Genomic DNA, 86308 nt, shown 5'->3' on the forward strand with positions numbered 1-86308 from the left:
GGCCGCAGGTGTCCGGTTTCATTGCCGGGTGAAAAAAGACCCGACTGAGAAGGTCAAAGCACGCGACTGAGAAAGGCCTGGGTTCGCGGGTGAGTCGGTCGACTGAAGATCTGTTCCGGCGGCCCCTGTTCGATCAGTTCCCCCTGATCGAGGACCACCACGCGGTCAGCGACTTCTCGGGCAAAACCCATTTCATGGGTGACCACCACCATGGTCATGCCGTCATCGGCCAACTGTTTCATCACCTGCAACACCTCACCGACGGTCTCCGGATCGAGGGCGCTGGTGGGCTCGTCGAACAGCATGGCCTGGGGTTTCATCGCCAACGCCCGGGCGATGGCCACGCGCTGTTGCTGTCCACCGGACAACATCGACGGGTAATGCATGGCCTTGTCCGCCAGACCGACCCGCGCGAGCAAGGCCCGGGCCTGTTCCAACGCTTCGGCGCGTGGCACGCCGAGCACCTGGATCGGTGCCTCGATGATATTTTCCAGCGCGGTCATGTGGGGGAACAGATTGAAACGCTGGAAGACCATACCGATGTCCCGACGCTGGCGAGCGATGTTGCGCTCGGAGTCGCGCACCAGGCTGCCATCTGCGCGCTCGCGGTAACCCATGGAGCGACCGTTGACGCGAATGCGCCCACCCTGAATGTCTTCCAGCAGATTGATACAGCGAATGAAGGTGGTTTTGCCTGAACCCGAGGCGCCGATCAACACCACCACTTCACCGCGCCGCACCTGCAAGGAAATCCCCTTTAGAATCTCCAGGTCACCGAAGGACTTGTGAATGTCCAGGGCCTCGATGATCAGTTCTTCACTTTTGTGCGCCATGCTTAACGCCCCCTCAGCAATTTCAGAGTGCCGCGGCCGAACATGCGGCTACCAGCCGCTGGCGGTGCGGGTCGATCGGACTGTCCGAAACGCGCCTCCAACCAACGCTGGAAGAAGCCCCAAAGGGTGGTCAGCAGCAGGAAATAAATCGCCACCACCAGGTAGAGTTCAAATACCCGGAATGTCGCCGAGGTGACCATTTGCGTGCTCAGCAGCAATTCCTGCACGCCAATCACACTGACCAGCGTCGTATTCTTGAGCATCACGTTGAACTCGTTGCCCAGCGGAGGAACGATGACCCGGAACGCCTGAGGCAGAACGATTCGCCGCATCAGTTTGGCGAAGGTCATGCCCAGCGAACGCCCAGCCTCGTATTGCCCCTTGTCCACGGCGCCGATCCCCGCGCGGATGATCTCGGCCATGTAGGCGCCTTCGTTCAGGCCCAGGGCGATGATCGCAGCCTGAATGTTGCCAGGCACCACCAGACCCAACAGCTCCACGTCCTCGAAACGGAAGATCCCGCCGGCGGCCAATGCGGTGTAGAGAAAAACGATCTGCACCAACAGCGGCGTGCCGCGCATCAGCCACACGTAAAACCGTACCGGCAGGTTGAGTAGCGGGTTGCGCGACAGACGCATCAGCGCCGCCGCCAGCCCCAGTACACAGCCTAACGCCATCGCCAGCACACTGATCAGACAGGTCAGCCAAAGTCCGGTGAGGTAAACCCCGCTGGGCTGCAACAGGTATTGCCAGAACACATCCCAATTGAAATTCATCAAGCGTTCACCTCAGTCGAGTGTGTCGCTGGAAACATGCCATTTGCTCAGCAACTGCACGTAACTGTCATCGCTGCGCATGTCAGTGATGATCTGTTGTACCGCTGCAGTGAGCTGCGGATCATCCTTGCGAATTCCCAAGCCAGTGAGAATCCGGCTGAAGGCCGGCACCCCTTCCTCGAACAGATCAGGCGCCATGGCGGCGTAGTAACCGGCGGTTTCCACGGTGGTACCGTAAGCGTCTACCTGACTGATGCGCAGCGCCTGAAAGGCATCAGTATCGCTGTTGTAGACCACCAGTTTCATTGGGGTCTTGCCAGCCTTGGTCAGCTTTTCGTTTTCGGCGTCCAGCAGAGTCTTGATCGTCGAGCCATTGAGTACTGCCACCTTGTGCCCGGACAGTCCATCCAGGGTTTTGATGCCCTTGGGATTGCCTTTCGGGACGACCACTGACTGGCTGGAATACATGTAGTTGACGATGTCGATCACCTCCCGCCGTTCGGGCTTGTCGAACAGCTGATCAACGATCATGTCGCACTGCTGGGCGAGCAATGCCGGCAGCAGCCCGGAGAAAGGAATGACCCGCCATTGCACCGGTTTGTTTCCCAGGCGCTTGGCGATTTCGAGCCCCAGATCGACCGTCAGGCCCCTGGGTTTTTGCGCCTCATCGAAAGACACCAAGGGCGGTGAATCCATGCCCGAGCAATACGTGAGTTTGTCGACCTTTTGCAGTCGCTCCGGCACCTGGGGCGCGGCAACCGCCCACTGTGCACAGAGCCCGAGGGATACAGCCGCAAGTAACATATGGCGTTTATGCATGACGAGACACTCCAGTTGTTTAGTAACGGGGCAGTACTCAAAGTCAAAACACTGTCGGGTTTAAGCCCGATTCTATTTTTCCGATTGCAGAAACTGGATCAGCGCCGGCACCGTACCCTCGATGTGCTCGCGCACTATTGCCTCCGCCCGGTCGACATCGCCTGAGCGAATGGCATCAAGGATCACCGCGTGCTCCTGGCGAGCGCTCAAAGGTTTTTCGCTGTGTTGCAGCCACAGGCGCATTGGCGCCTCGATCAGCGAGTACAGTGCAGATATCTGCTTCATCAGCCGAGGGCGACCGCTGAGGCTGCACAGATATTCATGGAAAGCCCGATGAAGTCGGACCCACTCGGCGCTTTCGTCGCGGTAGTCATCCATCTCGTCCAGCATGCGTTCCAGAGCCGCCAGCTGGCGCTCACCGATCTTGCCCACGGCCACGCGAATGGCCAGCCCCTCCAGGGCACTGCGCATCTCGAAGACTTCGTGCAATTCGTCGAAATCCAGGCCACTGACTATGGCCCCGCGGTTAGGCCGCAGGGTGACGAGGCCTTGAGCATCGAGACGGCGAAAGGCTTCGCGCACTGGCATCCGGCTCATGCCGACTTCGCTGGCAATGTCCTCAGCGATCAGACGGTCGCCTTTGCGGTAACGACCGCCACAGATCGCTTCCAGCAGAAAGTTGTAAGCCTCCTCCTCGGCGGTCAGGGGCTGACGTTCAACGTAGGTGGGAGCGAATTGCATAAAGTCACCTTTTGCAGTTTTGTATCCAATTATTCATGGATTCAAAAAGGCAGAAACCGTGCCAGCCTGCCAAGAATTGCCTCAAGTTATTAATTGGAAAGGAGTTTCGACTAAAAAACTGGTGATCTTTAGATCGGCGTGACACTCGCCGTGTGCTACGAAATGGCCCAGCGCGCCCCAAAATGGGTGAATAATGGTATCCAGGTAACAGCTCATTTCGCCTCCGAAGGCTTTCTTTCTAGCGAAAGAGCGCACTACAGAAATTAGCGCTTTAAAAGTTTTACTCGATTAAGTATTTTGCATGGATGATTGGGCGACATCCGCCCCCCCCCCTTTTTCATAGCGACAGGGACCTCCCGTGAGCGGACTACGTGAACGTCAGAAAGTCGAACGACGCCAAGCCATCAGCAAGGCGGCGATCGAATTGTTTGAGCGCCAGGGTTTCCAGAACACCACCATCGAACAAATCGCCAACCAAGCCGGGGTGTCGGCGCCCACCGTGTTCAAGTACTTCGGTAACAAGCAGGAAATCATTCTGGAAATCCTGCACGACGCCGACCAGCGAGCACTCAAGGACGCCCGCAGCCAGATGCCCGACATCAAAGATCCGGTCGATGCCATGTGTTACCTGGAGCGGCGGCTGACCGGTTACGCACTGGAGGTCATGCACCCCAGCCTCTGGCGTGAACTGCTGCCACTGATCCTGTTTGGCGGCGACAACGGACTGCCCGAAGGCTATCGCGCCATGAACGATGCGCTCCGGGCTGAAATCAGTGGATTGCTCAGAGAGCTGCAACAGGCTGGCAAGCTACGCACTGACCTCAACGTCGACCTGGCCGCTTTCCTGTTGAACGACTATTCACACCTGCAGTTGTTCAGGCTGGTCAACCAGGAACCGCCGGATGTCGAGTCCCACTCCGCTCAGGTAAGGCATATTACCGAGCTGCTCTTTTACGGCATGCGGGCCTGAGAAAACACACAGATGCAACCACCTCGCAGGGTGTATGGCTGAAGGCCAAACACCAGAGGGGCGATTATTAAATCGAACGGCGGACCGGTATGAAAAAAGATAATTCGAGCAGTTCAACGATGGAGAGTTCACGCCTGGTGCTGGGCGGCAATGTCTTTGGCTGGACCGTCAACGAACAAGATTCGCTGAATCTACTCGACGCAGCGTTTGAACTCGGCATCAACACCTTTGATACCGCAGACGCCTATTCCATCTGGGCCAGTGGCAATAGCGGCGGCGAGTCGGAAGCCATCATTGGCAAATGGCTGAGTCAGAACAGCCACCGGCGTAGTGAAGTGAAGATTATCACCAAGGTCGGGGCCGAACTCTCGCCCGATCAACACGGGCTCTCGAAAGGCAGAATCCTGCAAGCCGTGGATGATTCGCTGCGTCGACTGCGAACCGATTACATCGATTTGTACTTCTCCCACTACCCGGATGCCTCGACAGCGCACGAGGAAACCCTGGAGACTTACAGCACGTTGATCGCCTGCGGCAAAGTTCGCTCGATCGGCGCATCCAACTACACCCTGGAAGATCTACAGGCCGCGAAATCCTCTGCCGATCGCCACGCCCTGCCCCATTACGCCTGCCTTCAGGTGGAGTACAACCTCTATGATCGCCATGACTTCGAACAGCAGTTGCGTTCTTTTGCCCTGGCCGAGGGTTGCGAGGTCCTGACTTACTTCAGCCTTGCGTCGGGTTTCCTCAGTGGCAAATACAAAGGCCTGAATGATCTGACGCATAGTGCTCGCCGCGAGGACCTGGAAAAGTACTTCGATGAGCGCGGCATGCGCATTTTGCACGCTCTGCATCAGGTGGCGCAGGAGCAGCAAGTCTCACCTGCGGAAATCGCCTTGGCCTGGGTCATGCACCAACCCGGCATTACCTCTGCCATTGCGAGTGCCACCAACCTGGAACAACTAAACAGCCTGGCGCGCTCGACGCAGCTGAGGCTGGATGCTCAAACCCTTGAGCGACTAGACCTCGCCAGTCTCCTTTAAGACTGGCTGTACGCGATAGCCCAGGCACGTGGCTGGCATGACCGGCCACAGCGCCCCTCACCTCAGGTCTTGAAACGCTCCAGCAAACGTCCTTGCTCTGTGGCCTGTCCACTGACCTCGGCGATGCGCTGCGCCGATTCACGTGCGCTGACCGTCAGGTCCTCGCTGAGCTGGCGGATGCGACCGACCGAATGGTTGATCTGCTCCGACACTGCGCTCTGTTCTTCGGCAGCACTGGCAATCTGGACGTTCATCTGAGCCACCCGACCTATGCCTTCACCGACGCCGTACAGCGACTCGACTAACGCACCAAATAGCGCCGCCAGTTCCTTGCCGAGATTCTGATTCAGACTCATCGAATGCACGACGCCGACGGTATCCTGCTGCAGGTCTTCGATGATCGAGCGCGTTTCCTGGATCGAGTCCTGAATGCGGCTGGACAGGTTGCGCACCTCATCGGCCACCACGGCAAACCCTCTTCCATATTCACCAGCCCGTGCAGCCTCGATCGCTGCGTTGAGCGCCAGCAGGTTGGTCTGTTCGGCGATGTCGCGGATGATGTCGAGGACGCTGCCGATCTTTTCGCTCTTGACGGACAGCTGGTTGACCTGACGGTTAGCGTTGGCCAGATCCTCGCCCTGACGGGCAACTATTTGGGTGGTTCTTTCGATCAGCCCCGTGCCGTCATCGATGGCCTGCAAAATAGCCCCCGTCGCTTCCGACGCCGATGCGGTATTGCGAGCAATCTCCTGCGCCGAAAGGTTCATCTGGTACATAGCCGTTGCGACCTGATCGATGTCCTGGCGTTGGTGCTCCATGGTTTGCAAGTTGGCGGTGCTGCCTTGGGCAGATATGGCCGCCGCCGCCCGCAACGCGGTCATCGAGCCCTTGAGCCGGGTGACGATAGGCTGCAATACATCAAGAAAAGCGTTTAGCCCGCTGGCCACCCCGCCCAGTTCGTCGGCACGGGCGTAGTCCAGGCGCTTGACCAGATCGCCTTCGCCACGGGCGAGATCGTCGGCCATCCGCGACATTGCCTGCAGTGGTCGTACGATGCTCCGGGACGCGAGCCAGATCACCACCAGTCCAAAAACCATCAGCGCCAAGCCCATCAGCACCTCCTTTTTCACGGCCCCGAGCAGGTAGTCATTCATCGTTTCGTGCAACTTAAGCAGCGGTGCGAACATCTGCTTCGAGGGTACCTTGACCACAATGCGCCAGGGCTCAGCCCCTGGAATGGGTGAGAACGTCTGACTGACGAGCAAATCCTGCAGCGGTCGTGATTGTCCTGGCAATAATGCGGAAGACTCCACGCTAGGTTCCTTGAATTGACCGCCCAGTGCATCCTTGTCCAGCGTACTGCCAGCAACCAGTCCAGAGGCGCTGACAATCCACACATCCCCACCCTGCCCCGGCAAGCCTGCCTTGGCGACCAGGGATAAGGCTTGAATCTGGCTTAACTGAATGTCTATACCCAGCACCGCCACCACGCGACCGTGATCGATCACTGGCAGGGTCAGCGAGGTCATGAGAATCGGACTGCCAGAGGCATCATCGAGATAGGGATTCAGCAGACAAGGCTGCATCGTTCGTAGCGGGCAGTCATACCAGGTGCGGGACACCTTGCCGTCGGCCATGGGCGTGTCGTCAACAATGCTCTTTTCTTGCACCGTGACTTGCTCCATCTTCCCGCCGCTCTGGCGAAACCAGACCGGTGCAAAACGCCCCAGCTCGTTGCTACCCAGTTCGCTCTGTCCGGCAAAGCGCGCGTCCTGCCCGTCGAAAGCGTTGGCTTGCAAGCTGGCCTGCAACTGCCCCGTGATGTAGGCCCTGGCGCGCTCTGGTGTCAGCGCCCCACTACGGCTAAGCGACATGATTCGCATGACCTCCGCTGATGAGGTCTCACCGACGCGCAGGGCATCGCGGAAAAACACCTGGACGCCAGAGGACTGAAAACCGACGGACTCGGCCACGCGCTCCTCGATAGCCTGGGTCAGGCTGGCAGAGGTCAACCCCTCGGCGCGCTGACTCAAGCCACTCATTTCCTTGATTGCGGTGCCGATCAGGGCCAAGGCCAACAGTGTCAGGCATAGCCCGACCAGTAGAATAATTCGGGCTCGTAAAGTGACAAACATGGCGCGTCTCCTGTGCCGAGCGGCTACACAAAAAAATGGCGACATGCCTGTCGCCGATCAGAAAATGAGCCCGTCACACCTCCCTGCACTGCCTGTCGTCCACACGCGTCCAACCGGCGATGCGCGCCGGCGACAAGGGTTGACAGAGGCCGTACTCAACAGCAGAAGTGAATCTCGGGCATCAATAGAAGCGGTAGCAGCGAATCACCACCTGGCTTGCGTTAGGGTAATGAATCAGGCCGATAAAGCTTGCGCGGGTGAGCCAGTCCAGGCGTCCCTTGGGTACTTGAAACACCGGCGTGCAGGTGCAGTGATACTCCGTCTCGGGAATCGGCCACTGACCTTGCCGCTCCAGCTGACGACCGTATTCGGTCATGTTCAGCAGACCGACGTTATGGATGTTGATCAACGCTCCCTCATCGGTGCGCAAGCTGTACCGTGCGTCCAGTTGACCGACGCCGTCAGGGCGCAGCAGGAAGAAATCTTCGCCCCCGGCCAGCACCTGACCTTTGAAGTCCAGCCCTTCGAAATCCCCTCCGAGAATAGGGTAGTTGCAACGCATCCCCTCGACGCTCTCCCCCATCATCAGCTCAGGGCCAATATCGACACGCAGGGTCAGCACCCGTTGCAGGTTGGGAGCAACGCCCATCAACTCCAATGGTTCAGTCATGGCAAACACTCCTGTGTGGCCCGGTACAACAGCACCGGGCCACAATGATCAGAGATTGGTCTTGATGCTGGTCCAGGTGCGAGTGCGGATGCGCTCCATGGCTGGCGGCATGGGCTGTAAAGCGAACAGGGTTTTGCGAGCTTCGTCCGGCACATACATGTTGGGGTTATTACGGATGTCGGCGTTCACCAGCGCGGTGGCATCCTTGTTCGGGTTGGGGTAACCGATCTTGTTGCTGATTCGGGCGATCACATCGGGGCGAAGGATGTAGTTGATGAACTCGTAGGCCTCCTTGGTGTGGGGCGCGTTAACCGGCACCATCATCACGTCTGACCACATCGGCGCACCCTCCTTGGGTAACGCCATTGCCACCCTGACACCCTTGCCTGCGGCATCGGCCAGCTGTTTGGCCAGCGCTACGCCGCCCGACCAGCCCACGGCGACACAGATGTCACCGTTGGCGAGGTCCATGCCGTAGCGCGACGAGTTGAAGTAGGTGACGTAAGGGCGAATCTTCATCATCGCCGCCTGAGCCTGCGGGTAGTCCTCGCGTTTCTGGCTGTTGGGGTCGAGGCCCTTGTAGTGCAAAGCGATGGGCACGATCTCGTTGGCTGCATCGAGGAAACCGACACCACAACTGGCCAGCTTGGCGAGGTTCTCTTCCTTGAAGATCATGTCCCAGGTGTTCATCTGCACATTGGCGCCCAGAATCTGCTGAACCTTGTCGACGTTGTAGCCGATCAGCGTGGTGCCCCACAGGTAGGGCGCAGCGTAACGGTTGCCCGTATCACCCACCGCCTCCAGGGATTTCATGAACTCCGGGTCCAGATGCTGCCAATTCGGCAACTGGCTGCGGTCCAGAGGCTGGACGGCACCCGCCGCGATCAAGTGGCTCAGGTTGGCGCTGCCGGGGTAGACAACATCATAGCCAGAGTTGCCGGTGAGCAACTTGGACTCCAGGGTCTCGACGCTGTCGAACACGTCATAGATCGGACGGATTCCGGTTTCCTCCTGAAAGCTCTTGAGGATCTCCGGTGGCAAGTACTCGATCCAGTTATAGATCCGAACCGTGCGCTCTTCAGCCAGGGAAACGCCCGCCGTCAACAACGACAGCGCAACGGACAACAGGGTGCTACGTACATGCTTGTTCATAATGAAACACTCCTACGCGGCCGCGGGGCTCGCGACACTTAATAGCGGTAGGTGAAGTACAGTTCCAGCGCGCTGAATTTCTGATCATCGCCGAATACTTGCTTGGCAGCGGCCAGCGGCTTGACCCAGTTATACGACAGTGACGTATAGAACGACGGAGTCGGCGTCCAGTCGAGGAAAACCACGCTTTCATCGGCAAAGCGCCGATCGCTGACGGGGGCGCCCATGTAGTTTTTCTCGTCCAGCCAGAACTGATAGTGAATCGCACCGAGGGTCAGGGTTGGGTTCAGGTGAGTTTTGAGTGAGAACTGCTGAACGTTTTCATTGCTGTTGAACAACAGGTAGTTACCAACAACATCCCCCACCAGCCAGGTGCTCCAGTCGACGAAGCCTTTACTCAGCGAGTCCCAGGCTTTCTGGCGGTTGTCGGTGAGGTTGTCATCGCCGGAAAAACTGGTATAGCGATAGCCGATGACCGGCGTCAGGGGCAAGGTATTGAAGGCATAGTCCGCCTGACCATACCAAGCCTTGGCATCATAATCGACGCCCTCGCCGCTGCCTTTCTCCAACGCGTATTCGGCGTTGAGCGTCAGGGCGGACACACCCGGCACTTTGGCGTTGAGTGCCCTTACGTTGTACACCTGCATTCCGTCCCGGAATCGAGGGGCCGTGCTGCCCTTGGGGCCCAGCGCATGAACTTTCATTGCCATGGCACCCAGCGTCACCTGGTCATCGAGGTTATAATCCAGGTTGACGCCTGTCATGCGGAAGTCACCCAGATCGTCGTCGGTACGCAAGGTGAAGGCCTGGCTCTTCAATGCCCCATGATCCCAGGCCAGGATCGCCGAATCCTTGAACGCGGTTCTTGGGCCAAGCCAGTAGGCGCCGTCATCGAGCTGGTCAAGGTTGCCGTCCATGACGATGAAGCCAGTACCGATCATGTAGTTCTGGCGCCCGGCAGTCAGCGTCCATTCCCCGGTGCGGAAACCGCCGTAGAGTTCTTCGGCGGCCACATCACCGTCAGAGCTGCGCGTAAAACCGCCGGCGTCGCCATCGCCGAAGGTTGTCGCCGCCACGAGCGAGCCTCCGGCCAAAAGGCTGAAGTCGGGCTGCAGGGCGTAATCCAGCTTAATACCTGGCTTGACGTAGAACTCCTGCCAGTCGATTTTCGTGCCGCCGTTTTTGCCGCTGCGCGTATCGACGCGGCCGGCGCCGAAGTTGACGTTACGGGTGGAAAGGGTCGCACCGCCGGCGGTGAGGTTGACTTCACCCTGGAGGTTGCCGTCCTCGAAGGTGTAGCCCGCCAACGCAACGTGGGTGGTCAGGGGTAAGCCGAGCGCCAAGAGCGCTCGAGAGAAACGCGTCATCGAAACCATGTGAAGCTCCTGTGTGATTATTGTTGTTACAGGGCAGTGAAATGGCGGCGCAAAGCGCCGCCAACACCTGGCTGAGCCAGGCGAATAGGACGCAAACTTCTTGTATTTATGGGGCGTTTCAGTGGCTCAGATGTGCAGCAATGGCACGCAGCATGCGCACGCTGTCAGCATCGAACTGGCTGACGGCGTCGGTCAGCGATGACTGCTTGACGATCACCACACCGGACGGCTTATCGACAAACAGGTATTGGCCGTGAATACCACCCGCCATAATCGCCTGGCTGTGGTCGTTGAAGACGTACCACTGGCTTCGGTAAGAAGCGCCGGGGGTCCATTTGGAGAAGTCGGAGTCTTTGGCGTAGATCGTCGGATCGGCGCCGGCGAAGAGGCGTGCGACCGTCTCGGTTGACAGCAGTTGCAGTTCATCCTGGCGACCATCGTTGGCCAGCAGGCGACCGAAACGCGCCATGTCACGCAAGGTGGCGCTGAAACCCGCACCGGCGACGCTACGTCCCCAGGGGTCGGCCATAAAGTAGCCGTCACGCTCACACCCCAACTGGTTCCAGATTTCTTGCATCAACAGATCGCAGGCCTTACCCGAGGCGCGCTCCATGACCCAAGCCAAGGCTTCGGTGGTGGCGGTCACGTAATGAAAAAAGCCGCCGTGGGTGCCGCGTTTTTTTAGAGACGGCAGGTACTGGTACAGCGACTCGAACTGGGCGTATTGCGCAGGTGCAGGCTGAAAACCGCAGGCATAGCCATATTGCGAACTCTCCGAGTTGGGGTCGTCATAGACCTCGCTGTACTCGATGCCCACGGCCATGTCGAACAGCTGGCGTACGGTGGCATCACCAAACGCGCTGCCCACCAATTCAGGCACGTAATACGCAGCGGGCAACGTTGGGTTGAGTACACTGTCACAGACCAGTTGTTCACCGAGGGTGCCGATCAGCGACTTGGTCACCGAGAACATGATGTGCCGATCCCGGGGACGCTGACCGTTGAAGTAGCGCTCGAACAACACGGTGTCGCCCTTCATCACCAAAAAAGCATCGGTCTGACTGGCCACCAGGTGATCGATGACGCTGACACTCAGACCACATTCACTGTCGAAGTGCAGCTCATCCAGCGCCTGTGGAGATTCTTGCAAAGTACTGACCGGCCCGGAGCCCGCCTGCACATCAATGGAGGGACGCAGGCGCGCCAGATTACGGAAACCCCACTGGTTGAACGGCGGGCGCATCCAATTGTTCCAGGTGACGCGGCGTTGCGGCTCTGCCGGGAAGCCCTGCATAAGCAAAGGCGCCTGGCGCGCGTCGAATGACGATCCATTAGTCTCGACGTAAAGACTGGCCAGTGAAGGCACGGTGTTCTGACTCATCGGGTTGACCCTGAAAATGACTCTGCGTGCGAGCAGATGCAGGGAAATAATTACCCGATATTTTATTTTAGTCAATAAACCTTTTTTCTCGATTAAATTACTTTGAGCGTTCAGCGTGGACCTACCCTCCTCTGGTGTCGCGTGTCACCGCCCGGTAAGTGCACAACTCCTGAAAGCGGCCTCAAATCCCGCCCTCGCCAGCAAACCATTGAGTAGCATTCTTCCAATCGCCCCGGGTTCGTTCGAACCTTCTGAAACTGGCTGCCGACTGTGAGCATGTTGCTGCAATGGGGGGATCACGATGACGCACCAACCGAAAGGCGGCATGTGTCACACCTGCGTCCATGCCCACCGCAATTGCAGCAACCTTCCCTTCAGCACCATGCCCGTGCTTGCCCGGGACGCTCAGACCGTGATCGTCCGCGGCACTGAATTCCAGAGGAGACAGCGATGATCAAGTGCCTCTTCGGCCACAAATGGACGATCGTCGGCGGCTTACTTCATAGCATCGTCGATGGCTCGTGCCGCGGTGAGTACAAGATCGTTCAGTGCGAGCGCTGCGGAAAGCTGAAGCAGCGCCGATTTTACTAATCCCCCTCTTCCACCTACCAGCCTGCTGCTGAACGGCGAATGTCACCGGCACCACTGTGTCTCACAGGGTACTCCGTCATTGTCGCCATCCATTTCCATTCCTGGACAAATTTGCAGAAAGTTTTTGGCCTCTGCGCACGAGGTCATCTGCGAGCAGTATTTGCGCCCATCGCATTTGACTGGAGCCGAAACAGGCTTCGGCGCAGTCACGATCGTAGAGATGATTTGGGGCGTGGATAGCCGAGCCTCAGCCCAGGACTGTAATTCAGGGGAAAGCTTCCAAGCTAACAGACCCACAACAAGCACAACCAAAATCAGTTTCATCTTGATCCATCCATGATGAGAGACCGTTTGCGTTCTCACGTTGCCTGCTTTCCAGCGTAACCCACAAATTCACATATAGCCTGCCGGTGAACGGCGGGCGAGGAATACTCATGACCAAAGAAGTCATCTACGACGAACAGATCAACCCGCTGATGGCGCAAATCATCAAGATCGGCAAAGAGCACAGCATCGCAATGATCTCAGCGCGCACATCCCGAACGAAGAAGATGCCGATCTTGCCTGCACCACTCACCTGGCAGGTGATGACGGCGAATGCTACGGGGCTTTCGTCAAAGCGTTTCATGCCGTCCGCCCACAAGCAGCACCGGTAGTGCATACGCGGATCACTCACGGCGACGGCAGCGCCACGCTGGCAGCTTTTATCGGCTGAACCCCTTCCCCATGGACCTTGCCTATCTGACCGGGCAGCGAGTGACTGACACGCGACTATTGGACGAACAGGATGTGCGCAACGGTGAAATCTGGGTTCTGCAAGGGAAGACAAATGCAAAACGTCGGATTGAAATAACAGGAGAGCTGAAAGTTTTGATTGATCGAATCATGCTCCGAAAGAAAGAACATAAGATCCGCTCGACGCGGCTGATCGTTTCGGAGGATGGCACACCAACGACGGTGGCGATGTTGCGGGGGAGATTTGACTTAGCCAGGGAGGCGGCAGGTGTTGCCAAGATCGAACTTCAAATGCGGGATCTGCGCGCTAAAGCTGTTACAGACAAGGCTGAATCGAGCGGTGACATCATGCAGGCGAGAGATCAACTTGGGCATACGACGGTGGTGATGACCGAGCAATACATCCGCAACCGGAAAGGCAAAAAGGTCTCGCCAACAAAGTGAATGGCGACCCAACTCAATAATTGCGACCCAGAAACGAACAAGGGTTTGCATCAGCTTTCGCCCGCAAACCCTTGATTTTTAGATGGTGCCCGAAGCCGGAATCGAACCGGCACGCCCTTACGAGCGGGGGATTTTAAGTCCCATGCGTCTACCAGTTTCGCCATTCGGGCGGTAGCGCGGATAAGCCGTCTGAAGACTGGCAGATGAAGATCTGTCAGTTTTGACGCCTGTGCAGCAGAGGACGAAATATATACATCCCGTCCCGGTGAAGCAAGTTGGCAAATGCCCATTTCAAGACTAAATCTTGCAGGGCAATGCAAATAAAAAAGCTCCGTAAATCATTGATCTACGGAGCTTGTTTAAAGTGGAGGCCGAGGTCGGAATCGAACCGGCGTAGGTGGATTTGCAATCCACTGCATAACCATTTTGCTACTCGGCCTCAAACATCTGATGTCATGTAGCACAACATCAAACGCGTACAGTCTTGGAGCAGATTCTAGATCTAACTCCTTGAAAACATTGAGCTTTTTCAGCGGTCAGTGCTTTCGATGGCGTGAATTATGTACTGATTTCCGAGGGCTGGCAACCCCTTGATTTCAAAAAAATTTTATCGGGCGCTTTGCATGTTTCGACGCAGGTTCGACTCCTCGCCCACGTCTCCCGCGTGCCGCCGGCCCGCTTAGTGCCCACGAATGTAGTACTCCAACTGCCGAATCAAATCGGCCTGCTCGACAATCGCCTCTTTCACCAAATCGCCAATCGACAACAAACCGATCAACTCGCCGCTATCCACTACCGGCAGATGGCGCAGATGGCTGTCGGTCATGACCTCCATACAGCGCTCGATGCTCTGCTGACTGTCGGCTGTCACGACCGGTGCGCTCATGATGTCGCGCACCGGCGTGCCGACCGAGGAACGTCCCTGCAGAACGACCTTGCGCGCATAGTCGCGCTCGCTGATGACGCCGACCACCTGCCCTGCTTCGATGACCGGCAGCGCGCCCACATTCTTCTCGGCCATCATTTTCAGCGCTTCAAGCACCATCTGGTCCGGCGCGATGCTATGCACGTGCTGGTTTTGCACGACTTTCAGTTTCAGCAGCTGTGCGGCTGTTTTCATGGATGCCTCCGCTATCGTTGCTCATTGCCGACGCTTGAACTCAAGCCACGCCGACTTCCACCACGCCACCGTTCAGCCGTACCGGCCAGACCCGCAGACGCTGCTGCGGATATTCCAGGCAACTGCCGTCTTCCAGCCGGAAATGCTGTTTGTAGATCGGTGAAGCGACGACCAGATCACCCTTGATGCTGCCCACCAATCCACGACCGATGACGTTCGCCCCGGATTGCGGATCATGGTTATCGATCGCATAGAGGCTCCGACCCTCGGCACCCGGCAGGTAGAACAGCGCCACTTGGGCGCCATCGAGCCAGACGACAACGCCGGAGTTGCTGACCAGATCCTGCTGCGTGCACACGGTTTGCCAGACATCGGTGTTGGCCAGAGAATCGATGCGTCGGGTAGTGGACTGGCTCATCAGGCAAGCTCCTCGGTGACAGGAATAAGGTTGAGTTCGGCCGCCATGATCGGGCGCCGCTGACCACGCTCCTGGACAAAGTGAATGTCCGGGTCCGGGCGTTTATCGTTGACGAAGGTGCGAAAGCGCTTGAGCTTTTCCGGGTCTTTGAGTGCGTTGGCCCACTCGCATTCATAGCGATCGACCACCAACTGCATTTGCGATTCAAGTTCCGCGCCAAGCCCGAGGCTGTCGTGGATGATCACGTCCTTGAGGTAGTCGAGGCCGCCTTCGAGGCTTTCTCGCCACACCGAGGTGCGCTGCAGTTTGTCGGCGGTGCGGATGTAGAACATCAGGAAGCGGTCGATGTAGCGGATCAGGGTGGCGTCGTCGAGGTCGGTGGCGAACAGCTCGGCGTGGCGCGGGCGCATGCCGCCGTTACCGGCGATGTACAGGTTCCAGCCGTTCTCGGTGGCGATCACGCCGACGTCTTTGCTTTGGGCTTCTGCGCATTCGCGGGTGCAACCGGACACCGCGAACTTGAGCTTGTGCGGCGAACGCAAACCTTTGTAGCGGTCCTCGATCATCAGGGCCATTTGCACGCTGTCCTGCACGCCATAGCGGCACCAGGTGCTGCCGACGCAAGACTTCACGGTTCGGGTCGATTTGCCGTAGGCGTGCCCGGTTTCGAAACCGGCTTCAATCAACTCGGCCCAGATGTCCGGCAACTCATGCAACTGTGCGCCGAACAGATCGATACGCTGGCCGCCGGTGATTTTGGTGTAGAGGTCGTATTTCTTCGCCACCACACCGATCGCGATCAGTTTGTCGGCGGTGATTTCGCCACCGGGAATGCGTGGCACCACCGAATAGGTGCCGTTTTTCTGCATGTTGGCCATGAAGGTGTCGTTGGTGTCCTGCAACGGCACCAGCGACGCGTCCATGATCGGCTGGTTCCAGCACGACGCGAGGATCGAGCCAACCGCCGGCTTGCAGACGTCGCACCCGGTGTGGCCACGGCCATGTTTGGCCAGCAGTTCTTCGAAGGTGATCACCCCTTCTACCCGCACCAGCGCATACAACTCCTGACGGGTGTAGGCGAAGTGTTCGCAGAGGCTTTTGTCGACACTGACGCCACGGGCAATCAGTTCATGCTCGAAGACTTGCTTGAGCAAACCCGCGCAGCCGCCGCAGCCGGTACAGGCCTTGGTCTGCGACTTCAGCAGGCCGAGGTCGGTGCAGCCTCCGTCGATGGCCGAACAGATGGCCCCTTTGGTGACGTTGTGGCACGAGCAGACCGTGGCCGACTCGGGCAACGCGCCCGGGCCCAGGGTCGGCGCGCCTTCGGAAGACGGCAGAATCAGGCTGGCCGGCTCCGACGGCAGGGCTATGGCGTTCTGCATGTATTGCAGCAGCGTGTCGTAATAGCTGTTGTCGCCGACCAGCACCGCACCGATGACGTGCTTGCCGGAGGCATCCACCACCAGCCGCCGATAGCTGGCCGTGGTTTCGTCGATGAACTGATAACTGCGCGCGCCCGGCGTGCTGCCATGGGCATCGCCGATGGAGCCGACATCGACGCCCAGCAGCTTGAGCTTGGTCGACATGTCGGCACCCAGAAACGGTTCTGCGACCTCGTTGCACAAGCGTGCCGCGACGCTGCGCGCCATCTGGTAGCCCGGCGCGACGAGGCCGAACAGGCCACCATTCCACGAGGCGCACTCGCCGATGGCATAGATATCCGGATCACTGCTCAGGCATTCGTCGTCAATCACGACGCCACCGCGCGGTCCGATGTCCAGCGCGCACTGGCGGGCCAGCGCATCTTGTGCGCGAATGCCGGCCGAGAACACGATCAGGTCGGCTTCGAGAAACTCGTCGTTGGCGAAGTTCATGCGGTAGCGATACTCCTCGCCCACGCTGATCGACTGTGTGGCGCGTGACAGGTGCACACCAACGCCCAACCTTTCGATCTGCGACTTGAGCGCAAGCCCGCCCATCTCGTCCAGCTGCACCGGCATCAGGCGCGGCGCGAATTCCACGACATGCGCTTCCAGGCCCAGGCTTTTCAGCGCATTGGCAGCTTCAAGACCCAGCAGCCCCCCGCCCACCACGACACCACGTCGGGCGTTGGCAGCGGCAGCGCGGATGGCGTCGAGGTCTTCAAGGGTTCGATACACCAGGCGTGAATCACCCTCCGCGCCTTCAATCGGCGGCACAAACGGATAAGACCCGGTGGCCAGGACCAGTTTGTCGTAAGGGACGCAACCTTGCGCAGTGATCACCTGGCGACGGGCGCGGTCGATTTCCAGCACCGGCACGCCCAAATGCAGGGTGACGCCTGGCGTCTGGTACAGCGAGGCTTCACCCAAGGCCAAGGATTCAGCATCGCGACCAGAAAAATACTCGGAAAGATGCACACGATCGTAGGCACGCATCGGCTCTTCGCTGAACACGTGCACTTGATACTGTTCAAGCGCTCCCCGCTCGATCAACTGCTCGACACAATGATGGCCGACCATGCCATTGCCAATCACGATCAGCGTTTGCAATTTGTTCAACGCGGCAACATTGGAATTCATAAGAAGCACCCGGCTAAAGCGGTTCAAAAAGCAAAAAAAAACGCCTGAAACCTTTCGGTTCCAGGCGTCTTTGCCTGTTCTTTTGCGGTGTTGATGCCAGACGTCTATGCCCGACCCACCGATGTTGCCCACGAATCGATCGTCGTTGACCGAGGGGCTGCCCACTCGACAGCATTCAGGGTGGGCCTGTTCGGTGTGTTGCAGTGTTTGTGCCAGATCGCAAAAGTGCTGCTCAGGGGCGGCGCGGCCGTGAATTCACTGCGACAAACCGGCCGCTTTTGCCTTCGCATAGTGCAGCGAGGTGCAGCAAAGCTTTATAAAAGTGCACAAATGCTTCATCAGAAATACTTGAGCCAGGCAATGTCTCGACGTCTAGCCTTCAACAACGAGAACCCTCTGACCGGGCGATAAAGCGCAATCGCCAGCAAGATTGCCACCAGCCAGACCGCCCCGACCGACGTGAAACCCAACCACGCGCCCTGATTCAACCCGAACAGCGCGACAGCGATGACATACAAAACCTTCAGCGCGTACAGGTGCAACAGATAGAAGAACATCGGCGCCGACCCGAAGACCGTCAACGGACGCAGCCACCGGCTCTTCTGTGCATGCTCAAACCACAGAAGCAGCAAGCATCCAACGCTAAGGGTCAGTGCAACAAACAGCAGCGACGGTGGATATTTGGTGATGTTGAAAAAACTCATCAGCGTTTGCAGGGACGTCTCGCCCACGCTCCAGGGCTTCTCGCCATAACCATTGAGCAGTCGCAGCGCAATGAATCCCGCCAGCCCGGCGACACCACCGATCAGCAATGTGCGTTGACGCACCCTCGCGTCCGCCGCTCGCCCGAACCACGGCCCCATGGCATAACCCAGGCCGATCACGCCAATCCACGGCAGCACCGGGTAAGACGTGCGCAGCCGAAACCCTTCGGCCAGTTCGATCCAGCCGCGATCATGGAGAATCGCCCAAGGCACGTGCAACGCCGATTCCACTGGAAAGTGCAGAGCATCCAGCAGGTTGTGCCCGGCGATGATCGCCAGGCTCAAGAGCAGCAGCATCGGGCGTGGCAGCCAGACCATCACCGACAGCGCAATCATGCTCAGGCCGATGGCCCAAATCACCTGCAGGTAGATAACCGTCGGCGGAAACTGGAACGTCCAGGCGAAGTTCACCAGGGTGAACTCAAGCACCACCAGAAACAGACCGCGCTTGAACAGAAAACTGCAAACATCGGCCTTGCCAGCGTATTTCTCACCGTACAGCCAGGCCGACAGACCGGTAAGCAGCACGAAGACCGGCGCGCACAAATGAGCGAGTGTGCGGCTAAAGAACAGTGCGGGTTCGGTCGTGGCAATGTCCATGGGATCGGACACCTGTCGATGCAGGAAAAAGGTTTCGCGGACGTGGTCGAGCAGCATGAACAGAATCACCATGCCTCTCAATGCATCGATGGAAAGAAGCCGGCCGACTGTCGTGCCGATGGAGCGAGGGGGAGCAATAGTCATGGAGATTTCGCAACACAAGGGGGTGAATAAACGTGTCCCGCAGAACAGATTGCCGGGCACCTTATATTGTTACCCTATAACATTTCCAGGCATTTTTTCATCTGTACACCTGCGGGAGCGAGCTTGCTCGCGATGGTCGTTCACGAAAACGCGTGCTGCCTGGATAAACACGGCGTCCTTCAGTCCATCGCGAGCAAGCACGCTCCTACAGTGATAATGTGGAAACGTTTTGTTTCATTAATCAAACACTTCTAACTCACTCCCTGCAAAGGAATGCCACAGCAATGGACTTTTCTCTCAAGCATCTGGCCGTGACAACGCTGATGTTGGCCAGCCTTTCGTCCTTCACCACGGCTGCGCACGCCAACATCACCCCGGAACAGAGCGCGACCATCCTCAAGACGTTCAGTGACGCCTCGGCAACCGATTTCAGGCAGTTCCTGACAAGCCTGGCCAAGACCGACCTGGCCAAAACCGATGACCTCGGCGCGGCGATCAGTGCCTTCCTGGACAACAAGGCCCTTTCCGCCGACCAACAGAACGAAATCCATCGCCTGCTGGGGCTCTATGCGCGAGTGAAGTACGGCAAAGCCGCCACCGAGACGCTGCGTGAGCTGGTGGCCATCCCGACCTTCCGCGTGGACGGCGTTGACCAGCACGCCAACCCTGAATTCATCAGGATCGCCGACAAGATCAAGAGCCTTGCCCAGGCCTTCAACCTGAACTTTCGCAACATCGACAACCGCGTCTATGAGATCTCCCTCGAGGGCACTGGAGATGAAGTGGTCGGCATTCACGCCCACGCCGACGTGGTGCCCGTGACGCCGGAGAACTGGGTCCTGGAAGACGGCACCAGACTCGATCCGTTCAAGGTCACCCTGATCGGCGACCGCATGTATGGCCGGGGCACCGAAGACGACAAGAACGGCATCGTGGTAGCGCTCTACGCCATGAAAGTCATCAAGGAAGAAAAACTGCCGCTGGCGAGGAATTTCAAGCTGCTGGTCGACACCACCGAGGAAACCTCTGGCGACGCCATCCCCTATTACTTCGAACACAACCCGACACCCAACTACAACCTGGCGCTGGATGGTGGCTACCCGGTGGTAATCGCCGAGAAAGGCTACGGCACCGTCATGGCCAATTTCCCCAAGCGCAAGGCTGACGGCAAAGGCGCTGAAATCGTCTCGATGACGGGCGGCCTGGCCACCAACCAGATTCCATCGGCTTCGGTCGCCACTCTGCTGAGTGACAAGCCTGCCGAACTGGCTGCCAGCCTGCAGAAGGCGGGTAGCGATTTTGCCAAGCGCAATGGCGGCAATTTCAGCGTGACTGCCAAGGTTGACGGCAAGGACGTCAAACTGACGGTCACTGGCGTTTCAGCCCACTCCTCCGAGCCGGAGTCCGGCGTCAACCCGGTATCCCGGATGCTGGTCTTCATCAATAGCCTCGACGGCAAGGTCGCGATCAAGCACAACCACATCACCGACGCTGCCCGCTACGCCGCCGACAACTGGGGCCTGGATTACCTCGGAGGCAAACTGGGAGTCGGTTTCTCCGATGCCTTCATGGGCCCGCTGACCACGTCCCTGACGTTTGTCGGGATGGATGAAAAAACCTTCAAGCTCGCGGTCAACCTGCGCGTGCCAAAGGGCAAGTCCCCGGAAGCGCTCAAGGCCGAAATCGCCGACAAGATTGGCGCCTGGAGCAAGAAGTCCCACGTAGCAGCGACGTTCGATTACTCGATTGCCGAGCCGATGTACCGCAACCCCGAGGGTGAATGGGTCAAGGCCCTGCTGGCCGTGGCCAGCGAAAACCTTGGCATGAAACACGAGTACGGCACTTCTGCCGGCGCCACTTCGGTTCATGAATTGCCCAATGGCGTGCAGTTCGGCCTGGCCCGGCCCGAGGTCAAATACACCGGCCACACGGACAACGAGTTCAAGACCGTCGACCAGTTCCTGCTGGACCTGCAGATCGTGACCGAAATGATGGGGCGCATCGGGCAATTGCCGAAACTCTGACCCACTGTCGGGCCCGCCGTTCTGGCGGGTCCATTTCTTGATCCGATTTCCTATCGCACTATCGTTGCCTTCAGAGCAACGATGTCTGAATTAAGTTGCTCTTGCTGCCATTGGTCAATGGAGCGAGCATCGCTCTCGACACCGCAGCAACGTCAAAAGCCGCACAGCTGACGGCTGTCACTACCTCCCCGTCCTACTCGCAAGGCCCTCGAAAGAGGGTCTACGGCGGAGTCATGTCTAATAAAAACAAGAGTCAACCTATGACAAAAGATCGAGGCAAACTGTGTGCGCTGTTCATCACAGGAGCGGGCGCCAACCTCGCCCAGGCCGCCGACAGCGGGTTCGTGGAGCAGTCCACTGCAACGCTGGTGACCCGAAACTATTTTTTCAGCAGGGATTTCTCCGATATCCGAGGTTCGGAAAAATCAATGGCTCAGGAGTGGGCGCAAGGCTTCATCCTCAATTTCAAGTCCGGTTACACGCCCGGGCTGGTGGGATTTGGCCTGGATGCCACAGGCAAGTTCGGCATCAAGCTCGACAGCAGTCCGGACCGGGTCAACTCGGGCTTGTTACCGGTGAAGGACGATGGCCGTGCCGCTGACAACTATGGTCGCCTGGGGTTGACGGCCAAGGTGCGTTTTTCCAAAACCGAACTGAAGGTCGGTGAACTGCAACCCAATATTCCTTCGCTGGTTTTCAGCGATATCCGCTTGCTGCCCCCCGCCTATCAAGGCGCGAGCATGACCAGCAGTGAAATACCCGGCCTGACGCTGCAAGCCGGGCACCTGACCTCTACGACCCTGCGCAACGAGGCCGGCGAGAGCAAACTGCAGGCCTTGCTGGGCAACAAGCCGCAACGCCAGGTGTCGAGCGATGCCTTCAACTACGTGGGCGGCGACTACGCGTTCAACAGTAATCGCACCACCGTGAGTGCCTGGCATTCCCGACTGGAGGATATCTACGAGCAGAACTTCTTCGGTTTAAAACACAGTGTGCCGGTGGGAAGTTGGGTGCTGGGGGCCAATCTCGGTTATTACGACGCCAAGGAAGAAGGTCGCAAACTGGTTGGCAAAGTCGACAACCAGGCGTTCTTCTCGCTGCTGTCGGCCAAGCTCGGGGGGCATACGTTCTATGCCGGTTACCAGGGCATGTACGGTGACAGCCCCTTTCCTCGCGTGTTTCTCAATGTCAGCGCGCTGGGTAACGAACTGCCGACCTACGAGTTCGTCTCGACCCATGAGCGCTCTTATCAATTGCGCTATGACTATGACTTCGCGGCCCTCGGTGTACCTGGATTATTAGCCAGCACACGCTATGTCACCGGCGACAATGTGAAAACGGGAATGGGCTTTGAAGGCAAAGATCGGGAGCGTGACCTGGACCTCAGTTACACCTTCCAGTCCGCCCCGCTGAAAGGCCTCGGCGTGCGAGTGCGCAACGCGATGGCGCGCTCCAACTACCGCACGGATATCAACGAGAACCGGTTGATCATCAGTTACACCTGGACGCTGTTCTAAGCGTTTGTCACGAACTGTGGGGGCGAATCGCTTCGCCCCCACACGTCACCTTTCACCGTTATCGATCTTCAACGGACTTCAACGGTTATCTCTATTTCGACACAAGCCCCCAATGGAATCTGAGCCACACCGAATGCCGAGCGTGCGTGTTTTCCCTGATCGCCGAACACCTCGGCAAACAGCTCCGAGGCGCCGTTCGTGACCAGGTGCTGCTCGGTGAAACGGGACGTTGAATTCACCAGGCTCAGCACTTTGACAATCCGCGTGACCCGATTCAGATCACCAAGATGAGCCTGCAGCGTCGCCAGCAAGTCGATGGCCGTCGAACGCGCGGCCGCATAGCCCTCCTCTGTCGTCAGCGATTCGCCCAGTTTGCCTGCCCAGACTTTGCCGTCCTTTTTCGCAATATGGCCGGACAGGTAAACGACGTTGCCAGTCTGCGCACTCATCACATAGGCAGCGGCGGGAGCGCCGGTGGCGGGTAACTCGATACCGAGGTCTTTCAGACGGGTATAAACGTCACGTTCATTCATGGGATTTCCTCGAACAGGATGTGCCAACGCCCGGAACTTCCGGGCGTTGGTCAAGTTGAAAAGTCTGAATCCGATGGTTTAGCCGGGCATCGATTCACGGCTGAAGGCGTCGAGTTCCTGCACCAGGCTCTGTGCTGCCATCATCACCAGGTCGCGGCCTTTATCCGGGCTGGCCAAGGACGGATCCGACCCCATGCGGCCATCCGGATGACGTGCGCGGAAATCGAGCGCTTCGCGGATAGGCCCCCACGGCGCGATCTGCGGCGAATACTGGGCGGACTTGATCGCGTCCGGGTAAGCCCATTGGGTGACGGCAATCTCGGACGGCGTGGCATGAATGCCGTGCCCCGTTGGGAACTGCTCTCGCGCCAGCTCACCTACCCCTTCCAGGTCCCACCAGTTGCACAACTTCAGCGCGAACCCCGCGGGGCGTCGAGCGAAGCTTGCTTCGGCATAGAGCTCCGAGAACGCCGCTTCAATGGAGGCGACGTTGCCGCCGTGGCCGTTGAGGAAGAGGATTTTCTCGAACCCGTGAGCGGCCAACGAACGTACCCAGTCGCCAATCGCGGCTATGAACGTCGACGGGCGAAGTGAGATGGTCCCGGGGAATCCAAGGTGGTGTTGGGCCATGCCGATGTTGAAGGTCGGAGCGATCAGGATGTCTGCCGATTTCTGCGCTTCGCGTGCAATGATTTCGGGACACATCCAGTCGGTCCCCAAAAGACCGGTCGGGCCGTGTTGTTCGTTGGAGCCGATCGGGATCACGATGGTGCGGCTGCGTTCAAGGAATTGCCCGATCTCGGCCCAGGTCGATAGGTGTAAAAGCATTTGGGTTCTCTCTATAAAAGGGTTCCTTTCGGAACTCGATTGATCAAGTGGGAGGCGGTTGATCAACCCGCACTGAATTCAGAAACCGGGCTGTCACCGGTGCGCGGTTTGGTGGAAAGGATCACGAAGGCTGCGCACAGGAACACGCAGCCCACAATGACGATGCCGAGATTGACGCTGCCGGTTGCCGTTTTTGCCCAGCCAATCACAGCGGGCCCCCAGAAGCCGCCGGAAAGACCGATGGTGTTGATCAAGGCGATCCCGCCCGCCGCCGCGTCACCCTTGATGTGTTCGGAGGGCATCGCCCAGAGCACGGTGTAGGCCATGAACATCATGGCGGTTGCCACGGTCAGCAGAACCAGCGACGCCATCAGGTGACCGTCGGCAAAGGGGTACATGAGCAGCAATGTTGCGCCAATGCCCGCAGGGACTGCGCAGTGATAGCGCCTTTCACCGACCCGGTCGGACCGGCGCCCTATCCAGTACATGCCGCATGCCGCTGCGACGTAGGGAATCGCGGCATACCAACCCAGTTGCATGGTGTCGTTGACGCCCTGGGCCTTGAGGATGGCCGGCAGCCAGAAACTCATGGCGTAGATCGAGAAGATGATGCAGAAATAGGCTGAGGCCAGGACGTAGATTTTCGGGTCGCGCAACACCGCCCGGAACGAATGGACGCGCCCCGTCGATGCACCGAGTTCACTCTCCAGCAGTTTCCTTTCCTCACCACTCAGCCAGCGGGCCTCAGAGGGCCGATTGGAAAGAACGAAATAGGTCAGAATGCCAAGGAACACGCAAGGCAGGCCTTCAATCAAGAACATCCATTGCCACCCCGCCAGACCACCAACGCCTTCAAACGTGGTGATCAGCCAGGCCGACAGTGGGCCGCCAACAATGCCACCGATGGGGCCGGCGATAAACACGATCGCAATGGCCCGCGCCATACGTTTCGGGCCATACCAGCAGGACAGGTAATAGATCATGCCCGGCGCAAAACCGGCTTCGAATACACCCAGCAGAAAACGCATCGCGTAAAACATCGGCACGTTACGCACGAACAGCATGCAGGCCGAGGTGATGCCCCAACACACCAGAATGCGGCTGAAGGTTTTCCGCGCCCCCACCTTCGGCAACATCAGGTTGCTCGGCAACTCGAACAACACATACCCCAGAAAGAAAATCCCCGCGCCCGCGCCGTAGGCCGCATCGGAAAGTCCGAGATCATTTTGCATCTGCAGCTTGGCAAAGCCGACGTTGATCCGGTCCAGATACGCAAACACGTAGCAAATGAACAGGAGCGGCAGCAGCCGCCAATTGAGCTTGCGGTAAAGGGCGGAAATGGCATCACTTCCTGCCGGCGCTGAAAAGGTTGACATGCGACTCTCCAATTATTCTTGTTGGGCTGCGTTCGTGCCCAGGAATGTTGCACCGGCACCTCAGGCCCAGCAAGAGCAACTAAGTTCGTGTATCGTTGCTCTGCAGGCAACACAGACTTTTTGAGGGAGACCCGGCATGCGCGAGATCAACCAACAACGGCTGCGATATTTTCATGAAGTGCTGGTCCACGGGTCGATTCGCGGTGCGGCGGACAGCATCAATACGTCGCCCTCGGTGATCACGCGCCAGATCAAGCTGCTGGAAGAGGAATTGGGAGCGAAGCTGTTCGAGCGTCAGGCCCGTGGCGTCCAACCCACCGAAGCCGCAGCGCACTTGCTGGAGTTCTGGCGAGGTTATCGCTCACATCAGGAGAAACTCGAAGACCAGCTCCAGGCGATCAAGGGCCTGCAGCAAGGCCATGTTCGAGTGGTGATCAGCGAGGGCTATGTCGATGCATTGGTCGACAACGTGCTCGCACCGTTTTGCAAACAGTACCCCAAGCTCGACGTCAGGCTGGACATCCTGCCCGTGGACGACGTGCTGAATGAAGTCGCCGAAAACCGTGCGCATATCGGCCTTGCCTATAACCCCCCTCCCCATTCGCACATCGATTATCGCGCGACGTCATCGCAGCCTGTGATGCTGCTGGTTCGACCCGATCATCCGTTGGCATTGAGAGGGGGAACCGCAACTGTCGCAGACATACTCGCTTGCCAACTGGTGTTGACGCCCACCACATTCGGCATCGGTCATGCGATAAAAATGCTGGAGTACGCCGAGAAGATCGAAATTCGCCCGGCGCTGGTCAGCAACTCCCTCGCAGCGCTCAAGCGCCTGGTGGCCTCCGGGGATTTCGCCTCGTTGCTCGGCGAATTCGCGGCCTATCGGGAAATCGCCAAGGGCAGCCTGGCAGCGGTATCGATCGACCATCCGTTGTTCCTGGGGGTCGAGGCCAAACTGCTGGTGAAGTCCGGCCGACCACTGGCCGCCCCGGCTCAGGAATTGCTGAACTGGATGTTGCAGCGTTTGCCGATGTTTGCGTCTGGCGACGAAATGGCATTGGCTTCACGGTGACCTCAGCGTTGCTTGCTGATCGGCTCAATGAACAAGGCCCGGGTCATTCAACAGTGTGCCCAGCCCGGCGCTTCGACTACCAGCATCGCGCTCAGCCATAGCCTCAACGCAAACCTGGTGTCACTCGTATGAACGTTCGAAACGCCGGTCAGCGCTGGATGGACTGACTCGGCTGCCGACACAGCGGACGATTGAGATTGGCCAATTGCTTCCGCATCGGTGGGTCACTGCATAACTTAGACAGGAAGACTTCGGCAGACGCTGACCCTGATTCTACTCACGCGCCATTTCAAAAAAATCAGGCCATGAGCCAAACGAAGATCGATTAGCTTCATGGCATTACGTAAATACGACGAATCCGTCATGCAGGGCGATCGGGATATTTCGTCTGATTATCGGGTAGAGCATCGTGCTCCGCTTGGCTATTGCGAGCGCTGGTGTGCTGATGGCCACAGCAATTGCCATGTTCACCACTCTTACCGTGTTCATGTCCGCCATGCCCACGGTGCATGAAAAAGTGCATCAGTGGACAGGCCAATAGCAGCAGGAATGGCAGATAGGGAAGGACGTGAGCCCTGTGCTCGGTGAACAGGAAGTAACCGGCGATGGCCAGGAAGCCTAAAAAATACCAGTTGGTGCCCCTTGCGCGGTGTTGGGGCAAGTTATGTTGATTCATGATGGCACTCCTTGGAGGGAACGGGAGGGAGGGTCATGACGCAAGACCACTTCCCATTTTGCTGAAGCGCTATCGCAGGTGTGAGCATAGCGAGCCAGAGCATCGGTTTACGTGTCCAATGCGTCGAAAATCCAGGGTGGTGAGTCACATAAAGTATCAAGGCAGATTCTTCCTTTTCAGTTGCCGATTAGCCTCGGCCACGTCCTTGTCAAATTGGCGGACGCTGCGAAAAAGTTGCACGCCGACCAAGACCGGGCACAGCAGGAAAATCGCGGCTATGGCAAACGATTTCCCGGTCAGCCCCAACAGGTAGAGCACAGTGGCGATGCCCACAACACTCACCAGTAGACAGATAATTAAAACTTCGCGGTTCATGATTGAGGCCCCTGATTCAAGCCGATACGGGCACCTTTCAGCATCGCGGAATTGGCGATTACCGACAGGGAGCTGAGTGCCATCGCAGCGGCAGCGATGATGGGATTAAGCAGTCCGAAGGCCGCGATTGGAATGCCGATACTGTTGTAGATGAATGCCCAGAACAGGTTTTGTTTGATCTTGACCATCGTTGCGCGCGACAGCCTGATCGCGGTAACCACGTCGCGGACATCGTTCTTGAGCAAGATAATGCCGCCGGTTTCCTTGGCTACATCGGAGCCCGAGCCAATGGCGATGCCGATGTCAGCGGTGGCCAGGGCAGGCGCATCGTTGACGCCATCGCCAACCATCGCCACGACCTGCCCTTCGCTTTGCAATTGACGGATCATTGCGGCCTTGTCGTCCGGCAAGACCTCGGCAATCACTCGCTCGATGCCGCACTGCCGCGCGACCGCTTCGGCAGTGCGGTGGTTATCACCGCTCAGCAGCACGACCTTGATGCCGCTTGCCTGCAATGCAGCAACGGCTTCAGCCGCTTCAGGTTTTATGGTGTCGGCCACAGCAATGACCCCGAGCAAGCGGTCGTCGACCCCGACCAGCATCGCGGTTTTGCCATCGGCTTCCAGACCGATGAGGTGCTCCTCGGCAGCCTCGGTCGAAATGCCTTGGCGGGCGAATAAACGCCGGTTGCCCAGCCAGATTTTGCGACTGTCTACACTGCCTTCGATGCCGTGACCGGCGATCCCATTGATACCGGTCGCTTTCGGCAGGCCGAGGCCGCGATGCCGGGCGGCGCGCACTATCGCTGCGCCGAGCGGATGTTCTGAACCGGACTCCACGGCGGCGGCGAGCGTCAAGACCTCGTTTTCCAATGCTGTGCCAAGCGGGATCACATCGGTTACGTTGGGTTCGCCCCGGGTAATCGTGCCGGTTTTGTCGAACACCACCGTGCTCAGTTTTTCTGCCCGCTCCAGCACTTCGCCGCCGCGGATCAGGATGCCGTTATCGGCCCCCTTGCCAACACCGACCATTAACGCGGCGGGTGTCGCCACGCCCAGGGCGCAGGGGCAGGAAATAATCAAAACCGCGATAAAGGCCAATAGCCCCTGCGGGAAATTCCCCACAAGAGACCAGCCGACCAGGGCCAACAGCGCGACCGCCACCACCACCGGCACAAAGTAGCCGGTAACCTGATCGGCCAACCGCTGGATCTGTGCCGTGCTGTTCTGCGCTTCTTCGACCATCTTGATGATCTGCGCCAGTGCGGTATCGGCACCGATCCTGCTCGCCTTGAAAGTGAGCATTCCACTGCCATTGAGCGTACCTCCGATCACCGGACTGCCCGGGTGTTTGTCGACCGGCATCGACTCGCCCGTCAGCATCGACTCATCTACCGTTGACTGACCTTCACTGACTTCACCATCGGTGGGGATTTTTTCGCCAGGTTTGACTATCAGGAACTCGCCGGCCATGACGTTTTCAGCAGGCAGGTCGACTTCTTGCCCATCACGAATCACATGCGCGATCGCTGGTTTGAGATCAAGCAAGCGCCGTACTGCCGCTGAAGATTTCTTCTTGATGATCTCCTCCATGTACCTGCCCAGCAGTACGAAGGCAATGATGACCGCCGACACCTCGAAATAGACGTCGCGCTCGGCCACCTTGACCGGCAGGACGTCTGGAAAAAACAACACCGCGACACTGTAGAAATAGGCGACCGACGTGCCGAGGGCGATCAGAAAATCCATGTTGATGTTACGGGTACGAACGGCGTTCCACGCCCCCTTATAAAAACTCCAGCCACCGATGAACTGCACCGGTGTTACCAGCAGGAATAGCCAGATACCCCACGTGAACCAAGGGAGTGCCGGGATCGGCACCCAAGTGAGCAATGTGGCACCAGCGGCCAGCGCGATGAAGGCGCCTGCACGCAGCAGCGCCAGGGCCAGTACACCGGTCAGGGCGATAGCCACTCGGGTTTTCATCGCCTTCAGTTCAACTTCTGGCGACTCGAAGGTGCGCAAGCAGGTATCGCTGCAAAAGTAATAGCTGCGCCCGCCACGTTCTCGTGACAACGCTGTGGTCTTATCCACCATCATCCCGCAGATCGGATCTTTCGCCATTTTTCCTGATGCAACTGCCTGCTGATGTTGGCTGTGCTGCATGTGTGATTCGTTCATCACTGCCTCCTACTCGAAGCGGCTATCAAGACCTGCCATGGAGCTTGGCGGACAACCACGCAAACAAGGTGCCGACCATCGCACCCCAGACACTCAAGACCAGCAGCGGTCCGACGAAAGTCGCCACGCTGTAGTCTTGCGGAGCTTGCAGACGACCGAAGTCGAGCCCATGGAACAAGGCGCTGAGAAAGGCGATTCCCTGCGTCGGCCATAGCGCATAGAGCAGCGCACAGATGGTGTAGGAAACGGCCATGGTCAGGGCCAGAGAAATGCCAGTTTTCCAAGGAGCGTTCATGGCTGTTTTCCTGAGCCTGGAGGAGCGCCAGTAGGGGTGTTGGGACTGCGGGAGGTTGACCAGGGCAGGAATGCAGGAGTCTGTTCACAGTAAGTGCGGTAGGCATCGCCGAATCGCGCGAGCATCTCCTGTTCTTCCCGCTTCGCCAGCTTGGCGTAGACCACCAGGAGGATTGGAAACATCACCAGGGTGATCAATGTCGGCCACTGCAACAGAAAGCCGAACATGATCAGCACGAAGCCAACATACTGCGGGTGACGGATCCGCGCATAGGGCCCGTCGAGCGCTAGTTGCCCAGTATTTTGGGCCTTGTAGAGCACACGCCAGGCGGCCGCTAATAACCAGAAACCGCCAGCGATCAGCAGGTTGCTGAGAATGTGGAATGGCCCCCAATGCGGGTTGACCTTCCAGCCCATCACTGTTTCGAGCAAATGCCCAGCGTCGTGCGAGAGGAAGTCGATGCCAGGGAAGTTACGAGTGAGCCAAGGCGTCAACAGGTAGATGGTCAACGGAAAACCGTACATTTCGGTAAACAGAGCGACCAGGAACGCCGAGAACATGCCAAAGGAGCGCCAGTCGCGGCTCGTCTTAGGCCGGGTGAAACTGAAGGCGAACAAGATAAACACTATTGAGTTGATAATGACCAGCGACCAGAGGCCGTAGGCCGATTCTGTATGGCTCATGGTTGGTGCTCCTCAACAAAACACATCAGACGGGTGCTGGCTGCATTGCCCATCCAGAGCCATGTCATTTGCAGCCGCTCTACCGCACATTTACTGTTTCATTGGCATGTCCATCATGGATGACTGCTGCCCCATCATCTGCATCATCATGTCCATCATCCCTTTGCCTGCGCCGTCCTTGGCACCAGACATGCCCATGCAACCCATCGCACTCTGCTCCTTGCTCATCATGGCCATGCTCTCCTTCATCACATTCATGCCCTCTTGCAAGGCGGACTGACGCTCAGCCAGCGTTTCTGCCGCTGCCGCTTTGTCATGCGCAGCCTGCATTTTCTGCATTTGCTCGGTCATGGCTTTGGTCATGGCCGTCGATGCCGGGGCAGCGCTCACCGTTGAGTCGGCCGGCGCGTCGGCCGGGTGATGCGCATCCTCGGCAGAGACCGTGAATGCACTGCTAGCCAAGACGGCAGCCAGAACCCATTTAGAATGCATTTGCATGATGAACTCCTGAGATTGTGAGGGGATAAGCAGGAATGACCTCATCGCGAAAACGCGACGCAGCAGGACAGAGCAGCCAATGCTCTGCCGCTCTGAGGCAGGGGGGTTAATCGTTGAAACGGACGAAAGTCAGCCGTACCGGGCTTTCCGGTGGCGCGGGACGTTTCAATACAAGAGTGGCGAGAGAGGATTTGTGCTGAGGATCAAGCACCATAATCAGGACTGCCGCCGTTAGCAGTAACAGGACGGCCCAATGGACAGGATCCGCTGCTGGCGTCTGCAATGCAGGTTTTATCGCCGTGGCGGTGTCTTCACAGCTCTGAAGGCAACCATTGGCGTGGAGCGCATGACCATCCACCACATACTGCTCGACATTGTGTGGTGCGGCCAAATTGTGAATCGGCTGTACCAGACACCCCTGGATTGCCGTCACGGCCACGGCTAACACCCATACCATGAGGGTAAGGTGCAATAGACTTCGGCGGTGACGGTGGAACCAGTACATGAAGTACAACCTCGACTTTTTACGTCGTGTTAATTTTCAGTCTAGCCAGCAAAGCAATGCAGAGTTTGATCAAAATCAAACAAATTGATGACTTGAGAAGCGCAAGGCTCGCCTTGAATCGTCCCTGGTTATGGGCTGAGTTCGGCATGGGCATCGAGTCGTCTGACTCGTCAGCCGATTGGATCGAGTTGAGTTTTTGCGACAGGCAGCAATCGGCGAGAAACAGACCTCCATCACCCCACTGTCTCTTGGGAGTCTTCAAAATGATGCTGTAACAGTGGCACGCCTCGCTTACAGCCAACATAGACAAGTACTCCCCCCTAAAATCTCACTTGAAACGCGCAATAGATAGCCAGCTATTTGTTGATGAAAGTCTGAAGTATTCATTTGAAGTTTCAGATTCTTTCGCCGCCCGGCCTGTGCCTAACATCGGCTCCACAGCGAACCCGCCTCGGTATCGTTCAGTGGGTCAGATGACGCAGAGATCCGGATCCAAAGTCCTCTGCCGCACCCGACCATTGATCGCTTAGTGGCTTGGCGCCGTCGACGTGCTTTTGCAGTAGACCCTGGGTTTTTTGAGGATCACCGATGAAGCTGGAAATCTTTCGCACGCTGTGGGGTTACACCGCCAGCAAGGCTCAAGCGCTCGAGGAGTTGCTGCAAGCGGGCTTCGATGGCATGGAAGCACGCCTGCCACTGGACGCCCGTGAACGGGCTGAATTTGGCGCGTTTCTCCAGGCCAATCGCCTGGGCTATATCAGCACCGTCTTCACCGCGTACGACGTGCTGCCCGACCAGTCGGCAACGCCTGCCGTTCACCTCAATGACCTCGATCAGAAACTCGCCTGGGCCGCCGAGCTCGGCCCACGCTTCGTCAACGCGCTGGCGGGCAATGATCGTTGGTCCTTGCCACAGCAAGTGGAGTTCTTCGGTCAGGCACTGGAACTGGCGCGCAAGCATGGTCAGGTCTGCAGTTTCGAAACTCACCGCTCGCGTTCGCTGTTCAATCCCTGGGTGACCCTGGAATTGATCCGGCAACTGCCCGATCTGCTGTTCACCAGTGACATCAGCCATTGGGTCGTGACTTGCGAACGTCTGTTGAATGACCCGGCCGATGACCTGAGCGCTTTCATTGAGCGGGTTCACCATATTCAGGCACGTGTCGGTTACGACCAGGGCCCGCAGGTTCCGCACCCGGCAGCTCCCGAATATGCAAAAGAACTGGCTTTCCATCAGCAGCACTGGGAAAGCATCTGGCGATCGCAGCAAGCCCGCGGTTACCAGGTCAGCACCCTGACCCCGGAATTCGGCGCCGACGGCTACCTGCATCATTTGCCCTTCACCAATGTCCCCGTCGCCGACCTGTGGTCGTTGAACGTGTGGATGGGCCAGACCGAGCGCAAACACTTCGAGCGTTTTCACCACTCAAGCCATCCTTAGGGAGCCTTTGCGTCATGCCTGACAATAAAGACAACAGCGCCAGCACTGACCCACAGAAAGCCAATTTCAATAGCATCCCGGTGGTGAACATCGCCGGGCTGTTTAGCTTTGAACTGGAACACCGCCTCGCCGTGGCTGAACAATTGGGGCGCGCCGCCAGCGAAGTCGGGTTCCTCTATATCACCGACCACGGTATCGACCCGCAACTGATCGCCAACCTGCGCCAGGCGGCCAAGGACTATTTCGACCAGCCCCTGGACACCAAGATGCAGCATTACATCGGCACCTCGCAAACCCATAAGGGCTTTGTACCCGAAGGCGAAGAGGTCTATTCCAAAGGCAAGCCAGACCACAAGGAAGCCTTCGACGTCGGCTTCGAAGTCCCGGCCGATGACCCGCTGGTGCTGGCCAACACCCCGTTGCTGGGGCCCAACGACTGGCCGCAGTTGCCGGGCTTCAAAGCGGCGGTGCAGGCCTACTATGAAGCGATCTTCGCCTTGGGCCGGCGCCTGTTCAACGGCTTTGCCCTGACCCTGGGCCTGGAAGAAAACTACTTCGACAGCCTGGTCACCCGACCGCCGTCCAAGCTGCGCCTGATCCACTACCCCTTCGACGGTGCAGCCCAAGACGCACCAGGACTTGGCGCCCATACTGATTACGAGTGCTTCACCATTCTCCTGGCCGACAAACCCGGCCTGGAGGTGATGAACAACCTTGGACAATGGATCGATGCCCCACCGATTGCCGATGCCTTTGTGGTCAACATCGGCGACATGCTGGAAGTGATGACGGCAGGCGCATTCGTTGCCACCGCGCACCGGGTACGCAGTGTGAAGGAGGAGCGCTACTCCTTCCCGCTGTTTTATGCCTGCGACTATCACACCCAGATCAAACCACTGCCCGGGTTCGCCCAGGCAGGCAACGACTATGAAGAAATCACGATCGGCGAACACATGTATGGCCAGGCGCTGCAGACCTATCAGTATCTGCGCCAAAGGGTGGCCAACGGGGAAGTTCAACTACCAGGCAAGGCACGCAAGCCCGCCAGTTTCGGACATTTGAAAAATCAGGCTCAACCGTCCTGATTGAAGTTTTCAGCTACATCCCTTACCTACGCCGGAGTCAGTGAAAGATGAAAAACAACAAAAAAACCCTGTTGAGCTTGGCTGTATTGGCAGCCGGTATGCTCGGTGCCTCCGTAAGCATGGCGGCGGCAGACACATTCAAGGTCGGTATGGAAATCACCTACCCGCCTTTCGAGTCCTATGACAAGGACAAGAACGTGGTGGGTTCGGACCCTGAGCTGGCAGCGGCATTGGCCAAGCACATGAATGCCAAGGTGGAGTTCGTCGATACCAAGTTCCCGAGCCTGATCCTGGGCTTGAACTCCGGCAAGTACGACGCGGTCATTTCCGGCATGTACATCACCCCAGAGCGCCAGACGCAGGCCCAGACCATCGCCTATGCCAATACCGGCGCCTCCGTCATGGTGCCCAAGGGCAGCGAGATCAATGCGAAAAAACCTGAAGACCTGTGCGGCTTGAAACTGGGCCTGGAACAAGGCACTACCTGGGTCAAGCAATTCAGGAAGCTGTCCGATGAATACTGCGTGCCAAACAACAAAGGCGCCATCACCGTCAGCGAATACCCCTCGGCGCCCGAAGTGACCCAGGCCCTGTTGTCCAAGAACATTCAGGCCCAGGTTGAAATCGCCGGTGCAGCAAAAATGATCGCGGAAAAGACCAATGGCCGCGTGGTGATTACCACCGAGCACCCGATTTATCAGCAAACCCTGGGCATCTTCGTCAAGAAAGGTAACGACGAAGCTTTCAAGGCCATGCAAAAGGCCTTCGAGGAGACCAAAAAGAGCGGTGAATACGCCGCCATTCTTAAAAAATATGGCTTGGAAGAACCGACTGCCAACTAAGTATCTGTCCTTTTAGATTGGTCATCTGCCGCCCCGGCACCGGGGCGGCAGATCGAGGTGCCCCATGCAATTCGATTGGTCGTATTTTCTCTCCCTGTTCTCCCTGCCGGACTTCTGGAATGCCTGCATTACGGTAATCCAACTCAGTGCCTTGGCATGGTTCATCGGCATGCTGCTGGGTTTTGTCCTGGCCACGGCCAAGCTGTCCCAATCGCCGTTGCTGCGCATTCCCGCAGCGGTCTACATCTGGTTCTTTCGCAGCATCCCGTTGCTGGTGCTAGTGGTGTTCGTCTACAACTTGCCGCAATTGTTACCCGGCAGCGGACCGATTCTGTCCAACCCCTTCTACTCCGGCTTGCTGGCCCTGGTGGTCACGGAAGCGGCGTACATGGCGGAAATCCATCGTGGCGGTCTGATTTCCGTGGCCAGGGGCCAGAAAGAAGCCGGGCGCGCACTGGGTGTCGGCCTGCTCGGCATGCAACGCTTGATCGTGATTCCACAGGCATTCCGTATTTCGCTGCCCACCTTGATCAATGAATACATCACGGTGGTCAAGCTGACATCGCTGGTCTCGGTCATTTCCCTGACCGAAATCCTCACCGTCGGGCAACGCCTCTATGCCACTAACTTCCTGGTCATGGAAACCCTGGCGGCGGTCGGCGTCTACTACGTGTTGATCGTCACTGTGTTCGGCTTCTTCCTGCAGCGTCTGGAGCGCTACCTGGACCTGAATTTCCGCAAGCCGCACACACTCGACGCGGCCGCCATCGCCAGGTTCAAGGCCTGCGCCGAAGCATTGCCCGACAATGCGCGCAAAGCCGCCGGCAACAACACGACGCCTATCCTGCAACTCAAGAACATCCAGAAGAGCTATGGCACGCACAAAGTGCTGCTGGGTATCGACCTCAATGTCCAATACGGCGAGGTGGTCTCGATCATCGGGCCATCCGGCTCAGGCAAAACGTCGCTGATCCGTACGGTCAACGGTCTGGAGAGCATCGATACGGGCGACATTTTGTTGTTTGGCGAAAAATTCATCGAGGCCTCGGACAAACCCAACAGCTCTCGCCTGCGCAAAGGCGTGCGACAGATCGGCATGGTGTTCCAGAACTTCAACCTGTTCCCGCACCGTACCATTCTCGACAACGTCACGCTGGCCCCGCGTTACCACGGCCAGCCGGGCGAGCTGAGTGAACATCGTGCTTATGCGCTACTGGACAAGGTCGGCCTGCTGGCCCATGCCCACAAATACCCGCATCAACTCTCCGGTGGGCAGCAACAGCGCGTGGCGATCGCTCGGGCCCTGGCCATGGAGCCGCAGATCATGCTGTTCGACGAGCCGACCTCGGCCCTCGATCCGGAACTGGTCAATGACGTGCTCAACGTGATCCGCGATCTGGCCAAAGAAGGCATGACCATGCTGATCGTGACTCACGAAATGGACTTTGCCATGTCGATTTCCGATCGGGTGATTTTCATGGAGAACGGCAATATTCAACTCGATGCTGCACCTGAAACCATACGACGCGATGCCGAAGGAGAACGAGTGCGGCGCTTTATGGGCATCGGTGTTCGAGCGCCAAACACGCCTGTAACTGCGGATCATGCGTGAACAGGAACCCCCTTTCTTTGAGCTTTGTTCTTTCAGGTAAACACGCATGAATCTTGGCATCGCAGGACGCTGGGCACTGGTGTGCGCCGCCAGCAAAGGTCTGGGTAAAGCTTGCGCACAGGCACTCGTCCACGAAGGTGTGAACGTGGTGATCACGGCACGGGGCGAACAGACGCTGAATGAAACAGCCCGTCAGCTCAGAGCGATCAATCCTGAGGTGACCGTCATCGCCGTCGCCGGAGATATTTCGACGCCTGAAGGTCGGGCGGCAGCGCTCAACGCCCATGCGCATTTCGATATCTTGATCAACAACGCCGGAGGCCCTCCTCCCGGGGATTTTCGCGAATGGAACCGCGATGCCTGGCTCAAGGCGCTGGATGCCAACATGCTCACCCCGATCGAGTTGATCAAGGCAACCGTCGACGCAATGGCAACTCGCGGATTTGGCCGAATCATCAACATCACGTCGAGTGCCGTGAAGTCCCCTATCGAAAGCCTGGGCCTGTCCAATGGCGCGCGCAGTGGTTTAACAGGGTTTATCGCAGGGCTGGCCCGGCAAGACAACATTGCCAGTCGCAATGTAACGATCAACAACCTGCAACCGGGTTCCTTCGACACCGATCGACTGCGTGACAACCTGGTCGCCGCGGCTCATGAGATGGGGCTGGACAGTGAGGCATTCCTTGACGAATGCCGTAGCGAAATTCCTGCCAGACGCTTCGGCTCACCCGAGGAATTCGGAGCGCTTTGCGCCTTCGTTTGCAGCAGTCATGCGAGCTACCTGACCGGGCAGAACCTGCTGATTGATGGAGGGGCCATTCGCTCCAGCCAATAATGAAGGCGCACGAAATTTCACTCAGGGGAACATTGCCGTAGCTGGGCCTCGCGCCAGTCCCTGGGGGCATGACCGTAGCACTCTCGGAAAACCCGGCTGAAATGTGAGAGATCGTTGAAGCCCCAACGAAAAGCGATTTCGGATATCCGCAACGTGGCGTTGGCCGGGTTCAACAGATCGGCACTGCAACGTTCCAGGCGACGACGCAAGATGTACCGCATCAGCGAAGAACCCTCATGCTCAAACAGCTTGTTGATGTAACGCGCTGAGAGCCCTGTCCGCTGGGAGACGTGTTGTGCGTTGAGGGTTGGATCGCGGAGGTTGTCGTTCACAAAGACTTTCACCCGCATCAAGGTCAGCGCCTGGCTGCGAGAATGCTCGAGGTCGAGGGTTTGCTGATTGCCGAGCGTCAGCGCAATCAGATTGGTGGCCGACTCGGACAACCTGAGCATTTCGGCCGCAGAAAACTGACTGATTTGTGACGTCACGCTTTCCAGAAACATACGCATGACGCGTCCGACCGGATTGTCCATGGAGATTCGCGTCGCCATACGGCTTTCCATACCCACGACCAGTTGATTCAAGCAAGGCCTTGGCAGGCTGACGATGATCTGTCGCCAATCATTGGCAAAGTTCAGTTGGTGCGGCCGTGTCGCATCATAAATGGCGAAATCCCCCGGCCCGATAACAGCTCGGTTGCCGTCCTGTTCCAACTGCTCGGTGCCCTCGAGCATCAACACCGCAAAGTATTTGTCTTCGTCCCGGGATCTGGGTTGCAGGTGACGACGATTGACTGCCTGAGCCGCTGCACTGACGTCACTGATTCGCAGCAGTTCGCACTTCTGCGATCTGACTTTTCCGAAGAACTCCGGGTTTGGCACAGCGCCGATTTCAACATCGGCAAACATCCGCAGAATCATTTCTCGCCAATAATCCACCCGCTCGGAAGTGGAACCGCCTTCAGTGGCAACGTCGATGTTTTCGCAGGACCAATTGGTCACCGGCATTCGCCTGCTGCCACCGAGGTCTGCGGTAGCGGCCCTCCATTCGCGCAAACCTCCATCTAATCGATTGCCCATGTGCGAAGCCCCCTTCCTGCGGAAGTGATTTTTATAATGACCTAGCAAGCCCCATACCAGGCACATCCGTGGGCCTAACGAAGCAACCTCTGCATGCAACGCCTGCCAAACATCGCATGGCAGTTCCAGAAGAAACACCCGCAGGCACAGCAACGTCGCCCGCCCGGTTTTCTCCAACCGTAGACCCCTTCTTACATCACTCCCCGATAGCTTTGCCACCGCCAGCGACCAAAGGGCCGCCTGAGAAAACTTTTTGTTCCGTGACAGCCAAGAACCCAATTGAGGACCACCGCATCCTTGAGCCAGCGCCGAACGGCAGTGGGCTCCAGACACGGTCATCAGTCGTCGCGACCTCACCGGCTTCGGCCGGCGAAAAACACGAAGGGCAGGTTCCGTAAATGTCCCCCCTACGAAGGGGCAATTCACAATAGGCGACAGACAATGAGCAAAGTTAAAGCGTGGCTAGTGCAACAGAGAAAGTCCGTTTTGCTTGGACTGATCCTGATAGGTACGTCGTTTGCCACCATGGCGGTAGAAGTGGCACCGGGTGACTACGAGCAATACCCGATAGGGGCAACTATCGGAGCCGTCTATTATCAGCATGCGACCACTGACTCGTTGCGATCCAATGGCCGCCAGGCCAGTGCGGATTTCAACCTGACATCCGACATCGGCATTCTGCGGTTGCTGCACGTCTATCAACTGAGCGATTCAGTCACCATCGACCCGCAATTCCTGCTGCCGTTCGGCCAGGTTTCCGGCCATGGCAGCGCCTCGGTGCTCGGTGACGCCAGCGGCACTGGCGACCTCATCCTGACGGCACCGATCAAGGTGCTTCTCAACAGTGCGCGAGACACCCTCAGCGCCAACGCCTACCTCTACGTGCCGAGCGGGACCTACGACAAAAACGATCCGATCAACCTGGGGGAAAACCGCTGGAAGGTCGACTTTCAGGCTGCCTACATCAAGCACTTTCTCGACAAGTGGGCGGTAGACCTGGTGGGCGACGCCATCTGGTACGGCGACAACGATGCATTTGGTCCCGGCTCGGCGGTGCTCAAGCAGAAAACCTCCTACAGCGCGCAGATCATGACGCGCTACATGCCGGACCCCGCCACGTCTTTCGCCGTGGGCCTGGGCCATATCCGGGGTGGGGAAACAGAGGTCGATCAGCTCGACCGCGATGACGCCATGCGCACCACCAACATTCGCCTGACCGCCACCCGGTTCGTCACCGCCAAGGATCAGTTCCAGCTCCAGCTGGGCCGTGATCTTTCAGTCGAAAACGGTCCCAAAGAGGACTTTCGCATGAACCTGCGCTATGCGCGGGTGTTTTGATCCCTGCCTTCCTCCAAACACGCACCCACTTGCACCTGTTGCGTGTAGTCGGGATGCCAATGGTCTGTATAAAAAAGAGAGAAACGTATGGAATCCGCGATTGATAAACACCTGATGTGCCCTCGCTCTCGTGACCGCAGAATTGAAAATGACTACACCCCGCCTTACCCGGGTTGGGTCGGTCACGCAGATGCCTCGGTCGAGCAAGTGGTCATGGCCTATTTCGGCGTTCAGTCCAAGGGCGAGATTTACCTGGGTGCCGCCTGCGCGGCACTGCGCAAAATCGTGCAGCGTTTCGAACTGGCCGACGGACCGGGCCATCACGATATCACTCACTACGTCGATGCCGCCGGCTACGACAACATGATCGCCATCGCCTATTGGGATAGCCCTCAATCCTTCCTGCGCTGGCAATCCAGTGAACCCGTGGCCCAGTGGTGGAACGCCGACGATCTGGGCAACGACGGCCTGGGCTACTTCCGGGAAATCCTGACCCCGGGTGTCGAACGCTTTGAAACCTTCTACGCCATGCCCAATGACCTGGAAGGGATCGGGGTGGTGATGGGGTCGCGCAGTGACGACATCCAGGAACACGGCTACTGGGGCTCGATGCGCGACCGAATCCCGTTGTCCCAGACCGACCCCATGTCCCCTGCCGGGCAGCTTGAGGTGACACCGGCCTCACGCCGAATAGTGATCAAGGGCCATGAGAATCTGGTGGTCATCCGTTCGGGCCAGGACTGGAGTGAAACCGAAGGCACGGAGCGTGACCTGTACCTGAACCAGATGGAACCGGCGCTGCGAGCCGGCATGGAGTTCCTGCGCGACGACGGTTTGCCGGTGGGTTGTTACAGCAACCGTTACATGCAGCATCTGAACACCAACGGACAAAGGCTGGAGAAGACTTTTTCAGTCAGTCACTGGCGCTCACTCGCGCACCTGGAGCGCTGGTCCGAATCCCATCCGACTCACATCGAGATTTTTGGCACTTTCATGAAGATCGTTCAGAAACTGGGGGGCGAGCTCAAGTGGAAGGGCTATCACGAAGTCAGCGTGCTACGTGCCGAGGATCAACTGTACGAGTACATCAATTGCCATGCTGCGACCGGCTTGATGCATCGCAGCTGACATTCCGTATCGTCTGGAGGATAGCGATCATGAACGACCATTCCAATACTGCGCGGGCGACGGCGTCCAACCGCGCCGTTGCGCTTAAAAACGCCCTGAAGGAACGCGAGTTGGTTCCAGAGGGGTACATCGAGAAATTTACCGAGATCATGGAAAACGATTTCGACCCGGCCAATGGCGCACGCGTCGTCGCCAGGGCCTGGGTCGATCCGCAATACCGGCAGCTGCTACTGAGCGATGGCACCGCCGCCTGCGCGCAGTTCGGTTACACCGGCGTACAAGGCGAATACATCATTGCATTGGAAAATACGCCGACCCTGCAAAACGTCATCGTCTGCACGTTGTGCTCCTGCACTGCCTGGCCGGTCCTCGGCCTGCCACCTGACTGGTACAAAAGCTTCGAGTACCGCGCTCGCGTCGTGAGGGAATCCCGCACGGTACTGCGCGAGATGGGCCTTGACCTGCCGGACGAAGTCGAAATACGCGTGTGGGATACCAGTGCGGAAACCCGCTACATGGTTCTGCCCATGCGCCCCTCCGGCACCGAGGACTGGACCGAAGCACAACTCGCCACACTCGTCACCAAGGATGTGCTGATCGGCATCGCGCGCCCGCAATCTCCCACCCTTTCGCCGCGAGGGAATCAATGATGGATGGCATACATGATTTGGGAGGTGTTCAGGGGTTTGGACGCGTGCAGCACAGCGCCAATTCACAATCTTACAAACCGGTGTTCCATGAAGACTGGGAACACCTTGGCTACAGCCTCCTGTTCCTCGGTGCGGGGGAGCTGGGACTGTTCAATGTGGATGAGCTGCGGCACGCGATCGAGCGGATGGAACCCAGGCAATACCTTACGTCCAGCTACTACGATCGAATCATCGTGGGGGTCGCGTCACTGTTCGTGGAAAAAGGTGCAATCACCCGCCAGCGTCTTGAGGAACTTGCCGCGGGAGCGTATCCGTTGGCACTGCCTCTGGGGACCGGGCGCGCCGCCCGTCCACCAGCAACGCCGTTCCAGATCGGCGAACGGGTACGTGTGTGCGACGAACACGTCGACGGTCATGTCCGTATGCCCGGTTATGTAAGGGGCAAGTACGGGACTGTCGTGCATCGCACGACTCATGAATGGCCGTTTCCCGACACGGTCGGTCATGGCCTGCCGAGCGGCAGCGAGCCGACGTATCACGTTCTCTTCACCACTCAGGAACTCTGGGGCGATGCCGCAGACGCAGGCACGGTGGTTGTGGACCTGTTCGGCAGTTACCTGCTCAAGGCCTGAGGCCTCCCCCTTTCAGCGGATTGCTGCACGCAATGAATGGGGGAAGCCCCATTCATTTGCTTCCAGCAGCTCGCCTCCCTTTTTTCCAGCGAGGATACAAAATGTCCATTATTCGACCCGACACCGACGAACTCGAGGCAGTCGCCAACAGCCTGGGCATCCACCTGACGGCCAGACAACTCGAAGATTATCAGTCCGTGCTGCAAGCCAATTTTGACGCCTATGACGTGCTTGATCAGCAGGCCGACTTCCTCCCGCAAGTCTCTTACCCACGATCGGTCGGTCACGTCCCGAGCGCCGCGCAGAACCTTCTCGGCGCGTGGCAATGCCAGGCGCATATCCAGGGCAATAGCGAGGGACCACTGTCCGGAAGAACGGTGGTCATCAAAGACAACATCGCCGTCGCCGGCCTGCCAATGCTCAACGGGTCGTTTACCCTGGATGGCTATCGGCCCGAAGTCGATGCAACTGTTGTGACACGCTTGCTGGATGCCGGTGCAAGCGTCGCGGGCAAGGCTGTCTGTGAGGCCCTCTGTTTTTCCGGAGGGTCGCACACTTCAGCCAGCGGTCCGGTGCACAATCCACTGCGCCCGGGCTACTCCGCCGGCGGCTCCTCCTCAGGCTGCGCTGCGTTGGTCGCCGCAGGTGAGGTCGACCTGGCAGTGGGAAGCGATCAGGGCGGATCAGTACGCATCCCCGCCTCTTTCTGCGGCGTGTACGGGATGAAGCCGACCCACGGCCTGGTGCCTTACACGGGCGCCATGCCGATCGAAAGTACCCTCGATCATCTGGGGCCTATCACCCGCTCGGTGCAAGACAATGCGCTGATGCTCGAAGTCTTGGCCGGCGTCGACGGGCTGGATCCGCGTCAATTGGCCGGGACCACGACTGCGCGCTACACCGAGGGCCTGTCCCGGGGCATTGCAGGGCTCAAGATAGCCGTGCTCAGGGAAGGATTCGGCCATGCCAACTCCGAGACCGACGTCGACCAGGCGGTGCGTCAGGCAGGCGAGGTGTTCCGTGCTCAAGGGGCGGTGGTCGAAGAAGTGTCCATCCCCATGCACCTGCTGGGTCCAGCCATCTGGCTGGCGATCGCTGCCGAAGGCGCCACACAGCAACTGATGCACGGCAACAGCCATGGCTTCAACTGGCGGGGGCTCTACCTGACTGACATGATGGAGCACCATGCCAGCTGGCGAAATCGAGCGGATGATTTACCCGATACGGTCAAGACTACGATGATCCTTGGCGAGTATTTAACCCGCAAATACCATGGAAGCTATTACGGCAAAGCCCAGAACCTGGGGCGCAAGTTGCGCCTGGCCTATGACGAGATATTGACCCGCCACGATCTGCTGCTCATGCCTACACTCCCTCTAAAAGCCACCCCGCTACCGCCAGCCGATGCATCGTTGGCGGATTACCTGGGACGCAGTTTCGAAATGCTGGCAAACACCTGCGGTTTCGATGTCACCGGGCACCCGGCCATGTCACTCCCCTGTGCCATGAGCGATGGCTTACCCATCGGCTTGCAACTGGTGGGCAAACATTTCGCCGAAGCCGACCTTTATCGTGCGGCCTATGCCTTCGAGCAGAACTCTGACTGGAAGGTTCGCTAAACCGATGACACCCCCGACGTGAGGCACCTCACGCCGGGCTTGCCCAGACGATGCAGTGATGTGCGGAACGGAATTGCCCGCGCAGGTGTCGTTAGTAGTAGACACCGGTGTGTCGAAATCCCGTTCAGATGAAGAGGTAGTTTTCATGAACAACATCATTTACATCGTTGGGGCAGTGGTCATCGTCCTGGTTATCCTGTCGTTTGTCGGCCTCGTATAGCCTGCAAGCGCAAACCCGATCCGGGGCGACGGTCGCGGTTCAGTACGAGCCAAGCCTCGGTATTCGGAGGCCTGTCAGACATGTATCCGACGACTTCTGACGGTCGTTACTTTTTGGCCTGTTGGTACAGTGATCGCACACCAGAACATGGACGTCTGCCACGGCTATCGCCGTTTACCTGCGCATTTATCCTTCGAGTTTTATGGTTGTGCGGCGACTCACGCAAAATCGAATCCGCCCGCACTGCCAGGGTGCCAACCATAAAAAACGCACAAAAAAAAACGCCACTCATTGAGTGGCGCTTTTCCGTATCTGGAGTGGGAAACGAGGCTGGAATCCGCGCTCTTTCTCCTTGAAAGTATTGATTTTTTTCCGTGATCAATGCTTTCGATGTACGGGATGATGTACGCATTGTGTGAGCTTGCAAGGTGGTCAATTTTTACAAACAGCTTCTACACCTGATTCACGAGTCACGTAGCTCGCAGTTGAGCGGCTACGGCTTTGGTGGCGCCTAACTCACCGCCCGATTGGATCGGTTGGTCTTCTGTCGACAGGCAGCAATCGGCCCAGAGTATGTAAAAAACGCTCTTCTTCATCTATTTCGTTTGGGGCGATAGAGACCTGAACGCCATCGATGACGCTCGAAAACCCGCACCGTTTCTGGCCGTTGGAAAACTGGGTCGATGCCGCAAGTGCCGTGGTGATCAATACAACCTACAAGCATCGGTGGCGAATGCACGGCGATCAATTCGATCATCCAGGAATTCACCCCGACACGCTATCGCAGCTGGGTCGACCTGATCATCAACGGCACATCCTGATATCTTTAAACCCGCTTTTGATGATTATCTTGCGGCAGCCCGTTTCGCTTGAATTGAGGGGGCGATGTGTGAAGCACTGATACGGTCCACCAGGTATCGCGCATCTTTTGCCACACCGGAAAAACGCCCCGACCCCCATGTGTACAACCATGGTAATCCGAGGAAATACAGACCTGGCTGCGCCGTGACTCCACGTTGGTGGCCCGGGTGGCCACGGCCATTGAAGACGGGAGCCTCTACCCAGGTAAAATCCGGGCTGAAGCCGATGCACCAGATTATGCTGGTGATGCCCGACGCCTCAAGGTCCAGTTCGCCGCGCTCTTGTTCGGGTAACCAGTTCGGCTGATAGCGTTCGCCGGTGGGCGCATCGATCGAGTTCTCCTCGATGTACTTGTCGATTGAGCCGTTGATGCGGTTGTACACCGCATCAGCGTTGTCCAGGCTCTCTCCCAGGTTCTCGGCAAATTGCATGCGCGTGCCCTGCAACCCTTCGAGACGACCGAACAACTCCATGCCTTCCAGGGCGAATTTACGCAGGTCGATATCGCGCCCGCCATCGCGTCCCGTGACGTAATGGTTGGTGTTGTCGCGCACACCTTCACGCAGCGGATGGGTGTCGACGCCGATCTCGTAGTAGCCCATTTCCGCCAGCCAGTCGACCACGTCCTTGCCCCGATAGAAGCGCGCACAACGCGGTGCATCGCCGACCGCAAGATAGACTTTGCGCCCGGCCAGATGCAGGTCCTCCGCAATCTGTGCCCCCGATTGCCCGGAGCCAACCACCAGTACGTTGCCAAGAGGCAATGAATCGGGGTTACGGTATTGCTCCGAATGCAGTTGATGAATACCCGCTGGCAAACGTTCCGCCAGGCGCGGAATGATCGGCGTGTGATATCCGCCCGAAGCGACAATCACCTGGTCAGCGGTGAATTCGCCTTGGGTGGTATGCACCTCGAAACCTCCAAGTGCGCGAGGGACCACGCGCTGCACGGTAACGCCCTCGCGAACCGGCGCGTTCACCGATCTGACGAAGCCGGCCAGGTATTCGTTAATCTCGTCCTTTTTCATGAAGCCGTGAGGATCGGTCCCCTTGAAATCATCGACGTAGGTATAACCCGGCAAGGCGCATTGCCAGTTAGGCGTGACGAGACTGAAGGCGTCCCACCGCTGATTGCGCCAGGTATGGGTCAAGCTGTGCTTTTCCAGCACCAGATGGTCAATCCTTTCCTGTTGCAGGTAATAACTGGCAGACAACCCGGCTTGGCCGCCGCCAACGACGATCACACCGTAGTGCGGGATTTTGATTGAAGTAAGATGGCTGGTCATAACGTTGCTCCTGTCATTGGTGACGATAAGAATCCAGGGGGGAATCAATGAATCAGAATGAGCTCCAGCCCGCACCGATCACTTGTCCTGCGCCTTCGGTACGCATGCTCAGAATGTCCACCTGGCCATCGGCGAGGGCTGGATCGACCAGGTAACTGGCCTGGCCCTTGAGGGAACTCAAGGTGTCCATGGCCGAACTGCAATAGAACCCTTTGACCTGCTTGACCCGCTCCGAGGCGTTGTTCAAGGCGTTTTCGATGCGCTGTAGAAAATCCGGCAACGAGTAGCTGGCGCCTTCTTCCAGGTATTGGAAAATCACGGTCGAGGGTGAATAACCGTTAGTTTCGCGGCCATTGGGCCAGCGGATTTTGAAATTGACGGCGGGCATGTCAGCGCTCCTGTTGCTTGAGATTCAAAGGGGTCAGGTCCAGATGGGAATAACTGAAGCCGGTAAATGCCTGTTCACGCAGGTTCCAGAATTCGCCGTGCCGATCGTCGAGCCGGACAGTCAACGCGCCACTGGCATTGACCTGGCCGATGCGTTCACAGCGCACGCCTTCGACGGCAAACTCGGCTTGCACCTGCGGCCAGTCACGTTCATCGAGGGTCATCAAGAAGCCGTAGCTGGGGAACACCTGCAGCCAACGCGAGAGGTCGGCATCCGGCGGACATGGCAGTGCCATCAGGTCGATCGTCGCTCCGCAACCGGTGGTTTCCAGCAGCATCAACAGACTGCCGAGCACCCCGGCATTGCTGATGTCTTTGGCCGCATTCAGCAGTTTGGCGTCCGCCAGGCGCGGCAGCACATCAAGCTTGCTGCGCAGGCGTTCGGCCGGCACGCCTTCGAAAGCTTTCCAGTAGGCGCTGTCGGCGTGCCAGGCGCCGTCAAGGTCCACCGCCATGGCGATGACTTGACCGGGCGCGACGTGCAAGGTCGACAACAAGGTTTGCGCGACTCCGGTAATCGCCACGGCCAACGCGGTCGGATTACCGGTGGTGAGGCTGGTGTGCCCGCCGGCCAGCAGCACACCATAGGCCTCGCAGGCGCCGCGAATACCCGCAAGCATTTGCTGTGAGGCGTCGTTGTCGTGATGCCAAAACGCATTGACCACCGCGGTCGCGCGACCGCCCATGGCAGTGATGTCGCTGACATTGGCCATGACTGCCGACCACCCGGCAAACCACGGTGCCGACTCGACGAACACCGGCAACATGCCTTCGATGGCCAGCAATTGAAAGTGATCGCCACAGGCAATCGCCGCCGTGTCATCGCCGGGCAAGGCGTAAAGCTGTTCGCGAGTCAGTGATTGTTGGCTGCTGCCGATCACGGCTGCGGGTTGCTGGATCGCCTGTTTCGAGCGCATCGCCGGGGTATTGCGCAAGTTGTCGAGCAGCGCGGGTAGATCGATGATGTCAGCCATGGCGAACCACCTTCAGTGCACGCAACGACACCTGACGCGGCATCAACGGGTAGCTCGGCAAGTCTGCCTGCATCAGGCAATGCGGCTGGCCGAGTAATTCCAGCTGTTCAAGGGTGTGCCAGCCAAGGCCATGAAAGTAGTTTTCGTTTTGCGTCTGCACCGTGGCGCGAAACACCTCGCAGCCCAGTTCCTTGGCTCGCGACACGGCTTCGTTGACCAACGCCTTACCAATCATGCTGTGACGCCGATATGCCGGCGCAACGCACAAGCGCCCGCCGAACCACAGGCCTGGCTCGGGCTGATAGATGCGCACCGCGCCGACAACCTGATCGGAGATCCCGCAATTGCCGGCCAGGGCAACGATGGCAATTGCCTGAAAATCATGGCGGTCCTTGTCCTGCACCAGCAGTTGTTGCTCATCGGAAAACACCGAGCGCCGCAGGGCGAAATAGGCCTGTTTCTCCCACTGTTCGCTGGCGGGTTTGACCAACAACTCACCGGCACGGAACGGTTCAAACGTGCTGTCGACCAAAGCAAAGGCGAGATTCGGCATGGGAGTTCTCCGGCTTATTCGTAGCTTTTGAGGGCCGAGCACGCGCCACATTTGGCGCAACCGGCGTTGATCTGATCGGAGTGAAGACCGTGGCGACGCAGGCTCGCACCGATCTGCGGATACAAACGGGCCATCATCGCGCTGTCGGGTTTCGGGTGATGGGCCAACGGCGTGCCGTCGATGGGCACGAACGGCACCACGAACGGGTAAACCCCCAGCGCGCATAAACGCTCGCTCATTTCACTGATCGCGGCTTCGCTGTCGCCCAGCCCGGCGAGAATGTAAGTGCTGACTTGGCCGCGACCGAACACTTCGACTGCGGCGCTAAAAGCGTCGAAATACCGGCTCAGCGGCACTTCGGCCTTGCCCGGCATGATCCGTTGGCGCACTTCATCGGTGACCGCTTCCAGGTGCATGCCCAGCGACACCACGCCGCTGTTGGCCAGACGCTGGAACCAGCGATCATCGTCCGGCGGCTCGCATTGCGCCTGAATCGGCAGCTCCACCGCTGCAGTCACCGCCGCGGCGGATTCACATAAGATGGCCGCGCCTCGGTCCAGGGTTTGCGGCGTGCCGGTGGTCATCACCATGTGCTTAACGCCATCGAGTTCCACCGCCGCTTTTGCCACTTCAGCCAGTTGCTGCGGACGTTTGCGGGCGATGGTTTTACCCGCCGCCAGCGACTGGCCGATCGCACAGAACTGGCATGAACTGCCGCGATCGTTGAAACGAATGCAGTGCTGCAACACCGTGGTCGCGAGGACATCGCTGCTGTGCAGTGTGGCGATTTTCCAATAGGGAATGCCGTCGGCAGTGCTCAAACCATAGAACTTCGGCACGCCTGGCATCTGCACTTGACCGACCTGCAAGCCTTCGCGAAAGATCAGCGCCTGGCTGCCATCGGCGCTGGGTTGCGCTTGATAGGGTGAATCCTGCGAGGCCTGATTGAGGATCGGCACCATCATGGTCCGGCTGCCAAAACTCAGCGCCTTGTGATCCGACGGTCCTGCGCCACCTTGCCGGGACAGGCCGTTCTGCGCAGCCGGCCAACGCACGCCATGGCATTGCAGTTCAGCGAGCAATTCATTGGTTTGCATGATCGGACTCCTCGTCGGCAACCGATGCAAAGTGGCCGCTGCGCTCATGGACATGCGCCGTGGGCGTGCGGTCGATCAACAGGCTGAGCAACTCCGGACGGCTGTAGTGCCCGACCGAATCCATCATGCGTTTGCGCTTGTCGATCAGTGCCAGATCGAGGTCGGCAATCACCACGCCTTCGCCGGAACGCAGCGGTTCTCCGAGCAATTTGCCTTCGGGAGAGACGATGGCGGTGAAGCAGCCACCCGAGATCGGGCCGGGGCCGCAACCGGTGTCCTGCATGATCTGGCCCTGCTGATCGGCATCCAGCCATGCGGTGGCGTTGACCACGAAACAACCGGATTCCAGGGCGTGATGGCGGATGGTGACTTCGATTTGCTCGGCAAAAATATCGCCCACCAAGGAGCCGGGAAACATCGCAGCGTGGATCTGCTCGCCGTCCGCCATCAAGGCGTAACGGGCCAGCGGGTTGTAATGCTCCCAGCAGGCCAGCGAGCCGATGCGCCCCACGGCACTGTCGATCGCGCGCAGTCCCGAACCATCGCCCTGACCCCAGACCATGCGTTCATGGTAGGTCGGGGTGATCTTGCGTCGGTGCTGAATCAGGCTGCCATCGGCATCGAAGAGTAATTGCGCGTTGTAGATCGTTCCGCCATCGCGTTCATTGACCCCGATGGACACGACCATTCCCGCTTGTTTACACGCCTCGCCAACTGCGAGTGTCGCGGCGGACGGCACGGTCACCGATTGATCGAGCAATTTGAGGTGTTGTGCACCCATGGCAAAGGCCGGTTGCACAAAGGAAAAATAAGGGTAGTAAGGCACCACCGTTTCCGGAAACACGGCGAACTGGACGCCTTGTCGGCCGAGGGCGATGATCTGTTGGCAGATCTTGTCCACGGTGCCTTCGCGGCTGTAAAGCACCGGGCTGATCTGTACGGCAGCTGCGCGAATGATGGCCATGAGGGGTCCTGGTCTTGAGGTGATTGAAGATGCAAGCCTGTAGGCGCCGGCTTGCGGGCGATAGCGGCAGATCATCAACACGGATCTCACCTGACAAATCGCCATCGCCAGCAAGCCGGCTCCTACACGGTGTAATCAGGCCGTCCAGGTATCGATGATCATCGCGCCTTCACGACGCATCAGCAGGCGCAGGTCCATCACGTCCAGCGGGTTGATCGGGCGGATGCCTTCGATCAGGGCCTTTTCGGTCTGGCCGTACAGCGCTTGCAGGGCGAAGCGGCAGGCGTAGACCTCACCGCCCTCCTCCATGAACTGCATCAGCTGCTTGTTTACCGCCAAATGACCGGGAAACGCCTCAGCCCCCAGGGTCGGGAAACCACGCTGTACACCCAGTTGCACACCTGGCCCGTACAGCAGAATTTTGGTTTCGAAACCTTTCCGCAACAGGCGCTTGGCCTGAAGCATGTTGACCAGGCCAATGGAGCCTTCGAAGGCGATGGTGTGGAAGGTGATCAGGACTTTCTCGCCAGGCTCGGCTTTGACGTCCTCGAAAACTTTCTCTTCGTAATTGACCAGGAAGTCGCCGTCTTTGTAATGGGGGATGTCCACGGTTGGCATAGTGTCGCTCTCCAGTTTCTTCGTGCTTGAACGACAGCCTGTGGTTGGCTGCCGGGTTGCAGGAGATAGAGCGAACGCCGTGCCAGGAAATAAAATTAATTTTCCGGGCAAGGTAAGTGGCTGATTCGCTTAGAGATGCTTATCTGATAAGGTTTTTATGGGCCAATCTGATGCTATCGATGAATCACGGATTCCCGTAGAAATACGAATATTCGTAGCGGCCTATCACGAGATTTCGTAGTCATGACTGAAACAGACGCTCTCAGCGGTTGGGCCGACCTGGCCTATTCGTCGCGGCACATGGTGTTCGAGCACTGCGCCGAAGCCATTGCGCTGCTCAACCCGTTCAGCGATCGGTTGGGTGATCTGAACATCGCCGCCTGCGAACTCCTCGGCTATCCGCGCCAGGAGTTGCTGGAGCTGCCGGTGAGCAAGCTGTTCGGCCACCAACTGGCCGACCTGATCGTGTTCACCCAGGCCGTGATGGACAAGGGCCGCGGCTGGACCGACGAGTTGAGTTGCAACTGCAAGAGCGGCGAACGCATCGAGCTGGAAATCTCCGCCACCATTCTGCAGATCAAGGGTGAGCAACAACTGATCCTGGTATTGCGTGAGCTAAGCCATGAGAAGTACCAGCGCGACCAAGCCCACACCGAACGCACCATGCGCGGCGGGCTGATTGAGTGGCGGAACATCCTTAATCTTTTCCAGGAAAGCGAACGCGATAACCAGCTGCTGCTCAGTTCGGTGGGCGACGGTATCTACAGCATCAACAGCGAAGGCCTGGCGACCTTCGTCAACCCGGCAGGCGCGCGCATGCTGGGCTGGGAACCGCAGGACATGATCGGCAAGAACATCCATCGCATCCATCACCATACCCACGCCGATGGCAGCCACTACCCGGTCGATGAATGCCCGATCTATAAAGCCGTGCGCGACGGCGTGGTCCATGAGGGACGTCAGGAGGTGTTCTGGCGTCGTGACGGCAGTTCGTTTCCGGTGGAATTCACTAGTACTCCGGTGATTTCCGAGGGACGCATCGTAGGCGCGGTAGTGGTGTTCCGCGACATCACCGAGCGACGCAGCACGGAGAACCAGCTGCAAAATGCCCTGGATGAACTCAAGGTACTGAAGGAGCGCCTCGAGGAACAAAATGCTTACTTGCAGGAAGAAATCCACATCGAGCACAACTTCCGGGAAATCGTCGGCCAGAGCGAGCCGATCAAGAAAATCATCCGGCAGATCGACGTTGTTGCCCCTACCGATGCCAGTGTGTTGATCAACGGTGAGTCGGGAACGGGCAAGGAGCTGATTGCCCGCGCCATCCACCAGGCCAGTCGCCGCAATGCCCATCCGCTAATTCGGGTCAATTGCGCGGCGATCCCTGCGGAGTTGTTCGAGAGCGAGTTTTTCGGGCACATCCGGGGCGCCTTTACCGGGGCGGTGCGTGATCGCGTCGGGCGCTTTGAGCTGGCTGACGGTGGCACGTTGTTCCTCGATGAAATCGGCGAAATCCCCTTGGAGCTGCAAAGCAAATTGCTGCGGGTGTTGCAGGAAGGTCAGTTCGAGCGGGTCGGCGAAGAACGCACGCGCAAGGTCGATGTGCGGATCATTGCCGCGACCAACCGCGACCTGCGCCAGGAAGTCGCGGCTAAACACTTTCGTGAAGACCTGTATTTTCGTCTGAACGTATTCCCGATCCAGTCCCCGCCATTGCGCGATCGATTGATGGACATCGGGGCCCTGGCCGCACACTTCCTAAAGCAGACCGGTAAGCGCCTGAACATGCCCGGGAGGCGATTGCGCAACAGCGACATCGAACGCCTGCAACGCTACTCGTGGCCGGGTAATATTCGCGAATTGCAAAACGTCATTGAGCGAGCGTTGATCACCTCGATTGGCGCGGATCTGAACCTGGATTTGCCCGACGAACCAAAACCGAATCTTCCCCCCTCTCAGCAGCCTTCTCTTGCCACCACGATTATGACGGACGCGCAGATTCGCGAACTCGAGCGCATCAACATGGAAGCCGCGCTGAAGGCCGCAGATGGAAAGCTGTTCGGTAAAGGCGGTGCAGCCGAATTACTTGGGCTCAAACCCACGACACTGGCTTCCAGGTTCAAACGGTTGGAAATCAAGCTGGAGGACTGATCAGACCTGGCTGATCACGCAATCTCGTGATAGCCACTACGAAGATTCGTATTTCTACGTAAATGCGTAGCTTGCGAGGATCAACAATTCCTGCACGAAAACCCACAACCCACAAAGATAACTTTTAAAATCAAATAGTTAGGACCGCATAAAAAAACCGCGACAACTTGGTATGTCATTCGCTAACAGGGATGGATAAGCCCCGTCATGTCCCGTGACGGCATCGACGCCCTGCCAGGCAAAATGATGGATATCTACCATGCCGACAACCACTGCATTCATCGCCTCCCGCTCAGAAACCTACCTGGCCTCGATGCCCAACTTGGCATACACAGGATTGTCGGAAAACTGGTTGTTGAAAGAGTGCGGTCATCAACATTGGCTCGCATTGGCCCAATTACATAATCGACCTCTGCCTGATTTCGTCGATGAGCAAGGGCGCATCGCTTATGCTGCGTTCACGGCAGTAAAGCTGTGGAATCTGAAGCTGGAAACCATCATCGAAAATCGCTCGTTCCAGATCAACACCCGGATCGGACGCGGTGGACATGCTCGGCACTACAGCGAGCATGAAGTCAGACTGGGCGATCGCATCGCCGGGCACGTGGGGCTACTGTCCACCTTCGTGAGCCGACATGTACCGGGTGACAATCGTAGTGTCAGCAAAGCATGCCTCAGTGGCACACCAGCCCCCGTGTCCGAGCCGCCGACGGTTCTCAATGAGCTGCACGCCGACAACCGAAGAATACGGAGCGGCGACTGGCACAGCCATCACGGGATTGACCGTCATTCAATCGAAGGGGCGCGTGTATTTGATTTCACGCCCTGCCCCGACATCGACTTCAACGGTGCTGACCTTCTTTACTTCGCCAACTTCCAGGCCGTGGTCGAGCGCGCGGAATGGGCCCTGCTGGGATTGCGCCGCCCCGGTCACATTCGCCAGCGCGAGCTGCACTTCTACGGCAATCTCAATATCAGTGACAGCTTGCAAATAAAACTGCACACGGGGCAGCCAGGTTATAGAGATCTGCACTGGTGTGAAGTGTATCGACGCAGCGACCTTTTCAAGCTCGCGGACATCTTTACCCGAAAAATCCATCTTTCGGACTGCAGCCGACCATGAGCCATTCTCCTCTCTGGCGGCCCGAAGGCCTGCGACTCAAGCCGGTGTACCACTGCAGCGACCTCGAAGGTCTTGAGCATCTGCATAGCCTGCCAGGCAAGCCCCCCTTTGTGCGTGGCCCTTACTCGAGCATGTACCCGGAAAAGCCCTGGACAGTGCGTCAGTACACCGGATTTGCAGGTGCCGACGCCAGCAACCAGCGCCTGCGACAACGATTAGCTGAAGGTGCGACAGGTTTATCACTGGCCTTTGATTTGCCGACACATCGTGGCTACGACTCCAGCGACCCATTGTGGCAGGCCGATGTCGGCAAGGCAGGAGTCGCCATCGACAGCGTCGAGGACATGTTGGAATTGCTCGACGGCATTGCCCTGGACCAGGTGTCGGTGTCACTGACCATGAACGGCGCAGTACTGCCCGTGCTGGCTGCGTTCATCGTTGCTGCGCAAGAATCAGGTTTCACTCCAGAGCAGCTCAGCGGCACGATTCAGAACGACATTCTCAAAGAGTTCACGGTACGCAATACGTACATTTTTGCGCCAGAACCCTCAATGCGCGTAACCATGGACGTGATCGGTTATTTGAACGAAAACGTACCGAGGTTCAACCCAATTTCGGTATCCGGTTATCATTTCCAGGAGGCCGGTGCCGATGCGGTACTGGAGCTGGCGCTGACCTTGGTCAACGCCAGGACCTATGCCGAACAGGTGCAAAAAAGCGGCCTGGATTTACACAGATTCTGTGAACGAATCAGTTTCTTTTTCGGTATCGGTAGCGACTTTTTCAGCGAAGTTGCCAAATGCCGTGCGGCTCGCATGCTTTGGTCTGAGATCACTCGAGACCTGGGCGTGCAGAGTGAAAAAGGTCAGGCCTTGCGCATGCACTGCCAGACATCAGGCTGGTCGCTCTGTGCGCAGGATCCGCTGAACAATGTCACGCGTACCACCGTCCAGGCCATGGCCGCTGTTTTTGGCGGTACCCAGTCTCTGCACACCAATGCCTGGGACGAGGCCTTGGCGCTGCCCAGTGAGGCCTCGTCAAGGCTGGCCAGCAATACCCAGCATATCCTGCAACAGGAAACCGGGCTTTGCGATGTGGTCGATCCCTGGGCGGGTTCCTATATGATGGAATCCCTGACGGCACAAATGGCCGCACAGGTTCGCCAACGGATGGCGCAGATTGATGCTCAGGGCGGGGTGTTCCAGTCAATCGAGTCCGGCTGGATAAGCCAGACCATTCACCTCCAGGCCATGGAAACTCAAGCCCGTCTCGATTGCGGGATGCAGCGTCAAATAATCTCCAGCGCCTACGAGAACACCGAGAAGCAGCCTGCCCTACCCGAGAACAGTCAGGCTCTGCTCGCACGACAGTGCCGGCGTCTGATTCGTCTGCGCTTGATGCGCGATAACGCTCACGTTCAAACCCTGCTGGATTCGATCACGAAATGCGCACGCTCGGGCCGAGGCAACCTGCTGGAGAAGACCGTAGCCGCGATTAGAGCGCGAGCTACAGTCGGCGAATGCACCAAGGCACTGGAAATAGTATGGCCCCGCTTCAGACCAGATCTGAAGTTCAGCACAGGGCACTATGGCCCCTCTGTGAGTACTCACCCGAATTGGGCTACAGCGGCAGCGCGGGTCTCGACCTTTATCAAGAATCACGGCCGTCGGCCGTCGATTATGCTGGCCAAGCTGGGTCAGGACGGGCACGACCGTGGCATTCGTTTATTGGCAGCGGCGCTGTCCGATGCCGGCTTCAGGGTGCGGCTTCTTCAGATGTTTCAAACACCCCTTCAGTTACTGCAATCGCTAGAAGTGGATCAGGTAGATTTGATTGGGGTTTCAAGTTTGGCGGGAGCGCACAACGAATTATTCACTGAACTATTGAGTCTGCTGAACGAGCGTGAACTTGAGCTATCGGTTGTTGTGGGCGGCATCATTCCAGAAGCCGATGCACGACAATTGCAGAAACTTGGAGTCAAGGCATGCTTCGGCCCGGGGCAGGAAGTGCCTGACATTATCGGGCATCTGATTGATCTGCTCATCTGCAAATAAAACCGCCCCCATCAGGAGGCGGTTTGAACAAACGGGGCCCCAACCTCTGCTGGAGGCCGCTCAGACTGTTACGCGTTTTGCCGCCACTTTCGCCACCTGCACACCCTGATGGCGCGCAATGCCCAACTCGCGGGCATCGGGCTGACGTGAACCCATCGACAACACCGACCTCTTTTGCCCCGCGTCACCTTCCCTCGAACAAACCAAACAGACCAGGGGGATCTTTGAGTACCAGTGCCTCTCATTTCATTTAGTGTTATGTTATTACGTCACCAATGGAGAGATCGTTTTGAAACACTATGCGCCGCTGCTGGCAGGACTCACGCTCGGACTATTTGAACAACCGTTATCAGCGAGAGAAAGCTTGGTACTGGACGAACTCTCGATCACCGACGTCTTCGTCGAGGAGCGTGCCGATGGCGCCGTGCGCGGCTATCGCGCCACTCGCTCGAGTACAGCCACCCGCACCGACACAGACATCCGTGACACGCCGCAGAGCATCGAAGTCGTACCCGCCCAGGTGATCCAGGACCTCAACACCTCCCGTATCGACCGCGCTCTGGATTTCGCCGGTGGTGTATCACGACAGAACAACTTCGGCGGGCTGACTTTTCTTAACTACAGTGTGCGCGGCTTCACCACGGGAGAGCTCTACAAGAACGGCTTCGCCATCAACCGTGGCAGCTACAGTTCGCCGGATACCTCGAACATCGAACGCATCGAAGTACTGAAAGGGCCCGCTGCCAGCCTATACGGTCGCGGCGACCCTGGCGGCCTGGTCAACATCGTCACCAAGCGCCCCCAACGAGAAGCCTCCAGTACTCTGGGTTTCAGCGCGGGCACCTGGGATCGCTATCGAAGCAACCTAGACGTCAATACTCCACTCGACAGCGAAGGCAACTTGTTGGCCCGGGTCAACCTCGCAATCGAGGACAACGGCAGCTTCCGCGACTACGTCGGCAACGAACGAAGCATCGTGAGCCCGTCGCTGATCTGGCAGATTTCGCCAGATACCCGGCTAATGCTGGACACCGAGTTTTCCCGTACCGAAACGGTGTTCGATCGAGGCATTCCTGCCGTCAAGGGCGAGTTGGGATCGGTCAAGCGCTCGACCTTTATGGGCGAGCCCAACGATGGCGAAATCCGCAACGATAACCAGACTATCGACTTGGCCCTGGAGCACTATCTGAGTGACGATTGGAAACTGCGCCTGGCCAATCACTACACCCAGGGCACACTCAAAGGCGCGAGCTCGGAACCCCAAGCGCTGGTCGGTACAACCCTGACCCGATTCTACCGAGAACGGAATTTCGAGTGGAACGACAACATCACCCAGGCCGAACTCCACGGAGACTTGGAGCTTGCCGGTTGGCGGCACCAGACATTGATAGGACTGGAGTACGAGAACTACCGCAACAGTCAGAAGTATCCCCAGAGCGCTACTCTGCGCAGCTATGGCTTGGATATCTATAACCCGGTTTACGGCCAGTCCAAACCGGCTCTCACCCGCGCCAACGATTTCTACGAGCATACCGAGAGCTACGCCCTCAACCTCCAGGACCAGATCGCCTTTACCGACCGCTTGCGCGGTTTGATCGGCGTACGTCTGGAACATATCGAACAGACTTCGCTGAACCGAACCACAAGCGTTAATAGCAGCCAGGAAAAGGACGTCGCCACCCCGCGCATCGGCCTGCTCTATCAACTGACGCCGCAGGTCGGCGTGTTCGCCAATGCATCCACCTCGTTCAAGCCCAACACCATTGGTACTAAGGGACAGGTATACAAGCCTGAAAAAGGTCTGGGGTATGAAAGCGGACTGAAACTTGATCTCTTTGACAGCCGCATTGGCGCGACTATCGCCCTGTTCCAAATCGACAAAGAAAACGTCATCACCACCGACGCCCTTGGAGACAGTGTTGCGGCAGGCAAAGCCCGCAGCAAGGGCCTGGATCTGCAGTTCAGTGGCCAAGTCACCGATGCCCTGCGCGTCATTGGTGCTTATGCCTACATTGACGCAGAGGTCACCAAAGGCGACGCGGCCATCCCCAAAGGCAGTGATCTGCTCGGTATCGCCCGAAACAGCGGCAGCCTGATGGCCGTCCACGAGTTCCAAAACGGGGCTCTTCGGGGCTCAGACGTCGGCGCTGCCGTGAGCTACGTCGGCGAGCGCTCGGGCCAGGCTGGCAGCACTTTCACCCTCCCCTCATACAGCACCCTCGACCTTCTCGCCCATTACAAAGCCAGCGAAGAAGTCACTGTCGGGCTGAACCTCAACAACCTGTTCAACCGCAAGTACTACGAACGCGCCTATAACAGCGTCTGGGTCATGCCAGGCGAACCACGCAACCTAAGCGTCAGCCTGACGCTCAACCTCTGATCGAAAGGAATCACCATGCAATCTTCACTAAAAATCGCCGCCGTACTGGCGTTCGTCGCGTCCACACAGGCTAACGCCCACGGCCTGTGGACCGAGGAACGCCGTGGCAATATCGAGGTGGTGTACGGCCATGGCGCCGAAGACGATGCTTTCAAAGCCGAGAAGATAAAAGGCGGATGGGCCTATGATGTGACCGGCAAAATGATCCCCGTGACCGTCCAGCGCCTGGCAGACCACGCCCGCCTGCAGCCGCTTAGGCCACCAGCGGTCATGGCTGTGGAGCTGGATAACGGCCCCTGGTCGCAGACTCCGGACAAGCGATGGATCAATCAAAACCGTACTCAGGTGAAAGACGCCATCGCCTCGACCCATAGTTTCAAATACAGTCTGGCGATCTATCAGGAAGGCGCGCACCTACCAAGGCTAGGCATGCTGCGTTTGGCGATTATCCCTCAAAGCGATCCTGTGAAGATCGGCGTTGGCAAGGAACTGGAAGTGCAGGTGTTGGTTGACGGCAAGCCAACTGCCGATATCGAACTTGTCGGCGACTACCGCAGTGCACCCTCTGAAATCAGTGGCAAGACTGACAAGGAAGGACGTGCACGCATAAAGGTGCGCAACGAAGGCCTGAACATCATCGCCGCGCAATTCACACTCCCGCTGCCCAAAGGCGCGCCGGTAGACAAGCAGAGTTTGTTCAGCTCGCTGACTTTCCTTGGGGAGCCACACCACGAATAAACTTCTGTACTGCATCTACAATTGAGATCGAAAATCCGATATGGGCCGATTGCTGCTCGTCACGACAAGCAGCAATCGGCCAAAAGCGACCCATCGCATAACGCAGAGAACGAACTCAACCGCGCACCAGGTAGGCCCCTGAGGGAACCCGATATCGCAGCTTCTTGCATTTGCCAGGTGCAGGCTGATGCCCCGGCGGACGATCAGGAAACCAAATTCGGCATTTGCCCGGAGGCGGCATATGGCCACGGGGAATCTCAACCTCAGCGTACGCCAGCTCAGGCTCGACATTAGCCATTTGCAATTGTCCTTCGGCCCCGGCTCTGCCCGCCGTCGGTACATCCGAAACCCGATCTGCCTTTGCGCTAGCGAAGTGGTCAGCGTCACGTCCAGTGTCCGGAGTGGATTGCTCAACAACCGCCATTTCCGCTTCGCGGCGCCTTTGGGTCTCCTCTTCCAGCCCCTTCTGTACTGCGGCCAGGTTCTCGTTGGCATTGGACGGGGAACCCGAAGATTGGGCCTGCTGTGCCGCCTGGATCAATTGGAAGTTGCGGTTACGCAACTCGACGTTGCGACCAACCCGCATGTTCGAGCGCGCCGCCAAGGTTTCAGCCTGCTGGTACTGCCCTTGCTGAAGACGCAATACACCGAGGTAATGCAGCGTCGCGGGATTGTTCGGCTGGATATGCAGGGCACGCTCCAGCGTAGCGGCGGCCTGATCCAGTTGGCCATTTTCATACTGTCGCGAGGCTGTTTCGATCAGGGTGGTCGATGCACTGTTGCTTTGCGCGGGCGCTCTCCGCTCGGCAGCGACAGAACAAAACGACGCAACAGCGCAGAACACAAAGATGAGGCCCGGCAGAAAACTCTTGGTTGGCATCAGGGGGCGGACTCGACTGAACTCGGACGGCACTGCCGTAAAGCAGCGCCACAGCGCTGCCCGGCATTTCCAATACAGGGCCGCTATTGACCTGGCCAACACCCTGAAGTTCCGGCTGTAACGTCCGCCGCAACCCGTATCATTTTTTACCCCCCCAACAACTAATCACGACCTATTGCTGCACTTCACGCAGAGCAGAAAATGGTCAGAAGCGGGCATCGAGAAAGCAGACTTCAAAACTGGTCGAACACTGAGACTGTTGTGGATTTAAGCAACGGCCCCCTCGAACTTTTCCCTATTTATCGGTCTATGTGGATAGGCACATCCGTTCGGTAAGCACGCCCTTCGCAGGCTTGCGCCGCCAGATGGCCACAAGCCTAATAGTCAATCAGAGGTTGTCTTCGCTCATGAAACTCCATGTTCCACGGATGGTGTTCTTCGGCCTGTTCGCGTTCGCGGTAGTGGGCTCGGCATCAGCCACACAGATGAAAACCTCAACCCCTGCTTCCGCAACTGAAGTCCCAGCCGTTCAGACTCCTGCCCAAGCCGCCGGCAACCCTTGGCCGACCTTGGCCAGTATGGCCGGCACGCAGCAAGGGCCGTTGCTTGCCCATGACGACCGATACTGGCATGACGACCGTTGGCACGATCGTAGAGACGATTGGCGCCGAGACGACTGGCGCAGAGATCAGTGGCGTAGAGAGCAAGCTCGCCGAGAAGCTGAGCGCCATCGTGATTGGGAGCGCCACCAGAATCGGGCCATGCGGCACCGTTACGAGAACGATCACCGTTACTATCGTCGCTAGCGCGAAGCCCCGGAACAATCCGTCTGCAACACGGGCAATACTGCGCCAACCTGCAAACCACGACTCAAACCGGTCCGAAATACAAAACGCCCGATGCGATGCATCGGGCGTTGGGATGAAACAGGTGTAAACCCTCAGAACTAGACAATGCCAACCATAAAAAACGCGCAAAAAAAAGCGCCACTCAATGAGTGGCGCTTTTTCGTATTTGGAGCGGGAAACGAGACTCGAACTCGCGACCCCGACCTTGGCAAGGTCGTGCTCTACCAACTGAGCTATTCCCGCGTCTTGGTGAGGCGCATTCTATAGAATCCAGATGCCCCGTCAACCCCTTGATTCAAAAAAGTTTATTTCTTTTCCACGTCGGTCTTCAGATGCGGCCAGGCAGCCCGCAAATATTGAACCATGGACCACAGCGTCAGGCCCGCCGAGATCATCAGCAAGGCATAACCCACCAGAACCCAGAACGTGAAGTCCGACGGATTGGCCAGCAGGATCACCAGCGCCAGCATTTGCGCAGCGGTTTTCCATTTGCCCAGGTTCGACACGGCAACGTGAGCACGAGCACCGAGCTCGGCCATCCACTCCCGCAGCGCCGAGACGACAATTTCGCGACCGATGATCACTGCTGCCGGCAGCGTGAGCCACAGGTTACCGTGTTCCTGCACCAGCAACACCAGCGCCACGGCGACCATCAGTTTGTCGGCCACCGGATCGAGAAAAGCCCCGAACGGCGTGCTTTGCTCCAGTCGGCGAGCCAGATAACCATCCAGCCAGTCCGTGGCGGCGGCAAACGCAAAGACCGAAGCAGACGCCAGGTAGCTCCATTGGTAAGGCAGGTAGAACAGCAAAATGAAGATCGGGATAAGCAGGACGCGTAGAACGGTAATCAGATTAGGGATATTCATCGGCACAACTGGCTACGAGGTGAGGTGGCATTCTACTCGCTGTGCAGATTTGCATAAATCAACTCTGCGAGCTTTTTACTGATCCCGGGTGCTTTGGCGATCTCTTCGATGCTGGCACGAGACAGCTCCTGCAATCCACCAAAATGTTTCAACAAATCGCGCCGGCGTGTCGGTCCAACGCCTGCAACGCCTTCCAGTGTAGACGTGCGGCGCGTTTTACCACGACGGGCGCGGTGCCCGGTAATCGCAAAACGGTGAGCTTCGTCACGGATCTGCTGGATCAAATGCAATGCCGGGGAATCTCCACGCAAGGTGAATTCGTGGGCGGCGTCGTTGAGGTACAAGGTTTCGAAACCGGCCTTGCGTGTCGCGCCCTTGGCCACGCCCAGCAGAATCAGGTCGGGCACCGCCAGCTCATTGAGCACATCACGCGCCATGGACAACTGCCCCTTGCCGCCATCGACCAACAGGATGTCCGGCAGCTTGCCCTCCCCGTCCTTCAGTTTGCTGAAGCGTCGGGTCAGGGCCTGGTGCATCGCGGCATAGTCATCGCCCGGTGTGACGCCTTCGATATTGTAGCGACGGTAGTCGGACTTGATCGGGCCTTCGGGACCGAATACCACACAGGACGCCACGGTCGCTTCGCCGCTGGAGTGACTGATGTCGTAACACTCCAGGCGCTGCGGCGGCTCATCCAGTTTCAGCACGTCGGCCAGGGCATCGAAACGCGCGGCGACGTGTTGGCGGTTGGCCAGACGCGCGCCCAGCGCCTGCTCGGCATTGGTCACGGCCAATTGCTGCCAGCGCGCCCGCGTCCCGCGAACCCTGTGGCTGATGGTCAGTTCGCGACCACGCAACTCTTCAATGGCTGCAATCAGCGTCGGAAAATCTTCGTGTACCACGTTGACGATCAATTCGCTCGGCAAGTCGCGCTCAGGGCTGCTGATGAAATACTGACCGAGAAACGCGGCCATGACCTCGGACACGTCTTCTTCAATACCCACCTGCGGGAAAAAGTTCTTGCTCCCCAGCACCCGGCCACCGCGCACGCTGATCAGATGAACACAGGCACCGCCCGGGTTGACGAACGCGGCGATCACGTCGACATCTCCGGTCCCGCCTTCCATGCTCTGCTGATCCTGAACCCGGCGCAGCAAGGAGATCTGGTCACGCAATTCGGCGGCTCGCTCGAACTCGAGGTTGATCGCCGCCTCTTCCATGCCGGCCGATAACTCGTCGGTCAGCGCGTTGCTGCGCCCCTCCAGGAACATCACCGAGTGCCGTACGTCTTCGGCGTACACCTCGGGCTCCACCAGGCCGACACAAGGCGCCTTGCAGCGTTTGATCTGATATTGCAGGCACGGCCGCGTGCGGTTCTTGTAATAGCTGTCTTCGCACTGGCGCACGAAAAAGGTCTTTTGCAGCAGGCTCAGGCTTTCGCGAATCGCACCGGCACTGGGATAGGGACCGAAATACTTGCCTTTGGCCTTCTTCGCACCACGATGAATGCTCAGGCGCGGGAACTGGCCATCGGAGAGAAACACGTACGGGTAGGATTTGTCGTCGCGCAACAGAATGTTGTAGGGCGGCCGCCATTCCTTGATCAGCGTCTGCTCAAGCAGCAAGGCTTCGGTTTCGTTGGCGGTGATCGTCGTTTCGACTTGGGCAATCCGCGCCACCAGCGCAGCGGTTTTCGGCGCGAGCCCGGACTTGCGGAAGTAACTCGACAGGCGATTCTTGAGGTTCTTGGCCTTGCCGACGTAGAGCAGACGCGCTTCGCTGTCAAACATGCGATAGACGCCGGGGCGTCCACTGACCGTCGACAGGAAAGCACTTGGATCAAAGGTGTCAGTCATTTTCAGAGGCTGGCATCAACCATGCCGTGACGAACCGCCAACAGCGTCAACTCGACATCGCTGCTGATCGAAAGCTTTTCGAAAATTCGGTAACGGTAGGTGTTCACGGTTTTGGGCGACAGGCACAACTTGTCGGAAATGATCTGCACCTTCTGGCAGCCGACAATCATCAGTGCGATCTGGATTTCCCGTTCCGACAGTGCGTCGAACGGCGAATCGTTGGTCGGCTGAAAAGATTTGATCGCCAGTTGCTGGGCAATTTGCGGGCTGATGTAGCGCTGGCCGGCAAACACCAGGCGGATGGCCTGGACCATTTCCGGCAACCCGGCGCCTTTGGTCAGGTAACCGGCGGCTCCGGCCTGCAACAACCGTGTAGGAAACGGATCTTCCTCACACACGGTGACCGCAACGACCTTGATATCCGGATGACTGCGCAACAATTTGCGGGTGGCCTCAAGACCGCCGATACCGGGCATCTTGACGTCCATCAGCACCACATCGGGTTTCAACTCACGCGCCTTGAGCAGGGATTCTTCACCTGACTCGGCCTGGCCGACCACTTGCAGGCCATCGATGTCAGCCAGCATTCGTGTAATGCCTGTACGAACGAGATCATGGTCATCGACTACTAGCACCCTAATCAAGCAGACACCTCGCGATATGGTCTTATTGAGTTGTCGACACCTTAGCAAAAAGCGACTGGCAGACCTAGCGGCAAGCGTCATATAAAAAGTTTCAATACATCTTGAAAGGCTTGTGCGATGCGTGTTTCAGCGATCCGCGACCTCGACATCGCGCTGCATTCTCAGGAAACACTCGTCTGCGCCGACCACCTGCAGGCCCTTTCTTTCATATAAGGCTTTTGCCGGATTATTTACAAACACCGTCAACCGCAGGGCCGGGCGGCGTTCCTTGCGCGCCATCGACAATACCTGATCGATCGCCCAGGAACCGGCACCCTGCCCCTGGAACGTGTCGAGCACATGCAACTCACGGATGTACAAGGCCCTTGCGTCCCGGCTGAGGCTCACATACCCCAGTACCACCTCATCGCGCACGATCAGCCAGTTTTCCCGCCCCGCCCACGCAACATCGAAGGCCTCGTCCTGCCACAGCAGATCGTGCTGAATGTAGTAGCGGAGCATGGTTTGACAGGTCAATTCCCGTGCAAAGTCTAGGTCCTGCGATGTCGCCGGACGTAATTCGAACCCCATCAGACCTCCGCGACGGCAACGACGCGCCCCATCCAGCCATCAGCTGTGCGGCGAGCAACGACCAGCAGACTGCCAGTACCGGGTGCAGCGGTAATCAGCGAACCGTCCGACGCCCAGATCGCGCTGCGTCCTGCCGACTCCCAGCCCCCCGTCGCACCGCCGTGGTTGGCCATCAGCACCGCCATCGAATGCGTGACGGCATAGCCCTGCAGCAACGCGGTGTCCGGGGCGTAGCCTTTTTCAGTGATCAGCACGCCTGCTGCATACAGATCGGCGCCCTGTTGCGCCGCTGCGGCCGCATGGCTGGCGTGGGAAAAATCGGCGCACACCGCCAGGGCGACCGTGTCACCGCCAATTACCAGGGTAGAACCGCCAAAGCCCGGTGCAAACGCTACTTCCTCGCCGGGATGCAGATGCTGTTTGCTGTAGACCCCCAGCGAGCCATCGGCGCCCAGGACCAGCGCTCCGATCAACACTGGCGAATTCTCCGACAGACGAATAGGCATCCCGACCACAGTCGTTACACCGATTTCCTGCGCGAAATGCCTTAACGGTTGCAGTAGCGCATCCTCCGGTGCAATCGCCAGCTCAACCGCCAGCCCACCCTCGTACCCGGTCAGCGACAGTTCCGGAAACACCAGCAACTGCACGCCCTGCTCCGCCGCCGCCTGCATGAAGCGTTGATGCCCGGCGATATTGGCGGCCAGGTCTCCCGCGATAGAGATCGATTGAGCGGCGGCGATGGTCAGCGGCGTCATGGTTCGTCCTTGTAACGTTGTGTTTTTGTTTAAGCGATGAGTGTGTCACAACCTTCGACGCACTCAAGCGATAGAAAACGCCGTCGGTGATCGATAGCAATTTCTGATTGAATCCGCGTACCGGCCTCTAGTAAGCTCGGCGCATCCATCGGAGACAGACCATGTTGAACGCCCTCTCACAGCTTCGTACCGCCAGCGCCCTGCGCTCGGTTGCGGCTGCCCGGGTGAACGTCGTTTGCGCTCCGGTCAGCTTTTATTTTGGGTATTGGTTTAGCCACTGGCGCGCCTGATACCCACACGGCGCCCACTTTAAACGGGTCGCCACCAGAGAATTCTCAACCCCCGGTCGGCCTCCCGACCGGGGGTTTTGTTTTTTCAGCCCTACGTATTTTTAGCAACACACCAGACAACCTGAGGATTCACGACATGAACTACGCCACTTATTACCGTTACGACAGTTTTACCGCCTGGCGATTTAGCAGCCTCCGCTCGGGACAGCCTGCCGCCTCCGATCGGTCACCCACAGGTGGCAAGCACACACACGCAGCCAATCCGGCCAATTGTCGAACACCCCAGTAGGGCCGAGCGCGCGGGAACGAACCCGCCACTCGCCCAGGAAGCCTGAATATGAACTCGTCCGTCTCTGCTCTGCCGCTGTCCACCCTGAGCCCTGCCAATGAAGCACTGACCCTGCGTCTGCCAAGCTCATTGCAACTCAAACAGCAATTGCCCCTCAGCAACGCCCTGACCCGCCAGGTCGCGGCCCACCGCGACGCAGTCCGCGCGATCCTCAACGGTGAAGACTCCCGTTTGCTGGTCATCGTCGGCCCTTGCTCGATTCACGATCCCCAGTCCGCCCTCGAATACGCGAGCAACCTCGCCCGCCTCGCCGCCGAAGTCAGCGATGAAATGCTGCTGGTGATGCGCGCCTACGTTGAAAAACCCCGAACCACGGTCGGCTGGAAAGGCCTGGCCTACGATCCGCACCTGGACGGCAGCGATGACATGGCCGGCGGCCTGACCCTGTCCCGCGAGCTGATGCGCGAAATGCTCCGACTGGGTTTGCCCATCGCCACCGAATTGCTGCAACCGATGGCTGCCGGTTACTTCGACGACCTGCTCAGTTGGGTGGCCATTGGCGCCCGCACCACCGAGTCGCAGATCCACCGGGAAATGGCCAGTGGCCTGAACATGCCGGTCGGTTTCAAGAACGGCACCGATGGCGGCGTCGGCGTTGCCAGCGACGCCATGCGCTCGGCCGCCCATCCGCATCGGCACTTCGGTGTCGACAGTCAGGGGCATCCGGCGATCATTCAGACCCCGGGCAATGCAGACACTCACCTGGTATTGCGCGGTGGCCATCGCGGCCCGAACTACGATCGCGACAGCGTCGCCAAAGTGAACAGCGATTTGACCAAGCTGAAGATCCCGGCACGGATCATGGTCGACTGCAGCCACGCCAACAGCGGCAAAGACCCGCTGCGTCAACCGGCGGTGTTCAACGATGTGCTTGATCAGCGCCTGCAAGGTGATCGCTCGCTGATCGGGATGATGATCGAGAGCCATCTGTTCGAGGGTTGCCAGCCGTTGAATCCGTCGCTTCAGTACGGCGTATCGGTGACAGATGGGTGCCTGGGATGGGACGGGACGGAGGCGTTGTTGCGTTCGGCGGCGGAACGGTTGCGAGCGACACGCGGTTGACAGGCAAATAGCATTCCGGAGGTAGGTCATTGCAGAACTCTGCGCTACCTCCGGTTAAAGGACGTCCGGACATTCCGAAAAAAGCCTCCTGCGGATTCGAAAATTCGTACCTTACCTATTCCGTTTTCCCCCATGTACAGCGGCTTTTTCAGACATCGCGCGAACACCCGAGTGCTTTAGAGTGAGGCCCGAGCACATCCTCGAACTCCCGCGAAAAGGTACGAACATGCAACGGAATGCAAGCACTCTCTATCCCATCCTGCTGGTTCACGGCTTGTTCGGTTTCGACCGGATCGGCCCGTTTGAACTCTTCCAGGACATCAGGCAAGCACTGCGCAGCGACGGCGCCAGGGTGTTCATACCTCACCTGTCGGCTACCCATACCAACGAAGCACGCGGCAAACAGCTTCTGGCACAGATCGAACGAGTGCTGGAAGGTACCGGTGCAGAGAAGGTCAACCTGATCGGACACAGCCAGGGCGCACTGGCCGCACGTTATGCCGCAGCGATAGCGCCGCAATTCGTAGCGTCGGTGACGTCGGTCAGCGGACCGAATCACGGCTCGGAACTGGCGGATTTCCTGCGAAAGGCACTGACGCCCGGTCGCCTCCCGGAACGGGCCGCCGAAGCGGTCGTCACCTTGTTCGCCGATTTCCTGTCTTTGCTGAGTGGCAACCCGCACCTGCCGCAGAACGCTATCGCCGCGTTGAATGCGCTGACCACTGAAGGTGTCTACGCATTTAATGAGAAATACCCTCAGGGCCTGCCAAAAACCTGGGGTGGCAAGGGTCGCGAGCTGGTCAACGGGGTTCGCTACTATTCCTGGAGCGGCACGTTGCAGGGGACCGTTATCGATGAAGGGCTCAATGCACTTGATCCGCTGAACGGGTTCTCACTGGCCTTTTCTCGGTATTTCACTACCGAAGCCGATCAGAACGACGGCATGGTCGGACGCTTCAGCTCCCATTTGGGCAAAGTGATCCGTTCCGACTACCCGCTCGATCATCTGGACAGCATCAACCAGACAGCCGGTCGCGTCCGCACTGGCGTCGACCCGATTGATTTGTATGTGCAACACGCTGAACGCCTGCGAAAGGCTGGCCTGTGAGCATTCGAAGGAACTTTGAGAAGAAAAGGACCACTGAATCCGGTAGGCTCCGCATTTTATTGAACATTGAAAGGAGTATTTCCCATGGCTAAAGCCACTGCCCGTCACATCCTGGTTGCCAGCGAAGACAAGTGCAACGAACTCAAAGCCCAAATCGAAGCGGGTGCCGATTTCGCCGAAGTTGCCAAAGCCAACTCCACCTGCCCGTCCAGCCGTCAGGGCGGCGACCTGGGTTCGTTCGGTCCAGGCCAGATGGTCAAGGAATTCGACACCGTGGTCTTCAGCGCACCGATCAACGTGGTGCAAGGTCCGGTCAAGACTCAGTTTGGTTACCACTTGCTGGAAGTGACCAGCCGTCAGGACTGATCCAATCGCTTGGCTTTTCCGCACAACGGCCCGCCTTTTTGGTGGGCCGTCGTGTTTCGGATGCGTGATACGGCTGGCGAGGGACGCGCCGCTAGCGTACAAATTGCGGTTATCGACCACCCGGCTCTAAGGCTGACAATGCGACTGGCTTTCCCTACTTTGCTGTTCACTGCCGTGGCCCTGCTGTTGGGCGCCGCCGGTGTGAATGCCGCCCCCCAACATGCGCTGACCGTCTACGGTGAACCGGCCAAGTACCCTGCCGGCTTCAGTCATTTTGCCTACACCAATCCGCAAGCCCCCAAGGGCGGGACGATGCGCCGCTCGGCGATCGAAATCGGGCATTTCGATCATGTCCTGCCTTATATAGACAAAGGCATCGGCGTGACGCAGATCGACGGTTTGATCTATTCGCCCCTGGCCCAGCGCTCGCTGGACGAGCCTTACACCGTTTATGGCCTGGTGGCGCAGAAGATGGAGCGCTCGGAAGACGGTTTGTCCCTGCGTTTCTACCTCAACCCCAAGGCCCGCTTCGCCGATGGCAAGCCGATTACCGCTGAAGACGTGCGCTACACCTTCGATCTGCTGATGACCCAGGGCAGCCTGCGCTATCGCACGCAATTCGCCGACGTCAAAGGCGTCGAAGTGGAATCGCCGAGCACCGTTCGTTTCGATTTCAAGAGCAACGAAAACCGCACCCTGCCCCTCGACATCGCGACTTTGCCGGTGTTTCCCGAGCATTGGTGGAAAACCCGTGACTTCGCCAGCGGCGGTGGTTACGAGCCACCGCTGGGCAGCGGCCCGTACAAGGTGAGCAAGGTCGACTCCGGGCGCAGCATCACCTTCGAACGCAACCCCGACTGGTGGGGCAAGGACCTGCCGGTCAGCCGCGGCCTCTACAATTTCGATCATTTCAGCATCGAGTACTTCGGCGACACCGACGTGGCGCGCCAGGTGTTGCGCGGTGGTGCGTACGACTACAACCGTGAGTTCTCCGCCACCGGCTACTCCATCGGCTACGACGGCCCGGCGCTCAGCGACGGTCGCCTGCAGAAGGCGCATCTGGCGCAAAACGCGCCGCAATCAGCGCAAGGTTTCGTGTTCAATCTGCAAAATCCGTTGTTTCAGGATCGCCGCGTACGTCAGGCCTTGGCGATGCTCTGGGATTTCGAATGGAGCAACCGGCAGATGATGCGCGACCTCTATATTCGCCAGCAAAGTTTCTTTTCCAACACCGACCTTGCCGCCCGCAGCCTTCCCGATGCCGCCGAGCTGGCGATTCTTGAACCCTTGCGCGGACAGATCCCCGACGAAGTGTTCACCAAAGTCTTCGAAGCACCGAAAACCGATGGCAGCGGCGTGATCCGCGACAAACAACTGCAAGCGCTGGACTTGCTCGGGCAGGCCGGGTGGAAACCCGATGGCGATCAACTGGTGAACGCCGAAGGCCAACCGCTGAGCTTTACGTTCCTGGTCAGCCAGAACGGCATGGACCGTTTGCTGCTGCCGTACAAGCGCACGCTGAAGCAGATTGGCATCGACCTGAACATCCGTCGCATCGATTCGTCCCAATACGTCAATCGCCTGATGTCCCGGGATTACGACATGATCGTCACCGGCTATCCGGTCACCACCTCGCCGGGCAACGAACTGAACAACTATTTTGGCTCCGCGGCGGCCAACGATCCGGGCTCCAACAATTACATGGTATTGAAAAACCCGGCGGTCGATACGCTGGTCAGCGGCCTGGTTCGCGCCACCACCCAGGCCGACATGTTGCGCTACGCCCATGCACTCGACCGGGTGCTGCAATGGAACTACTACTGGATTCCCAACTACTATCCGCCGGGCAGTTCGACCGTATGGTGGAACCGCTTCGGGATTCCCAGCGTGCAAGCCGCCAATGACGAAGCCATCGAGAGTTGGTGGGAAGTGAGCACCACGCCGCTGACCAACCAACAGATGACCGCCGAGCTGATCAAGCGCGGCAAACCCGGAGGGCCGCACTGATGTGGGCTTACATTCTGCGGCGTCTGCTGCTGATCATTCCGACGCTGGTGATCATTCTGCTGGTCAACTTCGTCATCGTTCAGGCCGCGCCAGGCGGCCCGGTGGAACAGGCAATCGCGCACCTGCAAGGGATCGGCGGCGCCAGTGTCGGCGGTGGCTCCAGCGAAGTCATGAGCGGCAGTTCTCGGGCCAGTCGCGGCCTCGATCCGCAACTGATCAAGGAAATCGAAAAACAGTACGGCTTCGACAAGCCGGCGCCGGAGCGTCTGTGGCTGATGCTCAAAAGCTATGCGCAACTGGATTTCGGCAAAAGCTTTTTCCGCGGCGCCACCGTCACCGACCTGATCCTGGAAAAAATGCCGGTGACCATTTCTCTCGGGCTCTGGGCCACGCTGATCACCTATCTGGTGTCGATCCCGCTGGGCATCCGCAAAGCCGTGCATCACGGCAGCCACTTCGATATCTGGAGCAGCACCGCGATCATCATCGGCTATGCGATGCCAGCATTCCTGTTCGCGATGTTCCTGATCGTGGTGTTCGCCGGCGGCACGTCGCTGAACTGGTTCCCGGTGCGCGGCCTGGTCTCGGACAACTTTGAATCGCTGTCCACGGTGGGCAAGATCGCCGACTACTTCTGGCACCTGGTGTTGCCGGTGACGGCGCTGGTGATCGGCGGATTTGCCACCCTGACGATCCTGACCAAAAACTCCTTCCTCAACGAAATCACCCGCCAATACGTGGTCACCGCCCGCGCCAAAGGCATGAGCGAACGGCGCGTGCTGTACGGCCACGTGTTCCGCAACGCGATGTTGTTGGTGGTGTCGGGGATTCCCCAGGCGTTCATCAGCGTGTTCTTTGCCGGCTCGCTGCTGATCGAGGTGATCTTTTCCCTCGATGGCCTGGGTCGCATGAGCTACGAGGCGGCGGTGTCCCGGGATTATCCGGTGGTGTTCGGTTCGTTGTTCATCTTCACGCTGTTCGGCCTCCTGATAAAACTGGTCGGCGACCTCTGCTACACCCTGGTCGACCCGCGTATCGACTTCGCCGCGAGGAACGCCTGATGTTCAAGCTTTCGCCGTTGGCGCGTCGCCGTTTCGAACGCTTCAAGAAAAACCGTCGTGGCTGGTGGTCGCTGTGGCTGTTTATCGGTCTGTTCCTGTTGAGCCTGGGCGGCGAGCTGATCGCCAATGACAAACCGCTGGTGGTCCGTTACCAGGACTCGTTGTACTTCCCGGTTTTCAAGCGCTACACCGAGCAGGAGTTCGGCGGACAACTGCCGTTCCAGGCCGACTACCGTAGCGACTATGTGCAGAAGCTGATCAAAAAGGACGGCGGCTGGTTGTTGTTTCCGCCGATCCCGTTCAGCGACGACACGCCTAACTACGACCTGAACAAACCGGCGCCGAGCCCGCCCTCGAACGTCAATTGGCTAGGCACCGACGACCAGGCGCGTGACGTGTTGGCCCGGGTGATTTTCGGTGCGCGGGTGTCGATCCTGTTTGCGTTGATGCTGACATTCGTCAGTGCGCTGATCGGCATCGCCGCCGGCGCGTTGCAAGGTTATTACGGCGGCTGGGTCGACCTGATCGGTCAGCGTTTGCTGGAAGTCTGGTCGGGGTTGCCGGTGCTGTATCTGCTGATCATCCTGTCGGGGTTCGTCGAGCCGAATTTCTGGTGGCTGCTGGGGATCATGGCGCTGTTTTCCTGGCTGGCCCTGGTGGACGTGGTGCGCGCCGAGTTCCTGCGCGGACGCAACCTGGAATACGTCAAAGCCGCCCGCGCACTGGGCCTGACCGACCGCAAAGTCATCGTGCGGCACATTTTGCCCAACGCGATGAACGCAACGCTGAGTTACCTGCCGTTCATTCTGACCGGGGCGATTTCGACGCTCACCGCGCTGGATTTCCTCGGTTTCGGCATGCCTGCTGGCAGCGCTTCACTGGGTGAACTGATCGGTCAGGGCAAACAGAACCTGCAAGCGCCGTGGCTGGGGCTGACGGCGTTTTTCACCCTGGCATTGATTCTTTCTTTACTGGTGTTTATCGGCGAGGCGTTGCGAGATGCCTTTGATCCTCGGTCTTGAATAAGCGGATGTTGATATGAGTAACCTGATCGAAATCCGCAACCTCAACGTGGCCTTCAGCGGCCAGACCGTGGTGCGCAATCTGAGCCTGGACATCCGCCCCGGTGAATGCCTGGCGCTGGTCGGTGAGTCGGGATCCGGCAAATCGGTGACTGCGCACTCGATCCTGCAATTGCTGCCCGAGACCGGCACCGAATCCACCGGCAGCATCCGCTATCGCAACAAGGAACTGCTCGGCGCCTCCTCCAAAGTGCTGCGGGAATTGCGCGGCAACCGCATCGCGATGATTTTCCAGGAGCCGATGACCTCGCTCAACCCGCTGCACAGTATCGAAAAGCAGATCGGCGAAACCTTGCTGTTGCACAAAGGCTTGACCGGCAAACCCGCGCAGGCACGGATTCTTGAATTGCTGCACCTGGTGGGCATCCAGAAACCCAAGGAACGGCTCAAGGCGTACCCGCATCAACTGTCCGGCGGTCAGCGGCAACGGGTGATGATCGCCATGGCCCTGGCTTGCGAGCCAGAGTTGCTGATCGCCGACGAACCCACCACGGCGCTGGACGTGACAGTGCAGCGCAAGATCCTGCTGCTGCTCAAATCTCTGCAACAGCGACTCGGCATGTCGCTGCTGCTGATCAGCCATGACCTCAACCTGGTGCGCAGCATCGCCCAGCGCGTGTGCGTGATGAAGGCCGGGGAAATCGTCGAACAGGCACCCTGCGAGACGCTGTTCACCGAGCCAAAGCATCCGTACAGCTGCGTGTTGCTGAACGCCGAACCGGAAGGTGAAGCCCTGGCACGGGACGCGCGCGAGAACGTATTGGAAGTGGAAAACCTTTCCGTGCGCTTCGCTCTCAGTGGTGGGCTGTTCCAGCGTAAAACGTATTTGCACGCGGTGGATGGCATCAGCCTGAATGTTCAGCGTGGCAAGACGCTGGGCATTGTCGGTGAATCCGGTTCCGGCAAGTCCACGCTGGGCCAGGCGATCCTGCGACTGCTCGACTCCGAAGGCAGCATTCGCTTTCAGGGTGAGGCGCTGGATGGTCTGACGCAAAAGCAGCTGCGGCCGTGGCGCAAAAAAATGCAGGTGGTGTTCCAGGATCCATTCGGCAGCCTCAGCCCACGGATGTCCGTGGCGCAGATCATCAGCGAAGGCCTTGAGGTTCACAGTCAATTGACGGCGGATGAGTGCAAGGCCGAGGTGATTCGGGCGCTGCAGGAAGTCGGCCTCGACCCGCAAAGTCGCCATCGCTACCCTCATGAGTTTTCCGGCGGCCAGCGCCAGCGCATCGCCATTGCCCGGGCCCTGGTGCTGAAACCGGCGCTGATCCTGCTCGACGAACCGACCTCGGCGCTGGACCGCACGGTGCAAAAACAGGTGGTTGCCCTGCTTCGCCAGCTTCAGGAAAAACATGGGTTGACGTACCTGTTCATCAGCCATGACCTGGCGGTAGTCCGCGCCCTCGCCCATGACATGATTGTGATCAAGGACGGCAAGGTAGTGGAAAGCGGCGCCAGCCACGACGTGTTCGATTCACCACAGCATCCGTACACCAAAGAGCTGTTGGCGGCGGCGCATCCGCGGTAGGCATAATCCGTGCAATACCTTTGGACCGAGTTGTGGCCTTCGCGAGCAAGCCCGCTCTCACATTTGACCGAGTTGTCTGGTCGAACGCGATCGAATGTGGGAGCGAGCTTGCTCGCGAAGGGGCCGGCACAGGCAATAAATAATCAGGATCAGCCCACATGAACACCACCGAAAGCCTGAAGGACTACCAGCGCGTTCGCCTGTTGGCGATCCGTTCGCTGTTCGAGATCATCGAGCAGTCGAGTGAAGGCACGGTGATCGTCGATCGCGACGCCAACATCGTCTGGATGAACGAACGCTACGCCAGGCGCTTCGGCCTGGCGTCGGCGGAAGTGGCCATCGGCAAGGCCTGCGAAAGCGTGATCCCCGGCAGCCTGCTGCGTGAGGTGGTGCGCACTGGCCGGCCGATTCTGCTCGACATGCAAGACACCCCCAAGGAACCGCTGGTGGTCATGCGCCTGCCGATTCACGACGATGCCGGCGTGGTGATCGGTGCGATCGGTTTCGCGCTGTTCGATGAGTTGCGCAGCCTGTCGCCGATGCTCAAGCGCTACATGAGCATGCAGGAAGAACTGGCCTCCACCCGCTCGCTGCTGCGGGCACGACAGACCAAGTACAACTTTGCCCATTTCATTGGCACCAGCGCGGCCAGCCTCGAAGTCAAACGCCGCGCCCGGCGCAGTGCCAGCGCCGATTCGCCGGTGTTGCTGCTCGGCGAAACCGGCACCGGCAAAGAGCTGTTGGCGCAGGCTATTCACGGGGCTTCACCGCGTGCCCATAAAGCCTTTGTCAGTATCAACAGCGCAGCGATTCCCGAGTCTCTGCTGGAAGCCGAATTCTTCGGCACCGCCCCCGGCGCATTCACCGGTGCCGACCGCAAGGGCCGTGCCGGCAAGTTGCAGATTGCCCAGGGCGGCACGCTGTTCCTCGACGAGATCGGCGACATGCCGCTGCCCCTGCAAAGCAAACTGCTGCGGGTGTTGCAGGAAAAGGAATTTGAACCGGTGGGTTCCAATGAAGTGATCCAGAGCGATGTACGGGTGATCGCAGCCACCTCGACCGACCTTGAAGCGGCGATCAAACGCGGCGAGTTTCGTGCCGATCTGTATTACCGCCTCAACGTGTTGCCAATCCAGGTGCCGCCGCTGCGGGATCGTCTCGATGATTTGCCGGCCCTGAGTGAAGCGATTCTCGAGGAGCTGCGCAGTCAGCATGAACTGAACCGCGAAGCGCTGGAGCTGTTGGCGCAACACGCCTGGCCGGGGAACATTCGCGAACTGCGCAACGTGCTGGAACGGGCGGCATTGCTCAGTGACGACCTGATGCTGAATGCGCAGGATATCCGCGCGGCGATTGGTACGTTTACGCCGGTGGAACGCGCGGCGCCGTTAAAGATTGAGTCGGTTGAGCACGAGACGTTTAGTGAGGCACGTGAACGGTTTGACCGGCAATTGATTGAATCTGCCCTCGCGCAATGTGGGGGGAAGGTGATTGAAGCGGCGGCACGCCTGGGGCTTGGACGGTCGACGCTTTACAAGAAGATGGTGGCGCTGGGGATTGCCGAGTCTCCATAAAGAGACACGAATCTCTATTGGTAGATATGTTTGGGAGCGCTGCGCGCTCATCGCCAGCCAGCCGGCTCCTACAGGAGATCGCATTCACAACACACACCCTTGTAGGAGCCGGCTTGCTGGCGATAAGGCCCTCAACATCACAAAAAATCTCAAAATAGAGACAAACACGTTCACCCGCCGCTAAAAAACCCATAAATATCCTTATATTTCAACATGTTGCACCTATGGCACGAAACTCGCTATAGCCCTCCTCCACACAGCTTCACCCCACAAAAATAACAATCCAGGAGACACACCATGAGTGTGATCATTGCCTTGGCAGCCCTCGCGCTGCTGATGCTCGCAGCCTACCGTGGCTACAGCGTTATCCTCTTTGCTCCGATTGCCGCCCTCGGCGCCGTTCTGCTCACCGACCCTTCCGCCGTCGCCCCCGCTTTCACCGGGGTGTTCATGGAAAAAATGGTCGGCTTCATCAAACTGTATTTCCCGGTGTTCCTGCTCGGCGCGGTGTTCGGCAAGCTGATCGAGTTGTCGGGTTTCTCGCGTTCCATTGTCGCGGCGGCGATTCGTCTGCTCGGCACCCGTCAGGCGATGCTGGTGATCGTGCTGGTCTGCGCCCTGCTGACGTACGGCGGCGTGTCGCTGTTTGTGGTGGTGTTTGCGGTCTACCCGTTCGCTGCCGAAATGTTCCGCCAGAGCAATATCCCTAAACGCCTGATCCCGGCGACCATCGCCCTCGGCGCGTTCTCGTTCACCATGGACGCCCTGCCCGGCACCCCGCAGATCCAGAACATCATCCCCAGCACCTTCTTCAACACCACCGCCTGGGCGGCGCCGTGGCTGGGTTTGATCGGCTCGATCTTCGTGGTCTGCGCCGGCATGCTGTTTCTGCAGCGCCAGCGCAACAAGGCTCAGGCCACCGGTGAAGGCTATGGCTCCGACCTGCGCAACGAGCCGGAAACCGCAGCCGATATCAAGCTGCCAAATCCATGGATCGCGCTGTCGCCACTGCTGGCGGTGGGCATCATGAACCTGCTCTTCACCCAGTGGATTCCCCAGTGGTACGGCAAGACCCACAGCCTCGCACTGCCGGGCATGGCCGCGCCGGTGACCACTGAAATCGCCAAGCTCACGGCGATCTGGGCGGTTCAGGCTGCGTTGCTGGTCGGCATCATCATGGTGCTGGTGTTCGGCTTCAAGGCGATTCGCGGCAAGTTGGCCGAAGGCAGTCGTACCGCGGTCGGCGGTTCGTTGCTGGCGGCGATGAACACCGCCTCGGAATACGGCTTCGGTGCGGTAATCGCTTCCTTGCCGGGCTTCCTGGTACTGGCCGACTGGCTCAAGAGCATTCCAAACCCGCTGGTCAACGAAGCGGTGACCGTCACCCTGCTGGCCGGCATTACCGGTTCGGCGTCCGGCGGCATGAGCATTGCGCTGGCGGCCATGGCCAATGACTTCATCGCCGCGGCCCATGCCGCCAACATTCCACTGGAAGTGATGCACCGGGTCGCGGCGATGGCGAGCGGCGGCATGGACACCCTGCCGCACAACGGCGCGGTGATCACCTTGCTGGCCGTCACCGGCCTGACCCACCGCGAAGCCTACAAAGACATTTTCTGTATTACGCTGATCAAGACCCTGGCGGTCTTTGTGGTGATCGGTACTTTCTACGCCACTGGCATTGTGTGAGGTATTCATGACGACTCTTTCGGGCAAGACTGCACTGGTCACCGGTTCAACCAGCGGCATCGGCCTGGGCATCGCCCTCAGCCTGGCCAAGGCCGGCGCCAACCTGATCCTCAACGGTTTCGGCGATGCCTCCAAGGTGATTGCCGAGGTCGAACAGTTCGGTGGCAAGGTCGGCCATCACCCCGCCGATGTCAGCGACCCGGCGCAGATTGCCGACATGATCGCCTACGCCGAGCGCGAGTTCGGCGGCGTGGACATACTGGTCAACAATGCCGGCATCCAGCATGTGGCTCCAGTGGAAGACTTTCCCGTGGAGCGCTGGGACTCGATCATTGCGATCAACCTGTCCTCGGTGTTTCACAGCACCCGTTTGACCCTGCCGGGCATGCGCCACAAAGGCTGGGGACGGGTCATCAACATCGCCTCGGTGCACGGTCAGGTCGGGTCGGTGGGCAAGGCGGCTTACGTCGCGGCCAAGCACGGGGTGATCGGTTTGACCAAGGTGGTCGGCCTGGAAACTGCCACGACCAATGTCACCTGCAACGCAATCTGTCCGGGCTGGGTGTTGACGCCGCTGGTGCAGAAGCAGATTGATGACCGCATCGCGACCGGGATTGATCCGCAGCAGGCGCAGCATGATTTGCTGGCCGAGAAACAGCCTTCGCTGGAGTTCGTCACGCCGCCGCAATTGGGTGAGCTGGTGTTGTTCCTGTGCAGCGAGGCCGGCAGCCAGGTGCGGGGCGCGGCATGGAATATTGATGGTGGGTGGTTGGCGCAGTGATCCGCTGCTAACACCTGTGGTGAGGGGGCAAGCCCCCTCACCACAAAAAGCCGGCTGAATGCATTAATAAAAAGAGGCAAATCATGTCCGACATCCTCTGGCAACCCGACGCCAAGCGCATCGCCAAGACTCGCATGGAGGCCTTTCGGCGTTTCATCAATCAGCGACATCACCTCGACGTCACCGATTACGCCGATCTGCATCAATGGTCGATCGATCAGCGGGTCGACTTCTGGCAAGCCATCGTCGATTTCTTTGATATCCGCTTCCACGATCAACCCGACGCGGTGCTGATCGAAGGCGACCAGATGCCCAGCGCCCAATGGTTCCCTGGCGCTACCCTGAACTTCGCCGAACACCTGCTGCGCCGTCGCGACGATGCCGTCGCCGTGATCGCGATCGGCGAAAACGGCCAGCGCGAACAGCTGACCTGGGCCGAACTGGCCGAGCATGTCGCCGGTTTTCAGAACAGCTTGATCGCCGCCGGTGTCGGCCTCGGCGACCGCGTCGCCGCGTGCATGCCCAATACCTGGCAAACCCTGGTCGCCATGCTCGCGACCACCAGCCTCGGGGCGATCTGGTCGTGTTCGTCGCCGGACTTCGGCACCCAAGGCGTGATCGACCGCTTCGGCCAGATCGAACCGAAAGTGTTGATCACCTGCGCCGGTTACCGCTACGCCGGCAAAGACATCGACCAGCGCGCCAAGGTCAACGAAATCCTCGAACGCCTGCCGTCCCTGCAACAATTGATCGTCGTGCCTTACGCTCGACCACAGGCGCGTATCGCAGACTTCCGCACCCACGCCGACGTGACGCTCTGGGATGAATTCTACGAACCCGGTGGCGAACCGGATTTTGTCGCCGTGCCCTTCGCGCACCCGCTGTACATCCTCTATTCCAGCGGCACCACCGGCGTGCCCAAATGCATCATTCACAGCACCGGCGGCGTGCTGCTGCAACACGTCAAGGAACACGGCCTGCATTGCGATCTCGGTCCCGCCGACCGTTTGTTCTACTACACCACATGCGGCTGGATGATGTGGAACTGGCTGGTCTCGGCCCTGGCCGTGGACAGCGCCGTGGTGCTGTACGACGGCTCGCCGTTTCACCCTGGCCCCGAGCGTTTGATCGACCTGATCGACGACGAGCGCATCAGCGTGTTCGGCACCAGTCCCAAATACCTCGCGACGCTGGAAAGCACCGGCGTGAAACCTCGGCAAAGCCACGATCTGGGCAGCCTGAAAACCCTGCTGTGCACCGGGTCTGCGCTGTCACCGCAAAGTTACGAGTACGTTTACCGCGACTTCAAGGCCGACCTGTGCCTGGCGTCGATGTCCGGCGGCACCGACATCGTTTCGTGCTTCGTGAACGGTAATCCGTGGCTGCCGGTGCGTCGCGGCGAAATCCAGGGCAAGAGCCTGGGCATGGCCGTCGAGGTCTGGAATGACGCCGGCACGCAGGTAGTGGGTGAAAAAGGCGAGCTGGTCTGCACCCGGCACTTCCCGGCAATGCCCATCGGCCTGTGGAACGACCCGACTGGCGAAAAGCTGCGCGCGTCCTACTTCAGCCAGTTTCCGGGCGTCTGGGCCCAGGGCGATTACGCCGAAGAGTTGGCTCATGGCGCAATGATGATTCACGGCCGCTCGGACGCCGTACTCAACCCTGGCTGCGTGCGCATTGGCACCGCGGAAATCTACCGTCAGGTGGAGAAAGTCCCGCAGGTGATCGACAGCGTGGCCATCGGTCAGCAGTGGCAGGATGACGTGCGGGTGGTGCTGTTCGTGCGCCTGCGCGATGGCATCGAACTCGACGAAGCCCTGCAACAGCAGATTCGCCAGGTCATTCGCGCCAACACCACGCCACGGCATGTGCCGGCGAAGATCGTCGCGGTGACGGACATTCCACGGACCATCAGCGGTAAAGTGGTCGAGCTGGCGGTGCGGAACGTGGTGCATGGCCAGCCGGTGAAGAACACCGATGCGCTGGCCAATCCTGAAGCGCTGGAGCAATTCCGCGACCGCCCCGAGCTCAACACCTGAAACACACCCCTCTGTAGGAGCCGGCTTGCTGGCGATGGCGGCCCTGACGGTTGATGTTAAACGCCAGGCGGCCATCGCCAGCAAGCCGGCTCCTACAGAGGGGGATTTGTGTCAGTCCATCAGCCCCCATTCGCCGGGTGGTGCATTGGGGCCCGGTGATGCGTCGGCATGCAGCTTCAGCCGCAGACGCAAATTGTTTACCGAGTCGGCGTACTTCAGCGCTTCCTCCTCATCGATCGCGCCTTCTTCAACCAACGCAAACAACGCGCCATCGAACGTCTGCATGCCCTGCTCGGCGGACTTCTCCATGATCCCTTTGAGCTCATCGAATTCGTTGCGCCGGATCAAGTCACCAATGGTCGGCGTACCGAGCATCACTTCCACCGCGGCTCTGCGTTGCCCATCCCGGGTACGTACAAGCCGCTGGGAAACGAACGCTTTCAGATTGCTGCCCAGGTCATGCAGCAATTGCGTGCGCCGCTCTTCCGGGAAGAAGTTGATAATGCGATCCAGCGCCTGATGGGCGTTGTGGGCATGCAAGGTGGAAATCACCAGGTGCCCGGTATCGGCAAACGCCAGCGCATGCTCCATGGTTTCGCGGTCGCGGATCTCGCCGATCAGCACCACGTCCGGCGCCTGGCGCAGGGTGTTCTTCAACGCCGCATGGAAACTGCGGGTATCCACGCCGACCTCGCGCTGATTGATGATCGATTTCTTGTGCCGATGGATGTATTCGACCGGGTCTTCGATGGTGATGATGTGGCCGCTGCTGTGGCGGTTCCGATAATCGATCAGTGCCGCCAGCGAGGTAGACTTGCCCGAATCGGTAGCGCCAACGAACAGTATCAGCCCTTGTTTGAGCATGACCGTTTCCAGCAGCACCGCGGGCAACTGGAGGTCTTCGAAACGCGGAATATCGAGTTTGACATTACGCATCACGATCGACACGTCATTGCGTTGTTTGAAAATATTGACCCGAAAACGCCCGACACCCGTCAAAGAGATCGCCAGGTTCATCTCCAGTTCACGATCGAACTCCAGCCGCTGTTCGGCGTCCATGATGGACATGGCAATCGCCGTGATTTCCCCCGGTTTGAACGGCTGGTCGGACAAGGGTTTGAGCACGCCATCAAACCGTGCGCTGGGCGGCGCGCCGGTGGACAGGTACAGATCGGAACCTTCCTGGCTGGCCAGGATCTTTAAAAGCCCATCTATTTCCATGGCAAAAAGCACCCGCGAAGCATTGAATGAACAGAAAATGACCCCGAAAACGGGTCATACAGCGCCTATCGATCTAGGATAGTAGACCCCGCCACACAGACTGACGTGCAGGACACCTTGATGAACGCAACACCCACCGGCAGCGATGCCCAAGCCTTGATTGCCAGACTGGACTGGACGAGCACCCCGCTCGGCAGCGCCAGTGCCTGGCCGCAGAGCCTGCGTACGGCGGTGGACATCGTGATTCATTCACCGATGCCGATGCTGTTGCTGTGGGGGCCGGAGCTCACGCAGATCTACAACGACGGCTTCGCCCTCCTGGCCGGCAGCAAGCATCCGTACGCTTTCGGACAACCGACACACCAGATCTGGCCAGAACTCAAAGACTTTACCGACCCGATTTACAGCGCCGTCCTACAGGGTCAGGTGCGAACCTACAGTGAACAGCGCTTCACCCTGCAACGCGATAATGACGAATCCGACTTCTGGCTGGATTTAACCTACAGTCCGATCCGCGATGAAAGCGCCGAGGTCGCCGGGATTCTGGTCACCGCCATCGAAACCAACGAACGCCGACGCATCGCCCTCGAACTTGAACAACGCTCGGCCGCCAGCCTGAAGGCTCAGCGCGAAACCGAGGAACGCCTGCAATTGGCGCTGGCCGCCACCGACGCTGTCGGCACCTGGGACTGGGACATCAACGAAGACCGCTTCATCGCCGACGCGCACTTTGCCCAATTGCACGGCATCGATCCGCTGCTCGCCAGCCAGTTGCCCATCAGTGCTTATCTCGAAGCCGTGCATCCGCAAGACCGCGCGATGGTCACCCGCGGCATCAAGCACTGCATCACCCACGGCACCGAATACGCCGAGGAATATCGCCTGCTGCAACCCGACGGTCAGCTGCGCTGGGTGTTTGCCCGGGGCCGTTGCTACAAGGATCACCATGGCCGGCCCATCCGCTTCCTCGGTGCCGCCCTGGACCTGACCGAACGTAAACACACTGAACAGGCCTTGCGCCAGAGCCAGACCGAGCTGCAGCTGATCATCAACGCCATGCCGATTCTGATCAGTTACGTCGACAGAGAGGAACGCTTTCGCCTGAACAACGCCGCGTACCTGGATTGGTATGGCCTGACACCCCAGGAACTTTACGGCCGGACCATTCGTGAGGTGCTGGGCGAAGAAGCCTATGCCTTGCGCGCCGGATACATCGCCGAAGCGCTGGCGGGCAGAACCTGCTGTTTCAGCATCAGCACGCCGCATCATGATGGCAGCACCCGTCAGGCCTTGATGAACTACCTGCCCCGCCACGGCCCGGATGGCGCAGTGAACGGTTTCTACATTTTCGTGATCGACGAAACCGAGCGCAAAGAGACCGAAGAAGCCTTGCGCAACCTCAACGAAACCCTTGAAGAGCGCGTTGCCGCCCGCACCCAGCAATTGGCCGAAGCGAACCAGCGCCTGCAAAACGAGATGTTCGAGCGCGAGCGCGCTGAAGACGCGTTGTGCCATGCACAGAAAATGGAAGCGGTCGGTCAGCTCACCGGCGGTATCGCCCATGACTTCAACAACATGCTCACCGGGATCATCGGCAGCCTCGACCTGATGCAGCGCTACATCGCTGACGGGCGCACTGCCGAGATCGGCCGTTTCGCCGAAGCGGCCGTGTCGTCGGCCAACCGCGCGGCCGCCCTGACCCATCGTCTGCTGGCGTTCTCCCGGCGCCAGTCGCTGGATCGCAAGACGCTGAATGCCAACGCGCTGATTCATTCCCTGGAAGACCTGCTCAGTCGCACCAAGGGCGATCACATCGCGCTGAAGCTGCAACTGGCCGATGAAGTCTGGCCGGTCAGCACCGACGTCAGCCAACTGGAAAACGCGTTGCTCAACCTGGTGATCAACGCCCGCGACGCCATGCCCGATGGCGGCGAGTTGCTGATTGAAACGGCCAACGTTTACCTCGACAGCAGCGATATCAACACTCTGGAAACGGTCAAGCCCGGTGACTACGTGATGATTGCCGTCAGCGACAACGGCACCGGCATGACCCCGTCGGTGCTCGCCAAGGCCTTCGACCCGTTCTTCACCACCAAACCCATCGGCCAGGGCACAGGGCTTGGTTTGTCGATGATTTATGGTTTTGCCCAGCAGTCAGGCGGTCACGTCAAACTCGACAGCCTTCCAGGCCAAGGCACCTGCGTTCGCCTTTACCTGCCGCGGCTGCATTTCCCTGAACCGGAAAATACGCTGCTGCCCTTCAGTGGCGAGGCGCCTGCGGCGATTGACGGTGAAACCGTGATGTTGGTGGAGGACGATCCGGCCGTGCGCATGCTGGTCCTCGACTTGCTGAACGAGCTGGGGTATCACGCCCATGAAGCCGGAAATGCGAAGACCGCCCTGCCCTTGCTGGAGTCCGACGTTCGCGTTGATCTGCTCGTGACCGATGTCGGGCTACCGGGCATGAACGGTCGGCAACTGGCGGAAATCGCGCGTCAGCACCGGCCGGAACTCAAGGTGCTGTTCATGACCGGGTACGCGGAGAACGCCGCCGAACGCCAGGGCTTCCTCGAGGAAGGCATGGACATGGTGACCAAGCCGTTCTCGATTGATCTGCTGGCCAACAAGATTCGTACGATGATCGGCCAACCGTAGGAGCTGCCGCAGGCTGCGATCTTTTCAGCGAGTTAAGGCATAATCGCGCCCCCCGCTGGCACCAACATAGCCATCACCGTTGCAAGGTACTGCCCATGAAAGCTCAAGCCCGCCATATTCTGGTGAAAACCTCGGAAGAAGCCGAGCAGCTCAAACAACGCATCGCCAAGGGCGAAGCTTTCGATGTGCTGGCCAAGAAATACTCCACCTGCCCTTCCGGCAAACGCGGCGGTGATCTGGGTGAAGTGCGGCCGGGGCAAATGGTGGGAGTGATTGATGCGGTGATCTTCAAAAAGCCATTGCGCGTGGTGCATGGGCCGATCAAGAGCAAGTTCGGGTATCACCTGGTGCAGGTGTTCTACCGGGATTAATCACAAATTCCTGTAGGAGCTGCCGTAGGCGGCGATCTTTTGATCTTGATTTCCAAGGGTAAGATCAAAAGATCGCCGCCTACGGCAGCTCCTACATTGGGATGCATTTCAAGTTTTGGGGATCAGTGCCCCCGGCATCTGAATCACCCGACTCGCCAACCGATGCCCGGCCTCGGCCGCTTCCAACGGGCTGCCGCCCTTGAGCCGACTGGCCAGGTACGCCGCACTGAACGAATCTCCCGCCGCCGTGGTATCTACCACGCGCTCAACCTTCTGTGCCGGCACCTCGAACGACTCACCATCACAACGAATCAGACACGCCTCGGCGCCGCGCTTGAGCACCACTTCCGGCGTGCCCATTTGCGCGTAAGCGGCAAACACCGCCTCGCAATCGGAAAAATCGAACAGCGCCTGCTCGTCATCCACCGTCAGCAACGCCAGGTCGATATACGGCAGCACGCTGCGATACGCCGCCCGAGCCTCCTCGATCGATGCCCACAACCGGGGCCGGTAGTTGTTGTCGAAGACGATCCGCGCATCCCGCTGCCGTGCTTCGATCAGGGTTTTCAGCAGTTTTGCCCGACCTTGGGTGCCAAGCACCGCCAGGGTTATGCCGCTGAAGTACAGCACATCGTAGTCCGGCAACGCTGCCAGAATGGGGGCCGCTGCCGGGGTGGTGAAGCAATCCCGGACCGCAGCTTCGTTGCGCCAATAAAGAAAACGCCGCTCGCCGGCGGCGTCGGTCTGGATGCAATACAAGCCGGGTAAACGGCCGGGCAAGCGCTGGACCATGCCCAGACCGATGTTTTCTTCGGCCCAGCTCTGGCACATGGCGTCGCTGAAACTGTCATCGCCCAGGGCGGTGACGTAATCCACCGCGCCGCCTTTGCCAAGCTCGCGGGACAGGTAGACCGCGGTGTTCAAGGTATCGCCGCCGAAGCTCTGCTGCAGACTGCCGTCGGCACGCTGCTGCAGCTCGATCATGCATTCGCCGATCAGGGCGATGCGCGGGGTGTTGGGGCCGAGGGTGTTGATGGTGTTCATTGTTGTTTCTCAGGTAGTTCGATGGTGTCCGGGAGGCCGTCATCGCCAGCAAGCCGGCTCCTACAATGGAATGCGTTCCCTCTGCTTGCTGGCGA

Annotated in this window: 76 protein-coding genes, 3 tRNA genes and 3 pseudogenes; 38 read left to right on the forward strand and 44 right to left on the reverse strand. The window is 58.6% G+C overall.

The window, feature by feature from the left end:
• Positions 1-53 precede the first annotated feature (53 nt).
• From PMI01S_RS11690 to PMI01S_RS11705, 4 genes are all read right to left on the reverse strand, one after another.
• Positions 54-833, reverse strand: coding sequence for an amino acid ABC transporter ATP-binding protein (locus PMI01S_RS11690; protein WP_084320064.1), 780 nt, complete (start codon positions 831-833; stop codon positions 54-56).
• 2 nt (positions 834-835) lie between these two features.
• On the reverse strand, positions 836-1609 hold the full coding sequence (locus PMI01S_RS11695) for an amino acid ABC transporter permease (RefSeq protein WP_084320066.1): 774 nt from the start codon (positions 1607-1609) through the stop codon (positions 836-838).
• Between the two features lie 12 nt (positions 1610-1621).
• Entirely contained in the window at positions 1622-2428 is an 807-nt protein-coding gene (locus tag PMI01S_RS11700) for an ABC transporter substrate-binding protein (protein ID WP_084320068.1), read from the reverse strand.
• 72 nt (positions 2429-2500) lie between these two features.
• Entirely contained in the window at positions 2501-3169 is a 669-nt protein-coding gene (locus tag PMI01S_RS11705; protein WP_084320070.1) for a GntR family transcriptional regulator, read from the reverse strand.
• Positions 3170-3527: 358 nt separating this feature from the next.
• On the opposite strand from PMI01S_RS11705, the gene PMI01S_RS11710 reads away from it, so the two are divergent.
• Entirely contained in the window at positions 3528-4139 is a 612-nt protein-coding gene (locus tag PMI01S_RS11710; RefSeq protein WP_084320072.1) for a TetR/AcrR family transcriptional regulator, read from the forward strand.
• A gap of 89 nt (positions 4140-4228) precedes the next feature.
• Positions 4229-5182, forward strand: coding sequence for an aldo/keto reductase (locus tag PMI01S_RS11715; RefSeq protein WP_084320074.1), 954 nt, complete (start codon positions 4229-4231; stop codon positions 5180-5182).
• 62 nt (positions 5183-5244) lie between these two features.
• Here PMI01S_RS11715 and PMI01S_RS32390 read toward each other — a convergent pair whose 3' ends face one another.
• The 6 genes and pseudogenes from PMI01S_RS32390 to PMI01S_RS11740 all read right to left on the reverse strand — a co-directional run bounded on the left by PMI01S_RS32390 (position 5245) and on the right by PMI01S_RS11740 (position 11896).
• Positions 5245-6063, reverse strand: coding sequence for a methyl-accepting chemotaxis protein (locus tag PMI01S_RS32390; protein WP_371850916.1), 819 nt, complete (start codon positions 6061-6063; stop codon positions 5245-5247).
• Positions 6064-6102: 39 nt separating this feature from the next.
• Positions 6103-7362 (reverse strand): annotated as a pseudogene (locus PMI01S_RS32395) (PDC sensor domain-containing protein); the annotation flags it as partial.
• A gap of 136 nt (positions 7363-7498) precedes the next feature.
• Positions 7499-7987 carry a DUF3237 domain-containing protein gene (locus tag PMI01S_RS11725; RefSeq protein ID WP_084320078.1) on the reverse strand — a complete coding sequence of 163 codons (489 nt, stop codon included), beginning with the start codon at positions 7985-7987 and terminating at the stop codon, positions 7499-7501.
• A gap of 48 nt (positions 7988-8035) precedes the next feature.
• A complete protein-coding gene (locus PMI01S_RS11730) occupies positions 8036-9139 on the reverse strand; it encodes a polyamine ABC transporter substrate-binding protein (protein WP_084320079.1) in 1104 nt (367 codons plus the stop codon).
• Between the two features lie 38 nt (positions 9140-9177).
• On the reverse strand, positions 9178-10515 hold the full coding sequence (locus tag PMI01S_RS11735; RefSeq protein WP_084320081.1) for an alginate export family protein: 1338 nt from the start codon (positions 10513-10515) through the stop codon (positions 9178-9180).
• Between the two features lie 118 nt (positions 10516-10633).
• A complete protein-coding gene (locus tag PMI01S_RS11740; RefSeq protein WP_084320083.1) occupies positions 10634-11896 on the reverse strand; it encodes a serine hydrolase domain-containing protein in 1263 nt (420 codons plus the stop codon).
• A gap of 450 nt (positions 11897-12346) precedes the next feature.
• Here PMI01S_RS11740 and PMI01S_RS31840 point away from each other — a divergent pair, with 450 nt between their 5' ends.
• The gene (locus tag PMI01S_RS31840) at positions 12347-12487 is read left to right on the forward strand and encodes a hypothetical protein (RefSeq protein ID WP_159439536.1); all 141 of its coding nucleotides are present in this window, start codon (positions 12347-12349) and stop codon (positions 12485-12487) included.
• 42 nt (positions 12488-12529) lie between these two features.
• Here PMI01S_RS31840 and PMI01S_RS11745 read toward each other — a convergent pair whose 3' ends face one another.
• Complete coding sequence (locus PMI01S_RS11745) at positions 12530-12811, reverse strand: excalibur calcium-binding domain-containing protein (protein WP_084320085.1); 282 nt, start codon at positions 12809-12811, stop codon at positions 12530-12532.
• Positions 12812-12921: 110 nt separating this feature from the next.
• On the opposite strand from PMI01S_RS11745, the gene PMI01S_RS11750 reads away from it, so the two are divergent.
• Entirely contained in the window at positions 12922-13143 is a 222-nt protein-coding gene (locus PMI01S_RS11750) for a hypothetical protein (RefSeq protein ID WP_084320087.1), read from the forward strand.
• Between the two features lie 70 nt (positions 13144-13213).
• Positions 13214-13666 (forward strand): annotated as a pseudogene (locus PMI01S_RS11755) (tyrosine-type recombinase/integrase); the annotation flags it as partial.
• A gap of 83 nt (positions 13667-13749) precedes the next feature.
• Here the strand turns inward: PMI01S_RS11755 and PMI01S_RS11760 are convergent.
• The 6 genes from PMI01S_RS11760 to PMI01S_RS11785 form a co-directional block, all read right to left on the reverse strand.
• A tRNA-Leu gene (locus tag PMI01S_RS11760) sits at positions 13750-13836 on the reverse strand.
• Positions 13837-14031: 195 nt separating this feature from the next.
• Positions 14032-14105 (reverse strand) — tRNA-Cys (locus tag PMI01S_RS11765).
• Positions 14106-14345: 240 nt separating this feature from the next.
• On the reverse strand, positions 14346-14786 hold the full coding sequence (locus PMI01S_RS11770; protein ID WP_084320091.1) for a CBS domain-containing protein: 441 nt from the start codon (positions 14784-14786) through the stop codon (positions 14346-14348).
• A 40-nt stretch (positions 14787-14826) separates the two neighbouring features.
• Positions 14827-15204 carry a nitrite reductase small subunit NirD gene (nirD, locus tag PMI01S_RS11775; protein WP_084320093.1) on the reverse strand — a complete coding sequence of 126 codons (378 nt, stop codon included), beginning with the start codon at positions 15202-15204 and terminating at the stop codon, positions 14827-14829.
• Complete coding sequence (nirB, locus tag PMI01S_RS11780; RefSeq protein ID WP_084320095.1) at positions 15204-17765, reverse strand: nitrite reductase large subunit NirB; 2562 nt, start codon at positions 17763-17765, stop codon at positions 15204-15206. Before nirB ends, nirD begins: the two co-directional genes overlap by 1 nt.
• Before the next feature lie 338 nt (positions 17766-18103).
• A complete protein-coding gene (locus tag PMI01S_RS11785; RefSeq protein ID WP_084320097.1) occupies positions 18104-19273 on the reverse strand; it encodes an acetyltransferase domain-containing protein in 1170 nt (389 codons plus the stop codon).
• A 284-nt stretch (positions 19274-19557) separates the two neighbouring features.
• Between PMI01S_RS11785 and PMI01S_RS11790 the strand changes: the two genes are divergently transcribed.
• Both PMI01S_RS11790 and PMI01S_RS11795 read left to right on the forward strand, forming a co-directional pair.
• Positions 19558-21297 carry a dipeptidase gene (locus tag PMI01S_RS11790; RefSeq protein WP_084320099.1) on the forward strand — a complete coding sequence of 580 codons (1740 nt, stop codon included), beginning with the start codon at positions 19558-19560 and terminating at the stop codon, positions 21295-21297.
• A 260-nt stretch (positions 21298-21557) separates the two neighbouring features.
• A complete protein-coding gene (locus PMI01S_RS11795) occupies positions 21558-22814 on the forward strand; it encodes an OprD family porin (protein ID WP_084320101.1) in 1257 nt (418 codons plus the stop codon).
• A gap of 68 nt (positions 22815-22882) precedes the next feature.
• On the opposite strand, the gene PMI01S_RS11800 is transcribed toward PMI01S_RS11795, so the two are convergent.
• The 3 genes from PMI01S_RS11800 to PMI01S_RS11810 form a co-directional block, all read right to left on the reverse strand.
• A complete protein-coding gene (locus PMI01S_RS11800) occupies positions 22883-23347 on the reverse strand; it encodes a RidA family protein (protein WP_084320103.1) in 465 nt (154 codons plus the stop codon).
• Positions 23348-23425: 78 nt separating this feature from the next.
• A complete protein-coding gene (locus tag PMI01S_RS11805) occupies positions 23426-24175 on the reverse strand; it encodes a creatininase family protein (RefSeq protein WP_084320105.1) in 750 nt (249 codons plus the stop codon).
• Between the two features lie 62 nt (positions 24176-24237).
• Positions 24238-25551 (reverse strand): MFS transporter, encoded by a 1314-nt coding sequence (locus PMI01S_RS11810; RefSeq protein WP_084320107.1) that lies wholly within the window; start codon positions 25549-25551, stop codon positions 24238-24240.
• A 136-nt stretch (positions 25552-25687) separates the two neighbouring features.
• Between PMI01S_RS11810 and PMI01S_RS11815 the strand changes: the two genes are divergently transcribed.
• Positions 25688-26626 (forward strand): LysR family transcriptional regulator, encoded by a 939-nt coding sequence (locus PMI01S_RS11815; RefSeq protein WP_084320109.1) that lies wholly within the window; start codon positions 25688-25690, stop codon positions 26624-26626.
• Positions 26627-26987: 361 nt separating this feature from the next.
• Here the strand turns inward: PMI01S_RS11815 and PMI01S_RS11820 are convergent, their stop codons facing one another.
• The 7 genes from PMI01S_RS11820 to PMI01S_RS11850 form a co-directional block, all read right to left on the reverse strand.
• Positions 26988-27302: a DUF2933 domain-containing protein gene (locus PMI01S_RS11820; RefSeq protein ID WP_084320111.1), complete on the reverse strand. Its 315-nt coding sequence runs from the start codon at positions 27300-27302 to the stop codon at positions 26988-26990.
• A gap of 156 nt (positions 27303-27458) precedes the next feature.
• Complete coding sequence (locus PMI01S_RS11825; RefSeq protein WP_084320113.1) at positions 27459-27677, reverse strand: hypothetical protein; 219 nt, start codon at positions 27675-27677, stop codon at positions 27459-27461.
• Positions 27674-29857 (reverse strand): heavy metal translocating P-type ATPase, encoded by a 2184-nt coding sequence (locus tag PMI01S_RS11830; protein WP_084320114.1) that lies wholly within the window; start codon positions 29855-29857, stop codon positions 27674-27676. The genes PMI01S_RS11825 and PMI01S_RS11830 overlap by 4 nt, the downstream gene beginning before the upstream one ends.
• 25 nt (positions 29858-29882) lie before the next feature.
• Positions 29883-30152, reverse strand: coding sequence for a DUF5676 family membrane protein (locus PMI01S_RS11835; RefSeq protein ID WP_084320115.1), 270 nt, complete (start codon positions 30150-30152; stop codon positions 29883-29885).
• Positions 30149-30835: a methyltransferase family protein gene (locus PMI01S_RS11840; RefSeq protein WP_084320116.1), complete on the reverse strand. Its 687-nt coding sequence runs from the start codon at positions 30833-30835 to the stop codon at positions 30149-30151. The genes PMI01S_RS11835 and PMI01S_RS11840 overlap by 4 nt, the downstream gene beginning before the upstream one ends.
• Positions 30836-30925: 90 nt before the next feature.
• The gene (locus tag PMI01S_RS11845) at positions 30926-31333 is read right to left on the reverse strand and encodes a hypothetical protein (protein WP_084320117.1); all 408 of its coding nucleotides are present in this window, start codon (positions 31331-31333) and stop codon (positions 30926-30928) included.
• A 106-nt stretch (positions 31334-31439) separates the two neighbouring features.
• Positions 31440-31838 carry a hypothetical protein gene (locus tag PMI01S_RS11850; protein WP_084320119.1) on the reverse strand — a complete coding sequence of 133 codons (399 nt, stop codon included), beginning with the start codon at positions 31836-31838 and terminating at the stop codon, positions 31440-31442.
• A 588-nt stretch (positions 31839-32426) separates the two neighbouring features.
• Between PMI01S_RS11850 and PMI01S_RS11860 the strand changes: the two genes are divergently transcribed.
• The 5 genes from PMI01S_RS11860 (at position 32427) to PMI01S_RS11880 (ending at position 37652) form a co-directional block, all read left to right on the forward strand.
• Positions 32427-33278 carry a sugar phosphate isomerase/epimerase family protein gene (locus PMI01S_RS11860; RefSeq protein ID WP_084320122.1) on the forward strand — a complete coding sequence of 284 codons (852 nt, stop codon included), beginning with the start codon at positions 32427-32429 and terminating at the stop codon, positions 33276-33278.
• 14 nt (positions 33279-33292) lie between these two features.
• On the forward strand, positions 33293-34363 hold the full coding sequence (locus tag PMI01S_RS11865; protein ID WP_084320124.1) for an isopenicillin N synthase family dioxygenase: 1071 nt from the start codon (positions 33293-33295) through the stop codon (positions 34361-34363).
• 47 nt (positions 34364-34410) lie between these two features.
• Positions 34411-35205 (forward strand): ABC transporter substrate-binding protein, encoded by a 795-nt coding sequence (locus PMI01S_RS11870; protein ID WP_084320126.1) that lies wholly within the window; start codon positions 34411-34413, stop codon positions 35203-35205.
• A gap of 64 nt (positions 35206-35269) precedes the next feature.
• Positions 35270-36817 carry an amino acid ABC transporter permease/ATP-binding protein gene (locus tag PMI01S_RS11875; RefSeq protein ID WP_084320128.1) on the forward strand — a complete coding sequence of 516 codons (1548 nt, stop codon included), beginning with the start codon at positions 35270-35272 and terminating at the stop codon, positions 36815-36817.
• Between the two features lie 46 nt (positions 36818-36863).
• Positions 36864-37652 (forward strand): SDR family oxidoreductase, encoded by a 789-nt coding sequence (locus tag PMI01S_RS11880; RefSeq protein ID WP_084320130.1) that lies wholly within the window; start codon positions 36864-36866, stop codon positions 37650-37652.
• A gap of 17 nt (positions 37653-37669) precedes the next feature.
• Here the strand turns inward: PMI01S_RS11880 and PMI01S_RS11885 are convergent, their stop codons facing one another.
• On the reverse strand, positions 37670-39010 hold the full coding sequence (locus PMI01S_RS11885; protein WP_235864429.1) for an AraC-like ligand-binding domain-containing protein: 1341 nt from the start codon (positions 39008-39010) through the stop codon (positions 37670-37672).
• 162 nt (positions 39011-39172) lie between these two features.
• On the opposite strand from PMI01S_RS11885, the gene PMI01S_RS11890 reads away from it, so the two are divergent.
• From PMI01S_RS11890 to PMI01S_RS31985, 6 genes and pseudogenes are all read left to right on the forward strand, one after another.
• The gene (locus PMI01S_RS11890; protein ID WP_084320134.1) at positions 39173-40069 is read left to right on the forward strand and encodes a transporter; all 897 of its coding nucleotides are present in this window, start codon (positions 39173-39175) and stop codon (positions 40067-40069) included.
• 87 nt (positions 40070-40156) lie between these two features.
• Positions 40157-41197: a phenylacetaldoxime dehydratase family protein gene (locus PMI01S_RS11895; RefSeq protein WP_084320135.1), complete on the forward strand. Its 1041-nt coding sequence runs from the start codon at positions 40157-40159 to the stop codon at positions 41195-41197.
• Positions 41198-41226: 29 nt separating this feature from the next.
• Positions 41227-41847, forward strand: a complete 621-nt coding sequence (nthA, locus tag PMI01S_RS11900) for a nitrile hydratase subunit alpha (protein ID WP_084320137.1) — start codon at positions 41227-41229, stop codon at positions 41845-41847.
• Complete coding sequence (gene nthB, locus PMI01S_RS11905) at positions 41847-42479, forward strand: nitrile hydratase subunit beta (RefSeq protein ID WP_084320139.1); 633 nt, start codon at positions 41847-41849, stop codon at positions 42477-42479. The genes nthA and nthB overlap by 1 nt, the downstream gene beginning before the upstream one ends.
• A 101-nt stretch (positions 42480-42580) precedes the next feature.
• Positions 42581-44098: an amidase gene (locus PMI01S_RS11910; protein WP_084320141.1), complete on the forward strand. Its 1518-nt coding sequence runs from the start codon at positions 42581-42583 to the stop codon at positions 44096-44098.
• A 366-nt stretch (positions 44099-44464) separates the two neighbouring features.
• Positions 44465-44596 (forward strand): annotated as a pseudogene (locus PMI01S_RS31985) (histidine phosphatase family protein); the annotation flags it as partial.
• Positions 44597-45163: 567 nt separating this feature from the next.
• On the opposite strand, the gene PMI01S_RS11920 reads toward PMI01S_RS31985, so the two are convergent.
• The 7 genes from PMI01S_RS11920 to PMI01S_RS11950 form a co-directional block, all read right to left on the reverse strand.
• Positions 45164-46465, reverse strand: coding sequence for an MSMEG_0569 family flavin-dependent oxidoreductase (locus tag PMI01S_RS11920; protein ID WP_084320143.1), 1302 nt, complete (start codon positions 46463-46465; stop codon positions 45164-45166).
• A gap of 52 nt (positions 46466-46517) precedes the next feature.
• Positions 46518-46853 carry an MSMEG_0570 family nitrogen starvation response protein gene (locus PMI01S_RS11925; protein ID WP_084320145.1) on the reverse strand — a complete coding sequence of 112 codons (336 nt, stop codon included), beginning with the start codon at positions 46851-46853 and terminating at the stop codon, positions 46518-46520.
• Position 46854: 1 nt separating this feature from the next.
• A complete protein-coding gene (locus tag PMI01S_RS11930) occupies positions 46855-47886 on the reverse strand; it encodes a sll0787 family AIR synthase-like protein (protein ID WP_084320147.1) in 1032 nt (343 codons plus the stop codon).
• Positions 47879-48439: an MSMEG_0567/Sll0786 family nitrogen starvation N-acetyltransferase gene (locus tag PMI01S_RS11935; RefSeq protein ID WP_084320149.1), complete on the reverse strand. Its 561-nt coding sequence runs from the start codon at positions 48437-48439 to the stop codon at positions 47879-47881. The genes PMI01S_RS11930 and PMI01S_RS11935 overlap by 8 nt, the downstream gene beginning before the upstream one ends.
• A 14-nt stretch (positions 48440-48453) precedes the next feature.
• Positions 48454-49536 carry an MSMEG_0568 family radical SAM protein gene (locus PMI01S_RS11940; protein WP_084320151.1) on the reverse strand — a complete coding sequence of 361 codons (1083 nt, stop codon included), beginning with the start codon at positions 49534-49536 and terminating at the stop codon, positions 48454-48456.
• Positions 49523-50500, reverse strand: coding sequence for a Nit6803 family nitrilase (locus PMI01S_RS11945; RefSeq protein ID WP_084320153.1), 978 nt, complete (start codon positions 50498-50500; stop codon positions 49523-49525). The genes PMI01S_RS11940 and PMI01S_RS11945 overlap by 14 nt, the downstream gene beginning before the upstream one ends.
• Before the next feature lie 135 nt (positions 50501-50635).
• Complete coding sequence (locus PMI01S_RS11950; RefSeq protein WP_020294052.1) at positions 50636-51118, reverse strand: MSMEG_0572/Sll0783 family nitrogen starvation response protein; 483 nt, start codon at positions 51116-51118, stop codon at positions 50636-50638.
• Positions 51119-51361: 243 nt separating this feature from the next.
• Between PMI01S_RS11950 and PMI01S_RS11955 the strand changes: the two genes are divergently transcribed.
• The 5 genes from PMI01S_RS11955 to PMI01S_RS11975 all read left to right on the forward strand — a co-directional run bounded on the left by PMI01S_RS11955 (position 51362) and on the right by PMI01S_RS11975 (position 59564).
• Positions 51362-53269, forward strand: coding sequence for a sigma 54-interacting transcriptional regulator (locus tag PMI01S_RS11955; RefSeq protein ID WP_084320155.1), 1908 nt, complete (start codon positions 51362-51364; stop codon positions 53267-53269).
• A 259-nt stretch (positions 53270-53528) separates the two neighbouring features.
• Positions 53529-54392 carry a Pnap_2097 family protein gene (locus PMI01S_RS11960; RefSeq protein WP_084320157.1) on the forward strand — a complete coding sequence of 288 codons (864 nt, stop codon included), beginning with the start codon at positions 53529-53531 and terminating at the stop codon, positions 54390-54392.
• On the forward strand, positions 54389-56446 hold the full coding sequence (scpA, locus tag PMI01S_RS11965) for a methylmalonyl-CoA mutase (protein ID WP_084320159.1): 2058 nt from the start codon (positions 54389-54391) through the stop codon (positions 56444-56446). The genes PMI01S_RS11960 and scpA overlap by 4 nt, the downstream gene beginning before the upstream one ends.
• A 289-nt stretch (positions 56447-56735) precedes the next feature.
• Positions 56736-58826 (forward strand): TonB-dependent siderophore receptor, encoded by a 2091-nt coding sequence (locus tag PMI01S_RS11970; RefSeq protein WP_084320160.1) that lies wholly within the window; start codon positions 56736-56738, stop codon positions 58824-58826.
• Positions 58827-58841: 15 nt separating this feature from the next.
• Positions 58842-59564 carry a DUF4198 domain-containing protein gene (locus tag PMI01S_RS11975; RefSeq protein WP_084320162.1) on the forward strand — a complete coding sequence of 241 codons (723 nt, stop codon included), beginning with the start codon at positions 58842-58844 and terminating at the stop codon, positions 59562-59564.
• Between the two features lie 115 nt (positions 59565-59679).
• Here PMI01S_RS11975 and PMI01S_RS11980 read toward each other — a convergent pair whose 3' ends face one another.
• Entirely contained in the window at positions 59680-60444 is a 765-nt protein-coding gene (locus tag PMI01S_RS11980; RefSeq protein WP_084320197.1) for a tetratricopeptide repeat protein, read from the reverse strand.
• A 407-nt stretch (positions 60445-60851) separates the two neighbouring features.
• Here PMI01S_RS11980 and PMI01S_RS31990 point away from each other — a divergent pair, with 407 nt between their 5' ends.
• Positions 60852-61250 carry a hypothetical protein gene (locus tag PMI01S_RS31990; RefSeq protein WP_084320199.1) on the forward strand — a complete coding sequence of 133 codons (399 nt, stop codon included), beginning with the start codon at positions 60852-60854 and terminating at the stop codon, positions 61248-61250.
• Positions 61251-61459: 209 nt separating this feature from the next.
• Here PMI01S_RS31990 and PMI01S_RS11990 read toward each other — a convergent pair.
• From PMI01S_RS11990 to PMI01S_RS12015, 6 genes are all read right to left on the reverse strand, one after another.
• Positions 61460-61535: transfer RNA gene (locus tag PMI01S_RS11990), tRNA-Gly, on the reverse strand.
• A 62-nt stretch (positions 61536-61597) separates the two neighbouring features.
• A complete protein-coding gene (pgsA, locus tag PMI01S_RS11995) occupies positions 61598-62158 on the reverse strand; it encodes a CDP-diacylglycerol--glycerol-3-phosphate 3-phosphatidyltransferase (protein ID WP_084320164.1) in 561 nt (186 codons plus the stop codon).
• Positions 62159-62190: 32 nt separating this feature from the next.
• The gene (uvrC, locus tag PMI01S_RS12000) at positions 62191-64014 is read right to left on the reverse strand and encodes an excinuclease ABC subunit UvrC (RefSeq protein ID WP_084320165.1); all 1824 of its coding nucleotides are present in this window, start codon (positions 64012-64014) and stop codon (positions 62191-62193) included.
• A 2-nt stretch (positions 64015-64016) separates the two neighbouring features.
• Positions 64017-64658 carry a response regulator transcription factor GacA gene (gacA, locus tag PMI01S_RS12005; RefSeq protein ID WP_008015884.1) on the reverse strand — a complete coding sequence of 214 codons (642 nt, stop codon included), beginning with the start codon at positions 64656-64658 and terminating at the stop codon, positions 64017-64019.
• Between the two features lie 126 nt (positions 64659-64784).
• Positions 64785-65228, reverse strand: coding sequence for a GNAT family N-acetyltransferase (locus PMI01S_RS12010; protein ID WP_084320167.1), 444 nt, complete (start codon positions 65226-65228; stop codon positions 64785-64787).
• Positions 65228-65986 (reverse strand): carbon-nitrogen hydrolase family protein, encoded by a 759-nt coding sequence (locus tag PMI01S_RS12015; protein ID WP_084320168.1) that lies wholly within the window; start codon positions 65984-65986, stop codon positions 65228-65230. The genes PMI01S_RS12010 and PMI01S_RS12015 overlap by 1 nt, the downstream gene beginning before the upstream one ends.
• 627 nt (positions 65987-66613) lie before the next feature.
• On the opposite strand from PMI01S_RS12015, the gene PMI01S_RS12020 reads away from it, so the two are divergent.
• The 11 genes from PMI01S_RS12020 (at position 66614) to PMI01S_RS12070 (ending at position 80922) form a co-directional block, all read left to right on the forward strand.
• Positions 66614-67687 carry a 3-deoxy-7-phosphoheptulonate synthase gene (locus PMI01S_RS12020; protein ID WP_084320169.1) on the forward strand — a complete coding sequence of 358 codons (1074 nt, stop codon included), beginning with the start codon at positions 66614-66616 and terminating at the stop codon, positions 67685-67687.
• Between the two features lie 226 nt (positions 67688-67913).
• Positions 67914-68795: an esterase/lipase family protein gene (locus tag PMI01S_RS12025; RefSeq protein WP_084320171.1), complete on the forward strand. Its 882-nt coding sequence runs from the start codon at positions 67914-67916 to the stop codon at positions 68793-68795.
• 84 nt (positions 68796-68879) lie between these two features.
• Positions 68880-69161 carry a peptidylprolyl isomerase gene (locus tag PMI01S_RS12030; RefSeq protein ID WP_008029538.1) on the forward strand — a complete coding sequence of 94 codons (282 nt, stop codon included), beginning with the start codon at positions 68880-68882 and terminating at the stop codon, positions 69159-69161.
• A gap of 138 nt (positions 69162-69299) precedes the next feature.
• On the forward strand, positions 69300-71168 hold the full coding sequence (locus PMI01S_RS12035; protein ID WP_084320173.1) for an extracellular solute-binding protein: 1869 nt from the start codon (positions 69300-69302) through the stop codon (positions 71166-71168).
• A complete protein-coding gene (locus PMI01S_RS12040) occupies positions 71168-72229 on the forward strand; it encodes a microcin C ABC transporter permease YejB (protein ID WP_017339138.1) in 1062 nt (353 codons plus the stop codon). Before PMI01S_RS12035 ends, PMI01S_RS12040 begins: the two co-directional genes overlap by 1 nt.
• Positions 72229-73251: an ABC transporter permease gene (locus PMI01S_RS12045; RefSeq protein WP_084320175.1), complete on the forward strand. Its 1023-nt coding sequence runs from the start codon at positions 72229-72231 to the stop codon at positions 73249-73251. The genes PMI01S_RS12040 and PMI01S_RS12045 overlap by 1 nt, the downstream gene beginning before the upstream one ends.
• A 16-nt stretch (positions 73252-73267) precedes the next feature.
• Positions 73268-74839: an ABC transporter ATP-binding protein gene (locus PMI01S_RS12050; RefSeq protein ID WP_084320177.1), complete on the forward strand. Its 1572-nt coding sequence runs from the start codon at positions 73268-73270 to the stop codon at positions 74837-74839.
• A gap of 158 nt (positions 74840-74997) precedes the next feature.
• Entirely contained in the window at positions 74998-76413 is a 1416-nt protein-coding gene (locus PMI01S_RS12055; RefSeq protein ID WP_084320178.1) for a sigma-54 interaction domain-containing protein, read from the forward strand.
• 297 nt (positions 76414-76710) lie between these two features.
• Positions 76711-78102 (forward strand): GntP family permease, encoded by a 1392-nt coding sequence (locus PMI01S_RS12060; RefSeq protein ID WP_084320180.1) that lies wholly within the window; start codon positions 76711-76713, stop codon positions 78100-78102.
• A gap of 7 nt (positions 78103-78109) precedes the next feature.
• The gene (hbdH, locus tag PMI01S_RS12065; RefSeq protein ID WP_084320182.1) at positions 78110-78883 is read left to right on the forward strand and encodes a 3-hydroxybutyrate dehydrogenase; all 774 of its coding nucleotides are present in this window, start codon (positions 78110-78112) and stop codon (positions 78881-78883) included.
• Between the two features lie 83 nt (positions 78884-78966).
• Positions 78967-80922, forward strand: a complete 1956-nt coding sequence (locus PMI01S_RS12070; RefSeq protein ID WP_084320184.1) for an acetoacetate--CoA ligase — start codon at positions 78967-78969, stop codon at positions 80920-80922.
• A 111-nt stretch (positions 80923-81033) separates the two neighbouring features.
• Here PMI01S_RS12070 and PMI01S_RS12075 read toward each other — a convergent pair whose 3' ends face one another.
• The gene (locus tag PMI01S_RS12075; protein WP_084320186.1) at positions 81034-82143 is read right to left on the reverse strand and encodes a PilT/PilU family type 4a pilus ATPase; all 1110 of its coding nucleotides are present in this window, start codon (positions 82141-82143) and stop codon (positions 81034-81036) included.
• A 120-nt stretch (positions 82144-82263) separates the two neighbouring features.
• Here PMI01S_RS12075 and PMI01S_RS12080 point away from each other — a divergent pair, with 120 nt between their 5' ends.
• Complete coding sequence (locus PMI01S_RS12080) at positions 82264-84798, forward strand: PAS domain-containing hybrid sensor histidine kinase/response regulator (RefSeq protein WP_084320187.1); 2535 nt, start codon at positions 82264-82266, stop codon at positions 84796-84798.
• Positions 84799-84893: 95 nt separating this feature from the next.
• On the forward strand, positions 84894-85169 hold the full coding sequence (locus tag PMI01S_RS12085; RefSeq protein ID WP_007898282.1) for a peptidylprolyl isomerase: 276 nt from the start codon (positions 84894-84896) through the stop codon (positions 85167-85169).
• A 108-nt stretch (positions 85170-85277) separates the two neighbouring features.
• Here the strand turns inward: PMI01S_RS12085 and PMI01S_RS12090 are convergent, their stop codons facing one another.
• Positions 85278-86213 carry a sugar kinase gene (locus PMI01S_RS12090; RefSeq protein WP_084320189.1) on the reverse strand — a complete coding sequence of 312 codons (936 nt, stop codon included), beginning with the start codon at positions 86211-86213 and terminating at the stop codon, positions 85278-85280.
• Between the last annotated feature and the right edge of the window lie 95 nt (positions 86214-86308).

Source organism: Pseudomonas migulae NBRC 103157, assembly GCF_002091715.1.
Taxonomy (GTDB): Bacteria; Pseudomonadota; Gammaproteobacteria; order Pseudomonadales; family Pseudomonadaceae; genus Aquipseudomonas; species Aquipseudomonas migulae_A.

What these genes read in the sequence shown, in the direction of transcription:
- PMI01S_RS11690 (WP_084320064.1), bottom strand. Translation starts at nt 833, where the DNA reads ATGGCGCACAAAAGTGAAGAACTGATCATCGAGGCCCTGGACATTCAC.
- PMI01S_RS11695 (WP_084320066.1), bottom strand. Translation starts at nt 1,609, where the DNA reads ATGAATTTCAATTGGGATGTGTTCTGGCAATACCTGTTGCAGCCCAGC.
- PMI01S_RS11700 (WP_084320068.1), bottom strand. Translation starts at nt 2,428, where the DNA reads ATGCATAAACGCCATATGTTACTTGCGGCTGTATCCCTCGGGCTCTGT.
- PMI01S_RS11705 (WP_084320070.1), bottom strand. Translation starts at nt 3,169, where the DNA reads ATGCAATTCGCTCCCACCTACGTTGAACGTCAGCCCCTGACCGCCGAG.
- PMI01S_RS11715 (WP_084320074.1), top strand. Translation starts at nt 4,229, where the DNA reads ATGAAAAAAGATAATTCGAGCAGTTCAACGATGGAGAGTTCACGCCTG.
- PMI01S_RS32390 (WP_371850916.1), bottom strand. Translation starts at nt 6,063, where the DNA reads ATGACCGCGTTGCGGGCGGCGGCGGCCATATCTGCCCAAGGCAGCACC.
- PMI01S_RS11725 (WP_084320078.1), bottom strand. Translation starts at nt 7,987, where the DNA reads ATGACTGAACCATTGGAGTTGATGGGCGTTGCTCCCAACCTGCAACGG.
- PMI01S_RS11730 (WP_084320079.1), bottom strand. Translation starts at nt 9,139, where the DNA reads ATGAACAAGCATGTACGTAGCACCCTGTTGTCCGTTGCGCTGTCGTTG.
- PMI01S_RS11735 (WP_084320081.1), bottom strand. Translation starts at nt 10,515, where the DNA reads ATGGTTTCGATGACGCGTTTCTCTCGAGCGCTCTTGGCGCTCGGCTTA.
- PMI01S_RS11740 (WP_084320083.1), bottom strand. Translation starts at nt 11,896, where the DNA reads ATGAGTCAGAACACCGTGCCTTCACTGGCCAGTCTTTACGTCGAGACT.
- PMI01S_RS31840 (WP_159439536.1), top strand. Translation starts at nt 12,347, where the DNA reads ATGATCAAGTGCCTCTTCGGCCACAAATGGACGATCGTCGGCGGCTTA.
- PMI01S_RS11745 (WP_084320085.1), bottom strand. Translation starts at nt 12,811, where the DNA reads ATGAAACTGATTTTGGTTGTGCTTGTTGTGGGTCTGTTAGCTTGGAAG.
- PMI01S_RS11750 (WP_084320087.1), top strand. Translation starts at nt 12,922, where the DNA reads ATGACCAAAGAAGTCATCTACGACGAACAGATCAACCCGCTGATGGCG.
- PMI01S_RS11770 (WP_084320091.1), bottom strand. Translation starts at nt 14,786, where the DNA reads ATGAAAACAGCCGCACAGCTGCTGAAACTGAAAGTCGTGCAAAACCAG.
- nirD (WP_084320093.1), bottom strand. Translation starts at nt 15,204, where the DNA reads ATGAGCCAGTCCACTACCCGACGCATCGATTCTCTGGCCAACACCGAT.
- nirB (WP_084320095.1), bottom strand. Translation starts at nt 17,765, where the DNA reads ATGAATTCCAATGTTGCCGCGTTGAACAAATTGCAAACGCTGATCGTG.
- PMI01S_RS11785 (WP_084320097.1), bottom strand. Translation starts at nt 19,273, where the DNA reads ATGACTATTGCTCCCCCTCGCTCCATCGGCACGACAGTCGGCCGGCTT.
- PMI01S_RS11790 (WP_084320099.1), top strand. Translation starts at nt 19,558, where the DNA reads ATGGACTTTTCTCTCAAGCATCTGGCCGTGACAACGCTGATGTTGGCC.
- PMI01S_RS11795 (WP_084320101.1), top strand. Translation starts at nt 21,558, where the DNA reads ATGACAAAAGATCGAGGCAAACTGTGTGCGCTGTTCATCACAGGAGCG.
- PMI01S_RS11800 (WP_084320103.1), bottom strand. Translation starts at nt 23,347, where the DNA reads ATGAATGAACGTGACGTTTATACCCGTCTGAAAGACCTCGGTATCGAG.
- PMI01S_RS11805 (WP_084320105.1), bottom strand. Translation starts at nt 24,175, where the DNA reads ATGCTTTTACACCTATCGACCTGGGCCGAGATCGGGCAATTCCTTGAA.
- PMI01S_RS11810 (WP_084320107.1), bottom strand. Translation starts at nt 25,551, where the DNA reads ATGTCAACCTTTTCAGCGCCGGCAGGAAGTGATGCCATTTCCGCCCTT.
- PMI01S_RS11815 (WP_084320109.1), top strand. Translation starts at nt 25,688, where the DNA reads ATGCGCGAGATCAACCAACAACGGCTGCGATATTTTCATGAAGTGCTG.
- PMI01S_RS11820 (WP_084320111.1), bottom strand. Translation starts at nt 27,302, where the DNA reads ATGAATCAACATAACTTGCCCCAACACCGCGCAAGGGGCACCAACTGG.
- PMI01S_RS11825 (WP_084320113.1), bottom strand. Translation starts at nt 27,677, where the DNA reads ATGAACCGCGAAGTTTTAATTATCTGTCTACTGGTGAGTGTTGTGGGC.
- PMI01S_RS11830 (WP_084320114.1), bottom strand. Translation starts at nt 29,857, where the DNA reads ATGAACGAATCACACATGCAGCACAGCCAACATCAGCAGGCAGTTGCA.
- PMI01S_RS11835 (WP_084320115.1), bottom strand. Translation starts at nt 30,152, where the DNA reads ATGAACGCTCCTTGGAAAACTGGCATTTCTCTGGCCCTGACCATGGCC.
- PMI01S_RS11840 (WP_084320116.1), bottom strand. Translation starts at nt 30,835, where the DNA reads ATGAGCCATACAGAATCGGCCTACGGCCTCTGGTCGCTGGTCATTATC.
- PMI01S_RS11845 (WP_084320117.1), bottom strand. Translation starts at nt 31,333, where the DNA reads ATGCAAATGCATTCTAAATGGGTTCTGGCTGCCGTCTTGGCTAGCAGT.
- PMI01S_RS11850 (WP_084320119.1), bottom strand. Translation starts at nt 31,838, where the DNA reads ATGTACTGGTTCCACCGTCACCGCCGAAGTCTATTGCACCTTACCCTC.
- PMI01S_RS11860 (WP_084320122.1), top strand. Translation starts at nt 32,427, where the DNA reads ATGAAGCTGGAAATCTTTCGCACGCTGTGGGGTTACACCGCCAGCAAG.
- PMI01S_RS11865 (WP_084320124.1), top strand. Translation starts at nt 33,293, where the DNA reads ATGCCTGACAATAAAGACAACAGCGCCAGCACTGACCCACAGAAAGCC.
- PMI01S_RS11870 (WP_084320126.1), top strand. Translation starts at nt 34,411, where the DNA reads ATGAAAAACAACAAAAAAACCCTGTTGAGCTTGGCTGTATTGGCAGCC.
- PMI01S_RS11875 (WP_084320128.1), top strand. Translation starts at nt 35,270, where the DNA reads ATGCAATTCGATTGGTCGTATTTTCTCTCCCTGTTCTCCCTGCCGGAC.
- PMI01S_RS11880 (WP_084320130.1), top strand. Translation starts at nt 36,864, where the DNA reads ATGAATCTTGGCATCGCAGGACGCTGGGCACTGGTGTGCGCCGCCAGC.
- PMI01S_RS11890 (WP_084320134.1), top strand. Translation starts at nt 39,173, where the DNA reads ATGAGCAAAGTTAAAGCGTGGCTAGTGCAACAGAGAAAGTCCGTTTTG.
- PMI01S_RS11895 (WP_084320135.1), top strand. Translation starts at nt 40,157, where the DNA reads ATGGAATCCGCGATTGATAAACACCTGATGTGCCCTCGCTCTCGTGAC.
- nthA (WP_084320137.1), top strand. Translation starts at nt 41,227, where the DNA reads ATGAACGACCATTCCAATACTGCGCGGGCGACGGCGTCCAACCGCGCC.
- nthB (WP_084320139.1), top strand. Translation starts at nt 41,847, where the DNA reads ATGGATGGCATACATGATTTGGGAGGTGTTCAGGGGTTTGGACGCGTG.
- PMI01S_RS11910 (WP_084320141.1), top strand. Translation starts at nt 42,581, where the DNA reads ATGTCCATTATTCGACCCGACACCGACGAACTCGAGGCAGTCGCCAAC.
- PMI01S_RS11920 (WP_084320143.1), bottom strand. Translation starts at nt 46,465, where the DNA reads ATGACCAGCCATCTTACTTCAATCAAAATCCCGCACTACGGTGTGATC.
- PMI01S_RS11925 (WP_084320145.1), bottom strand. Translation starts at nt 46,853, where the DNA reads ATGCCCGCCGTCAATTTCAAAATCCGCTGGCCCAATGGCCGCGAAACT.
- PMI01S_RS11930 (WP_084320147.1), bottom strand. Translation starts at nt 47,886, where the DNA reads ATGGCTGACATCATCGATCTACCCGCGCTGCTCGACAACTTGCGCAAT.
- PMI01S_RS11935 (WP_084320149.1), bottom strand. Translation starts at nt 48,439, where the DNA reads ATGCCGAATCTCGCCTTTGCTTTGGTCGACAGCACGTTTGAACCGTTC.
- PMI01S_RS11940 (WP_084320151.1), bottom strand. Translation starts at nt 49,536, where the DNA reads ATGCAAACCAATGAATTGCTCGCTGAACTGCAATGCCATGGCGTGCGT.
- PMI01S_RS11945 (WP_084320153.1), bottom strand. Translation starts at nt 50,500, where the DNA reads ATGGCCATCATTCGCGCAGCTGCCGTACAGATCAGCCCGGTGCTTTAC.
- PMI01S_RS11950 (WP_020294052.1), bottom strand. Translation starts at nt 51,118, where the DNA reads ATGCCAACCGTGGACATCCCCCATTACAAAGACGGCGACTTCCTGGTC.
- PMI01S_RS11955 (WP_084320155.1), top strand. Translation starts at nt 51,362, where the DNA reads ATGACTGAAACAGACGCTCTCAGCGGTTGGGCCGACCTGGCCTATTCG.
- PMI01S_RS11960 (WP_084320157.1), top strand. Translation starts at nt 53,529, where the DNA reads ATGCCGACAACCACTGCATTCATCGCCTCCCGCTCAGAAACCTACCTG.
- scpA (WP_084320159.1), top strand. Translation starts at nt 54,389, where the DNA reads ATGAGCCATTCTCCTCTCTGGCGGCCCGAAGGCCTGCGACTCAAGCCG.
- PMI01S_RS11975 (WP_084320162.1), top strand. Translation starts at nt 58,842, where the DNA reads ATGCAATCTTCACTAAAAATCGCCGCCGTACTGGCGTTCGTCGCGTCC.
- PMI01S_RS11980 (WP_084320197.1), bottom strand. Translation starts at nt 60,444, where the DNA reads ATGCCAACCAAGAGTTTTCTGCCGGGCCTCATCTTTGTGTTCTGCGCT.
- PMI01S_RS31990 (WP_084320199.1), top strand. Translation starts at nt 60,852, where the DNA reads ATGAAACTCCATGTTCCACGGATGGTGTTCTTCGGCCTGTTCGCGTTC.
- pgsA (WP_084320164.1), bottom strand. Translation starts at nt 62,158, where the DNA reads ATGAATATCCCTAATCTGATTACCGTTCTACGCGTCCTGCTTATCCCG.
- uvrC (WP_084320165.1), bottom strand. Translation starts at nt 64,014, where the DNA reads ATGACTGACACCTTTGATCCAAGTGCTTTCCTGTCGACGGTCAGTGGA.
- PMI01S_RS12010 (WP_084320167.1), bottom strand. Translation starts at nt 65,228, where the DNA reads ATGGGGTTCGAATTACGTCCGGCGACATCGCAGGACCTAGACTTTGCA.
- PMI01S_RS12015 (WP_084320168.1), bottom strand. Translation starts at nt 65,986, where the DNA reads ATGACGCCGCTGACCATCGCCGCCGCTCAATCGATCTCTATCGCGGGA.
- PMI01S_RS12020 (WP_084320169.1), top strand. Translation starts at nt 66,614, where the DNA reads ATGAACTCGTCCGTCTCTGCTCTGCCGCTGTCCACCCTGAGCCCTGCC.
- PMI01S_RS12025 (WP_084320171.1), top strand. Translation starts at nt 67,914, where the DNA reads ATGCAACGGAATGCAAGCACTCTCTATCCCATCCTGCTGGTTCACGGC.
- PMI01S_RS12030 (WP_008029538.1), top strand. Translation starts at nt 68,880, where the DNA reads ATGGCTAAAGCCACTGCCCGTCACATCCTGGTTGCCAGCGAAGACAAG.
- PMI01S_RS12035 (WP_084320173.1), top strand. Translation starts at nt 69,300, where the DNA reads ATGCGACTGGCTTTCCCTACTTTGCTGTTCACTGCCGTGGCCCTGCTG.
- PMI01S_RS12040 (WP_017339138.1), top strand. Translation starts at nt 71,168, where the DNA reads ATGTGGGCTTACATTCTGCGGCGTCTGCTGCTGATCATTCCGACGCTG.
- PMI01S_RS12045 (WP_084320175.1), top strand. Translation starts at nt 72,229, where the DNA reads ATGTTCAAGCTTTCGCCGTTGGCGCGTCGCCGTTTCGAACGCTTCAAG.
- PMI01S_RS12050 (WP_084320177.1), top strand. Translation starts at nt 73,268, where the DNA reads ATGAGTAACCTGATCGAAATCCGCAACCTCAACGTGGCCTTCAGCGGC.
- PMI01S_RS12055 (WP_084320178.1), top strand. Translation starts at nt 74,998, where the DNA reads ATGAACACCACCGAAAGCCTGAAGGACTACCAGCGCGTTCGCCTGTTG.
- PMI01S_RS12060 (WP_084320180.1), top strand. Translation starts at nt 76,711, where the DNA reads ATGAGTGTGATCATTGCCTTGGCAGCCCTCGCGCTGCTGATGCTCGCA.
- hbdH (WP_084320182.1), top strand. Translation starts at nt 78,110, where the DNA reads ATGACGACTCTTTCGGGCAAGACTGCACTGGTCACCGGTTCAACCAGC.
- PMI01S_RS12070 (WP_084320184.1), top strand. Translation starts at nt 78,967, where the DNA reads ATGTCCGACATCCTCTGGCAACCCGACGCCAAGCGCATCGCCAAGACT.
- PMI01S_RS12075 (WP_084320186.1), bottom strand. Translation starts at nt 82,143, where the DNA reads ATGGAAATAGATGGGCTTTTAAAGATCCTGGCCAGCCAGGAAGGTTCC.
- PMI01S_RS12080 (WP_084320187.1), top strand. Translation starts at nt 82,264, where the DNA reads ATGAACGCAACACCCACCGGCAGCGATGCCCAAGCCTTGATTGCCAGA.
- PMI01S_RS12085 (WP_007898282.1), top strand. Translation starts at nt 84,894, where the DNA reads ATGAAAGCTCAAGCCCGCCATATTCTGGTGAAAACCTCGGAAGAAGCC.
- PMI01S_RS12090 (WP_084320189.1), bottom strand. Translation starts at nt 86,213, where the DNA reads ATGAACACCATCAACACCCTCGGCCCCAACACCCCGCGCATCGCCCTG.